The sequence below is a fragment of the Streptomyces sp. NPDC052236 genome, assembly GCF_044548015.1.
Classification (GTDB): Bacteria; Actinomycetota; Actinomycetes; order Streptomycetales; family Streptomycetaceae; genus Streptomyces.
The window spans coordinates 283,379-393,486 of the sequence record NZ_JBIUBL010000001.1; the positions used below are offsets into that span (position 1 = coordinate 283,379).

At 69.4% G+C, this 110,108-nt stretch carries 109 protein-coding genes and 6 pseudogenes (2 of these 115 running past the window's edge); 62 read left to right on the top strand and 53 right to left on the bottom strand.

Annotated elements, in window-relative coordinates; all coding sequences use genetic code 11:
- Both ACIHCQ_RS01350 and ACIHCQ_RS01355 read left to right on the top strand, forming a co-directional pair.
- A protein-coding gene (locus ACIHCQ_RS01350) for a sensor histidine kinase (RefSeq protein WP_399656604.1) crosses the window boundary here: on the top strand, window positions 1-482 show its end. It extends 733 nt beyond the left edge of the window; 482 of the gene's 1,215 nt are visible here — the last part of the coding sequence; its start codon lies off the left edge, out of view; the stop codon is at window positions 480-482.
- The gene (locus ACIHCQ_RS01355; protein ID WP_399656605.1) at window positions 479-1,165 is read left to right on the top strand and encodes a response regulator; all 687 of its coding nucleotides are present in this window, start codon (window positions 479-481) and stop codon (window positions 1,163-1,165) included. Before ACIHCQ_RS01350 ends, ACIHCQ_RS01355 begins: the two co-directional genes overlap by 4 nt.
- Window positions 1,166-1,498: 333 nt before the next feature.
- Here ACIHCQ_RS01355 and ACIHCQ_RS01360 read toward each other — a convergent pair whose 3' ends face one another.
- A complete protein-coding gene (locus ACIHCQ_RS01360) occupies window positions 1,499-1,654 on the bottom strand; it encodes a hypothetical protein (RefSeq protein ID WP_399656607.1) in 156 nt (51 codons plus the stop codon).
- Window positions 1,655-1,801: 147 nt separating this feature from the next.
- On the opposite strand from ACIHCQ_RS01360, the gene ACIHCQ_RS01365 reads away from it, so the two are divergent.
- Window positions 1,802-2,020 (top strand): hypothetical protein, encoded by a 219-nt coding sequence (locus ACIHCQ_RS01365; protein ID WP_399656609.1) that lies wholly within the window; start codon window positions 1,802-1,804, stop codon window positions 2,018-2,020.
- A gap of 49 nt (window positions 2,021-2,069) precedes the next feature.
- On the opposite strand, the gene ACIHCQ_RS01370 is transcribed toward ACIHCQ_RS01365, so the two are convergent.
- Together ACIHCQ_RS01370 and ACIHCQ_RS01375 are read right to left on the bottom strand one after the other, a co-directional pair.
- Entirely contained in the window at window positions 2,070-3,572 is a 1,503-nt protein-coding gene (locus ACIHCQ_RS01370) for an ATP-binding protein (RefSeq protein ID WP_399657546.1), read from the bottom strand.
- 676 nt (window positions 3,573-4,248) lie between these two features.
- Window positions 4,249-4,914 carry a DNA-binding response regulator gene (locus tag ACIHCQ_RS01375; protein ID WP_399656611.1) on the bottom strand — a complete coding sequence of 222 codons (666 nt, stop codon included), beginning with the start codon at window positions 4,912-4,914 and terminating at the stop codon, window positions 4,249-4,251.
- Window positions 4,915-4,986: 72 nt separating this feature from the next.
- Here ACIHCQ_RS01375 and ACIHCQ_RS01380 point away from each other — a divergent pair, with 72 nt between their 5' ends.
- The 3 genes from ACIHCQ_RS01380 to ACIHCQ_RS01390 all read left to right on the top strand — a co-directional run bounded on the left by ACIHCQ_RS01380 (window position 4,987) and on the right by ACIHCQ_RS01390 (window position 7,088).
- Window positions 4,987-5,835: an oxidoreductase gene (locus ACIHCQ_RS01380; protein ID WP_399656613.1), complete on the top strand. Its 849-nt coding sequence runs from the start codon at window positions 4,987-4,989 to the stop codon at window positions 5,833-5,835.
- A 26-nt stretch (window positions 5,836-5,861) separates the two neighbouring features.
- On the top strand, window positions 5,862-6,488 hold the full coding sequence (locus ACIHCQ_RS01385) for an NAD(P)-dependent oxidoreductase (protein WP_399656615.1): 627 nt from the start codon (window positions 5,862-5,864) through the stop codon (window positions 6,486-6,488).
- A gap of 123 nt (window positions 6,489-6,611) precedes the next feature.
- The gene (locus tag ACIHCQ_RS01390; RefSeq protein ID WP_399656617.1) at window positions 6,612-7,088 is read left to right on the top strand and encodes a 4-oxalocrotonate tautomerase family protein; all 477 of its coding nucleotides are present in this window, start codon (window positions 6,612-6,614) and stop codon (window positions 7,086-7,088) included.
- Between the two features lie 178 nt (window positions 7,089-7,266).
- On the opposite strand, the gene ACIHCQ_RS01395 is transcribed toward ACIHCQ_RS01390, so the two are convergent.
- Window positions 7,267-7,851 carry a TetR/AcrR family transcriptional regulator gene (locus ACIHCQ_RS01395; protein ID WP_399656619.1) on the bottom strand — a complete coding sequence of 195 codons (585 nt, stop codon included), beginning with the start codon at window positions 7,849-7,851 and terminating at the stop codon, window positions 7,267-7,269.
- Window positions 7,852-7,993: 142 nt separating this feature from the next.
- On the opposite strand from ACIHCQ_RS01395, the gene ACIHCQ_RS01400 reads away from it, so the two are divergent.
- The 4 genes from ACIHCQ_RS01400 to ACIHCQ_RS01415 all read left to right on the top strand — a co-directional run bounded on the left by ACIHCQ_RS01400 (window position 7,994) and on the right by ACIHCQ_RS01415 (window position 13,357).
- Window positions 7,994-8,425, top strand: coding sequence for a 4-oxalocrotonate tautomerase family protein (locus tag ACIHCQ_RS01400; RefSeq protein ID WP_399656621.1), 432 nt, complete (start codon window positions 7,994-7,996; stop codon window positions 8,423-8,425).
- On the top strand, window positions 8,418-9,446 hold the full coding sequence (locus ACIHCQ_RS01405) for a zinc-binding dehydrogenase (protein ID WP_399656623.1): 1,029 nt from the start codon (window positions 8,418-8,420) through the stop codon (window positions 9,444-9,446). Before ACIHCQ_RS01400 ends, ACIHCQ_RS01405 begins: the two co-directional genes overlap by 8 nt.
- Before the next feature lie 642 nt (window positions 9,447-10,088).
- On the top strand, window positions 10,089-10,835 hold the full coding sequence (locus tag ACIHCQ_RS01410; protein WP_399656625.1) for a DUF1838 family protein: 747 nt from the start codon (window positions 10,089-10,091) through the stop codon (window positions 10,833-10,835).
- Between the two features lie 317 nt (window positions 10,836-11,152).
- Complete coding sequence (locus ACIHCQ_RS01415; RefSeq protein WP_399656627.1) at window positions 11,153-13,357, top strand: FG-GAP repeat domain-containing protein; 2,205 nt, start codon at window positions 11,153-11,155, stop codon at window positions 13,355-13,357.
- 1,329 nt (window positions 13,358-14,686) lie between these two features.
- Here ACIHCQ_RS01415 and ACIHCQ_RS01420 read toward each other — a convergent pair.
- On the bottom strand, window positions 14,687-15,703 hold the full coding sequence (locus ACIHCQ_RS01420) for an SRPBCC family protein (RefSeq protein ID WP_399656629.1): 1,017 nt from the start codon (window positions 15,701-15,703) through the stop codon (window positions 14,687-14,689).
- A 6-nt stretch (window positions 15,704-15,709) separates the two neighbouring features.
- A complete protein-coding gene (locus ACIHCQ_RS01425; protein WP_399656631.1) occupies window positions 15,710-16,297 on the bottom strand; it encodes a hypothetical protein in 588 nt (195 codons plus the stop codon).
- 508 nt (window positions 16,298-16,805) lie between these two features.
- Between ACIHCQ_RS01425 and ACIHCQ_RS01430 the strand changes: the two genes are divergently transcribed.
- Window positions 16,806-16,982, top strand: coding sequence for a hypothetical protein (locus ACIHCQ_RS01430; protein ID WP_399656633.1), 177 nt, complete (start codon window positions 16,806-16,808; stop codon window positions 16,980-16,982).
- Between the two features lie 638 nt (window positions 16,983-17,620).
- Here ACIHCQ_RS01430 and ACIHCQ_RS01435 read toward each other — a convergent pair.
- From ACIHCQ_RS01435 to ACIHCQ_RS01460, 6 genes are all read right to left on the bottom strand, one after another.
- Window positions 17,621-17,791 (bottom strand): hypothetical protein, encoded by a 171-nt coding sequence (locus ACIHCQ_RS01435; RefSeq protein ID WP_399656635.1) that lies wholly within the window; start codon window positions 17,789-17,791, stop codon window positions 17,621-17,623.
- A gap of 328 nt (window positions 17,792-18,119) precedes the next feature.
- Entirely contained in the window at window positions 18,120-18,713 is a 594-nt protein-coding gene (gene amaP / locus ACIHCQ_RS01440; protein WP_399656637.1) for an alkaline shock response membrane anchor protein AmaP, read from the bottom strand.
- Between the two features lie 10 nt (window positions 18,714-18,723).
- A complete protein-coding gene (locus ACIHCQ_RS01445) occupies window positions 18,724-19,410 on the bottom strand; it encodes a DUF6286 domain-containing protein (protein ID WP_399656639.1) in 687 nt (228 codons plus the stop codon).
- Window positions 19,407-19,853 (bottom strand): Asp23/Gls24 family envelope stress response protein, encoded by a 447-nt coding sequence (locus ACIHCQ_RS01450; protein WP_399656641.1) that lies wholly within the window; start codon window positions 19,851-19,853, stop codon window positions 19,407-19,409. Before ACIHCQ_RS01450 ends, ACIHCQ_RS01445 begins: the two co-directional genes overlap by 4 nt.
- Before the next feature lie 11 nt (window positions 19,854-19,864).
- Window positions 19,865-20,077 carry a hypothetical protein gene (locus tag ACIHCQ_RS01455; RefSeq protein WP_399656643.1) on the bottom strand — a complete coding sequence of 71 codons (213 nt, stop codon included), beginning with the start codon at window positions 20,075-20,077 and terminating at the stop codon, window positions 19,865-19,867.
- A gap of 36 nt (window positions 20,078-20,113) precedes the next feature.
- On the bottom strand, window positions 20,114-20,545 hold the full coding sequence (locus ACIHCQ_RS01460; protein ID WP_399656645.1) for an Asp23/Gls24 family envelope stress response protein: 432 nt from the start codon (window positions 20,543-20,545) through the stop codon (window positions 20,114-20,116).
- Between the two features lie 207 nt (window positions 20,546-20,752).
- On the opposite strand from ACIHCQ_RS01460, the gene ACIHCQ_RS01465 reads away from it, so the two are divergent.
- Complete coding sequence (locus ACIHCQ_RS01465) at window positions 20,753-21,517, top strand: hypothetical protein (protein WP_399656647.1); 765 nt, start codon at window positions 20,753-20,755, stop codon at window positions 21,515-21,517.
- Window positions 21,518-21,650: 133 nt separating this feature from the next.
- Here the strand turns inward: ACIHCQ_RS01465 and ACIHCQ_RS01470 are convergent, their stop codons facing one another.
- From ACIHCQ_RS01470 to ACIHCQ_RS01480, 3 genes are all read right to left on the bottom strand, one after another.
- Window positions 21,651-21,812 (bottom strand): hypothetical protein, encoded by a 162-nt coding sequence (locus ACIHCQ_RS01470; protein WP_399656649.1) that lies wholly within the window; start codon window positions 21,810-21,812, stop codon window positions 21,651-21,653.
- A 1,810-nt stretch (window positions 21,813-23,622) separates the two neighbouring features.
- A complete protein-coding gene (locus ACIHCQ_RS01475) occupies window positions 23,623-24,222 on the bottom strand; it encodes a hypothetical protein (RefSeq protein ID WP_399656651.1) in 600 nt (199 codons plus the stop codon).
- Window positions 24,223-24,885: 663 nt separating this feature from the next.
- A complete protein-coding gene (locus tag ACIHCQ_RS01480) occupies window positions 24,886-25,596 on the bottom strand; it encodes a hypothetical protein (protein ID WP_399656653.1) in 711 nt (236 codons plus the stop codon).
- Between the two features lie 943 nt (window positions 25,597-26,539).
- On the opposite strand from ACIHCQ_RS01480, the gene ACIHCQ_RS01485 reads away from it, so the two are divergent.
- The 5 genes from ACIHCQ_RS01485 to ACIHCQ_RS01505 are packed head-to-tail and all read left to right on the top strand — an operon-like array spanning window position 26,540 to window position 31,125.
- Entirely contained in the window at window positions 26,540-26,650 is a 111-nt protein-coding gene (locus tag ACIHCQ_RS01485; protein ID WP_107473153.1) for a keywimysin-related RiPP, read from the top strand.
- A gap of 23 nt (window positions 26,651-26,673) precedes the next feature.
- A complete protein-coding gene (locus ACIHCQ_RS01490) occupies window positions 26,674-28,530 on the top strand; it encodes a lasso peptide isopeptide bond-forming cyclase (protein ID WP_399656655.1) in 1,857 nt (618 codons plus the stop codon).
- 29 nt (window positions 28,531-28,559) lie between these two features.
- Window positions 28,560-28,814, top strand: a complete 255-nt coding sequence (locus tag ACIHCQ_RS01495; RefSeq protein WP_399656657.1) for a lasso peptide biosynthesis PqqD family chaperone — start codon at window positions 28,560-28,562, stop codon at window positions 28,812-28,814.
- A complete protein-coding gene (locus ACIHCQ_RS01500; RefSeq protein ID WP_399656659.1) occupies window positions 28,811-29,257 on the top strand; it encodes a lasso peptide biosynthesis B2 protein in 447 nt (148 codons plus the stop codon). The genes ACIHCQ_RS01495 and ACIHCQ_RS01500 overlap by 4 nt, the downstream gene beginning before the upstream one ends.
- The gene (locus tag ACIHCQ_RS01505; RefSeq protein ID WP_399656661.1) at window positions 29,254-31,125 is read left to right on the top strand and encodes an ABC transporter ATP-binding protein; all 1,872 of its coding nucleotides are present in this window, start codon (window positions 29,254-29,256) and stop codon (window positions 31,123-31,125) included. The genes ACIHCQ_RS01500 and ACIHCQ_RS01505 overlap by 4 nt, the downstream gene beginning before the upstream one ends.
- A gap of 259 nt (window positions 31,126-31,384) precedes the next feature.
- Here the strand turns inward: ACIHCQ_RS01505 and ACIHCQ_RS01510 are convergent, their stop codons facing one another.
- Window positions 31,385-31,963: a VanZ family protein gene (locus tag ACIHCQ_RS01510; protein WP_399656663.1), complete on the bottom strand. Its 579-nt coding sequence runs from the start codon at window positions 31,961-31,963 to the stop codon at window positions 31,385-31,387.
- Window positions 31,960-32,271 (bottom strand): GlsB/YeaQ/YmgE family stress response membrane protein, encoded by a 312-nt coding sequence (locus ACIHCQ_RS01515; protein ID WP_399656665.1) that lies wholly within the window; start codon window positions 32,269-32,271, stop codon window positions 31,960-31,962. The genes ACIHCQ_RS01510 and ACIHCQ_RS01515 overlap by 4 nt, the downstream gene beginning before the upstream one ends.
- Before the next feature lie 412 nt (window positions 32,272-32,683).
- On the opposite strand from ACIHCQ_RS01515, the gene ACIHCQ_RS01520 reads away from it, so the two are divergent.
- On the top strand, window positions 32,684-33,598 hold the full coding sequence (locus ACIHCQ_RS01520; RefSeq protein ID WP_399656667.1) for a LysR family transcriptional regulator: 915 nt from the start codon (window positions 32,684-32,686) through the stop codon (window positions 33,596-33,598).
- A 295-nt stretch (window positions 33,599-33,893) separates the two neighbouring features.
- On the opposite strand, the gene ACIHCQ_RS01525 is transcribed toward ACIHCQ_RS01520, so the two are convergent.
- From ACIHCQ_RS01525 to ACIHCQ_RS01550, 6 genes and pseudogenes are all read right to left on the bottom strand, one after another.
- Window positions 33,894-34,625 carry a ferritin-like domain-containing protein gene (locus tag ACIHCQ_RS01525; RefSeq protein ID WP_399656669.1) on the bottom strand — a complete coding sequence of 244 codons (732 nt, stop codon included), beginning with the start codon at window positions 34,623-34,625 and terminating at the stop codon, window positions 33,894-33,896.
- 95 nt (window positions 34,626-34,720) lie between these two features.
- Complete coding sequence (locus ACIHCQ_RS01530; RefSeq protein ID WP_399656671.1) at window positions 34,721-35,386, bottom strand: response regulator; 666 nt, start codon at window positions 35,384-35,386, stop codon at window positions 34,721-34,723.
- Complete coding sequence (locus tag ACIHCQ_RS01535) at window positions 35,379-36,683, bottom strand: sensor histidine kinase (protein WP_399656674.1); 1,305 nt, start codon at window positions 36,681-36,683, stop codon at window positions 35,379-35,381. The genes ACIHCQ_RS01530 and ACIHCQ_RS01535 overlap by 8 nt, the downstream gene beginning before the upstream one ends.
- 9 nt (window positions 36,684-36,692) lie before the next feature.
- Window positions 36,693-37,496: an ABC transporter permease gene (locus ACIHCQ_RS01540; RefSeq protein ID WP_399656676.1), complete on the bottom strand. Its 804-nt coding sequence runs from the start codon at window positions 37,494-37,496 to the stop codon at window positions 36,693-36,695.
- Window positions 37,459-38,321 (bottom strand): annotated as a pseudogene (locus ACIHCQ_RS01545) (ABC transporter ATP-binding protein). Before ACIHCQ_RS01545 ends, ACIHCQ_RS01540 begins: the two are co-directional and overlap by 38 nt.
- A gap of 226 nt (window positions 38,322-38,547) precedes the next feature.
- A complete protein-coding gene (locus tag ACIHCQ_RS01550) occupies window positions 38,548-38,955 on the bottom strand; it encodes a MerR family transcriptional regulator (RefSeq protein ID WP_399656678.1) in 408 nt (135 codons plus the stop codon).
- Window positions 38,956-39,004: 49 nt separating this feature from the next.
- Between ACIHCQ_RS01550 and ACIHCQ_RS01555 the strand changes: the two genes are divergently transcribed.
- From ACIHCQ_RS01555 to ACIHCQ_RS01565, 3 genes are all read left to right on the top strand, one after another.
- Window positions 39,005-39,889, top strand: coding sequence for an NAD(P)-dependent oxidoreductase (locus ACIHCQ_RS01555; protein WP_399656680.1), 885 nt, complete (start codon window positions 39,005-39,007; stop codon window positions 39,887-39,889).
- Window positions 39,890-39,928: 39 nt separating this feature from the next.
- Window positions 39,929-40,102, top strand: a complete 174-nt coding sequence (locus ACIHCQ_RS01560; RefSeq protein ID WP_399656682.1) for a hypothetical protein — start codon at window positions 39,929-39,931, stop codon at window positions 40,100-40,102.
- 237 nt (window positions 40,103-40,339) lie between these two features.
- Entirely contained in the window at window positions 40,340-41,560 is a 1,221-nt protein-coding gene (locus tag ACIHCQ_RS01565; protein WP_399656684.1) for an FG-GAP-like repeat-containing protein, read from the top strand.
- Between the two features lie 287 nt (window positions 41,561-41,847).
- Here ACIHCQ_RS01565 and ACIHCQ_RS01570 read toward each other — a convergent pair whose 3' ends face one another.
- The 5 genes from ACIHCQ_RS01570 to ACIHCQ_RS01590 form a co-directional block, all read right to left on the bottom strand.
- The gene (locus ACIHCQ_RS01570) at window positions 41,848-42,195 is read right to left on the bottom strand and encodes a DUF1330 domain-containing protein (protein WP_399656687.1); all 348 of its coding nucleotides are present in this window, start codon (window positions 42,193-42,195) and stop codon (window positions 41,848-41,850) included.
- Between the two features lie 263 nt (window positions 42,196-42,458).
- The gene (locus ACIHCQ_RS01575) at window positions 42,459-42,626 is read right to left on the bottom strand and encodes a hypothetical protein (RefSeq protein WP_399656689.1); all 168 of its coding nucleotides are present in this window, start codon (window positions 42,624-42,626) and stop codon (window positions 42,459-42,461) included.
- 392 nt (window positions 42,627-43,018) lie between these two features.
- The gene (locus tag ACIHCQ_RS01580; protein ID WP_399656691.1) at window positions 43,019-46,231 is read right to left on the bottom strand and encodes a family 78 glycoside hydrolase catalytic domain; all 3,213 of its coding nucleotides are present in this window, start codon (window positions 46,229-46,231) and stop codon (window positions 43,019-43,021) included.
- Between the two features lie 250 nt (window positions 46,232-46,481).
- Window positions 46,482-46,556 (bottom strand): 50S ribosomal protein bL37, encoded by a 75-nt coding sequence (locus ACIHCQ_RS01585; RefSeq protein WP_015034725.1) that lies wholly within the window; start codon window positions 46,554-46,556, stop codon window positions 46,482-46,484.
- Between the two features lie 562 nt (window positions 46,557-47,118).
- Window positions 47,119-47,481, bottom strand: coding sequence for a DUF952 domain-containing protein (locus tag ACIHCQ_RS01590; protein ID WP_399657549.1), 363 nt, complete (start codon window positions 47,479-47,481; stop codon window positions 47,119-47,121).
- 228 nt (window positions 47,482-47,709) lie between these two features.
- Here ACIHCQ_RS01590 and ACIHCQ_RS01595 point away from each other — a divergent pair, with 228 nt between their 5' ends.
- The 3 genes from ACIHCQ_RS01595 to ACIHCQ_RS01605 all read left to right on the top strand — a co-directional run bounded on the left by ACIHCQ_RS01595 (window position 47,710) and on the right by ACIHCQ_RS01605 (window position 48,914).
- The gene (locus ACIHCQ_RS01595) at window positions 47,710-48,066 is read left to right on the top strand and encodes a PRC-barrel domain-containing protein (RefSeq protein ID WP_399656693.1); all 357 of its coding nucleotides are present in this window, start codon (window positions 47,710-47,712) and stop codon (window positions 48,064-48,066) included.
- Between the two features lie 35 nt (window positions 48,067-48,101).
- Window positions 48,102-48,278: a hypothetical protein gene (locus ACIHCQ_RS01600; RefSeq protein WP_399656695.1), complete on the top strand. Its 177-nt coding sequence runs from the start codon at window positions 48,102-48,104 to the stop codon at window positions 48,276-48,278.
- 231 nt (window positions 48,279-48,509) lie between these two features.
- Window positions 48,510-48,914: a hypothetical protein gene (locus ACIHCQ_RS01605; protein ID WP_399656697.1), complete on the top strand. Its 405-nt coding sequence runs from the start codon at window positions 48,510-48,512 to the stop codon at window positions 48,912-48,914.
- Window positions 48,915-49,054: 140 nt separating this feature from the next.
- Here the strand turns inward: ACIHCQ_RS01605 and ACIHCQ_RS01610 are convergent, their stop codons facing one another.
- Window positions 49,055-50,119 (bottom strand): type III polyketide synthase, encoded by a 1,065-nt coding sequence (locus ACIHCQ_RS01610; RefSeq protein ID WP_399656699.1) that lies wholly within the window; start codon window positions 50,117-50,119, stop codon window positions 49,055-49,057.
- Between the two features lie 438 nt (window positions 50,120-50,557).
- A complete protein-coding gene (locus ACIHCQ_RS01615; RefSeq protein ID WP_399656701.1) occupies window positions 50,558-51,763 on the bottom strand; it encodes a cytochrome P450 in 1,206 nt (401 codons plus the stop codon).
- Between the two features lie 256 nt (window positions 51,764-52,019).
- Between ACIHCQ_RS01615 and ACIHCQ_RS01620 the strand changes: the two genes are divergently transcribed.
- Together ACIHCQ_RS01620 and ACIHCQ_RS01625 are read left to right on the top strand one after the other, a co-directional pair.
- Window positions 52,020-53,549, top strand: coding sequence for an ABC transporter substrate-binding protein (locus ACIHCQ_RS01620; RefSeq protein ID WP_399656703.1), 1,530 nt, complete (start codon window positions 52,020-52,022; stop codon window positions 53,547-53,549).
- On the top strand, window positions 53,550-55,328 hold the full coding sequence (locus tag ACIHCQ_RS01625; protein ID WP_399656705.1) for an ABC transporter permease subunit: 1,779 nt from the start codon (window positions 53,550-53,552) through the stop codon (window positions 55,326-55,328).
- A gap of 12 nt (window positions 55,329-55,340) precedes the next feature.
- Here the strand turns inward: ACIHCQ_RS01625 and ACIHCQ_RS01630 are convergent.
- Both ACIHCQ_RS01630 and ACIHCQ_RS01635 read right to left on the bottom strand, forming a co-directional pair.
- Window positions 55,341-55,688, bottom strand: a pseudogene (locus ACIHCQ_RS01630) (IS200/IS605 family accessory protein TnpB-related protein); the annotation flags it as partial.
- A 111-nt stretch (window positions 55,689-55,799) separates the two neighbouring features.
- Window positions 55,800-57,152, bottom strand: a complete 1,353-nt coding sequence (locus ACIHCQ_RS01635) for an MFS transporter (protein ID WP_399656707.1) — start codon at window positions 57,150-57,152, stop codon at window positions 55,800-55,802.
- Window positions 57,153-57,691: 539 nt separating this feature from the next.
- Here ACIHCQ_RS01635 and ACIHCQ_RS01640 point away from each other — a divergent pair.
- The 15 genes from ACIHCQ_RS01640 to ACIHCQ_RS01710 all read left to right on the top strand — a co-directional run bounded on the left by ACIHCQ_RS01640 (window position 57,692) and on the right by ACIHCQ_RS01710 (window position 71,994).
- On the top strand, window positions 57,692-58,561 hold the full coding sequence (locus ACIHCQ_RS01640; protein WP_399656709.1) for a 2-amino-3,7-dideoxy-D-threo-hept-6-ulosonate synthase: 870 nt from the start codon (window positions 57,692-57,694) through the stop codon (window positions 58,559-58,561).
- Window positions 58,558-59,754, top strand: a complete 1,197-nt coding sequence (locus tag ACIHCQ_RS01645; RefSeq protein WP_399656711.1) for a 3-dehydroquinate synthase II family protein — start codon at window positions 58,558-58,560, stop codon at window positions 59,752-59,754. The genes ACIHCQ_RS01640 and ACIHCQ_RS01645 overlap by 4 nt, the downstream gene beginning before the upstream one ends.
- A gap of 83 nt (window positions 59,755-59,837) precedes the next feature.
- Window positions 59,838-61,214 carry a class I adenylate-forming enzyme family protein gene (locus tag ACIHCQ_RS01650; protein ID WP_399657552.1) on the top strand — a complete coding sequence of 459 codons (1,377 nt, stop codon included), beginning with the start codon at window positions 59,838-59,840 and terminating at the stop codon, window positions 61,212-61,214.
- Window positions 61,215-61,276: 62 nt separating this feature from the next.
- Window positions 61,277-61,555 carry an acyl carrier protein gene (locus ACIHCQ_RS01655; RefSeq protein ID WP_399656713.1) on the top strand — a complete coding sequence of 93 codons (279 nt, stop codon included), beginning with the start codon at window positions 61,277-61,279 and terminating at the stop codon, window positions 61,553-61,555.
- Entirely contained in the window at window positions 61,552-61,884 is a 333-nt protein-coding gene (locus tag ACIHCQ_RS01660; RefSeq protein ID WP_399656715.1) for an acyl carrier protein, read from the top strand. The genes ACIHCQ_RS01655 and ACIHCQ_RS01660 overlap by 4 nt, the downstream gene beginning before the upstream one ends.
- Window positions 61,874-63,112, top strand: a complete 1,239-nt coding sequence (locus tag ACIHCQ_RS01665; RefSeq protein ID WP_399656717.1) for a beta-ketoacyl-[acyl-carrier-protein] synthase family protein — start codon at window positions 61,874-61,876, stop codon at window positions 63,110-63,112. Before ACIHCQ_RS01660 ends, ACIHCQ_RS01665 begins: the two co-directional genes overlap by 11 nt.
- A complete protein-coding gene (locus tag ACIHCQ_RS01670) occupies window positions 63,109-64,008 on the top strand; it encodes a hypothetical protein (RefSeq protein ID WP_399656719.1) in 900 nt (299 codons plus the stop codon). Before ACIHCQ_RS01665 ends, ACIHCQ_RS01670 begins: the two co-directional genes overlap by 4 nt.
- On the top strand, window positions 63,995-65,674 hold the full coding sequence (locus tag ACIHCQ_RS01675) for a class I adenylate-forming enzyme family protein (protein WP_399656721.1): 1,680 nt from the start codon (window positions 63,995-63,997) through the stop codon (window positions 65,672-65,674). Before ACIHCQ_RS01670 ends, ACIHCQ_RS01675 begins: the two co-directional genes overlap by 14 nt.
- Window positions 65,671-66,282 (top strand): hypothetical protein, encoded by a 612-nt coding sequence (locus ACIHCQ_RS01680; protein WP_399656723.1) that lies wholly within the window; start codon window positions 65,671-65,673, stop codon window positions 66,280-66,282. The genes ACIHCQ_RS01675 and ACIHCQ_RS01680 overlap by 4 nt, the downstream gene beginning before the upstream one ends.
- Window positions 66,283-66,285: 3 nt before the next feature.
- Window positions 66,286-67,209: an NAD-dependent epimerase/dehydratase family protein gene (locus ACIHCQ_RS01685; protein WP_399656725.1), complete on the top strand. Its 924-nt coding sequence runs from the start codon at window positions 66,286-66,288 to the stop codon at window positions 67,207-67,209.
- 29 nt (window positions 67,210-67,238) lie between these two features.
- The gene (locus tag ACIHCQ_RS01690; RefSeq protein WP_399656727.1) at window positions 67,239-68,909 is read left to right on the top strand and encodes an MFS transporter; all 1,671 of its coding nucleotides are present in this window, start codon (window positions 67,239-67,241) and stop codon (window positions 68,907-68,909) included.
- Window positions 68,906-69,634 carry a 3-oxoacyl-ACP reductase FabG gene (gene fabG, locus ACIHCQ_RS01695; protein WP_399656729.1) on the top strand — a complete coding sequence of 243 codons (729 nt, stop codon included), beginning with the start codon at window positions 68,906-68,908 and terminating at the stop codon, window positions 69,632-69,634. Before ACIHCQ_RS01690 ends, fabG begins: the two co-directional genes overlap by 4 nt.
- A gap of 151 nt (window positions 69,635-69,785) precedes the next feature.
- The gene (locus ACIHCQ_RS01700; protein ID WP_399656731.1) at window positions 69,786-70,046 is read left to right on the top strand and encodes a hypothetical protein; all 261 of its coding nucleotides are present in this window, start codon (window positions 69,786-69,788) and stop codon (window positions 70,044-70,046) included.
- Window positions 70,047-70,753: 707 nt separating this feature from the next.
- Window positions 70,754-71,245, top strand: coding sequence for a sortase (locus tag ACIHCQ_RS01705; RefSeq protein WP_399656732.1), 492 nt, complete (start codon window positions 70,754-70,756; stop codon window positions 71,243-71,245).
- 98 nt (window positions 71,246-71,343) lie between these two features.
- Window positions 71,344-71,994 (top strand): class F sortase, encoded by a 651-nt coding sequence (locus tag ACIHCQ_RS01710; protein ID WP_399656734.1) that lies wholly within the window; start codon window positions 71,344-71,346, stop codon window positions 71,992-71,994.
- On the opposite strand, the gene ACIHCQ_RS01715 is transcribed toward ACIHCQ_RS01710, so the two are convergent.
- From ACIHCQ_RS01715 to ACIHCQ_RS01725, 3 genes and pseudogenes are all read right to left on the bottom strand, one after another.
- Entirely contained in the window at window positions 71,912-72,199 is a 288-nt protein-coding gene (locus tag ACIHCQ_RS01715; RefSeq protein WP_399657554.1) for a response regulator transcription factor, read from the bottom strand. The two genes, ACIHCQ_RS01710 and ACIHCQ_RS01715, sit on opposite strands and share 83 nt — an antisense overlap.
- Window positions 72,196-73,050, bottom strand: coding sequence for a sensor histidine kinase (locus ACIHCQ_RS01720; protein ID WP_399656736.1), 855 nt, complete (start codon window positions 73,048-73,050; stop codon window positions 72,196-72,198). Before ACIHCQ_RS01720 ends, ACIHCQ_RS01715 begins: the two co-directional genes overlap by 4 nt.
- 160 nt (window positions 73,051-73,210) lie before the next feature.
- Window positions 73,211-74,083, bottom strand: a pseudogene (locus ACIHCQ_RS01725) (ABC transporter substrate-binding protein); the annotation flags it as partial.
- Window positions 74,084-74,594: 511 nt separating this feature from the next.
- Between ACIHCQ_RS01725 and ACIHCQ_RS01730 the strand changes: the two are divergent.
- From ACIHCQ_RS01730 to ACIHCQ_RS01755, 6 genes are all read left to right on the top strand, one after another.
- Window positions 74,595-75,173 carry a hypothetical protein gene (locus ACIHCQ_RS01730; protein WP_399656738.1) on the top strand — a complete coding sequence of 193 codons (579 nt, stop codon included), beginning with the start codon at window positions 74,595-74,597 and terminating at the stop codon, window positions 75,171-75,173.
- A 177-nt stretch (window positions 75,174-75,350) separates the two neighbouring features.
- Window positions 75,351-75,494, top strand: a complete 144-nt coding sequence (locus tag ACIHCQ_RS01735; RefSeq protein ID WP_399656740.1) for a lasso RiPP family leader peptide-containing protein — start codon at window positions 75,351-75,353, stop codon at window positions 75,492-75,494.
- Between the two features lie 102 nt (window positions 75,495-75,596).
- On the top strand, window positions 75,597-77,501 hold the full coding sequence (locus tag ACIHCQ_RS01740; RefSeq protein WP_399656742.1) for an asparagine synthase-related protein: 1,905 nt from the start codon (window positions 75,597-75,599) through the stop codon (window positions 77,499-77,501).
- On the top strand, window positions 77,498-77,755 hold the full coding sequence (locus ACIHCQ_RS01745) for a lasso peptide biosynthesis PqqD family chaperone (protein WP_399656744.1): 258 nt from the start codon (window positions 77,498-77,500) through the stop codon (window positions 77,753-77,755). The genes ACIHCQ_RS01740 and ACIHCQ_RS01745 overlap by 4 nt, the downstream gene beginning before the upstream one ends.
- On the top strand, window positions 77,752-78,207 hold the full coding sequence (locus ACIHCQ_RS01750; protein WP_399656746.1) for a lasso peptide biosynthesis B2 protein: 456 nt from the start codon (window positions 77,752-77,754) through the stop codon (window positions 78,205-78,207). The genes ACIHCQ_RS01745 and ACIHCQ_RS01750 overlap by 4 nt, the downstream gene beginning before the upstream one ends.
- Before the next feature lie 453 nt (window positions 78,208-78,660).
- Window positions 78,661-79,404 (top strand): aminoglycoside 3'-phosphotransferase, encoded by a 744-nt coding sequence (locus ACIHCQ_RS01755; protein ID WP_399656747.1) that lies wholly within the window; start codon window positions 78,661-78,663, stop codon window positions 79,402-79,404.
- A 248-nt stretch (window positions 79,405-79,652) separates the two neighbouring features.
- On the opposite strand, the gene ACIHCQ_RS01760 is transcribed toward ACIHCQ_RS01755, so the two are convergent.
- Window positions 79,653-80,711: a GDSL-type esterase/lipase family protein gene (locus ACIHCQ_RS01760; RefSeq protein ID WP_399656749.1), complete on the bottom strand. Its 1,059-nt coding sequence runs from the start codon at window positions 80,709-80,711 to the stop codon at window positions 79,653-79,655.
- Between the two features lie 549 nt (window positions 80,712-81,260).
- Here ACIHCQ_RS01760 and ACIHCQ_RS01765 point away from each other — a divergent pair.
- Window positions 81,261-81,803, top strand: a complete 543-nt coding sequence (locus ACIHCQ_RS01765) for a hypothetical protein (RefSeq protein WP_399656751.1) — start codon at window positions 81,261-81,263, stop codon at window positions 81,801-81,803.
- A 47-nt stretch (window positions 81,804-81,850) separates the two neighbouring features.
- Here the strand turns inward: ACIHCQ_RS01765 and ACIHCQ_RS01770 are convergent, their stop codons facing one another.
- Together ACIHCQ_RS01770 and rraA are read right to left on the bottom strand one after the other, a co-directional pair.
- On the bottom strand, window positions 81,851-81,973 hold the full coding sequence (locus ACIHCQ_RS01770; RefSeq protein ID WP_399656753.1) for a hypothetical protein: 123 nt from the start codon (window positions 81,971-81,973) through the stop codon (window positions 81,851-81,853).
- A 244-nt stretch (window positions 81,974-82,217) separates the two neighbouring features.
- Window positions 82,218-82,685 carry a ribonuclease E activity regulator RraA gene (rraA, locus tag ACIHCQ_RS01775; protein ID WP_399656755.1) on the bottom strand — a complete coding sequence of 156 codons (468 nt, stop codon included), beginning with the start codon at window positions 82,683-82,685 and terminating at the stop codon, window positions 82,218-82,220.
- 133 nt (window positions 82,686-82,818) lie between these two features.
- On the opposite strand from rraA, the gene ACIHCQ_RS01780 reads away from it, so the two are divergent.
- Complete coding sequence (locus tag ACIHCQ_RS01780; RefSeq protein ID WP_399656757.1) at window positions 82,819-83,064, top strand: hypothetical protein; 246 nt, start codon at window positions 82,819-82,821, stop codon at window positions 83,062-83,064.
- Between the two features lie 422 nt (window positions 83,065-83,486).
- Here the strand turns inward: ACIHCQ_RS01780 and ACIHCQ_RS01785 are convergent, their stop codons facing one another.
- Window positions 83,487-84,512 carry an LD-carboxypeptidase gene (locus tag ACIHCQ_RS01785; protein ID WP_399656759.1) on the bottom strand — a complete coding sequence of 342 codons (1,026 nt, stop codon included), beginning with the start codon at window positions 84,510-84,512 and terminating at the stop codon, window positions 83,487-83,489.
- A 170-nt stretch (window positions 84,513-84,682) separates the two neighbouring features.
- Here ACIHCQ_RS01785 and ACIHCQ_RS01790 point away from each other — a divergent pair, with 170 nt between their 5' ends.
- On the top strand, window positions 84,683-84,871 hold the full coding sequence (locus tag ACIHCQ_RS01790; protein ID WP_399656761.1) for a hypothetical protein: 189 nt from the start codon (window positions 84,683-84,685) through the stop codon (window positions 84,869-84,871).
- 134 nt (window positions 84,872-85,005) lie between these two features.
- Here ACIHCQ_RS01790 and ACIHCQ_RS01795 read toward each other — a convergent pair whose 3' ends face one another.
- Entirely contained in the window at window positions 85,006-85,425 is a 420-nt protein-coding gene (locus ACIHCQ_RS01795) for a TIGR03668 family PPOX class F420-dependent oxidoreductase (protein ID WP_399656763.1), read from the bottom strand.
- Window positions 85,426-85,793: 368 nt separating this feature from the next.
- Here ACIHCQ_RS01795 and ACIHCQ_RS01800 point away from each other — a divergent pair, with 368 nt between their 5' ends.
- Both ACIHCQ_RS01800 and ACIHCQ_RS01805 read left to right on the top strand, forming a co-directional pair.
- Window positions 85,794-86,015: a transcriptional regulator gene (locus ACIHCQ_RS01800; RefSeq protein ID WP_399656765.1), complete on the top strand. Its 222-nt coding sequence runs from the start codon at window positions 85,794-85,796 to the stop codon at window positions 86,013-86,015.
- Window positions 86,016-86,381: 366 nt separating this feature from the next.
- Complete coding sequence (locus ACIHCQ_RS01805; RefSeq protein WP_399656767.1) at window positions 86,382-87,338, top strand: alpha/beta hydrolase; 957 nt, start codon at window positions 86,382-86,384, stop codon at window positions 87,336-87,338.
- Window positions 87,339-87,350: 12 nt separating this feature from the next.
- On the opposite strand, the gene ACIHCQ_RS01810 is transcribed toward ACIHCQ_RS01805, so the two are convergent.
- Entirely contained in the window at window positions 87,351-88,502 is a 1,152-nt protein-coding gene (locus tag ACIHCQ_RS01810; RefSeq protein WP_399656769.1) for a PucR family transcriptional regulator, read from the bottom strand.
- 26 nt (window positions 88,503-88,528) lie between these two features.
- On the opposite strand from ACIHCQ_RS01810, the gene ACIHCQ_RS01815 reads away from it, so the two are divergent.
- Window positions 88,529-89,836, top strand: a complete 1,308-nt coding sequence (locus tag ACIHCQ_RS01815; protein WP_399656771.1) for a PHB depolymerase family esterase — start codon at window positions 88,529-88,531, stop codon at window positions 89,834-89,836.
- A gap of 56 nt (window positions 89,837-89,892) precedes the next feature.
- Here ACIHCQ_RS01815 and ACIHCQ_RS01820 read toward each other — a convergent pair whose 3' ends face one another.
- The 3 genes from ACIHCQ_RS01820 to ACIHCQ_RS01830 are packed head-to-tail and all read right to left on the bottom strand — an operon-like array spanning window position 89,893 to window position 93,239.
- Window positions 89,893-90,555, bottom strand: a complete 663-nt coding sequence (locus tag ACIHCQ_RS01820; protein WP_399656773.1) for a DUF1326 domain-containing protein — start codon at window positions 90,553-90,555, stop codon at window positions 89,893-89,895.
- A gap of 40 nt (window positions 90,556-90,595) precedes the next feature.
- Window positions 90,596-91,801, bottom strand: coding sequence for an MFS transporter (locus tag ACIHCQ_RS01825; RefSeq protein WP_399657557.1), 1,206 nt, complete (start codon window positions 91,799-91,801; stop codon window positions 90,596-90,598).
- 55 nt (window positions 91,802-91,856) lie between these two features.
- Complete coding sequence (locus ACIHCQ_RS01830; RefSeq protein WP_399656775.1) at window positions 91,857-93,239, bottom strand: FAD-dependent oxidoreductase; 1,383 nt, start codon at window positions 93,237-93,239, stop codon at window positions 91,857-91,859.
- A gap of 125 nt (window positions 93,240-93,364) precedes the next feature.
- Between ACIHCQ_RS01830 and ACIHCQ_RS01835 the strand changes: the two genes are divergently transcribed.
- Window positions 93,365-93,730, top strand: coding sequence for an ArsR/SmtB family transcription factor (locus tag ACIHCQ_RS01835; protein WP_399656777.1), 366 nt, complete (start codon window positions 93,365-93,367; stop codon window positions 93,728-93,730).
- 10 nt (window positions 93,731-93,740) lie between these two features.
- Here ACIHCQ_RS01835 and ACIHCQ_RS01840 read toward each other — a convergent pair whose 3' ends face one another.
- Window positions 93,741-94,010 (bottom strand): barstar family protein, encoded by a 270-nt coding sequence (locus ACIHCQ_RS01840; RefSeq protein ID WP_399656779.1) that lies wholly within the window; start codon window positions 94,008-94,010, stop codon window positions 93,741-93,743.
- Between the two features lie 117 nt (window positions 94,011-94,127).
- Between ACIHCQ_RS01840 and ACIHCQ_RS01845 the strand changes: the two are divergent.
- Window positions 94,128-94,250 (top strand): annotated as a pseudogene (locus ACIHCQ_RS01845) (pectate lyase); the annotation flags it as partial.
- Window positions 94,251-94,378: 128 nt separating this feature from the next.
- Here the strand turns inward: ACIHCQ_RS01845 and ACIHCQ_RS01850 are convergent.
- Together ACIHCQ_RS01850 and ACIHCQ_RS01855 are read right to left on the bottom strand one after the other, a co-directional pair.
- On the bottom strand, window positions 94,379-95,206 hold the full coding sequence (locus ACIHCQ_RS01850; protein WP_399656781.1) for an SDR family oxidoreductase: 828 nt from the start codon (window positions 95,204-95,206) through the stop codon (window positions 94,379-94,381).
- 21 nt (window positions 95,207-95,227) lie between these two features.
- On the bottom strand, window positions 95,228-96,532 hold the full coding sequence (locus ACIHCQ_RS01855) for a phytase (protein ID WP_399656783.1): 1,305 nt from the start codon (window positions 96,530-96,532) through the stop codon (window positions 95,228-95,230).
- Between the two features lie 274 nt (window positions 96,533-96,806).
- Between ACIHCQ_RS01855 and ACIHCQ_RS01860 the strand changes: the two are divergent.
- Window positions 96,807-97,470: pseudogene (locus tag ACIHCQ_RS01860) on the top strand (trimeric intracellular cation channel family protein); the annotation flags it as partial.
- Window positions 97,471-97,537: 67 nt separating this feature from the next.
- Here ACIHCQ_RS01860 and ACIHCQ_RS01865 read toward each other — a convergent pair.
- Window positions 97,538-98,410 carry a DUF2182 domain-containing protein gene (locus ACIHCQ_RS01865; protein WP_399656785.1) on the bottom strand — a complete coding sequence of 291 codons (873 nt, stop codon included), beginning with the start codon at window positions 98,408-98,410 and terminating at the stop codon, window positions 97,538-97,540.
- Between the two features lie 170 nt (window positions 98,411-98,580).
- Here ACIHCQ_RS01865 and ACIHCQ_RS01870 point away from each other — a divergent pair, with 170 nt between their 5' ends.
- Both ACIHCQ_RS01870 and ACIHCQ_RS01875 read left to right on the top strand, forming a co-directional pair.
- Window positions 98,581-100,611: an ATP-binding protein gene (locus tag ACIHCQ_RS01870; protein ID WP_399656788.1), complete on the top strand. Its 2,031-nt coding sequence runs from the start codon at window positions 98,581-98,583 to the stop codon at window positions 100,609-100,611.
- A 7-nt stretch (window positions 100,612-100,618) separates the two neighbouring features.
- Window positions 100,619-102,148: an ABC transporter substrate-binding protein gene (locus ACIHCQ_RS01875; RefSeq protein ID WP_399656790.1), complete on the top strand. Its 1,530-nt coding sequence runs from the start codon at window positions 100,619-100,621 to the stop codon at window positions 102,146-102,148.
- A gap of 10 nt (window positions 102,149-102,158) precedes the next feature.
- Here the strand turns inward: ACIHCQ_RS01875 and ACIHCQ_RS01880 are convergent, their stop codons facing one another.
- A complete protein-coding gene (locus ACIHCQ_RS01880) occupies window positions 102,159-104,570 on the bottom strand; it encodes a penicillin acylase family protein (RefSeq protein ID WP_399656792.1) in 2,412 nt (803 codons plus the stop codon).
- A 147-nt stretch (window positions 104,571-104,717) separates the two neighbouring features.
- On the opposite strand from ACIHCQ_RS01880, the pseudogene ACIHCQ_RS01885 reads away from it, so the two are divergent.
- A pseudogene (locus ACIHCQ_RS01885) lies at window positions 104,718-104,975 on the top strand (hypothetical protein); the annotation flags it as partial.
- A 192-nt stretch (window positions 104,976-105,167) separates the two neighbouring features.
- Window positions 105,168-105,272: a helix-turn-helix domain-containing protein gene (locus ACIHCQ_RS01890; RefSeq protein ID WP_399657560.1), complete on the top strand. Its 105-nt coding sequence runs from the start codon at window positions 105,168-105,170 to the stop codon at window positions 105,270-105,272.
- A 33-nt stretch (window positions 105,273-105,305) separates the two neighbouring features.
- On the opposite strand, the gene ACIHCQ_RS01895 is transcribed toward ACIHCQ_RS01890, so the two are convergent.
- The 4 genes from ACIHCQ_RS01895 to ACIHCQ_RS01910 form a co-directional block, all read right to left on the bottom strand.
- A complete protein-coding gene (locus ACIHCQ_RS01895; RefSeq protein WP_399656794.1) occupies window positions 105,306-105,458 on the bottom strand; it encodes a hypothetical protein in 153 nt (50 codons plus the stop codon).
- Between the two features lie 96 nt (window positions 105,459-105,554).
- Window positions 105,555-107,069: a glycerol kinase GlpK gene (gene glpK, locus ACIHCQ_RS01900; protein WP_399656796.1), complete on the bottom strand. Its 1,515-nt coding sequence runs from the start codon at window positions 107,067-107,069 to the stop codon at window positions 105,555-105,557.
- Between the two features lie 41 nt (window positions 107,070-107,110).
- The gene (locus tag ACIHCQ_RS01905) at window positions 107,111-107,947 is read right to left on the bottom strand and encodes an MIP/aquaporin family protein (protein ID WP_399656798.1); all 837 of its coding nucleotides are present in this window, start codon (window positions 107,945-107,947) and stop codon (window positions 107,111-107,113) included.
- A gap of 163 nt (window positions 107,948-108,110) precedes the next feature.
- Window positions 108,111-108,293 carry a hypothetical protein gene (locus tag ACIHCQ_RS01910; RefSeq protein ID WP_399656800.1) on the bottom strand — a complete coding sequence of 61 codons (183 nt, stop codon included), beginning with the start codon at window positions 108,291-108,293 and terminating at the stop codon, window positions 108,111-108,113.
- Window positions 108,294-108,446: 153 nt separating this feature from the next.
- On the opposite strand from ACIHCQ_RS01910, the gene ACIHCQ_RS01915 reads away from it, so the two are divergent.
- Window positions 108,447-109,586 carry a glutathione-independent formaldehyde dehydrogenase gene (locus tag ACIHCQ_RS01915; protein WP_399656802.1) on the top strand — a complete coding sequence of 380 codons (1,140 nt, stop codon included), beginning with the start codon at window positions 108,447-108,449 and terminating at the stop codon, window positions 109,584-109,586.
- Window positions 109,587-109,792: 206 nt separating this feature from the next.
- Window positions 109,793-110,108 carry the start of an ATP-binding cassette domain-containing protein gene (locus ACIHCQ_RS01920; protein WP_399656804.1) on the top strand. It continues 662 nt past the right edge of the window, so 316 of the gene's 978 nt are visible here — the first part of the coding sequence; it begins with the start codon at window positions 109,793-109,795; its stop codon lies beyond the right edge, outside the window.

Genomic DNA, 110,108 nt, shown 5'->3' on the forward strand with positions numbered 1-110,108 from the left:
GGGAGACGCTGGCGGGGCTGCGCCGCATGCTCGGCGCCATGCGCCAGGCCGATCAGGACGCGGGCGCGGAGGTGACGCCGCCGCACCGTCTGCCGGGCCTGGCCGACCTCGACCGGCTGACCGCCGCGACGGCGTCCGCGGGCTTGCGCGTCGACGTCCGGTGGCACGGCGAGCGGCGCCCGCTGCTGCCGGAGATCGACCTGGCGGCCTTCCGCATCATCCAGGAGTCGGTCACCAACGTGGTGCGCCATGCCGACACCCGCTCCTGCCAGGTGTCCATCGACTGCCGGAAAGAGGACGAGGTGGCCATAGAGATCACCGACCGGGGCCGCGGCCACAGCAGCACCCCGGGCAGCGGCTACGGCCTCGCGGGACTGCGCGAGCGGGTCGCCCTGCTGCACGGCGAGTTCCACGCCGCACCCCGGCCCCACGGCGGCTTCCACGTCTCGGCCCGGCTGCCCGTGGCAGGAGGAACGCGATGACCGTCCGCGTCGTGCTGGCCGACGACCAACCGCTGGTGCGGGCCGCCCTGGAGATGATCATCTCCGAAACGCCCGACATCGAGGTTGTCGCAGAGGCGGGAACCGGCGCCGAGGCGGTCCGGCTGACCGAGGAACTGCACCCCGACGTGGTGGTGATGGACATCCGCATGCCCGGCATGGACGGCATCGAGGCCACCTGCCTGATCACCGCGGGCCCTGGACAGACGCGGGTCGTGGTGCTCACTACCTTCGACGACGACGATTACGTCTACGCCTCGCTGCGGGCGGGTGCGTCCGGCTTCCTCGTCAAAGACATGGCGCTGGACGACATCCTCGCCGCGATCCGGGTGGTCGCCGCCGGGGACGCCTTGATCGCGCCGAGCGTCACCCGCCGACTGATCGCCGAGTTCGCCGGACGGCGCGAGCCCGCCCCCGCTCCCGCCCCCGCCCCCGCTCCCGCTCCCGCGCCGCAGCGACTCGGCGGCATCACCGACCGGGAACGCGAGATCCTCACCCTCATCGGACGCGGCCTGTCCAACACCGAGATCGCGGCCGAGCTGGTCATCAGCATGGCCACCGTCAAGACGTACGTGACGCGACTGCTCTCCAAACTCGACGCCCGCGACCGCGTACAACTGGTCATCCTCACCTACGAGACGGGCCTGGTGACACTGCCCCGCTGAGCACCGGTCGTCGTGGTCACCCAGGCCCGCCGCATCCTCTTGCTGCGCCCAGTCCTGCCACGCCGGCGCACAGTTCTCCTCCGGGGAGGCGCGCAGCAGTCCGATGGCGGCGCGTATCACGGCCGAGCGCGAGTCGACGGAGGTCTTGGTGGCGTACTTGTCGAGGAAGTGACGTCCACTCGGGCGGGCTCACGCTGATAGGTGGGGCAGCGGCCCGAAGCCTCACCGCCCCACGGGTTCATTGGCGGGGAGATGCCGTCGGCTGGTTCAGTGCCGAGTGAGCTCGCGATGCGCGGCTCGGGCAGCCTCCAGCTCGTCGGTACATTCTTCGAGCTACTGACGGGCGTCGGCGATGGTCTGTTCCAGCTCCACGATCCTGCGTTGCAGGTTGTCGATATCCGCTGGCGCTTCCAGCCGGACTGGCTCCATGCCCGGTGGGCCCATGAGGTTCGAGAGCTTCGTCTCCAGCCGGCGGATGCGCGCTGACATGCGTGTGTTGCGACTGAGAGCGTTGGCGAGGTCGGGCTGCCGTGAACGGAGTGACGTCACGGTCTGGGCCGGTGGACGCCTGCCGAGGATGCCGACGGGTACCTTCTCGCCCAAGCCGTGCGAAGCGACGCGAGCATTGTCGATGCCATGAGGGCCCTCTACAACGGCGGCGGCCTGAGCCGCTTCAACGACTACTTCACGCGGCGGTGGGGCAACGCCACAGACTGCAAGACCTCCGCCAACGCCCTGACCGCACTGGACGGAACGCTCTCAGCCGCTCAGATCTACCTCATCACCGGTTCCGGAGCAGTGCAGCCGGCTACCAGAACCTGCCCGGCGGTGGTGACGTCTCTCCCCGCGGAGTGATCGAGACATGGCAGCGCGGCACCCCCGGGGCCGTTGGAACACTGGTCTATCAGCGGGGCGGGGGAGGGACCGCCCAGCCGTAGAGTTCGTCGAAGCCGACGAGCAGGACACCGTCGTCCCCACGTGCTGCTTCGGCACGCAACGCATCGCTGAAGCCTGCGGCGCTGAAGCAAGCGAGCGCGCACTGGGTGGTGTCCATGCCGCGTCCGGCGAGGAGTTCCCGCGCCCGGGTGAGCCGCTCCAGGTGGCTCATTCCCATGGCCGTGCCCCACTTCGCCTCGCCGAGCATGTGCACTGCCTGCTTCTTACCGCCCGATCCGGGTTCGACCACGGCGACATCGACTTGGATCTGCCGCCGTGCGGCCTGGTCGGTCACCACGCCGCCGCCGACCTGACCCAACGCGGAGCTGAGCAGGGACCGCCCCGGCCCGAGGACGTACTCCCGGCACATCGCCTCGAAGTGCGGCCCGGCGACCTGGGCTGCGAAGCGCTCCGCCGACTGTGCCCATACGTCCGACGCCTGGCCGGCCTCCAGGCGGGCCCAGGAGGGCCTCATCACGGCCGCGTAGAAATTGATCAGTGGCTCAGTGATGCGGTACTGCGATTTCCCGGCCCTGAAGATGTCCGCTTCCCGCACCAGCAGGTGACTGTCCTCCAGCACGTTGAGGGGGTGCGAGATGTCCACCGACTTACGGCCGATGTACCCCGCGATCCCACCCCGCGTGGTGTTGCCCTGAGCCACTGCGGCAAGGACCGAGTGATACAGCGCGGTATCCCGGATGTCCGCCTCCTCGGCAAGGAGATACCTCGCCTCCCGGAAGAGAGGGCTGAAAGGAGACAGGACCGTACGGCAGAGCCAGTCGTCGAACTCCTCCAGGCTGCCAGGAACGTCGTCGGCCAGGAACTGCCGCCGGTACGCCGGCGTGCCACCAACCACGGCATGGAGCCGAGCCGCAAGAGCCGGACTGTCGGTGACCCCCCAGAACTCGGCGGCCGCCCGGTATCCGAAGGGGCGCACGACAAGCTCCAGCTGTGCTCGCCCCCGCAAGGGCGCAGTGCTCGCGAGTAGACCACCCATGACGGACATCGCCGATCCACACAGGAGCAGCCGCATCCGGCTCTCCTCGACCTGGAAACGGTCGATCTCCCGCTGAATCAGGGACGGCAGCTCAGGGGCGGTCTTCGCCAGGTACGGAAACTCGTCGATGACCACGAGCAGCGGCGCTTCCCCATGTCGGGGCGCGGCGAGCCCGAACAGGTAGGAGATCGCGTCGTCCCATGTGGCGAACGAGAACGGAACCGGGGACCCCACGTGATCGGCGAGGGCCGCAGCGAACTGACGCAACGACTCCGCCTCCGTCCCCGCCGTGGCCCCGAAGTAAAAGCCCCCATGCCGCTCGACCAGAGCGCGCAGCAGATACGTCTTCCCCATGCGCCGCCTGCCACTGACGATGCCGAGCTTGGCATACGGCAAAGGCCGGTCCACGAAGGCCGAGAGACCCTCCCACTCGGCACCACGGTCGAAGACATGAGACGGCTTGCCCGGACGCATATGACGTTGCACTTGCGAGCTCCTTAGGAGTACACCCCAAAGGAGTGTACTCCTAACAGAACACACACAAAGGTCACCCAGGAGGGGCTGGCCATGCCAGTCGGCCCGGCATGACAGCCGTGCCCTATCCATGACCTTCAGAGCGGTCAATCAGGGTGCCAAGACGCACGGCCGGCCATGCCTCTTCCAGCACATATCCGCAGCTCACACGGCCTGCGGAGCTTGGAAGCGCCGGTGCTTCCCAAGCTCAGAGCGCGAGTTCGATTCTCGTCACCCGCTCCATATGAAAGCCCCAGGTCAATGACCCGGGGCTTCCTTGCTGTCCAGACCTCCGTGAGGCGGTTGGCCTGGGCGGGTTCCGGGGGCGGGGCGTAGGCGGGAAGGTTGGCGACCGCCAGGCCATGGCACCGCACCTCGCAGCGCCTTCGGCAGCACGCGCACCGGGCCGCTGATCCCGGCGAAGGTCCGTAAGCGACCACGCCGCTGACGACACCGGCTGCGCGTTGCACGACGGGCCCGACCCGGTCTTCCCGGTCAGGCCCGTCGTGCACCTGTCCCGACAGCCAGCGCAGCGCAGCATGTAGCCTCCGTCACGCCAGGGGACTATCCGGTGGCCATCGAACTTCGGTTATGCGCTGTTGAACTGTGCACGGGATCTGGCCCAGCGTCACGTCGGTCACCCGCGGGCCAGGCCCAATTCGCCCGCGCGTACTCCCGCCTGAAAACGCGAGCCCGCGTTGAGAGCGACGAGCAGTTCCGCGACCCGGCGGCGGTAGGTGCGCAGTGACATGCCGAGTTCCCGTGCGGCTGCCTCGTCGGTGATGCCGGAGCCCAGGGTGCGCAGGACCCTGCTGGTCTGGGCGTCGATGCGGGGCCGTTCCGAGCCCAAGAAGGCCGCGAGGTCGACGGCGCTCTCCCAAGCGGCTTCGAACAGCGCGTAGACCCCGCCGACCAGGGCCGGCGCGGCGCTCATGGTGTACGTGCGGTGGCTGTGAGCGGCCGGTGCGGGGGGCACCGGGTCGGTGAGGATCATGGTTCGCCGGTCGATGATGAAGGTCCCCTGGGGGATCGGGGTGGCTGCGATCCGAATCTGCATGCCATGGGCAGCCATCTCGCTCAGGGCTTCCCGGTCGCGCTCGTCGGCGAGCACCGCTGGGCTGTACAGCTTGCGGGCCTGGCGCGCTCCGTCCTGGCGCATCGTCAGGCGTGCGGCCTCACGAGCGCGAGGCCAGGTGTCCAGGTCGCGGGCGACATTGATCCATTCCGCGCCCCCGGACTCCGTCAGGGGCTTGAGCCGTGCCCAGAGCTCAAGATCACTGCGGAGCACCATGATCTGCGACATACATCCATTGTGCCTTTGGCAGCAAAATGCCACGGGCTCGTCGGCGGAGTCCGGGCCTTGCAGGCTGAGCCCATGAGCAACAGATTCCGCATAGGCGGCGACCTGGACGTCAACCGGCTCGGTTTCGGCGCCATGCGCCTGCCGTCCAAGGACGGCATGGGCGGTCCCGCCCGCGATCCCGAGGCCGGCCGTACCGTGCTACGCCGCGCCGTGGAACTCGACGTCGACCACATCGACACCGCCGACTTCTACTTCAGCCACGACGGCGCGGTGCGTGCGAACACCCTGATCCGCGAGGCCCTGCACCCCTACCCGTCCAACCTGGTGATCGCCACCAAGGTGGGCCCCATCGTCCGGCAGGACAGCTTCTCCCACGGCACTGCCGCCGACATGCGCGGCCTGGTCGAGGACAACCTGGAAAGCCTGGGCCTTGACCGCCTCGACCTGGTCTACCTGCGCATCGGGTCCATGACACCCCCGCACGGCGAGTCGCTCGCCGAACGTTTCGAGGCACTGGCGGCGCTGCGTGAAGAGGGACTGATCCGTCACCTCGGGATCAGCAACGTCGACAGCGAGCATCTCGCTGAGGCCCGCGCCATCGCACCCGTCACAGCCGTGCAGAACCAGTTCCACGCCGCCCAGCGTGACGACGCGAACCTTCTGGCCGCCTGCGAGGAGTCCGGCATCGCCTTCGTGCCCTTCTTCCCGCTTGGTGGCGGTCGAGATCTCGATGACGAGCGTCTGACCACGGTGGCGGCCCGGCACGGCGCCACCGTCCCCCAGATCGGCCTGGCCTGGCTGCTGGCCTCCTCCCCGGTGACCCTGGCCATCCCGGGCACGGGGGCGCTCTCCCACCTGGCGGACAACATGGCCGCCGCCGCGATCACCCTCACCGAGGAAGACCTCGCCGACCTCGCCTGACCCCGTACACGAAAGGCACCGCTGTCATGAAGCTGTTGATTCTCGGTGCGACCGGCCCCACCGGCCGTCATGTCATCGACTTGGCCCTGCGATCAGGTGACCAGGTCACCGTCTTCGTCCGTAACCCTGCGGCTCTCGGTGACTTGGCGGATCAGGTCACTGTGGTCACCGGGGACGCGACCTCCCAGCGCGACGTCTCCGCCGCCATAGCCTGGCAGGACGCTGTCGTCGCCGCCCTCGGCAGAGGCAAGTCGGTGGTTGCCGACGACCTCTTCACCCACTCCTCGGCGGCCGTGATCGCCGCGGCCAAGGAAGTGGGCGTCTCCCGCCTGGTGTGGCTGTCGTCGTTCGGTGTCGGCCACACCATCGAGTGGTCGAGCGGCCCGCAGAAGCTGATATACCGCACGCTCCTGCGGTCGGTCTACGCGAACAAAGAGATCTCCGACGAGAGCATCCGCTCCAGCGGGCTCGACTGGACGCTGGTCTACCCGACCCGGCTGACCCACGGCCCCGCCAAGGGCACATACCGCGCCGGTGACCGGCTGCCGATGAAGGGCAACCCCACGATCAGCCGGGCAGACGTCGCCGCCTTCATCCACCAGGCGGCACACGGGAGTGAGTGGATCCACCGCACCGCTGTCATCTCCGACTGAGCGCTCTCCAGCCCCACCGCCCGCCCATCTTTGAGGTGGCGTCTTCACGCCTCTCGGTTATGACAGTCGTTATATGCAGGTGTAGCCTGAAGCTCACCATAACGACCGTCATAGGAGGATGCCGTGACGATCATTACCGCGAACACGGCCAAGGGACGCCTGAGCCTGGAGCAACGCCGCAAGCTGGCCGAGACGCTGACGGACGCGGTGCTCGTGCCCGAGGTCGGGCAGTTCGCCCCGGCTGCGCGGGTCGGGTTCCAGGTGCACTTCGTCGAGCGCGAGAGCGACACGATGGCCATCGGCGGACGGCTCCTCTCGGACGCCGTCCCGGACGCCGACGTCATGATGATCGACGTGACGGTCATGGACGGGGACTGGCGGCAGAACGTCCGGGCCGAGGTCATCGAGCGCGTCCTGGCCGCGATGGCCGACGCCTGCGGGCTCGCCGAACCGTCGCCGGCCTGGTGGGTCAACTTCCGCGTGATCGACGAAGGAAGCTGGGGCTCGCGCGGCGGCGTGCTGTCCGTCCTCTCCCTCCTCGACACCGGCGTGTTCACCGAGGAGAAGGCCAAGGCCGTCCGCACCGCGCTGGGTGCGTGACCCGGGCCCGGCGTACGTCCGACCTTGCCGAGCCGGGCGGACGCGCGGGCTGACGCGCTCTGCGCGAGCGACTCGGGGGTACGGGCGCGGCATTCCGTTGACCAGTTGACCAATGGCACGAAGTCCGTTACCCCGAAGGAATCCGCCTGTCGCCTGCCCCGTGCTTCACCCCAGCTCGTCAGTCCTTGATCGCTGCGGTGATGAGCGCCTGGAGCTGCTCGGCGGTGCGGTCGAGTGGCTGCGTGCTGCGCTTGGCGCGGCACATGGCCACCGTGCCCTCGACGGCCGCGACGATGAGCGTCGCAAGCTGCGCGGCCTGTTCGGCTCCGGCGCCGCGCTCTCGCAACGAGGCGGCCAGCAGATCCTCCCACTGCTCGAAGACCTCGGCCGCGGCCGCCAGGGCGGGTGGGATCCCGTCGGCCGGAGGCTCCTCGATGGCCACCGCCAGGACGGGGCAGCCGGCGTGGAAGTCGCTCTCCACGACGATCGTCCGCCACAGCGCGAGGAACGCCCGCAGCCCTGCGGCCGGGCCCGCCTCCAGCTCCTTGCGCAGGCTCCGCGCCACCCACTCGCCCGTAAACCGGACGGCCTCCGTGGCCAGCTGCTGCTTGCCCTCGGGGAAGTAGTGGTACGTCGAGCCGAGCGGCGCCTTGGCGTGCTTGGCCATCTCCCGAATGCTCGTGGCGTTCAGCCCGCGCCGACTGATCATGTCGGCGGCACCGGCCACGATCCGCTCGCGCGACGGCGTGCTGCTCTTGGGCACCTGCACACTTCCCCTCTGGCTATAACGGCCGTCATAGTCTACCGTGATCCACACCTATAACGATCGTCATAATGAGACGTCGTCGACAAGACGTCGTCGACAAGACGTCGTCGACGAGACGTCGACGCGACAAGGAGTCGCCGTGCCCATGATCCGGCTGACCGCCCCCACCGGTTCCCTGACCGAGCCGGTCCGCACCACCATCCAGCGCGACCTCGCCACCGTGCTGCTGCGCTGGGAGGGCGCACCCGACACCGCCTTCTTCCGTGCCCAGGCGTGGAGCTACCTGGTCGAGCTGCCCGAGAGTGCCCAGACCACCGCGGAGGACCACGAGCCGCGCTTCCTCGTGGACGTCACCGTGCCCGAGGGCGCCCTGTCCCAGCGCCGCAAAGCCGGGCTGTTCGAGGACGCGACGAAGACCGTCCTGCAGGCCGCCGGTCTCTCCCAGCACGACGCGTTGCGTGTCTGGGTGCTGATCCATGAACAGCCGGACGGCACCTGGGGCGCGGGCGGCTCCGTCGTCCGCTACGCCGACCTCGTGGCCATGGCGAAGGGGCAGCAGGCCGATGCGTGAGCTCACCTACATCGCTCGTCGGACCGTCGAGTGGCGCGCGGCCCCCGATCCCAAGGTGCGGTCCGCCGGGGAAGCGATCGTCGCGCCGGTGGCCGCCACCCCCTGCGACGTGGACTCCGCGATCCTGGCCGGGCACGGCTTCCTCGACCCGCCGTTCGCCCTCGGTCACGAATGCGTGGCCCGCGTCACCGACGTCGGCGACGCCGTGACGACCGTGACCCCCGGCGACCTGGTCGTGGTGCCCTGGTCCATCAACTGCGGCACCTGCGACGACTGTCGCGCCGGACTGACCGCCCACTGCACCACGGTCCCGCACATGGCCATGTACGGAGCGCCGATCGGCGGCAGCTGGGGCGGGCTCTTCTCCGACCTCGTCCACGTCCCGTACGCGGACGCCATGCTGGTCCCACTGCCAGCCGGCCTCGACCCGGTCGCCATGGCCTCGGCCAGCGACAACTGGTCCCTGTCCTGGCGCCTGGTCGCTCCGCACCTCAAGGCCCGCCCCGGAGCCCGGGTGCTGATCGTCGCCCGCGGCAGCATCGGCCTGTATGTGTGCGACATCGCCCGCGCGCTCGGCGCCTCCGACGTCCTCTACGTCGACCCCGACCCCGAACACCGCCGGCTCGCCGAGAGCTACGGCGCCCGCACCGCGGAGGCGATCGAGCCGGTCCGGCACGGCTTCGACCTGGCCGTCGAGGCCACCGGCCGCGTCGACCAGCTGGCCCTCGCCGTCAAGTCCCTTGCACCGGAAGGCATCTGCGAGTCGGCCGGCAACCACTTCCGTCCCGGCGAACTGCCCCTGCTCGACATGTACCTCACCGGCGTCACCCTGCGCATCGCCCGCGACAACGTCCGCCACAACATCCCGGACGCCCTCGACCTCGCCTCCTCCGGGAAGGTCGCCCCCGCACGAGTCGTCTCCCACGTCCTCGACTGGGAGCAACTGCCCGACGCGCTGCCCGAGAAGCACCTCAAGCCCGTCTTCGTCCGCGACCTCACCCTGTCCCGGCCCGTTCGCTGACGACGGGACCACGTACACAGAGAAACCTGATGCACTGGGCTCTCGCGAACCGCGAACCGCGAACCGCGAACCGCGACCCAAGGGCCGCTCCTGTGCACACGCCCACGACGTTGGACCGCACCTCAAAGGCCTCACGAGCAGGCGCAGGGACCGCCCGTGCCACTACGTGCCAGTCACGGGGGTAACCAGCGGTCAACAGGAGAGTCCCCAGACCGCCGGTAAGCAGCATGCGGCAGCACCTTTTCACTGGTCAGAGGCCACATCAGCCCTGAAGTGCTGGGTGCTTCCCAAGCTCGGAGCGCGAGTTCGAATCCAGTCACCCGCTTCACGACGAAGGCCCAAGTCAGCGACCCGGGCCTTGCTTATTGTCTAGCCCATATTTACGGCGCTTGCCATTCGCGTGCCATAGGAGCACCTCCGATCTGCATCGATGGCGAGTGCGATGGCCCGGGGACGGGGTCTCACTCCCTCTCCCGCATCGCGAGATCGAATTCAAGTAGCCCTGCGTCGCACACGCGGTTAGGCCGTCTTTTTCGGATCTTGCCGGGCCTGTCGGCCCGGGAGCGGCTTTTCCCGCCGCTTCCGCCCCCAGCCGGGGTGTTTCCCGCCGGGCCGGGGCAGCGGCCGCGCAGAGTACTCCGTATGACGACACCCGCAGAGCTGCTTCGCTCCTTCGCCCGCACCCGCGCCTCGCTCGACGGCGAGGAGGTCACGTACTGGTGGTCCGGAGACGTGTACTCCTGGGCCCCTGACGAGCCCTACCAGCGCCTCTTCGGCTTCGAAGGACTCAACGTCGCCCGCTTGGTCCAGGACGCCGAAGCCGGCCCGGACGCCTACCAGCTACTCACCCGCGAGGCCGCCTTCTACCTGGACCCCGCCACCCGCGAGATCCTTGAGACCTGGCAGGGCCTGCCGGTGGTGCACGTCTGGAACGACCCGGCGAACCAGAAGTGGCGCCCTTTCCCGATCCCGACGACTGAGCTCGGCGGACAGGTCTGCTTCAGCCTGGAGATCCCGCTCGCCTACCCCTCGCCGCTGCCGGTCGCCCAGTACCCCGTCCACTCGGCCGGCGACACGTACAAGGCCCTGGAGCTTTTCCAGTTCTTCGCCGACCGCGCCGGCCTGGCAGGCTCGGCTCCCAGCGTGCCAGCCACCATGTCGTGGGCCCGGATGTCCCCGTGGCTCCCGTGGATGGCCCGTGGCCAGCGGCCCGGCGGCCTCGCCTTCCATTGCCGGGGCCGCAAGCTCGGCTCGTACGCCGAGGTCCCCGAGCGGACCCGTGCCTACATCGCCGACCGCCACCCGGAGTTCGCCCAGGCCCCGGAGGAGTGGAGCGAGCCGAACGAGACCAGCTGGACGTACTTCCGCAAGTTCAACCCGCCGAAGTAGCCGCCGAGCTTCCCTCGCCGCCAGGCCACCCCTGGCCCCGGACTGCCCTCCCTTAGGGGCAGTAGCCGGGCTTCCTCTCGCAGGTCTCGCCGCAGCCGTGCTCGTACCTCGGGCTTAACCGTCTGCCGGGCTCACCAGCACGCGGGGCAGGCGAGGTACGTGCTGGGGTGGTGGAGCGGGCGGACGGGGTGACGGGCGCTGCCACCCGCCCCGACGAAGTCGAACGGTTCACCGAAGTTCCGTACAACCACGCAACCCGATCATGAGTCTGATCGGGTACGGCACTTCCGTCTCCGATCTTCTCGTGGGGGTTCACCTTGCAGTTCCGCTCCACCGGTACCCGTCTCGCCACGGCCGTCCTCGCCGCCACGGCACTCGGCGCCGGCACGCTGGCCACCGCCCCGGCCGCCTTCGCCGCCGTCTCGGGCTCCGTCTCGGCCGATCATCCCGCCGCCCTTCCCGTCTTCCCGGCGGACGCCCAGGTCACGGGCGCGGGCGCCACCGGCTTCCTCACCCACTCCTATGCCGACGACGGGACCCTGGACCTGCGCTGGACGCCGTACGGGGGCGGGACCCCGACTCAGCTCCAGCGCCCCGACGGCGGCGGGTGGGCGATGTTGGGAAGCGACGTGGTCGTCCTCGGCGACGCCAACTGGGTCTCCGAGATGCGTTCGCTCACCCTGCGGAACATGGCTGACCCGTCCGCCCCGGGCGTGGACATCGACCTCGGCGCGCTCGGCGCGAACTACGTGGCCGTGTTGAGCCCGACGAGCGTGCTTGCGCAGGTGACGAATGACGACGGTACGGCGGAGCTGCACGTCGTGAGCAAGGACGGCGCCACGACGACCAGCCGCAAGGTGTCGGGGCTACCCGCGGACGCCACCGACTTCTTCAGCTCGGCGGTTCAGGGCGGCGTCGCCTTCGTCGGGTACGAGACGGGCCCGGCGGACGCGCGGACCGGCGGCCGGGCCGTGATCGACGTGGTGGACGGGACAGTGTCCGAGACGTACTCCTCTGCCGAGTCCGGGTACGGCTTCAGCAACCTGATGTTCTCCGGTTCGCACGTGGCCTGGCTCGAGTGGGAGACCGGCACCGGACTGTTCGTCACGTCCGTCGACCGCAAGACGCGCGAGGAGAAGCGGACCGTCCTGGGCCCCCGCGACGACGAGTGGTACACCGCGCTCGTGGGCAGCTGGCTGGTGCACGGCAACCCCTCGACGCCCGTCCGGGCCGTCTCCCTGACCAGCGGCGAGACCCGTGACCTCGCCGACCACGCGTCCGGCTCGGCGGCCGCGGGCGACGGCAGCGCGGTGGTGAAGGGCAGCCGGGCCGCCGACGGCGACGGGCTGTTCCGGATCGAGGCCGCGGAGGGTGGCACCCCGACGGTCACCAAGGTGGCGGAAGCGGGCCAGCCGGTCGGGCTGGAGATCGAGCAGGTCCACGTCCCCGACGTGGCGAACCTCGACAAGACCGGCGGCCAGGTGACGCTGGGGTGGACGCTGTCGCGCCCCGAGGCTTACCTGGACCTCACGCTCACGCACGTCGACACGGGCAAGGAGTTCCGGAAGCGCGTGAACGCCCCGGTCAGCGGCACCCTCTTCAGCTACACCTGGGACGGCATCATCGGCGGGGTGGACGCGCCGAACGGCACGTACGCGGTGGAGGCCGAGGCGACCCCGCTCAATGGCATCGGCGAGCCCGCCTACCAGGGCTGGCTCATGACGGTCGTCCGCACGATCAACCCGCACGACTACACCAACAACGGCTCCACCGACGTCCTCGCCCGGGACGCCTCCGGCGTGCTGTGGCGCGACGATCTGCTGGACCGGCCGGTGAACGGCCAGGTCAAGCCCGCCCAGCGCACCCGGGTCGGCGCGGGCTGGCAGACGTACAAGCAGATCGAGGCCGTCGGCAACATCGCGGGCAACCATGTCGGCGACCTGCTCGCCCTCGACGGCTCCGGCGTGCTCTGGCACTACCTCGGCAAGGGCGACGGCACCTTCTCGAGCCGCGCCCGCGTCGGCGGCGGCTGGGGAGCCTACAACAAGCTCACGGGCGGCTCGGACCTCGACGGCGACGGCCGCACCGACCTCCTCGCCACGGACACCGCCGGCGTGCTGTGGTTCTACAAGGGCACGGGCTCCGCCACCGCCCCCTTCGCCACCCGCGTGCGAGTCGGCGGCGGCTGGGGCGTCTACAACCAGCTCACCGCCGTCGGGAACATCGCCGGTACGGCCGCCGGAGACCTGGTCGCCCGCGACAAGGACGGCGTCCTCTGGCTGTACCAGGGCAACGGCCGCGGCAACTTCTCCACCCGCGTGCGGATCGGCGGCGGCTGGGGTGCCTTCACCCAGCTCGTCGGCGCCGGTGACGTCGACAACGACGGGCGCCCGGACCTGATCGCGTACGGGGCGGGCGGCACGTATGTCTACCGCTCGACGGGCTCCACCACCGCCCCCTTCAGCCGTCAGTCGACGTCGCTGTACGCGGGCGAGGGCTCCAGGTTCAACCACATCGCATGAGAACCCGCACCACCGTGCACCGCACCATCCGGCACCACCGCCGGCTCGCCACCGCCGTCGCGGTCACCCTGCTGCTGGGTCAACGTCGCGTCCAGATGACGAGGTGTCACCACTGGCGCAGTGCCGTTCGGCCGTCTCAGTTTCTGTCTCATTCACCGACGTTCGGCAGCGTTCAGTTATGGCCGGACACGTAGTTCCGACGGCCCTCTGGTTCCGCATCAACACAGCTGATCGGCCCCGGACAGTACTCTGACCAGCGCCAACAGACTTGGAAGGCGTGTTGGGCCGCAAAGGTGGTGGCGGAACTCTGGATGCGTGAGCGATGCGTAAGCGGGCGTGCTGGATGACACGCTCAGATCTGGATTGAATACCGAGCCGCACGCCTCTGACCAGGCCGTTCTGGACGAGAGGGGTATACGGCGGAAGTCCCGGCAGGAACCTGCCGGGACTTTTAATCCGTTGGTTGTGGGTTCGAGTCCCACACGCTAGCCGCAGGTCAGGACACCTCCTTCTGCACCCAGATAGCCAGACGAACATTTGGAAAGCGTGCTGATGCCCGGAACAAGAGCCGACTGGCCCCGGGTGCAGCAGGACATCCTGACCGGGGGCGCGTGACGTGCTCACCCTGATCGCGTGGTTTCGCCCCTCGTCGCCGGCGGACTCCTAGGCGTAGCGGACGCGGGGAGACCAGTCGCCATGAGAAGGATCAAGCATCAGGCTGGGCTGGGCTGAAACGGCAACACTGCCCGGCCGGAACAAACGCTCTCAGTCAAGGATTCGGCGAGGTTCTACCCTCCGTAGATCGGAGGGGGATCCGATAGTCCTCTTCCTTCGCGTGAGCACACCGCCCTGTGGCCCTTGGACCCGACGCCCCTCGTCGCAGCGGGCCTGGCCCATCTGAGTCTCTTCATTGCCGCCCAGTCACAGGCCAGCCCCTTCCCAGCCCTCCAGGGCGGTACACCAAGGTCAGAAGCGGTCAATCCAACCGACTCCGATGCAACTCGTAAGCTGGAAAACCCCTGATCAGAGCAGTGAGCTGCTCGGAATCGCCGTTGATTCCCAGGCTCAGAGCGCGAGTTCGATTCTCGTCACCCGCTCCATACGAAAGCCCCAGGTCAGCGGCCCGGGGCTTCTTTGTCGTCTAGACCATTTTTAGGCCGCGTGCCATTCGCGTGCCATAAGGGACTCAGTACCGCGCCGAATTCGGAGGCGCAAGTCAAGCCCCCTTGTCGAAAATCAGGTCGATTACCTCGACCAGACCGCCCGCGGAGGGCCGGTCCAGGTAGCGGTTGCATTGGCCGGCTGGCTGGCTGGCTACGGTCATCACGCTCACCTGGCCTTCGCTGAGGACTGCCGGCGCCGATGGCTAGCCCGTTCCTCTTCCTCCACCTCGGGCTCTTCTTCCTCCTCGTCACGCGGCTCCTCTTCCTCTTCCTCTTCCTCTTCCTCCGCCTCTTCGAATTCGTCCTCGGGCTGCTCTTCGCCCTGCTCCTCCTCGTCCGCGGCCTCCTCGTCGCGCACTTCCTCATCGCTGCGCACCACCTCGCCGTCGCGCACCTCGCCCCGCCACCCCCCAACCTCCTCGGGGTGCAGAAGTACCTGGCTCATGGCGTGCCGGCGGAAGTGCTTCAGTTCGAGCCGTGCCCTGCGGCCCTGGGCACGCCAGAGGTTCCCGGTCCGCTCGAACATGCCCTGCGGGTGGTACTGCAGAACCAGCAGGATCCTGGTGAGGTGCGGCCCGACCTCATGGAAGGTCACCGCCCCGTCGACATGGCCCTTGTCACCCTTCGACTCCCAGACGATCAGCTCGTCCGGCACCTGCTTGATGACGGTCGCCTTCCACTTCCGGTGAGAGAGGAAGATCTGCGCCTTCCAGTTCGTTTCCGTCTCGGATTCCCGCCCGACGTCCTCCACCTTCTTCATGAAGTTGGGGAAGTCCTCGAACTGCGTCCACTGGTTGTAGGCGTCGGAGACGGGAAGGCCCACATCGATCTGTTCAACGATGTTGACGACCTTGAGCTTCTTGTGCTTCTTGTCACCGCCGCCCAGCGCCTCCTTGACCTTCTCCTTCGCCTGGGAAATGCCGCTGCCGACGACGGACTTCAACCGCGAGGCGCCCTGGGACAGGAGGTGCTTGCCTCCCGCGAGCGCCAATTTGGCTTTGAGACCGCCACCCAGTCCCCCGCCGTGAGCCAGATCCTGGACCTTGTCCGTCATATTGGCGACTGCTCGCTCTCCGAGGGCGGCGAGGAGGTTCTGCGCTTCTGCCAGCAAGCGGTCGGTAGGCAGTTCTTTGGTCAACGTGCCCAGGCCGCCCGAAGTCTGATCGCCCAATCGTTCAGTCATACGTCATCACCCTCGGCCTCGCCGTGCGGACCAGCCACTACCGGACGACCCGGAACTCGCGGTCCTGCGACTACTGGCGGTCTTGCGGCTCGGGCTCTTGCTGGCGCTCCCGCTGGTCTTCTCCTTGTCCGCAGCGGGAAGAGTGTCCGGCGTCCGGGGCCGCGCAGAGCGCCCCCTCTCCCGCTGCTTGGCCTCCTCGGCCGGCTCTTCCTTCTCTTCTTCCTTCTCTTCTTCCTCTTCTTCCTCTTCTTCCTCGCCGCGCGGCTCTTCTTCCTCGTCGCGGGGCTCCTCCGCCTCCGGTCCGGCGCGAAGCGCCGAGGCTCGTCGTTGCATCCGGTCGCTCAATGAGTCGATACGACTGCCGGCCGCAGCCACGGCGGCAGTCTTGCCCGCCGACAGCAACTCGTCGCGCAAGGTCTGCGTGAGCTTGTCGACCTCGGGGGACTTCAGGAGTTTTGTCCCCACCCCACCGCCGCCAGGACGGAGGCGACTGCCCGCCGCCACGCCGGCAAGCGTCAACGCCCACCGCATCTTGTGCGAGCGTCCGAGGAAGTAGGCGCTGGCGACGGCTAGCCCTACCTGGCCGTTCTTCATGATGTCTGTCTCCTCCTGCATCGAATCGATGCACTGCCGGAGACCCCGCACTCGCGTCGGATCGTTTCAGACTCTGGCCACGTGATGTGTGCGAGGTCTTCCCGAGGCGTTCCGAATCTCGCCCTGCCACCTCCCGACCCCTGCCCACAGGAGCCGCACTTATATCCGATTATTCAGCATTAGACACATTTGTCACATGCAGATCCACAGGAGGCCTCACGTCGCGTGGATCACCGGGCTGGCGGACGGGCCCCACCACGGCAGGTCGGGCCTGCCACCACACCTGGCGCGATTCCACCTGGTCGGCGAGCCCCAGGACGGCGCCGCCGATTCCCGTCACCCCTTCCATGATCGAGCACCGCTCCGAGGATGTCCTCCAGCAACCAGCGCTTGCGATCAGCCCAAGTGCACACTGCCGACCGGACCTGCTGTAGCCGAGCTCGATCACGAGCTTCCCGGAGCGCTCCGGATCAGGGAATTGCGGAAACTCCTGCTGGACCGTGACGGCGTGGGTGATGCCGCCGACGAGCACGTCCAGCTCGCCTTCACGCCGCGAGTGGCGCGAGGGGAAATGCTGCCCGTTGTAGGTGTACGGAAGGCTGCGATGGTGATCGGCGACCGGGTGATCCTCGATCCCGTGTCCCCGCCGTACGGCTTCCGCGACAAGACCCTGGAACAGCAGTAGCGCCCACCGCCGGAGCGCGGACAGCATCGCCAGCCGCCCCTCATCATCCCGCAGAGCCGCCACAACCGGGTGTGGGGAACGAAGCTGCGCGGGCAACTCGGACCGGCGGCAGCGCGTCCTCGGGCGCCTCTCTCCGCGAATTGGCGTGCGGTCCCGTAACCAGGGAAATCTGCAGGTCACGGTTCCACATGTGTATTTTCTCGATGTACTTGCCCTGCGGGGGCCAGGCCGTGCCGCTTCGCGTAGTCGATGACGCGTCGCCACTCCGTCAGCTCGTCCTCGTCGGGCTCGGAAATCGTGACGCGCTCTTCGGCGACAAGCCGCTCAACGAGGCCCTCGCCTTGGTCCGCCAAGCCCGGGCAACGGGCCCTCTCGCTGTACGGGCTCCGCCTGTTGCCGCGGAGCGGGGCTGTCGCCAGCTACTGAACTGGTCCGGGTCATTCGGGAGCCATTTAGGAGCCGAGCTCGAAAAGCCGCTCCCGACTGGCTCCGCGCTCCCTATGAGAGTGACGTCCTGTTGTCCCGCGCGCGACCATGAAGCTTTCGACGAACTGGTCGGACTCATGTCCAGCACTGTGGCACCCCCGAACGGCCGCACGCTCCGGCGGCACCTGGGTCCGCCGCCGTGGCCAGGCTTTTCAGCGGGCCGGGCGCCGAGGGGAGCGCCACATGGAGCGGGCCGCCAGGTAGAGCAGATCGGCGATAAGGAGTAGTACGCCGACGGACAACATATAGAGCATGCCGTCGACGGCCGCGCCGATGGCGACCAGAGCGATTCCGGCGATGAACAGGGTCAGGAAGAGGACCATGACGGGATGCCTCCCGGGAAGGAACCGCGCGGGTTCTGCGTGGCCTCTCGAGTACGGCGGGACACGCTGTGACTGTGCTCGGTGTCGCGTCGGCCTTGGAGTGGTACATGACGGCCCGCGGCCGTCCCTCGGCCGCAGGGCCGTGCTCGGCGCTGCTCGCCGCACTCGTCATCGGCGTGGCCGGTGTCTTCGAGCTCGCCGATAGCGAAGGGAGTGCGCCAGGCAACGTGCAGCTCGTCCGATCCTCTGCATGCCAAAACGCTCGGGTTCCAGGAATCCGGGACGCCTCGCAGCCGGTAACCCCCATGGGACTTCGGCCCAGGGGATCTTAGGCGGCGCGTTGGGCGCGGTGGCTGACTTCTCGGAGTCGGACCTTCGACGGGAGGCGGTCCAGGCCGGCCGAGTCTCGTGCGTGTGCGAGCGTTTCTCTGCTCAGTTGACCGAGAGTCCGCTCTGGGTCCGCGTGAGGCTCCAGCAACAGCCGCACGTGTGCGGTGGGAGCAGTACTTCGGCCCGTCAGCCGTACATGTGCCCGCGAGACCCCGTCCAGGGCCTGCGCCTCTTCTTCGATCACGTCCTCCAGCGTGCGGCCGTTGAGTCGGTCCGCCGCGCCGTCTTCGCTGTCGACGAGGACCCGGCCCAGGCGGTGTCTGCGCTGTGCAAGGAGCCACCACAGCAGCAGGGCCAGCAGCACGGCGAGCACCGCGATGACGGTCGGCCACCACCAGCCTTCTTCCCGCCACCGGGTACGTCCCTCGGTGCCCAGCACCACATCGTCCGGCCCACGGAAGGGCCACCAGCCCGGCATGCCGAAACCCCAGCGGCGCTGCAGATCCAGCCCGCTCAGCAGCACGCCGCCACCCAGGGCAAACAGTCCAAGGCCGACCAATCCCAGCAGCATCCGATTCACTGTCTTGAGCATCGGGATCACCTCAGCCTTTCTTCGGGCGCTGGACGTGCACGGTCAGCGTGGGTTGCCGGGCGAGACCCAAGAACGTCACGACTTCCCCCAGCGCCGCGTTCAGGTCCGCGCGGACCTCGTCGAGATCGCGGAAATGTGCCCGTGCCCGGGCTTTGACCTTCCGGCGGCCGACATCGACCCGCGCCGACTGAACACCGGACACCCGCATGGCCCGGTCGCGCAGAACCAGGGCGGCCGCACGGCGGTCGAGCCCGGCACGGACCTCCCCTGTCCCGGAGACGCCAGTGGGCTGCCGCATGGGCAGCAGCCCACGCAGTCCCGGCGTCACCGCCAGCAGGAAAAGCCACACGCCGAGGGCCATCGCCAGTGCGGCCCCGACGATCATCCAGATGTCATCCAGCGGCCGTGTTGCCAGTTCCTCAGCGAGCCGCCGTCGCCAGAGCATCGCAGGCCGGCCTGCCCGCACCGAGATCACGTCGTACAGGAGCAATCCAATGGCCGCGGCGGACAGCAGGGCCACCAAGGCCGCAGGGATCCGCCGCGCTGACCAGAAACGGCGCGTCGGCCGGCCCGATTCCTGGACCGTTGTCGCCGTCGAGCCCTTGCCCAGGGAGTCGCCGACGGACGCAGCCGCCTGTCCGGTACGGGAGGAAGGATTGCTGTCGCTGGTCGGCTGCCGCCGGGTGTTCGCGCTCATCTCACCCTCTCCTGATCTGTGTGCCGCGAGTGCACCGAGTGCAGTCTCTCGACCGACACTGCGAGGTCGGACACGTCCATGCCGGCCCAGGTCCTGAGCCGTTCGGTGACCTCTCGGCGCACCGCGGCGCACTGCGCCCCGATGTCGGACGGATAGCCGAGCTCGACGGTGATGCGCATCCGTGCTTCGCCGAGCACGGCCGACCGGCTTTCGGCAGGATCGCCGTCTCGTCCTTCGTCGTTCCGCTCGGGTGCCCGCCGCACGGACATCGTCACGCGTGGCGTCCGGCGGCCGGGCGGTACGTGGCCCGCCGACTCGGTGAACCGGCTCAGCACCTCCCGAGCCACCTGGGAAGCAATCTTCGCAACGACCCGGTCGGCGACGGTGATCGCACCGCGCTCCCCGCGGGGGATGCCCGGACGCCGATCGGCTTCACCGGTCACTGCCGCCAGTCTCACCGTGCCCGTCGCCCGTCATCGCGGATCCGCTCCTGCCGGTCTCGGCGGCGGACGAAGTCGCCCGGTTCGAGATCACCTTCCATAAGCCGCCCGACCACGAGTCCGACGACGCCCAGCCCCAGCACCAGCAGAAAGGCCCCGAAGTCACCGAAATGCGCGGCAAAACCCAGCGCCATTCCGGCAATCAAGCCCACCACGGCCCTGCTCATCACGCGCTCCTTCCCTCAGCCGCCGGCTCGCCCCGGCTACTGGATCCGCGGCCGCTCTTCCCCTTCGCCCTCCTCGTCGGGCAGCTTCACATCACTGACCATGATGTTGACTTCCACGACTTCCCGCCCCGCCATCCGCTCCACTGCGGAGATCACGTTCTCCCGCACCGCACTGGCCACGTCCGTGATGGAGATGCCGTAGTCAACAACGATCTCCAGATCGATGGCCGCCTGCACCTCTCCGACCTCGACACTGACCCCGCGCGTGACGGATTTGTCACTACCGGCGCCGGGCATCCGCTCCCGCATGGACCCCATCGAGCGCGCGAACCCACTGCCCAGGGCATAGACGCCGACCACGTCCCGCGCCGCCATCCCGGCGATCTTCTCCACCACCACATCGGCAACGGTCGTCCGGCCGCGAGAGCCGGGCGCACCGCCGTGCTTTACGCCGGTGTTCTCAGTCATCGGGCTGTTCCTCCCTTAGGGAGCTCACCTGGCACTCTTTATGCGCATTATATTCGTTTAAGGGCGTTTTGTTCGATGGGTGGGACCATGGGACGGGGTGGTCAAACGAGTGGCACGAGGGCCCCTGCCCGGAGCCTCTCGGACACTCCGGACGCAGTGCGGCAGGAAGAGAACCGCGGCCATGGAGGAAAAGAGGGTGAGAGGCCGGTGACTGAGGTGCGAACACAGGCAATACGGCGCCGGCTCTACCTGGGCCGACTACTCCCGCTCGGCGGGCCCGACGACGGGACGTGGATCACCGAGCAAGCGGCCGCCTGGGCTCTCAGGCGCACGGCCGCTGAGATTCCCGGCCTTTGGCTCGAGACCCTTCGCATCGGAACGGCACCACTTGAGCCCGTGTCCGAGCCGACCGTCCGTCCACCGGCCAGCGCGCTACCGCCTGGCCCACTCAGGATCGAGGCCGCCTTCTCCGCGTCCATGGGGCAACCGCTGCCTCAGACCGCCGAACAGTTGAGGACCACACTGCTCAACGCGGCCACTGAACAGCTCGGCCTGGCCATCGTGACAGTTGATCTGCGCGTCACAGACCTTCTCGAAGGCCCGGAGGCAGCCGTCAGATCACAGACCTCGGACAGCGCCGTGAGACCCCCGCCGGAAACCGCAGCCATGCAAAGCTCGCCCCCAGCGCCCAGAACAGGACCCATGCGGGGGTCCAACGGGGAGCTGGCCGACGTCGCGGCGGCCGTTCCGGGCGTCGCCCGCCTCACCACCGTGCTGGGAAGCCGCCCGGTCAAGGTGGAGCAACATGACGATCCACCCGGCCTCCACATCGAGGTCCAGCTCGCGGTCGCCTCCGGACACCATCCACTGGAAGTCGCCCGCGCCGTCCGGGCAGCGGTAGCCGGCGCACCCACCAGTGACACCCCGGGCCCGGTCACCACCGCCGTCCTCGTCACAGAAACCGCAGCCTAACCAGACGTCAACGGCAGCTCGACGTGCTGGGCCTGATCCGGTCCCACTTCTCCGGCCTCGCCCTCGGCGCAGGCCACACCGCGGCCACCGCCTGGCCCGAACGCACAGACACCCCGCCTCGGCCTTGCCATTTCTACTGTCGACGCCTCAGCGCTCTCCGGATCAGGAGGAAGGCCGCAATGGCAATCAGAGCAACCCCCATGAGGATCACGATTGCCCCGACGACGACCAGGAGCGTCCCAAGCAGAATCAAGATTGTCCCGATGATGAGAAGAAACATCGCAAGGACGGTCATGGTCGCCTCCTGTCCCCCTCCCGACTCCGGCTCCTCCTCGGCTCTCTAACGCAAATATTTCTAGATAAACCCTTCAGGATATTGACCCGCGATACCCGCCTGCTGAGGTTCGGCCTATTCGTGATCAAATCGTAGCACCGGCCTCTAGCCCATGGCTGTGACCTGGGCAGACAGCGAACGAGCCAAGGTCTCCGGATCCGTCGCCGTACAGCACAGAAGCACAGCGACCACAGACGACCGTCACAAGCGCTGGCTAGCAGCCTCGTAACCAGACCAGGAGACCTCAGCGAACTTCGTACCCGTAGTACGGGACAAAGAGGTAGCCGGATCAAGTGCGAGCCCACCACACCTGGCTACTGCCCCACCCGGCCGCAGGTAAGAACGCCCCGCACGCGTGAGCGGATGGCGGAGCACCACCCGGCATGAACCGGACCCCGATCAAGGATTCGATCCCACTCCTGAAGCGGTGCTCCGCATCCGTGTCACCACCGAGCAATGCTGGCTGAAGAGGACGCTCAGTCGGCCTTCGGCCGACCGCTCAAGGCCCCCGTCTCGGGGCAACGGACCCTTCCTCGTGGACCGCGAGAACGAGCGGCTGATCCGGACGACCATCAGCCTGCCCGTGCGCCAACAGATCGCCGACTACGAGCGCCCTCTATGACGAGAGGTCCACGCCCGTAACGCGGCGGTGAAGCGGGCCACTCGTGGTGAAAGAGGCTGAACCGCTGACACACGCTTGTGCCAGATCCGTGCCAGACAGAGCGGACAACCGCAGTCTATGAAGGGCCTGTTGTCTGGCAGATGCCTGCTTGCATTCCACCTTCGTCCGCTCAGTTCGCATGCGAGCGCCGACGCCATCGGCGGCTTCCTTCTGACGCTCCCAGTTCGAGTAATTGATAGATCAGCACCGCCTCCTCGGAGGACTGACCGTTCGCACCCGCGCGGCGAGCGCGCAATGATCTTTGATGCGGAACACGCTATGGCGGCCGCAGTCCAAAACGCGGGAGTCGGAGAGGTGGACGGGAACGAGTTCGGTGGGGGTAAGGCCGTGGTGTACGCGTACGGGCCGGACTCCGAAGCCCTTTTCAAGGTCATGGAGCCGGCACTGCGTGGACTTCCGTTTCGGCCGACGTATGTGGTCCTGCGGCACGGGGCGACGACAGAGTCTCATTTGGATCTGTGAAGGCGGCACGGCAGCGCTGTACCGCAACCACAACAACCTTGCCGCAAGGAGGATCGCTCTTGTGCACACACTCATGAGACTGGACCGCACTTCAAAGTCATCGCGAGCAGTCGCATGCACAGGCCGTGCCACTACGTGCCACTACGTGCCAGTCACGGGGGTAACCAGCGGTTAACAGGAGAGTCCCCGGACCGCCGGGAAGCAGCGTGCGGCAGCACCTTTTCACTGGTCAGGTGTCACATCAGCCGCGAAGTGCTGGGTGCTTCCCAAGCTCAGAGCGCGAGTTCGATTCTCGTCACCCGCTCCGCACGAAAGCCTCGGGCCAACGGCCCGAGGCTTCGTTGTTGTCTGAACCTCCCAGAGTTCGCCGCGACGGTCAGAGGTGTCCACGATTCAAAGCCACCGGCAGTTGGGGGCTTCACGAACCGCATGCCTCAGCAGCCCCAAGGCCTATCCCCTTCCGCAGCCACGACCGCCTGGACGCCGTCGCCGCGGAACTCAACGCCCGCCCACGCAGAACGCTCGGCTGGGAGACTCCAGCCGAGCGTCTGATCAAGCTGCTGACAACATCCGCTTGACCCCGAGGGGGGCTTGTGCCGCCGGCGTAGCCTCTAGGCTGCCATCAGGTCAGATCGTCGGTGTGTCATCGACCATCTCCTTGTGCGGTTCGATAAGGAACCTCCAGCCCTCGCTGGGCTCCAAGAACCGCACTCGGGTCGGATAGATGTCCAGGGCGCGGCGGTCGCGGTTCTGGCTGTTCGTGTTCTTCCGCCCCCGGGCCGGCTCCTCGTACAGGTCGACCTTGACGTCCGGCACCGCGACGACTTCCTCGCTCCAGCGCTGAACGACCCCCGCACCGAACGCGTCCCGCGCGGCAGAGTAGAGCGACTCCAGGGATTTCTTGTTCCCGTTGGGCACGAAGAGAGCAAGGTTCAGGAGGACGCCGGCACTCTGGAGAACCTCGATTTCTTCCCCCGCCTTGTCGGCAATCCAGATCCCGCCCTCTTCAGCATTGTCCGGAAGGACTTGAATTTCCTCACCGAAGATCGTCCTCGCAGTGAAGGACCCTCCCTCAAACTTCTTACCCGGCTCCGTAAGGAAAGCCGGGGCGTAGCAGTCGAGAGGAAGTCCATCCATCCCTGCCGAGACGAAGATGCCGTCCTGGAGGCCCAACTCTGAAATCTCCTCGGCCGTAAGACGTCGAGCCGTAACCTTCTCGATATTCACGCCATTCCCCTTTTAATCGTGGCGCCCTGTGAATTCATTAAGACTCTACCACGAAACGATCAGCCACTTCCTGTTACGCATGTTTTCGTGCCCGCGAAGTACTGGTCAACCCTCCGAGTAATTCCCTCCGGGGAGCAGCGGACGAATCCTCCTCCGTCACCGGCGAAACGCAGCACCCATAGAGGAATGCGGCGATATCCAAGAGGTGCCCATATCGCTTCGGCGCTATTTTCGGCAACGAAGCCAGTCGGACTTCCGATGTGAGGACCGTACGAGGTATGGACACCGCAAGCAAAGTGCGCATTCACAGCTCCATGTTCACACCAAGAGAAAGCAGCGGACTGCGCGCTGAGCGATGACTCCCATCCAAATCAAAACGGGTGGGTTGCCGTTTTCAGCGACATGCTGGCAACTACCTCAACCACGACCTGCTCCTCGGCCTGTGGCCCACACTGCCCACACTGGTCAGCCGTGATGTCCGTGTGGTTCTGGGAGAGCTCCTTCGACGAGTCGGCTCACAGCGCTCAGGCCGCTGCCCTGAACCTCACGGACCTGCACCGCCGTCTGCTGGCAGACGTACTCGCCGTGGGTGGGCCCACGCGGTCACCTTTCCCCATCGGGATGGTGGTCGCGGACGGCGGCTCGGGCGGCGCTGGAGACGGTCTAGCCATGCAACCAGATCCGCAGCGGACCGACCGGCTCGAAGCCATGGCGGACGGCGGCCGCCAGGTCATCGCCGTGCTCGTAGCCGACCACCGGCAGGGTGGGGAACAGCCAGTGAACCGCGTTCAGTACGACCGGCCAGGCCGTGTCAGGGCCGCCGTCCAGTGCGAAGACATTGGAGATTCCGACCACATGGTCGCTGCGGCTCGCCACCGCTCCGGCAATGACCCGGCCGCCAGGGGACTGTCCGGCGAGCACGAAGGTGGCCGGGTCGTCGAGCAGTTCGGGCCGGAAGAGGCCCGCGTTGCCGTTCCCGTCGTCCCAAGCGAGCGCCCAGGCGCGCAGCGTGTCCGGGTCGCCCGCTACGTCCCAGGCAAGATCCGAGGCGATGGCGGGCGCACTCGCCGGTCGGTGGATCCACTGGGCCTCGAACAGCACCTGGAAACCGGCCTCCGTCAGGTCGAGGTCGGCGAAGCTGTCCTTGACGGAGGCGCCGGGCGCGGTGATGTCGATCCGGGCTGCCAGAGCGGCCGGGTCGGCACCCGGCACCAGCGTCACCGCGTCGGGGTAACACAGCGGCGTGCGGGCCGAGGCGGCCCAGGCCTGTGCCCTGAACTCGCTGGTCAAGTCGTGCGAACGGCTCATCGCCGCGCACCACTCGGCGTTGTTGCGGGCGGCAGTCTGGACCAGATGCTGCTTCGGCGTCGTCACGAGTGTGGATCCCGCAACCACAACAACCTCTCCGCGAGGAGGATCGCTCCCGCGAACCCCGACTCAGGGGCTGCTTTTGTACACACGCCCACGAGGCTGGACCCGCGCTTCAAGGTCCTCACGAGCAGTCGCATGCACAGGCCGTGCCACTACGTGCCAGTCACGGGGGTAACCAGCGGTCAACAGGAGAGTCCCGGACCGCCGGAAAGCAGCGTGCGGCAGCACCTTTTCACTGGTCAGGGGCCACATCACCCCTGAAGTGCCGGATGCTTCCCCAGCTCAGAGAGCGAGTTCGATTCCCGTCACTCGCTCCGTGACGAAGTCCCTGGTCAGAGACCAGGGACTTGCTTATTGACCGTTCGCCGAGGTGGAGCTCACGGATACCATCGCTTCCCGTCTTGGCGCTCATGAGGGCCTGCCCGGCAAGGGCTCCCCCGCATTCCGTCCACGGCTTTGCGCTCCACAGGGGCATGGGTCCTCCGCTGTAGTAGGCACCGGGGTCCAGCGGGCGGTGCCGGCTGTGTGCGCTTCCCGCCACGGATTTCGGTGGAGGCATCCAGCCGAAGGAAGCGCGACGGGGCGCGTTTGCGCCCCGGCGGCGCTGTCCGCGCACGTCCGGCGCGCGCTGTCCGCCACGCCGGCCCGGTGATTTTCGCTGCGCAGGTAGAAACGCTTTTTCGAACTCGCATTCATGCAGGTTCCTGATGTTTTACTTTTACCGAACCCACCAAATAGCAGCGTAGCCACCTGACCTTTTTTGAACTCACCTATAATCCGACTTTCTCTCGCGGCCTTGTCATGCCGTCCGCTTATGCAGATAGCTATTCGGTGCGCCCGCTTCCTCGTTCCGGGTTCCCGATGGGCTTGGCAGGACGGCTGCGGACCGGTACCCGATTCGCAGCCGGACACGGAGGCGGCGTGACACCTGCACTGAGGAGTAGCCATGAAGAAGGCTTACGAAGCGCCGACGCTGGTCCGGCTCGGGACGTTCCGGAAGAAGACCGGGCTCCTGCAAAGGTCCGGTAACGACCGGCTCATCCTGAGCAAGAACTGACCACCAGTACTTGACCTGACGTCATGACTGAACTGCACGAGAGTGCGGGAGCGGGCCCCGGCGACGCGCACTTCGCGGTCTTCACCGACCGGGAGGATGCGGCCGCCGTGGCCCGCTCCTTCTCTCGCAACGGCACACGAATCCTGAAGCACGCCTCGGGCCGGCCCTGGCTGGTGGGGCAGTGGCACGACCGGGACATCGTCACGGCCCGCGCCGGCCGCGCGGCCGTCGCCGTCGTCGGCTGCTGCCCGATCGACGCCGCGGAGCTGGAGCGCCGTGCCGGGCGGCTACGCGATCTCGCCGAACTCGACACACTGGCCCGCTCCCTTCCCGGCAGCTTCCATCTCGTCGCCGCACTCGACGGACGGCTCCGGGTGCAGGGCACCGCGTCCGGGCTCCGGCTCGTCTTCCACGCCGGCATCGAGGGCGTGACGGTCGCCGCCACCCGCGCCGACGTACTCGCCGCCGCGCTCGGCAACGACCCGGACGAGGAGCAACTGGCCGTCCGGCTGCTGTGGCCGGTCCCCCATCCGCTCGCCGAGGCGCCGATGTGGCGCGGCGTCATGCCCGTGTCTCCGCACGACGCGCTGATCGTCGCGCCGGACGGACGCACCGTACGCCACTCGCGCTGGTGGACACCGCCCGAACCGGTACGCACGCTCGCCGACTCCGCGCCGCTCGTCCGCGAAGCCCTGGCCACGGCGGTCGATGCCCGTACCCGCCAGGGTGGTGTGGTCAGCTGCGATCTGTCCGGCGGCCTGGATTCCACGTCCATCTGCTTTCTGGCCGCGCGCTCCCCGGCCCGGGTGGTGGCCAGTACCTGGCCGGGCCGCGATCCCGCGGACACCGATCTGTACTGGGCCGAACAGGCCGCCCGCTCCCTGCCGGAGATCGAGCACGTCGTCTGGGACGCCGACGCCTCCCCGCTCGTCTACACCGATCTACTCTCCATCGACGACCTGCTGGACGAGCCGACCATCGGCGTCATGGACCGTTCACGGGTTCTGCACCACCTGCCCGGCATGGCCGAGCGCGGCAGCCGACTGCACCTGACGGGTATCGGCGGCGACCATGTCGCCTGGTGCTCCGAGGCGTACTACCACCGGCTGCTGCGCACCCGGCCGCCGTTCGCCCTTCAACAGCTGCGCGGTTTCCGGGCCCTGTGGCAGTGGCCACTGGGCGGCACGGTCCGCGCGCTGGCCGACTCCCGGCCGTACGGGAAATGGCTGGCCGACTCCAGCCGTCGCCTGCGCGACCCACTGTCCGCCACCGTCAGCACCAGCCTCGGCTGGGGCATGCCCCCTCGCCTCTTCGACTGGGTCACCCCCGACGCCGAGCGGGCGGCGCGGCGGGCGCTGCGCGAGGCTGCCGCGAGCGCCGTCCCGCACCACCCGGACCGCGGTCTGCACGCCGACCTGGAGCAAATCCGAGCCTGTACGCGCATCATCCGCCAGTGGGACCGGATGGCGGCGAGGGCAGGCGTGCCGATGGCCTCGCCGTTCCTCGACGACCGCGTCATCGAGGCATGCCTCGCGGTCCGCCCGAGCGAGCGCGTCACGCCCTGGCAGTACAAACCCGTCCTGAGCGCCGCCATGAGCGGAATCGTGCCCGACGCGTGCCTGCGGCGCACCAACAAGGCCGCGGCCTCCATGGACGCCGCCAACGGACTGCGCGAGCACCGCGCGGACCTGCTGGCGCTGTGGGACGACTCACGGCTGGAACAGCTGGGCCTGGTCGACGGCGCCGCCCTGCGCCGACTCGCCGAGCGCCCGGCCACACCCGAACTGCGCGACGCGGTCCTCTACTCGACCATCGCCGCCGAAGTCTGGCTGCGCGGCCTCGGCCGGGCCGCCGAGCCAAGGACGCCCGCCTCCGCATGACAACCGCGCCCAACAGAAAGGTCACAGGCATGGCATTGAAGTTCGGCGCCGATGTCTCCACCGCCGAGACCGACTACGGCACGGTTCTCCTGGACGAACGCGCCGGGGCGTACTGGGAGCTGAATCCCACCGGCACCCTGGTGGTCAAGACGCTGATGGCGGGCGGTGACGAAGCGGACGCGGTCGCCGCGGTCGCCGACGAGTTCGACATCGACCCCGACCGGGCGAGGCGGGACGTCGACGCCCTCGTACAGGAGCTGCGCACGTCGGGGCTGGCCGAATGACGACGCCCAGCGCACTGGAACGGCCCACCGGAGTGCCCTTCGGGCGGCGGCTGGCCGCCCGCCTTGTCCTGCTCCCCGCGCTCGTGCTCTCCCTCCTGCCGCCCCGCCGGATCCGTGCCGTACTCGGCCTCGCACGGCGCGGAGCCGCAGCAGCCACCGCCGCGCAGGCCCAGAACGCCCGGGACGCCATGTGCGCGGTGAGCCTGCGGTGCGCAGGGCCGAGGGGCTGTCTGCCGCGTTCCCTGGGGGCTGCGCTGCTGTGCCGTCTCGCGGGGACCTGGCCGACCTGGTGCACCGGAGTACGTGTGGTGCCGCCGTTCACGGCGCACGCCTGGATCGAGGCTGACGGCCGCCCCATGGGCGAGGGTGTGCCCGACGACTACTTCACCCGGCTGATGACGGTTGCCCCTGTGAGCCGACCGGACCGACGACCGGACCTATGACCGGACCTAAGACCGGCACCGATCGGGCACAGCCGGCAGCCGAGGGTGACCGTTCCACCCGGACCGCGGTCGCCACCATGTACCGGCTGACCACCGGCCACCGGGCCTCCGTCGCCGTCGCCTCCGTCCTCACGCTGGCCGGCTCCGCGCTCGGCCTGGCGCAGCCGCTCGTCGCCAAACACACCGTGGACGCGAGCGGGCGCGGACAGACTTTGTGGCCCCTGCTGCTTGTTCTGGCCGTCCTGTTCGTCACCGAAGCGGCGACGGGCGCGGTGGGCCGGTTCGTTCTGGAGCGCATGGGTGAAGGCGTCGTACGGGGGCTGCGTCACAGCCTGGTGGCACGGCTGCTCCGGCTGGAGATGAGGGAGTACGACCGCCACCGCAGCGGTGATCTGATCTCCCGGGTCACCGCGGACACCACCCTGCTGAGGGAAGTCGTCTCCCAGGCACTGGTCGACCTCGTGACCGGGGCGCTCGTCGCAGTCGGCGCGATCGTCCTCATGGTGTGGATCGACCCGCTGCTGCTGCTCCTGGTAGCCCTGACCGTGGTCGGCGCCGCCGTTGTCGTCGCCTCACTGCTCAAGGGCATCCGGGCCGCCTCCGAACGCATGCAAACGTCCGTCGGCGCGATCGCCGCCGACCTGGAACGCGCACTCGGCGCCCTGCCGATGGTCCGTGTACACCGCGCGGAGGAACGGGAAGCGGCGCGTATCGGCGAGCGCGTCGAAGCGGCGTACGGCGCGGGCGTACGGACCGCGAAACTCGCGTCCGTGATGAGCCCGGCGGTCGAACTCGCGGTCCAGGGCTCCTTCCTGATCGTCCTGGTCATCGGCGGCCTTCGGGTGAACGGGCAGGCCAACACCCTCGGGGACCTGGTCGCCTTCCTGCTGTACGCCTCCTACCTGGTCCTGCCTCTGTCGTCGGTCTTCCGCGCGGTCGGCCTCATCCAGCGCGGCATGGGGGCCTACCAGCGCATCGAGCAGGCGCTCTGCCTGCCCGCCGAGCCGTCACCACCAGCCCCGAGGCCCACTGTCCGGGCACGTACGTGCCAACAGGCCCGGCAGACCGTCTCGTACGAGGAGCCCGCGCTTGCCCTGCGGGACCTCAGCTTCGGCTACGACCCGGACCGGCCGGTGCTGCGCGGCGTCACCTTCACCGTCCCCCGCCGACGCCAGACGGCCTTGGTCGGCCGGTCGGGTGCCGGCAAGAGCACGGTCTTCGCCTTGATCGCCAGATTCTACGAACCGGACTCCGGAAGCCTGCTGTTCGACGGCTCGCCCGCCACCGCACTGAGCCGCGTCGCATGCCGTGAACGCATCGCCGTCGTCGACCAGAACACCCACGTCGTCCACGGCACGCTGTGGGACAACATCACCTACGCCGCGCCCGGCGCGACCGAGTCCGACGTGCGACGCGTCGTCGAGCTGGCGCAGTTGGAAGGGGTCGTGCGGTCGCTGCCGGGCGGTTTGCGGGGAATGCTCGGCGAGCGCGGCGGCACTCTCTCGGCGGGAGAGCGCCAGCGTGTGGCCTTGGCGCGCGCCCTGCTCGCCCGCCCCGGACTCCTCCTGCTCGACGAGCCCACCTCCCACCTCGACACCATCAACGAAACCGCCCTCACCACCGTCATGACGGACATCGCCCAGGAATGCGCTGTGCTGGTGATCGCCCACCGGCTCTCCACCGTCCAGCACGCCGACCAGATTGTCGTGCTGGACAACGGCCGCGTTGCCGCCTGCGGACGTCACGAGGAACTGCTCACCAGCAGCCCCACCTACCGCGAACTGGCCGCCGGACAGATGCTCCGTCCGGCCGCCGCACCGCCTTCCCCCGTGACGACCGTCCGCCCTCACCCGCACAGCCCGCTGTGAATCAGGCACGGACACGACACCGCCCGCGGCCATTCCCCGGAGGTCGCCTCGCGAAAGCGCTCGGCCGCGTCCCCCGCGGACCCCGCGGGGGACGCGGAACATGGGAACGGGGGAAACCGCTCTAATCTGGCGCTTCAGGCGCGAGTCGAGGACGACACGCAGGCTGGTCTTCATGGCGGGGGACCGTCCGCGTACGAGGCCGTCCGCTCAGCCTGACCGACGCACTACCAATGTGTCCGTCAAACCGAAGCAGGAGCCGTCACCCGGCTTTAGTGAAACGGTGCCACCAGTGGCGGCGCCGCGGATGCACCGCGCGGCCCAGCCAGAGGCCGACCAGCAGATAACCCAGGAGAGCACCCGTGGTGTTGAGCAGGACATCATCGATGTCGAAGGCGCGCCCGGTAATGAACATGCCTTGGACGAGTTCGACAAGCATCATGACGAAAGCGGTGACCACCGCTACGCGGACCAGCCCTCGTGTTTGGGGCACCAACACCGGCAGCAGCACACCGAACGGCATGCCCAGCACGATATTGCCGCCGAGCTGCTTGACTGTGTCACGGAAATCGGGCTGCGCGAGATAAGCACGGATGGAGTCACCAGGGCGCAAATTACTGTGTGTCAACGCCACAGATGCTGCCGAGGGCTCCAGAGTCAGCCGGGCCAGCACCACCCCAAATGCCACCATCCCCGCGAAGGCCAGCAGCATGGCCAGCACCCGGACGGGTGCGGACAGCCGAGGTTTTCCGGGAACCCGGTTCCCGGATTTCTTCGCGGTCCTGACGCGCACGCCCGTCTGCCGCCGCTTCGGGGACGCCGGTCGCGCTCGAGTTGTCATCGGCGGCTGTAGCCGTGGCGGCGACCAGAACGGCGGGACTTCCGGCCCTTGCTCCGGCCTTCGAACTGATGGAAGGCAAACAGCACGATTGCCGCACCGGCAATGGCGGTGACCCACGTGGAAAGGTTGAAGAACCCCTGGGTGCTATCGATGTGGAACAACTGTGTGGCCAGGAACCCGCCGAGCAGTGCTCCCCCGATGCCGATCAGGGTGGTGATGATCAGTCCATGAGAGTCCCTGCCGGGGACCAGCATTTTGGCGACCATTCCGGACGCAAGTCCGAGAACTATCCAGGCGATGACACCCATGACCTACTCCAAACAAGCGGTGAACCCAGGTCTGCGAGGGACCGGACCGGTTTCCGGGCTGGACAACGCAGATGTCCAGCCACGCACGAGTACCCCGACACGACGGCATACTCGTTCACTCCACAGCCAAGCCCACCCGCACCGGGCGGGAAAGAAGCGATCCCGGAACAGCCCATCTCAACAACCGATCACCACCAGGAACAGAAGCCTGGAAAGCGGGTCATCCACTCCCACATGGAGCGACCGGCACCGCCCCGGCCGGTGACCGTCAGTCAATCCCGGTGCGGCCGCGACGGAAACGAGCAACCCCTGCAAGGTCCATCACCGAATCCGATTGCCCGTCTTCCAGGGCCATGGCATGGCAGTAGTCTTACCGGCACAGTCGGTGCCGCCGGCAAGGGGGTGGCAGGGAGTGGAGCTGCGCCAGCTCAGCTACTTCGTCACCTTGTCCGAGGAACTGCACTTCGGCCGGGCGGCGGCCCGGCAGCACATAGTGCAATCGGCGCTCAGCCAGCAACTGCAACGGCTGGAGCGTGAACTCGGGGTCCGCCTGGTGGAGCGGAGCACGCACCATGTCGCACTGACTGCTGCGGGGGCGGTGTTCCTGGTCGAGGCGCGGCAGATCCTCGCCCACGTGGGACGCGCCGCGGAGATCGCCCGTAGAGCGGTTGGCGCGGCGCCCGCCCTGCGGGTCGGCATCATCGATGCCGGCTACGACTCGATGCCGCAGATCCTGCACGAGGTGCATGCCAGATACCCCGACCTGGTGATCCACCAAGTCGAGGCCGGTGTGCCCGAGCAGTATCAGCAACTCATCGACGGCCGACTGGACGTGGGCATCGGCAGGGCGGTACTCGCTCCGCCACAGGTCGCCTCGCAGGTGTTCCGCCACGACCCGCTGGGCGTCATGGTCCCCAGCGGCCACCGGTTCGCGGCGATGGACGGCATTCCGGTCGCCGTCCTGGCCGAGGAACCACTGCTGCTCGCCGAGGAAGTGCAGGCACCGGAGTTCAACCAGTTCACCGTCGAGATGTGCCGGGCCGCCGGCTTCACGCCCACCGTCTACGAAGGCACCGTGGAGAGCATCCGCGCCGCCGTCGACCTCGTGGCCCAAGGACGGTGCCTGTACTGCGTGCCCGCGTCCTGTATCTCCGCGCTCCCCGGGGCCATCTGGCGACCGCTCATTGAACCGGCGTCCTACTACCCGTGGTCCGTCCTGTGGCGCGCGAGCGACGACTCCGACCACGTACGCGCCATCGTCAACTGCGCACGCACCATGTCCGAGAAGCTCCGCTGGCTCGTCACCACGGACCAGACCACGGGCTGAATTCCCGACCGGCCGCCGGCCCGGGTTGTCATCGGCGGACGCGGTCGAGGCCGGAGCATTGATAACGCCGCCAACCGCCCGGACCTGGGCACGGCGCTTGGCGCAAGCTTCGCTTGGGCCGACTGTCGCGATCCGCATCGCCCGCAGGCTGGACACAGAAAGCAAGGAAACAGGCGCCCGTACAAAAGTACGTGCACCCGATCACGGCACCCAGGCTCAGAAACTGGGACATAACCCCCGATCCCATTCCCGCATTCTCCCAAAGAGGTTGCAGGAAGCGGTGGGCTGTCTGTTGTCAGCCCGCGCTCATCCATGCATCTGGACGGGGCGCCAGCACTGCGGAGACCACCGTGTGGGACGAGGTCATGACATCGACCACGAATCGCAGGCGCCCGATGTCGAGTCGGCGCAGGGCCGGACCGTGGTCGGCGACGACGACGAGAGAGACCGCGAGCAGAAGAAGTCGCCACAGGGCCATCACCGGCCGGCGCATTGCGCGGGGCAACTGCGCCAGGGAGGCGTGCAGCCGCTCGCAGTGGAACGGGACGTGGCGCTGCTCGTCGGACAGGATCCGCCCCGCCACATCCGCGGTGAGCGAGTCGTCGGTGCCATCGCGCAGGGCCCGGTAATAACGCAGCGCCACCACTTCCGCGATCATCAGCACCAGCAGTTCCATGCGTAGGCCCATGAGACGCCGCAGCCGTACGAAGACCACGTCGCTCCAGTGCCCGGTCAGCGTCGGCATGCCCCCCGCAGCCAGCAGCCGAGCAAGTAGACGGGCGTGGTTCTGTTCCTCGGCGACGAAGAGCCGGACCGCCTGCCCGTAGTCGGTGTCACCGGCCTGGTCCGCTTTGCCGACGAGGTTGGCGCCGTCACCGTCCTCGCCGACCTGGAAGCGCTGGATGCTGGCCCACACCGCCGGATGCAGCGTCGCGCTTTGCCCCCAGTCCGGATCACCCTGGGCGCGCCTGCGCTCGCACTCGTCCTCGAACCGCCTTGTCCACTTGGCGAAGCCGCCCGTATGCACCCGGTCTCCCCTCTCGGGGACACAGCCACCGTGCCCCGGAGAAGGAAGACGCAGGCGGATACCAAACCGTTCCACTGCTGCCAGGTGCCCACAGTTCACGGCAGCCCGAGGATCCCCCGGTCGTAGGCGATGGCGACGGCGGCAGCGCGGTCCTTGGCGCGGAGCTTGCCGTAGACGTGCGTGAGGTGCGTCTTGACGGTCGCCTCGCTGATGAACAGAATCGCGGCGATCTCGCGGTTGGAGGTTCCCTTGGCGACGAGACGCAGCACGTCTTGCTCGCGGCTGCTCAGCTTGTCGTTGCCAGGGGTCCTCACCCGGGTGACCAGCCGGGTCGCGATCGCCGGGGACAGCACGGTCCGGCCCTCGGCGGCGGCCCGCACGGCGCCGAACAGCTCATCGCGCGGCGAGTCCTTGAGCAGGTAACCGGTCGCGCCCGCCTCGATTGCCGGGATGGTGTCGGAGTCGGAGTCGTACGTGGTGAGCACGAGCACCTTGGTCCGCGCGCCGCGGCGGGACAGCCGGCTGATCGCCTCGACGCCGCCGACGCCCGGCATGCGCAGATCCATCAGGACCACGTCGGGGTCGAGGCGGGTGACCTGCTCGACCGCCTCGCGCCCGTCGGCGGCCTCGCCCAGCACGGTGAAGCCGGACGACGCCTCGAAGATGGCGCGCAGGCCGTGCCGCACGACGGGGTGGTCGTCGGCGATGACGAGGGTGATGGCGAGCACAGAAGACGCAGCTGACGCTGAGGGCTCAGTCATGACGCACCAACGGCACTCGGACGGAGACCGCGGTGCCGAGGCCCGGCTCCGACTCGATGACGACGGTCCCGGCGACCCGCTCGGCGCGGGCCCGCATGCCGCCGAGCCCGAAGCCGCCGGTGTCGCCGCGCGGGGGAAGACGGCGCGGGTCGAAGCCACGGCCGTCGTCCCGGACGTCCAGGCTCACCTCGTCGTCCATGTACGAGAAGGTAGCCCCGGCCCGCCCGGCGACGGCGTGCCGCCCGACGTTGGCGAGCGCCTCCTGGGCGATGCGGAGCAGGGCGGCCTCGACCTCGTCGTGCAGCAGCTCGGCGACACCGGTGACGGTGAACTCGGCCCTGACGCCCGACTCGGCCGACCAGCCCACGACGAGCTTCTCCAGCGCGGTGGGGAGGGGGTCGTGCTCCAGTTGCCCGGGGCTGAGGTCCTGAACCGAACGGCGGGCCTCCCCGAGGCTCTGCCGGGCGAGGGCCGAGGCGCGCTCGATGTGGTCGCGGATGGCCGCGGGGTCGGCACCATCGGCTGCCGCCTGGAGCTGGGTGACCACCCCGGTCAGTCCCTGTGCGATGGTGTCGTGGATCTCGGCGGCCAGCCTTCCGCGCTCGTCGGCGACGCCCGCCTCCCTGGCCTGCACGAGCAGCTGGGCGTGCAGGCCGGCGTTTTCCCGGAGTGCCTGCTCCAGGCGGGCGTTGGTGTGCCGCAGCTCCGCCATGGCCGCCGCCTTGGCCGCGGCCTGCTCGGCTTGCTTGACGGTGATGCGGTCCAAGCCGAGGGCGATGCCGGAATGGAGCGCCAGCAGCGCGACGAACGCCAGCCAGTACATGCGCTCGGCGGGCGGTAGGCCGCCGGCGTTGGAGCCGGCCATGGTGACCGCGGTGGCGAACAGCGCGGGGCGCACCAAATGGCGGGGCAGCAGCACATCGGCGTCGAAGTAGCCGAGCAGCGCGTACGTGGCGAAGACCGGGTTGCACCAGATGAGCGCGAAGCCGAGCAGCCACCGAACGGCGTAGTAGGCCTGGTTCGCCGTGCCGCGCGGGGGCCGGTGTCTGCCGGCCGAGCTCCACCACACCTGGAGCGCGAGCGCCGCCGCCGCCAGGGCGATCGCCGCGTACCTTTCCCCCGGGGTCATCAGCGCCTGCGCGCTGATGACCGAGAGCGCCGCTCCCAGCCCCAGCAGCGCGTACGGCCAGCCGTGTGAGACCACGAGCCGCCACGGCTCGCCGTCCGGCGCGGTCGTCCCGCGTTGCGGCGAGTTCGTCCGGTCGGCCGTCGCGTCAGTCGGCATGTCGTCGGCCATCCGTCCCGGTCATTCCCAGCGGAACCAGCGGGCGGACGCGCCCGCCAGTATCACGGTCCACGCCAGCACCACCGTCAGGTGCGGCAGGCTCGGCCACGCGCCGGAAGAAGCCTGGTCGAGCGCCTGAGAAGCGGCGCCGAACGGGGTGAACTCCACGATGCGCCGCATGGTCTCGGGCATGGCCTGGACCGGTACATACACCCCCGCGGTGAATATCAGCGGGAAGAAGATGATCGTAGCAGCGGCGGTACACGCCTTGGCTGTGCGCGACAGGGCTGCGATGAGGGCCCCCATGACGAGCGCGCCAAGCGCCACCAGGACCAGCGTCACCGTGTAGCCGGGGATGTTGGCGGGCAGGGCGACCCCGTACAGGAGCCGGCCCAGGGCGATGGCGAGCATTCCCGCGGCCAGGGACGCAACGCCGTGCACGATCACCTGGGACGCCAGCAGCGACACCGGCCGGACCGGTGTGGTGGACATGCGGCGCAGGATGCCCTGTTCGCGGTAGCTGGTAAGGACCGGTGGCATGGACTGGATGCCCGCCATGATCAGGCCGAGGAGCACGATCACCGGGACGTAGAGGTCGATGATCCGTGCGCCCTCAGGGGCGGAGCCCTCTGCTCGGTTGGACGGGACGAGTCCCACCAGTACCAGCAGCAGGAGCGGAAACGCGACAACCCAGAACAGGCTGGCCGGCTCGCGGCGGAACAGCCGCGCCTCGGCCCTCAGCACAGCGACGGACGCCGCGACGGATGCAGAGATGGACGCAGACATGTCAGGACTCCTTGTCGGTGAGGCCGAGGTAGGCGTCATCGAGGGTGGTGCTCTCCACGCGCAGGTTTCGACTGTCTCGTCGGTTCCGTGGACGACCAGCCTGCCGTTGTCCGAACGCCGTACCTCGCCGACCGCGGGGAGCGCGGCCAGCGCCTCGTCGTTCGCCGGCCGCGAGGGGGTGAAGGAGATGACCGTGGAACTCTCGGCGTTCCCGATGAGGCCCTCGGGAGTGTCCAGCGCGGCCAGCCTGCCCGAGCGGAGCACGGCCACGCGGTCGCACAGGTGCTGCGCCTCCTCCATGAAGTGGGTCACGAGGAGCACGGTCACGCCATCGTCCCGCACGCTCCTGATCAGTTCCCAGGTGTCACGCCGGGCACGCGGGTCGAGCCCGGCGGTCAGCTCGTCGAGTACGACCACCTTCGGGTCTCCGATGAGGGCGAGCGCGATGAAAAGGCGCTGCTTCTGCCCTCCGGAGAGGTTCCCGAAGCGGGCGTCGAGCCGATCCGCCAAGTCGAGCCGCCCGGCCAACCCGCGCCAATCCGCCGGGCGCGGGTAGAAGGCGCTGTAGAGCTCCAGCAGCTCGCGAACGGTCAACTTGCCCTGGAGCGCGCTGTCCTGAAGTTGTACGCCCAGCAGCCCGGTGACCCGCTCCTGGTCGGCGGCCGGATCCAGGCCGACCACCCGCACGCGGCCCGCGTCGGGCTTGCGCAGCCCTTCGACGCACTCCACGATCGTGGTCTTACCCGCGCCGTTCGGGCCGAGGATCCCGAAGATCTCGCCTTCCTCGACGGTGAAGGACACCCCGTCAACAACGGTCCGCCCCCCGTAGGACTTCCGCAGCCCGTCGACTTCGATGATCGCCATATCCTGAGGATCCCCGCCGTGCCCGCGGCGGGCATCGCCCATCTCGCGGGAACCGGCATCCGCCGATCAGTTGATACCGGCGTCAGACCAACGACCGGTCTCCTGTTGAAGCCCGGGAGGTACGGTGAACCGCCCGCCCCTTGATCCCCACCGAGGTTCAGCTTCCAGCCAGGCGGCCCGCCCGGCCACGGCACAGGTGGGCAGTGCCTGACGCCGCCTTGGCCGCTCAGGCGGGGACGGGCTCCTGGGCAGCATCGTCAAAGGGGGGATAGCTCTCGCTGCCCATTCGCTCGGCCGCATCAACGTAGCCGGCAAGAGCGTCGCGGGATTGAGCGAGCCTTTCCATCTGGTCGTCCAGTCGCCGCAGCCGTGACCGCATCGCGGCCAGCAACTCGGGACACCCGAGCAGCTCAGGGGCCTCTCCGACCGCACAGGGCAGCAGGTACGCGATGTCTTCGGAGGACAAACCGGCACCAAGCAGATGCCGGATCTGCTTCACCCGCAGCACGGCGTTCTCGTCGTAGTCGCGGTAACCGTTCGCGCCGCGGTCTGCCTCCAGCAGGCCCTGGGCCTCGTAGTAGCGCAACTGATGGGCGTTGACGCCCGTCCGACGACTCAGTTCCCCGATCAGCATCGAAACCCCACTTGACCTTCACACCGGTATCAACGTTGACGATGCTGCCATGAAAAACAAAACCGCTACACCCGTGACAGTCATCGGACTCGGACTGATGGGCCAGGCACTCGCCGGCGCGTTCCTGAAAGCCGGGCATCCCACAACCGTGTGGAACCGTACGACCTCCAAGGCCGACCAACTGGTGGCCGAGGGTGCACGGCTGGCCCCAACGGTTGCCGGCGCACTCAAGGCAAGTTCCCTGACGATCATCTGCGTCACCGACTACCAGGCCGTGCACGAGCTGCTCGGCGCGAGCGATATCGAGCTGGACGGCACGATGTTGATCAATCTGACCTCGGGCGACTCGACCCAGGCCCGGGAAGCCGCCCAATGGGCCGAGCAGCACGGCGCCCACTACCTGGACGGCGCCATCATGGCCATCCCGCCGGCGATCGGGACCGCCGAGGCGATGATTCTGCACAGCGGGCCGCAGTCGTACTTCGAGGCACACAAGTCAGCACTCGACGCGCTCGGCACCGTCACCCACCTTGGTGCGGACCATGGGCTGGCGTCCCTGTACGACGTGGCCGGCCTGGCCATGATGTGGAGCGTCCTGAACGCCTGGCTCCAGGGCACTGCCCTCCTCAGGACGGCCGGTGTCGACGCCGCGACGTATGCGCCGTTTGCGCGGCAGATGGCTGCCGGTGTGGCCGAATGGCTGCCCGGGTATGCCGAGCAGATCGACAGCGGCTCCTTCCCGGCCGAGGTGTCGGCCCTGGAGACCGACGCGCGGGCGATGGCGCACCTGATCGAGGAGAGCGAGGCGGTGGGTGTCAACGCCGAACTGCCGAAGTTGTTCAAGGCGATGGCCGACCGCTCGATCGCCGCCGGACACGGTGGGGAGCAGTATCCCGTGCTGATCGAAGAGTTCGGCAAACCCCAGGACGACTGAGCGATCCCTACACCGGGATCGTTTGGCGGGGTGGTGGTGATGCCGAAGATCCGTGATCTGTCGCGTAACGAACGGCTGCGGTTGGAGTGCGTCCGGTTGCCGGGTCGGGGCCTGACCGTGGTGCAGGTCGCCGAGGTGTCGTTCACCAGCAACGACCGGGTCCGCGATGTGATCCACAACGCGATCGTCTTCGACGGCTTTCCCTGCGCCTGACCACGAAGACGTGCCGAGCGTTTCCGGGTCTCTCAGTCCACGGACCAACGGTGGGCGAACAGCTACCGCGACCTCAGCGAGGGGGATGGCCGACCGCTCCAGTCGGCCGATCCGGCGGGGGCGGCTCAGGGCCCAGGACGAAAGGGTGACCCGTGCGATGGAGTGACCGCGTCACAAGATACGGTCCCTCTCTCGGCGCGTCGATCACGTATCCGCGCCGTATCAGGGAGGGAAAAAATGCGCACATCATTGCTGCGGCGCCTGGCCACGGCGGCCACAGCACTGGGGCTCACCTCGCTCGGGCTCCTCGGCGCGGGCGCGGCGCCGGCGCAGGCCGCGATCAGCGACTGCCCGGCTGGCTACTTCTGTGCCTGGAAGACCGCCGACGGCACGGGCACGATGTTCAAGACGAACACGAACCAGGCGACGCTGGGGACCTGGGACAACACGTTCCGGTCGGCCGTCAACCACACGTCCCTGTACGCCTGCCTGCACGAAGACCCGAACTACGGCGTCGTGGGCAACGTCTCTACGCGGGACCCCGACCCCGCAGGTACCGAGTGGGGCAATCCGGGTCCCTCCGTCAGCTCGGTGAAGCTCGTCCCCACGGCGCGGGAATGCGTCTTGCCCGCCTACCCGGACTGGTACGCGGCGACCGCACCCCAGGCCGCGGGCTTCGGCGACATGAACGCCGACCGGCGGGCGGACGTTCTCGTCCGGGACACGGCGGGTCGCCTCTGGTTCCTGCCCGGTGACCAGACCGGACGGCTGGTCGGCAGCGGCGGCTGGAACGCCTTCAACGCCCTCAGCCGTCACGGTGACTTCAGCAGTGACGGCCGAGAGGACGTGATCGCCCGGGAGGCCTCCACCGGCAAGCTCTGGCTCTACCGCGGCACCGGGACCGGCAGCCTCGGCGCGCGCCAGCTGATCGGCAGCGGCGGCTGGAACGCCATGAGCCGGATCGTCGCGTTCGGAGACCTGTCCGGCGACGGCCGCGCGGACCTGCTCACCGTCGAGAAGTCCACCGGCAAGCTGTGGCTGTACCCAGGCACCACGACGGGCGGCCTCGGCGCGCGCAAGCTCCTCGGCAGCGGCGGCTGGAACGGGATGAACGCCCTGGTCGGGGCGGGCGACATGAACGGCGACGGCCGCGCCGACCTGATCGCCCGTGAGGCCTCCACCGGCAAGCTCTGGCTCTACCCGGGCATGGCCGGCTACCTCGGATCCCGGGTGCTGATCGGCAGCGGTGGCTGGAACGTCATGGATTCCGTCCTCGGCGTCGGCGACTTCACTGGCGACGGCCGTTTCGACCTCGCCACCGTCACCAATTACCGTTACCTCAGCGACGAATGCCGGGGAGTCGGTTGCCTGCTCCTGTACCCCGGTCGCGGTACCGGCGCGCTGGACCCGGCCACAGCGGACAGTGGGGACTGGTGGGGCCTGAACGGCACCTTCTGACCCACGGTGAGGGCCTTCGCTTCCGGGCGAAGGCCCTTTCGCGAAACCGGACTTGTCGTAAGAGAGGGTCGGCTGATGCTGAACGGCGACCGGACCGGGTCAGCGGGCCGGTCCGCCGCGGCGGGTTCGTCTGGTCTGTCGCAGCGAAGGTTGGGCACTGCCACAGAAGGTTTGCGGTTGCGCAGCCAGGTCCACGCGGCGGCCGGTGAGGATCTTGAGGTCGGTGACGGTCTCGTCGCCGGTCCGTAAAGGACTTGGCGCTCCTGGGGCAGGCCCGAGCGTGAGGGCTACTCGGCGGGCAGGGCCTCCCGCATCGCCTTCGCGGTGGAAGTCGGGTCGTAGCCCTCGGGGACGCCTTCGAGCAGGATGATGTCGCCCTCGATGTGCCGCGAGCGTAGCGGTGCGATCTCCTGGTATGCGGGAGAGTCCCACCAGCTCTGCGCCTCGGCGATCCCGGGGAAACCGATCATCACGACGTTCCCGGGCCAGGTGCCCTCCTTCACCTCGTGCTGCGTGGCGTGCACGAGGAAGCGGCCGCCGTATGGCTCGAAGGTGGCGGTGATGCGCTCGATGTACTCAGCGATCTCCGGATGCGGGGCGGCCTCTTGCAGGTTTGCTATGACGTAGGCGGGCATGGTGTCCTTTCGGTCGGTCGGGCTCCGTACACCGGCGATCATGGCAGGGCGGATGCGCCGGGGTCGATGACCTGACAGGTAAGCGTCCCCGGTTCGGGGCGCGGACCTGCCTCCTCGGCCGGCGCAGTGACCGCGTCCACTCATCGGCCTGTGACGATCAACCGATCCACCCGCTCGAGAACAGGCTCCAGCCCGACCCGGCGGGCGCGCTGGAGACCGTTGCGCGTCGGACCGGTGCGGTTGACGCAGGTCCGTCAGGTCCGTCAGGTCCGCCGGCCCTGTCGCTGCCCGCTGCCCTTGCGAAGACCGAGGCCGGCGCCGAGGGCGACGACGCCCATGCCGATGGAGGTCGTGATGCCCTGCGCACCGTCGGCTGTGAACCTGTGGGAGCCAGCCCTGGTGGGGCTCACCACATCTGGTCTCGTGGACATCCCCAGGCTCCCCCGGCAGGGGCTCCGCGGTCGTGCGCCTGCCGACAATCCCCGCTACTGAGAACGCAGTACGCCGGAGGGCGCGTAGTGCGGACTGCGCTCGATCCGCTTTGCCGGACATGTGAGATCAGGGCTTCTGACCGTTCGGCCGTGGTGGAGTTGGCCACGTCGCGGCGGGAGAGTCGCCGGTTGCGCGAGAACGTCGACGTCCGTGCCGGGTAGCCGCGGCCGGAACGGTCATGCCGACGTCATCCCCGAGCGCGCCCGCGAGGTGGGCCTACGGCCGACGGTGGCCGACCTGTCCGGGGTGGCCCGCCGGGGCAGCTCGCGCACACGCTGTCTGGTTTCTCGTCGATCATCGACAGCGCCCGAGCCGAGGGCCCGCGGGCGGGCTACCCCCGCAACGTGACCGTCGTGGTGCCCGAACCGACCGGGCCGACTCGCAGGACCGTTCCGGTCAGGTCGGTGAACGACGACACCTTGGCGCTTCCGTCGCTCCCCGAGGTGGCCGCCGCCACCCGGTACGCCGTCGGGTCGGCGTCACCGATCTCCAGCTCCAGCACAGCTCGGGTGTTGGTCGGCAGGGTGACCTTGAGCGAGTGCGTTTCGGCGGTACGGCGTACCGAGACCGAGACCGGGCCGCGCAGCGACGGGACCGTACCGTCGGCCTCGTTCAGACCGCCGGTCCTGGGCCGGATCAGGAAGCCGGCCGCGCCCGCCTCTGTGACCTGTACGCCCAGTACATGCCGGGCGACGGCATTGGCGGGGGCGGAGGCCCACGCGTGAGAGAGCGTCATGTTGGGCTTCAGCGACGGATCCCAGGCCTCGGTGACGATGGTGGCCTTCAGGCCGTCCAGCATGTGCAGCCAGGAGTTGGTGGCCTTCGAGGTGAGCAGCGCGAGAGCCGCGTCGGCGCGGCCGAGCCGGAACAGGGCGTCGAGCAGGAACTGCGCCCCGTACACGCTCACCTTCATGCCGCCCGCGGCCAGGGTGGCGCCGAGCCTGACCAGCACGTCCTCGTCCAGGGCGTCGGCGACTCCGAGAGCCACCGGGAAGGCGGTGGCGTGCTGGGCGCTGTGGGTGGTGCCGGCGCCGTCGACGAACCTGCCCGCCGAACTGTCGAGCAGGGTGTCGCGCATGCCGGCGGCCAGGGTGTCGGCCCGGTCGCGCAGAGCCGTGGAGTCGTCGGCCTTGCCGAGGACGGCGGCGCACTTGGCAAGCGCGTCGAAGGCCGCGTACTGGAAGGCGTTGATGACGGTGTTGACGTTGGTGAAGACGTAGCCGTCGCGGCTGGCGGCGGGCCAGTCGACGAGGTCGCCGAGGTTCTGGCTGGTGGAGCCCGGCGACTTGTGGACCAGGCCGTCGGAGCCCAGATAGGAGGTGAGGTTCTTGGCGGCGAGCAGGTCGTAGTCCTTGGAGAGCTGCCTGTCGTCGCCGGTGGCGAGGTAGTCCTCCCAGGCGGATATCGCGCACATCAGCCGGTACTCGGTGGGCCAGGTGCCCTGGCGTACCAGGTAGTCGTTCGACCACCGGGCGAGCGCGTAGGAGCGCTGTACGCCGTACTCGGACAGTTGGTTGATCAGAGCGTCGCCCTCGTAGGGGCCGCGTTCGCGGGTCGGAGTGTCCGTGTAGAGGTCGCCGCGGGTGGCCTCGATGGAGTAGCGGCAGAGTTCCCAGACCCGGTCGAGGCCGGGGTCGGAGCTGCTGAAGGAGGTCTGGGAGTCGTCCCAGTCCAGCTTCCAGGCGCGGCCGGTGACGGTTGCCGCGGAGAGATCCAGGGAGGCGGAGGTCCGCAGCTCGGCCCAGCGGAAACCGCGGTAGCCCCAGTGCTCGAAGCGCTGGGCCCCGTCGCGCAGGGTCCACACCTCGCGGTAGGTGTTGGTGGCGCGCAGCACATGCTTGACGGTGCCGTCGGTGTTCAGCTCCTCGCCGAGGCGCACCTCGACGGTGTCGCCCGCGCTTCCGGTGATCGCCAGCGCCAGTCCGCCGACGATCTCCCGGCCCAGGTCCACCAGCCAGCGGCCGTCGGCCACCTTGGTCACCGAGGCCGGGGTGACGTCGTGCAGCCGTACGGGTTCGATCCGCGCGGGGACGAGGCCGTCGATGGCATCGCGGGAGGCGGGCGTGTGCCAGTCGCTGTCGTCGAAGCCCGGTTCGGTCCAGCCGACGGGCTCGTGGCGCAGGTCCCAGTACTCCTGCGGGACCGTGAAGTAGCTGCTGCCGGCGCTGCCCTTGGCGGGCAGCAGACCGGCCTGGCGGCGGGCCTTCCAGTCACTGCCGGAGCCGACGGTGGCCCGGCTGCCGTCGGCGTAGGTGATCTCCAGCTGCGCCAGGAACTTCTGCTGCGAGGTGGTGTGGCACAGCGCGGCCAGGGCGTTGGCCCGGCCGGAGCGCAGGGTGCCGGCGATGTCGAAGGCCTGGTACGCCACTCCGGTGCCGGAGCGCACCGAGGCGTAGCCGACCAGGTTGCCGTTGCTCCACAGCTTGGCAACGTACTGGCGGGCGGGGGTGGCGGAGGTGGCGGCGACATAGAGCACGGCGGCGGCGATGTCCTTGCCGCCGGCCAGGTCGTACTCGTGACGCAGCAGCGCCCAGGTGTTGTCGGCGCCGTAGGAGGAGAGCGAGGAGGCCCCGGTGGGGAAGGTGAGCACCCCGCCCGAGACGGTGCCGGCGGAGAAGGTGCTCTTGTCGGAGGCGAAGTCGTCCGCCAGCAGCACGGTGCCGTCGGCGGCGGTGAAGCGGACGCTGTCGTACACCTGCGATTCGGCGGAACCGTTGCGCAGACCGACGTTGCCCGAGGTGTACCGGGTGTGGGTGGTGGTGTCGACGACGGTGCCGTTCACGGTGGTGGTGAAGGTGGAGCCGGTCATGGTCACCGAGAGGTCCACCCACTGTCCGGTGCTGACCGGGAAGGGCAGCGTGACCTCGCCGAGGACGCTGTAGGTACCGCCCACGCACACATGCTTGCGCAGCACGCCGGCGGTGCCACCGGCGCGCAGCTGCCACATGTAGTTGTTGGCCGTGTTGGTGGCGCGGAACCACACCCCGGCGGCCACCGTGTTGATCTTCAGCCGGGTGGCGAAGGTGCCGTCGGTCATGGTCGGCCCGGCCGGGGCCCAGATGGGCTCCGCCTCCCACTCGTTCTCCACCGAGGTGGCCAGCAGCACCGGCTCCGACCAGGACGACCGCTTGTTCTTGTCCGCCCAGCAGGCGACCCGCCACCAGTAGGCGGTACGGGGCTGGAGCGCCGGTCCGTCGGGGGCCACCGCGGTGGAGGCGACGGAGGCCACCTTGCCGCTGTCCCAGAGCAGCTGGTCGTCCTCGAAGCCGGTCGGGGTGGCGGCGAGCTGCAGCTGGTAGGCGCGCTGGACGGTGCCGGCGCCGAAGTCGGGGACCTGCCAGCTGAACCGCGGCTGCCGCCCGGCGGTGGCCCCAAGGCCCTGCGGCAGCAGGTCGGTCAGCATCCCGGTGGGTGCGGGGGGCCTCCCGGCGGGCGCGCCGACGGCTCGGGCGGCGGCTGCTGCCCGAGGCCCGGTGAGGACGACGGAGGCGGCCACGGCGCCCCCCAGCTGGAGGACACTTCGGCGCGACAGTCGTCTGGGCATGCTGCACCTCGGGGTGAAAGGTTTCAGTCGGATGCCCAGGAGGTTAGAGGCCTGCACAGAAGGGGGTCAACAGTTGGACGCAATTAGCCGGAGCGGACTTGAAACGATTTAACCGCAGCGTTCACACCGTGGCCAACGCATTCCCCGAAGTGCCTTCGGAACATCGCACGGGGCTGCGAGCAACCACCCCCGCCCGCTACCTCAATCCGGCGGCGAAGACACGGATCCCCCGGCCGCGTGCTCGGTCGGCTCAGGCGTTGGGACGCTTGCCGTGATTGGCATTCTTCTTCTTACGGGCGCGTCGCTTGTTCCCTCGCTTAGCCATGGTGCACACATCCCTAAGTCAGGACTTTTCCGTGCCTTCACTCTAGATTCGGCCCGTGTTGTCCGCACCAGCGGTGCCACGACCTTCGATGCCGAGCCGGACGACGGCTGCGTCGAGACTGTGGCGCTCACCGTGGTACTGCGTCTGCGGTAGCGGTGATTGTCCGCAGGCGCACGACGACTGCGGAGCCCTTGCCGGGGGAGTCTGGGGATGTTCCCGAGACCAGATGTGGGGACCCCTGCGCCGCGATGCTCATACTGCACACGGTGCAGCCGTCGGCCGGGATGCTCACCGAGCAGGCCGTCTACCTCAGCGCCGCCGGGGTCGCCGGTGCGCTCACCGAGTTGCTTGAGCACCAACACCCGCCACAGGCTCTCCAGCGGAAAACGCGTCCTGGGATCCGACGCCTGCTGGGCCGCCGCCAAGCGCGGGCAACGACTGTGCCACTACGTGCCAGTCACGGGGGTGACCATCGGTCAACAGTGGAGCCCCCGGACCGCCGGGAAGCAGCGTGCGGCAGCCTGATTCACAGGTCAGGGGCCGCGTGCGGGCTGTCTGTGCGTCAGCCGACGTACTCAAGCCCCGTGGCCCGGCCCTCCTCGTCCCACCGAACCTCCAGGACGCGCGCGACGGCGTCGCGGTTGAGGGACCCGAAGACATGCGGGAACAGGACGTCCTCGGCGACCCCGGGCGGCGGGGCGGGCACCGCCGCCTCCCATTCGCACTTCGCGGTGAGCCGGTCCTCGTCGATGAGCAACGCCAGCAGCGGCCGGGGAGAGTCGCGGTAGAACGTGTTGACGACGGTGAGCGTGGTCGCTTCGTCGGGGGAACAGTGGACGAAGCCGTCCTCCGCGAGGGAAGCGGGGGCGTACGGCTGGTCGGGGCGGGCGCTCCACTCGTCGAGCGGCAGGACGTGATAAATCATGGCCCGGTTATACAGCAGCGTACGGCCACCCCGGACGCCAATGCCACGCTCGAAGAAGAACGCGAGCGGTACCTCTTCCACACCGGTGCTCCGAGGCGCCGACTCCCGCCGTGTGGCACGCGGCGGCCCACCGAGGCAGGCTGGACAGCAGAGTGGTCGTGCGAGTCATGCGCTCCGCCGGTCGGAGGGCGACTCGCCCCGTGCCATGACCCGCAGGGAGCAGAGACCATGATTCAGTCGGCCGACATCCGTGAGTGGCGCGACCACGACGTCGTCGACCCGAAGGGCCACAAGGTCGGCACGCTCGAAACGATCTACGTGAACACCAGCACCGACGAACCGGCCATGGCCACCGTCCGGACGGGACTGCCCACCCGCCAGCGCCTGGTGTTCGTCCCGCTCGACCAGGCGATCGTCGGACCCGGATACCTCAAAGTCGCCTACGCCAAGAAGCAGGTCCGGGCATCCCCGTCCATCGGCACGGACGGCGTCCTTCCCGCCGAAGGCGAGGAAGCGATCTTCCAGCACTACGGCTTGGCCTACCATCCCGGCACCGGCGGCGAACGAAAGCTCGCGCGCCGCTGACCGGCCGCACGCCCGCCCGAGTAGGTGTTCCTGACATGGCGATCTTCCTATTCCTGATCCTGGTCGCAGTCGTTCTGGGGCTGATCGGCGTGGCAGCCGAGGGACTGTTCTATCTGCTGATCATCGGCATCATCGTCCTGGTGGCCGACGTGATCTTCTTCGCTGCCCGCTGGTCCCGGCGTCCCCGCCGCCCCCGCCGCCCCCTCCGTTAGAAGAACAGTCCGGTGGGAGAACCGGGGCGCTCGGTCAGGTGCGCCATCTTTGACCCCATGGCATCGACTCCCTACCTGAGCCATTCCTGAGCCATTTCCGCAGGCCAGGGCAGATTGCGCAGGTGCTGCCAACCACGCCGTCGGCGTCGGGTTGACGACTTCCGCCATCCGGCGTAGTCCGGGGAGGGACTGGTCAGACATTTCGGGGAGGGCCGCGAAAGGAGTCCGATCATGCTCGGCGAACTGCTCAACGAGGAACGGGGAGAGACCACCGGAATGCGGGTCCTGCCCGCCGAGGACGGCCACCCCGCGATGGAGGTCTCCTTCCAGGCAGCGGGCACGCTTCTGGACACAGCCGCCAAGGACATGGGGACCTACGAGTCCTTCGTACGCCCGGACGGCACGCTCTTCGGCGATGGCCAAGGGATCCTCATGACCCAGGACGGGGAGACGGTCACCTGGCACGGTCAGGGCATCGGGCACTTCACCGACACCGGAGGCGTGAACTGGCGCGGCGCCATCTATTACCAGACCGCCTCCGCCAAGTTCGCCCGGCTCGCCGGAATCGCGGGAGTGTTCGAGTTCAATACTGACGAGCAGGGAAAGGTCGAGGCCAAGGTCTACGAGTGGAAGTAACACCTCCGCGGCACCCGCCCGCTGCCGCTGCCCCGGCCCATCTCCCGGCCGTCAATCGTGGCTCCCGTCACCCGCTCCACGAACAAGGCCCTGGTCACAGACCAGGGCCTTGTTTGTACCGCCTCCGGGCGGTGTATTGGTCACGCGCGCCCGCCCTCATCCGAAGTCCAGGTGCCCAGGGCGATCTCGGCAGTGATGCCGGGCCCGAAGCCGGCCATCAGGCCGCGGTGGCCGTCGAGGGCCGATGCCTCGTCGAACATGCGGGCCATGGCATCGAGCACTACCGCGCTGGCGATGTTGCCGTACTCGGTGAGTGTGGCGCGGCTGAAGCGGAACGCTTCGGGTGGCACGTCGAGGAAGTGGCTCAGGTCGTCCAGGATGCGCGGACCGCCCGCGTGGATGATGTAGAAGTCCAGCTTGCCGGCGTTCCACCCGTGCTGTTCCGCGACAGCGCTCAGAGCCGGTGTGAGCGGTTCCATGGTTCCAGGCACGCGCTTGTCGAGCTGGAAGTGGAAGCCCGTGGAGCGGATCGCGTAGGAGATCCAGTCCTCGGTGTTCGGGATGACGTAGGAGCCGTTGCGTTCCAGGCGGATCCCGGTGCCTCCGCTGCCCCGCACCACCGCGGCGGCGATCCCGTCGCCGAACAGGCCGTTGGACAGGAGCGATCCCACACCCACATCGGTGGGCTGGTAACACAGCGAGCAGAATTCGCAGGCAACGACAAGCACGTTGGCGTCGGGGTACGCCTGGCAGAAGTCGTGGGCCCGGTTGATGGCCGCACCGCCTGCGGCACAGCCGAGTTGGGCGATCGGCAACTGCCGTGTCTCGGGGCGGAAGCCCATGGTGTCCATGAGCCATGCCGTCGGCGGCGGCATCATGAAGCCGGTGCAGGAGACGTAGATGATCAAGTCGATCTGCTGCGGCTCCAGTTCCGCCTGATTGAGTGCCCGGCGCACCACGGCCGGAACGCGGGCCTTGGTTTCCGCCTCGTAAATGACACTGCGTTCATCGAAGCCCGGGTGCTTCAGCACCTTTTCTATCGGCTGTATGAGGTGTCGTTTCAGTACCCCGGTGTGCTCGATCAGATTGAGGACGAGATCGAGCTGCGGATGGTCGCTGTGCAACCTCTGAGCCAGTTCGAGAGTTTCGTCGTTGGTGATGATGTATTCGGGAACCGCGACTTCCGGTTTACAGAGAACCGCCATGGATCTCCTCCTAGCGGACTGTGATCCACACGGTACGACCCTGGGCCGATCGGGGGCGCGTTCGTCCGCACCTCCGCGTTCGTCCGCACCTCTGGGAGCGTGCGGACGGGCCGACCGTCGAACATTTGAGTTCTCGCCGTACGAGCAGAGGGCGTCTGCCACGCGGTTGACAACCGGATCTGAATTTACGGCAGGCGGATGAGAGCCGCATGTCGAGCGGAATGCCACCGTGATGACCCACGAATGATTCCGATTTGCCGCTCTCCATGGGCTGGCGCATCATCCATGGCAGCGATATCTGCGATATCTGCGGTACCTCAGGCCGGGTGCCGCGGACCCGGTGCCGCGGACCCGGTGCCGCGGACCGGGTGCCGCGTTCTGCGTAGCCGACGGCCGCGCGGAACGCGGCCGCCGGCCTGCCTTGCCGGGGTACCACCGTCACCAAGTGACGGGCAGTGCGAGCGGATAGCGCCAGATCGACGTTGTGTTCCAGCGCACTTCTTCGGTCTCCTTCGCCAGCCTCAGTTCAGGGAAGCGCTCCAGGAGAGTTTGGAATGCGACGTGAATTTCCATGGCGGCAAGCGGGGCGCCGAGACAGTGGTGCCCACCCCACCCGAAAGTCATGTGAGGCGGACCAGTGCGTTCCAGATCCAGTTCATCGGGCCGGTCGAACTTCCGGCCGTCCCGGTTGGCCGTCAGGTAGGAGACATGCACGATGTCCCCTGCCCGGATGGTCACCCCGCTCAGTTCTACGTCTTCGGTTGCGACGCGGGGGATGCCGACACCCTTGCGGAAGGGGATGAACCGCAACAGTTCCTCAATGGCCTGCGGGAGCATCTCGGGGCGGGCACGCAGCATGGCGAGCTCGTTGGGCCGAGTGAGAAGCGTGTAGGCGATGTTTCCGATCTCGTAGGTGGTTGTGTCCTGGCCGGTGATGAGCAAGACCATGGCCATGACGGTCAGTTCCTCGTCGTCGAGGACCTCATCTCCGTCGCGGGCGGTGGCCAGCGTGCTGATCAGGTCGTCGCCGGGGTTCTTGCGCCGGTGCGCCGTGAGCGTGCCGAAGTAGGCGCGGAGATCGGCTTTGGCCCGTACGGCGTCTTCCCGGTTGTCGATGCCGATGTCCATCATGGTCCGCGCGTGAGCACGCAGCTGCGAGCGATCGGCCTCGGGGATGTCGAGGACCTCGCAGATCGTGGTCAGGGGCAGCGGGTTCGCCAGGTGCTCGACGAGGTCGCCGGGGGAGCCGTACTCCGTCATCCGGTCCAGCAGTTGGTCCACGACATGCTGAGTACGGACTCGCATGTGTTCCAGGTGGCGCGGTGCGAAACCTTTGGAGATCAGGCTGCGCAGCCGGCTGCTGGCCGGTGGATCCATCACGTTGATCGCTTCATCCTGAACGATCGGCTCAGGTGTCATCCGCGGGAAGTTCCGGCCGATGACAGCTCTCCGGCTGAAACGCCGATCGGTGGTCACCGTACGCACGTCCTCGTAGCGGGTGACGAGCCAGGCTTCCCCCTCGCCATGGGGCAGCCGGATGCGGGCGACGGGTTCGTCGGTCAGTAGCTGCTTGAGTAGCGGGTCGAATTCGAGGGCCTCGGCATAGTCGAAAGGACAGTTCCGTGCGGTAGAGCCGGGTTCCATGCGGAGCTCCAGATAGGGGGACCCAAACGGGTGAATCGGTACTTACCGGTCTGAACGTGGCATGAATTCCCATTCACCTACAGATGTACGCACGGCTCCGTCTTCATTAGTCCACATGAAGGGCCAGTTACCGCTCCGAGCCCATTGGTTGAGACTTCACACGCCCCGGTACGGGTTTGGTAAGGCTTGCCTTATATGCTGACGCGGAAGCACAGCGGAAGCATTTTTATACCCGTACGACAGGACACCTCTCACTATGCGCACCACCACCCGCGGCCTGATCGCGGCACTCGCGCTCCCGCCCCTCCTTGCCGGCTGTTTCGCGGCGAGCGACGGCGGCGGCGACCGCGGCTCCGGTTCGGCCTCGGGCGGCGCGAAGCGCCTGCGGGTCGCCCTCGCCGTCCCGCCCGTCCAGGCCCTCTCCCCGTACAGCAATGACGCCACCGTGCTCAGCAAGCTGTCCGTCGCGGAGGGGCTGACCACGCTCGGCGCGGACGGCACCGCGCAGGCAGCGCTCGCGAAGACCTGGAAGCAGGTCGACGACACCACATGGACCTTCGAGCTGCGCAAGGCGTCCTTCCAGGACGGCACCGAGGTCACCGCCACGTCCGTGGTCAACGCTCTCGACCACGCGAACAAGGCCGGGACCAAGCCGCGGGTGCTCAGCGATGTCACGCTGACCGCCAAGGCCGATGACGCCGACACGGTCCGGATCACCACCAGCACGGCGGACCCCGTGCTCCCCCTGCGGCTGGCCAGCCCGGCGCTCGGCATCCTCTCCGCCAAGGCGTACGCGAAGGACGGCACCGTCAGCCCTGTCGGCACCGGCACCGGAGCCTTCGCGATCACCAAGCTGACCGGCAAGTCCAAGGCCGCCCTCAACCGCTTCGACGGCTACTGGGGCGGAAAGGCGAAGGCCGCCGGTATCGATGTGACGTGGATCGCCGACGGAACCGCCCGTGCCAACGCGCTGCGCGGCGGCGATGTCGACATCGCCGAGTGGATCCCCACCTCGCAGGCGAAGCTGCTCGACAAGAACACCCGCCACGAGGTGCCGTCCGTGCGCACCGACAGCCTGATCCTGAACACCGGCGGCGGCATCTTCACCGATGCCGCCCTGCGCGCCGCCGCCCGTGAGTCCGTTGACGGCTCGGTGCTCGTCGACTCCGTGTTCGGCGGGTACGCCGACGCGCCCAAGGGCCTGTTCGGCCCGGGTGTCTCCTGGGCAGCGGACGCCCGGGCCGAGGTGGCCGGTCGCGCGAAGGCCGCGAGCACTTCGCAGGTGAAGTCCAAGACCAAGGGCAAGTCTCTCCGGCTGGCCACCTACACCAACCGCAGCGAGCTGCCCGAGGCCGCGACCGTACTCCAGCAGCAGCTGGAGAAGGCCGGGTTCACGGTGAAGCAGGACATCCGCGAGTACACGCAGATGGAGGCGGACCTGCTCGCCGGGAAGTACGACGCGCTGGTCTTCTCGCGGGTGACGCTCCTGGACACCGGGGACGCGGTGTCGTACCTCGCCAGCGACTACACGAGCAAGGGCGTCTACAACATCGCCGGGCTCAAGGACTCCGCGGTGGACAGGGCGATCGCGGCGGCTGCCGAAGAGGGCGACACCGAGAAGCGGCGGCAGAAAATCATGGCGGCCGAGGCGGAGATCCTGCGCACCGACGCCGTGCTGCCACTGGTGCACGAGAGGGTCGTACAGGGCATCACCGCCGATGTCGAGGGTGTGCTGCTCGACCCGCGCGAGCGCTCCCTGATCAACGCCGACACGCACCTGAGTTAGATGAGCGACACGACTGTCCCGGCCCCGGTCCGCCGCTTCGCGTTCGCGTGGCGGGCCGGGGCCGGGCGTGTCCTCGCGGGTGCCGCGCTGCTGGTCACGGTCGCGCTGCTGCCCTGGCTCTCGCGCACCGACCCCGCGCTGACCGTGCTGCGCACCCGCTCGGCCGAGCAGGACCCGACGCCGGAGGCGCTCGCCGCCGTACGGGATCAACTCGGCCTGACTGATGGCCCGTTCGCGCTCCTCGGGCAATGGCTGGGCGGGCTGGCGCACGGGGACGCCGGAACCTCCTGGGTGTCCGGCGAGCCGGTGCTGCCGGAGCTGATGGCCGCGCTCGGGGTCTCACTCACGCTGGTGCTCGGTGCGCTGCTGGTCACCGTCGTGGTCGCCGCTCCGGTCGCCGCCCGCACGGTCTTCCTGGGTTCCCGGCGGCGGCTGCGGCACGGCCGGGCGGGCACCGGGGCCGCCGTGCTCGCGGCGCTGCCGAAGTTCCTGCTGGCCTCCGTGCTGGCCACGGTGTTCGGGGTCTGGCTGGGCTGGTTCCCGTCGAGCGGCTGGGAGGGGCCCGCGTCGATGGTGCTGCCCGCGCTGGCGCTCGGGGTGCCGTCGGGCGCGATGATCGGCGGGCTGCTCGACCAGTCGCTGCCCGCCGCGTTCAACGAGCCCTGGGCGCGCACCTGGTACGCCGTCGGCTTCCCGCCGGGCCATGCGGCCCGGCACGCTCTGCGCCGTACCCTGCCCGGGGTGCTGCCGCAGCTTCTGCCCACGGTCGTCGCGCTCGTCGGCGGGGCCGTCGCGGTGGAGAAGATCTTCAACATCCCCGGAGTCGGCCGGCTGGTCCTGGACGCCGCCATCGCCCAGGATCTGCCGCTGCTGCAGGCCGGGACGCTGACGCTGATCCTGCTGGGAACGGCCGCCGGGCTCGGGCTACGGGCCGCGCGGCACCGGCTGCTCGGCCCCGCCCTGCGCGAGGGCGCGCTGCCCACGCTGCACCGCCCGCCGCTGCCCGTACCGGGGTCGACGCGGTACGTCGCCGGGGCCTGCGCCCTCGTACTGCTGGCGCTGGTCACGGCGGGGCTGCTGCGTGATCCCCTGCACGTGGACACGGCGGCGCGGCTGCTTCCGCCGTCCCTGGAGCACCCACTGGGGACGGACTCGCTGGGCCGCGATCTGCTGGCCCGGCTGGGCCACGGCGCCCTGCGCACGGCGGCCGTCGCGTTGGCCGTGACCGCGGTCAGTGTGGTCCTCGGCGTGCTGCTCGGCATGGTGCCGCAGGCGAGCGCGGGGCTGACGGACGTGGTGGCGACGCTGCCCGCCGTGCTGGCCGGGCTGCTGGTCACCGGCCTCATCGGGCCCTCCGTCCTCGGCGCCGCGCTCGCGGTGTGCGTGGTCGGCTGGAGCCCGTACGCCGCCCAGACCTCGGCGCTCCTCCAACAGGAGCGGGCGAGCGGCCATATCGCGGCGGCGGTCGCGCTGGGCGCCGGGCGGTGGCATCTGCTGCGCCGCCATCTGCTGCCCGCGCTGGTGCCGCCGCTGCTGCGCAACGCCCTGCTGCGGCTGCCCACCGCCGTCCTGGTACTGGCCTCGCTCGGCTTCCTGGGCCTGGGGGAGCGACCGCCCTCGCCGGAGTGGGGGCGGCTGCTGTCGGAGAACCAGCCCTACGCCGAGCTGGCGCCCTGGACCGTGCTGGGGCCCGCCGCCGCGCTCGTGGTGCTGGCCGTGCTCGCGGTCACGGCCGCCACGATCGTACGAAGTGAAGGAAGAACCGTTCCTGGAGACTGAGCGGGAGTGGGTCCTGTTGCCAGGACTGCCGGGCGGCACGCTTCTGGTGCGTGGTCCGGGAATGTGGGGGCGGGTTTCCTCACGCCCCGGGGCGCCCGGTCGGGCCGGGACGGTCCGATGCCCGTAACGATCGCTCTGGTCGTTACGGGGCGGTGTCGTCCGTCGCCTGATCGGGTGCCCAAAGGCGCGCCGTGCGATCGCCACGGCTGCCGCGTCGTGTCGAGTGGTCTTCCTGGTGGGGGTGGTGAGGGGTTTTTGCCAGTGCTGGGCGCCCCAGCGGCTGGTGCAGGCGGGGTCGACCGCGACGACTGCGATGTCTTGTTCGGCGGCCATCGAGACCAGCCGGGCCCTGAGGCCGCCTGGCCGCGCCGGGCCGGCGCCCACTGCCCATGCGTCGCCTTGGTGGCGCTCCCCGCCCACCGCGCCGAACAGAACCCGGTCGGGAGGAGATAGGGGCACCCCGATGAACCGTCAGGTGTCGAACTCGCAGTCGCGGGTCTCCGGCAGGGCCAGCAGGCACAGAAGACTCAGCAGGCAGAGTCCGCCGGTGTAGAAGCCGAGCACGAGCGGTGATTCCCACTGGCTGTTCAGCCAGGTCGCGATGAGCGGGGCGAAGCCGCCGCCGAGGGTGTTGGCCAGGATGAAGGCCGCGGAGGCACCGGTGTAGCGCAGGTGGGCGGGGAACAGCTCGGGCAGGAAGGCCGCCACGGGGGAGAACATCAGCGCGAGCAGCAGGAGTCCGACCGTGTAGGCACCCGTGATCACCAGGCCGTTGCGCGAGCTCAGGGAGGCGTACATGGGCACGGCCCACAGGACACAGCCGACGGCTCCGGTCAGCATCACCGGGCGGCGACCGATCCGGTCGGCCAGCCTGGCGACCGGGATGGTGATGGCGATTCCTGCCGCCGCGCCAATGCTCGCGGCGGTCAGCATGGTGTTCTGGGGAATGTCGAGCGACTTCGGCCCGTACGACAGGCTGTAGACGATCGTCAGGTAGTAGACGGCCGAGCCGCCGATGGCCGCGCCCGTACCCAGGAGCAGTCGGCGGGGGTGCGTTTTCAGGAGCGTACCGAGCGGAAACCGGGACGCCTGCGCCTGTGTCGTACGGCGGTTTTCGGAGCTGAACACGGGTGACTCGGAGATTGTCGTACGCACCCACAGGCCGACCACGACGAGCACGGTGCTCAGCACGAACGGAATCCGCCAGGCGCCGTTCGTGAAGCCGTCCCGGCCCGCGATGGCGAGGGTGGGCAGGATGACGGCGCTGGAGAGCAGGAAGCCGAGCGAGGGGCCGGCCTGCGGGATGGACGCGTACAGCGCGCGGCGTCCGGGCGGCGCGTGCTCAACGGCGAGCAGCACCGCCCCGCCCCACTCACCCCCCAGGCTCAGGCCCTGCAGCAGACGGAGCGTCACCAGCAGGATGGGAGCGAGGACTCCGGCGGTCTCGTATGTCGGCAGCAGTCCGACGCCGACCGTTGCCACGCCCATCAGTAAGAGCGAGGAGACCAGGGCCGGTCGGCGGCCCAGCCGATCACCGATCGTCCCGAACAGTACGACGCCGAGGGGGCGGGCCAGGAAGGCCGCGGCGAAGGTGAGGAACGCGGCCAGGGAGGAGGCGGTGGCATTGCCGGAGGGGAAGAAGGCGGGACCGAGGACGAGCGCGGCGGCGGTGCCGTACACGGCGAAGTCGTAGTACTCGATCGTGGTGCCGATCAGACTCGCGACGGCGACCCGCGACACCTTGCTCTTCGCTTCCAGCGGTGGTGACGCGACAGGTCTGGCACCCACGGCCTCGGGAGCGATCTCGGACGGTGAATCGGGCATGGGGGCTCATTTCCGGTGTGCCTGGATCCGGATGTCGGGGTCCAGGTGGTTACCTCGCATGAAATAGGAGCCGGAGCGCGCCCGTCACCTTAATCCCGGAAATTCAACGCCGACAAGGAAGGGGACTCATCCATTTCACACCAAAGGAGACCACTGGGGCCAGAGATCGTAAGCGCCCGCCCCATATCTCACAAAAGCTATAAAGCGTGCAATGCGGCTACGAGCATGACCGAATCCGAAGGAATGGCCATAGATCACACTAAACGCTACTACTCAGCTACGGGCCGTATGAACCCCCGCGATTCTCGTCACCCAAAGCCGCAAATCTGCCCACTCCAACCAATAAATATGCAGAGTAACGTATAGAAATTTACCACCGTCACCACTTGCCAACGGACGATCACAGAGGGAATGCTGATGCTGGCATAGGTTGAATCTTTTAGCACTCTCCTTTTCCCGAATATCGGGCCGCAAATGGATGCCACGGTACGGCTATTCCGGAAACCGTGCGGCCACTGGGCTTGGAAGGCACATCACCCGTGTTGAGAAGTGGCAAGGAATTCCGATTACGAAGACTGTCGTTGACGGGTGACAAAAAGTACCTGTTCGTCCCTCTCGACCACAGCGTGTCGGACGGCCCAGTCGTCCCCGCCGCCCAGTGGGACGACCTGCTGCGGGCGCTGGTGGCCGGCGGGGCCGACGGGATCATCGTCCACAAGGGGCGGGCCCGCTCCATCGCGCCGGACATTTTGGGGAACTGCGCGCTGGTGGTGCATCTGAGCGCCAGTACCGCGTGCGCCGCCGACGTCAACGCCAAGGTACTGGTGGGCGACGTCGAGGAGGCGCTGCGGCTCGGTGCGGACGCGGTCAGCGTCCATGTGAACATCGGCTCGGACACCGAGGGGCAGCAGCTCGCCGACCTGGGGACGGTGGCCCGCTCCTGCGACATGTGGGGCGTGCCGCTGATCGCGATGATCTACCCGCGGGGCCCCCGAATCGAGAACCCGCACGATCCGGCCCTCCTCGCGCATCTGGTCAATGTCGCGGCAGACCTGGGCGCCGACCTGGTGAAGACCTCCGTCGCCCTGCCCCTCGCCCGGATGGCCGAGGTGGTGGCCAACAGCCCCATCCCCGTACTGGCGGCCGGAGGCCCGCCGGACGGCTCCGACCTCATCGAGTACGGCAGGTCCGTGATGGCCTCCGGCTGCCAGGGGCTGGCCGTAGGCCGCCGGATCTTCTCGGCACGCTCACCCGCCTCGCTGGTGTCCCGGCTCTCCGCTGTCGTACACGGCAGCGGCGGCGACGGCGACGGCAATGGCGGAGACAGCGGCACGGAGCCGGTGACACATCCCGGCGGAACAACCGATGACATGGCTCAATACCCGACGATCGTGGCAGGTGTCGCATGAGATTCGCATGGATCGATCTCCGTGAAGTCCCCCGACCGCAGCTCCAGGCAGTGGTGGACGCGGCCATCCACTCCCGGATGGCCGGGGTGGTGGCCACCGACGCCGAGCTGCTCGGGACGCTACCGCCGACCATCACCCGGATGCTGATCCCCGGCGATCCGGCACCGGCCACCGCGAAGAAGTCCGGCGACAAGGGCGACAAGGAGGGGAAGGAGGCGAAGGAGGCCAGGTTCGCGGCCGGAGCCAAGGCCCCCGCCGAAACCGGAATCGACGTCCTGCTGCGGAAGTTCACTACCCAGGACGAGCTGGACGCCCTCGCCGCGGAGAACCGTGCCGCCGGTTCCACGCCCACCGCCGGCTTCATCGACGTACGCGACGACCGCACCCTGCGGCTGTCGTGCACGGGCGCCATGGTGCTGCCGTACACCGTCATCCACTTCGCCGACCCGACCAAGATCCCACTGGAGATCGTGCTCGCCGCGGCCGAGTCCGCCGCCGGCAAGCTGGTGACCGTCGTCGCCGACCTGGAAGAGGCGGCCATCGTCTTCGACGTGCTGGAGCGCGGATCGGACGGCATCCTGTACGCGCCCCGCAGCGCCGACGACGTATTCGCGCTGGCGCGGCTGCTGCAGGCCACCACACCCCAGCTGACACTGTCCACGCTGACCGTGGAGAGCATCGCGCACGTCGGGCTCGGCGACCGCGTCTGTGTGGACACCTGCACCCACTTCGAGGAGGACGAGGGCATCCTCGTCGGCTCGTACTCCTCCGGTTTCGTGCTCTGCTGCAGCGAGACCCACCCGCTGCCGTACATGCCGACCCGGCCGTTCCGGGTCAATGCCGGTGCCCTGCACTCGTACACGCTCGGACCCGACAACCGCACCAGCTACCTCAGCGAGGTGGGCTCCGGCAGCGCCCTGCTGGCGGTCGGCGCGGACGGCCGCACCCGGCGGGTCGTGGTCGGCCGCGCGAAACTGGAGTCCCGGCCGCTGCTGGAGATCCGCGCCCACGCCGAGGACGGGCGGCTTGTCAGCCTGACCGTGCAGGACGACTGGCATGTACGGGTGCTCGGCCCGGGCGGGAAGGTCCTCAACGTCACCGAACTGCGGACGGGAGACGAGCTGCTCGGCTATCTGGCCCAGGACAAGCGCCATGTCGGCCTGCCGATCGGCGAGTTCTGCAAGGAGACGTGATGGGCGGCCTGATGGACGGCCAGGGAGACGGCCTGGGAGACGGCTTGGCCGACGGCCCGGCAGGCGGTCCCGAGGACGGCGGGATGGGCGCTCTGCTCCAGCGGCTGTTCGACAGGCAGGACGACGGTCTGCCGTACCTGACCTACCGCCAGGAGACGGTCACCAGAGGCGACTTACGCGACCGGGAGGCCAGGCAGGCCAAGGCGTTCGCCGGATACGGCATCGGCCCGGGCAGCACCGTGGGCCTGCGGACACCGCCCAGCTTCACCCAGGTCGAGGTGCTGCTCGCGCTGTGGCGGCTCGGCGCCCAGGTGATGCTCTTCGACTTCCGGCTCAAGCCGGCCGAGGTGGACACGCTGTGCGCCTCCTGCCGGCCGCAGTTCATGGTCCGGGCCGGTTCCAACGTCCGGGCGGCGTTCGGCTTCCGCCCCGAGTACGAGGTCGTCACCGAGCGCCGCGGAGACGGGCGGCCCGCCACCACCGGACACCGGATGGTCCAGTTCAGCTCGGGCTCCACCGGGCGGCCGAAGGTGATCGGCAGGACCGCCCGGTCGCTCGCCGTCGAGGTGGAGAGGTTCACCCGGATCCCCGGCATGCCGGGCGAGGGCGACCGGCTGCTGCTGCTCAGTTCGACAGCGCACAGCTTCGGTCTGATCGGCGGGCTGCTGCACTCGCTGGCGGCCGGCGTCTCCGTGGTCTTCACGCCCCGGGTATCGGCCCGCGACATCCTGCGGACCGCGGTGGACCACCGGATCACCGCCCTGTTCGCGGTGCCGATGCACTACGAACTGCTCGCCGCCGCCATAAGTCCCCCCGAACTGCCCGAGCTGCGGGTCGCGGTGTCGGGCGGCGAGCTGATGCCCCCGAAGGTCGCGACGCGGTTCGCCGAACGGTACGGCGTACCGGTCGGCGAGTCGTACGGGACCACCGAGACCGGCGTGACCGCCATGGACGTCAGCGGCGCGCTGCGGCCCTCGGTCGGCCGGACCGCACCGGGTGTGGTGGTACGGGAGCACAAGGGCGAACTGGATGTCGCGCTGGACGAGTCGCCGTATCTCTTCGACTCGGGCGGCACGCAGTACGCGGACGGCTGGCTGCACACCCGGGACCGGGCCACGGTGGACGGTACCGGGGTGGTCCACGTGCACGGCCGCGCCGACTCGCTCGTCGTGATCGGCGGCCTCAAGGTGGATCTCACCGAGGTCGAGAACGTGCTGCGCGAGCACCCGGCCGTCGAGCAGGCGGTCCTGGTCCACGACGGCACGACCGAGGCGTATGTCGCGGTGGCCGCCGGGGACGAGCAGCCGACCGCGGAGGAACTGCTGCGCTGGTGCCGGGAGCGGCTGGCCGACTACAAGCTGCCGCGGGTGATCCGGTTGCTGGAGTCCCTGCCCCGTACGGCCAACGGGAAGCTGGTGCGTCAGGCGTCGACGCTGCACGCCGCCTCGGAGATTCGTTAGACACACGCTGTTCGCCACTGTTCGCCACTGTTCACCCGACTCTTTCACCGGAGGCACCAATCATGAGCACGTCAATATCCCTGGAAGACGAGATTCGCGAGTTCGTACTGAACACGGTCATCGACGAGATGAACATCCTGATGAGCCGCGACGGTATTACGGACGAGAGCCTGGTGACCGTCAGCGGGCTGGAGCTGGACTCACTGAGCCTGATCGAACTCACCCTGCGGCTGGAGACACAGTTCGGCGTGGAGATCCCGGACACCGACATCGAGCCCCTGGCCTCCCTGACCCTCGGCGGACTCGTCGCCGAGATCGTCCGGCGCGGTGCGAAGGTATGAGCGAGGCAGCCACAGCGGGAGCCACAACAAGCCACGGGGATCCCGCGCTGTCGCCCATCACCACCGACACCGTCCGGGATCTGCTGTCGGACCGCAAGATCTTCCCGGGGGTGCCCGCCGACCTCGGCGAGGACTCCGAACTGATACTGGACTCCCTCGGGTTGGTGTGGCTGCTGCACGTGGTGGAGGAGCGCCACGGCCTGATCGTCGAGCCCACCGACGCCGACATCGCCGAGCTGACCTCCCTCCGGCGGCTCACCACGTATCTGCGCGCCGCCCAGACGGAGGGGGCCGAAGGCGCGGAAGGTGGCTGCGGCGATGAGCGGTGAGGTGACAGTGACCGGATTCGGTGTACGCACCGCGTTCGGCCAGGGCGCCGAGTGCCTGCGGCGCGGGGTCTTCGCGGGGATTCCCGCGTTCACGGCGACCACGAGGTTCGACACCGGTCCGTACCGTACGACGATGGCAGCCGCCGCCCCGGACGGGCCCGCCGCGGTCGAGGACTGGGCGCTGCGCCACGCACTCGCCCAGTGCGGGGCGGAAGCCGTCGACATGGCCGGCCTCCGCCCGGGCACGGAAGCGGCGGTACTGCTCGGCATCGCCGGTGACAACACCAGCATTACCCGCTACTGGCGAACCGCCGTCGGCTCCCCGCTCAGCCCGGGTGAACCCGGCGAGAACAGCGAGAACGGGGAGGGCGGCGAGGACGGCGAGGACGGCGCCACGGTGGGGCGGGCCGCCGACGCCGTGCCCGCGCGGCTTACCGAGCTGCTGGCCGGGCGGCTCAAGCTGACCGGGCCGCAGCTCACCTTCACCAACGCGTGTGTCGCCTCCGCCGCCGCGATCATCCATGCCTGCCGGCTGATCTCCTCCGGCCGGATCGATGTGGCGGTCTGCGCGGGCGGATATCTGGTGGAGGAGGAGACCTTCGGCAAGTTCGATTCCGGCCGGGCGCTGTCCCGCGACGGCATGGTGCGCCCGTTCAGCGCGGACCGCAGTGGACTGCTGCTGGGCGACGGGGTGGCGGCCGTCGTGCTGGAGTCCGCCGAGCACGCCCGGCGCCGCGGTGCCCGGCCACTGGCGACCGTGGTGGGCTGGGGCGCGGCTACGGACGCCTACCAGATCGCCCAGCCGCACCCGGAGGGTGCCGGGCTGGCGAGCGCGGCGCGGCAGGCGCTGCGGCTCGCCGGAGATCCGGACGGGGCCGCCCTCGGCTATGTCAACGCCCACGGCACCGGCACCAAGTACAACGACGGGGCCGAGACGCGCGGACTGCGGGCCGCCTTCCCGGAGCGGGCCGAGTCGATACCGGTCAGCTCCACCAAGAGCACCACCGGCCATCTCCTGGAGGCGGCGGGCGTGGTGGAGTTCGTGATCACGATGCTGGCCCTGACGGACGGTGTTCTGCCGCCGACCGCCGGGTTCACCAGGCCGGACCCGGAGTGCGACCTCGACTACGTACCGAACCGGCCGCGTTCGGCCGACCTGCGCCGGGCCCTCACCGTCAACGCCGCCTTCGGGGGCGCCAACACCGCACTCGTGCTGGAGCGGCCGTGAAAACCGAGAAGGCCGTGAAAACCGAGAAGACGGTACTCCGCTCGTCCCTCGACATCCTCGCGACCGCCACCGCTACCCACGGCACCGGGCGGAGCGGCGACATACCGTTGCCGAGACTGTCCGGGTTCGTGGAGTCCTCCTTCAGCCCTTTGGCGTACGAGGTCAGCAGGCAGTGCCTGACCGAGCGGCCCGGGGACGACCCGGACGGCTCGGACGGCTCACGTACCGCCGTGGCGCTGGCCAGCCTGATGGGTGACACCACCACCGCGGACCTTGCCAGCAGGCGCATGGTCTCCGGGCGGGTCCACAACCCGCTGCTGTTCATGCAGGCCACCGCCAATTCCGTACTGGGCTATGTGAGCCGGGAGTTCGGGATCACCGGGCAGATGTTCAGCCTCTCCACGCTCGACGATCCGGTGACCGAACTGCTGGCCATGGCGGAACTGCTGCTGGAGGACCCGGGGCTGGACCGGGTCCTGGTGCTGGGCGTGGAGTTGACCGGGATGGGGGCGCCCCCGGCCGAAGGGCAGGGGAGGGTGGCCGCCGCGTACCGGGAACTGGCCGCCGAAACCGGCCGCCCGGTCCCGACCCCGTCCCTGCCCTCGCCCCTGCCCCCGTCCGCCGGTCTGGCAGTCGCGGTGCTGCTCGGCCGGACAGGCGCCGGGGCACCGGTGTCGATCCGGTCAACCCAAGAGAACAACGCCGACAGCACCGGGACGCCGGGGCATCCCGGAAGCATCCAGAGCATGTTCGACCTGGCCGCCGCCCACCAGCGGCTGCTGCGGGACGGCGGCAGCCACCTCCTGGTGACGGACCCGGCGGCGCGGCGCGGCTCCACCGCGTTCACCCTCACCACGAACACGAGGAACGAGACGGAGAACCATGCTCATCAGTAGGCAGGAGCGGGGGCAGATCTGTGCCGACACCGAGCTCGGCGCCGGCAATGTCCTGCACCGTCTGAAGGAGTACGACCGCCCTCTCGATGAGCCCGTGCTGTGGACGGACGGCACCTGGCAGGCGCCGGACGGCAGCCGCCCCGACATGCTGACACTCGGTCAGTTGGTCGAGGCGGTCGAGACCTACGCCGGCTGGTACGCCAACCAGGGCGTCAAGCCCCGCGACCCGGTCGCCGTACACACCTATTCCGGCGCCGAGTTCGCGGTCAACTTTCTGGCGCTGACGGCCCTCGGCGCCATCCCGTCGTTCGTCAACGGCAATCTGCGCCCGGAGATCGTCCGCGAGTACGTACGCGGACAGGGCGCGGTGGGCGCCTTCACGGACCGGGAGCACCATTCCGTACTGTCGGAGTCGGAATCGGAGTCCGGACTCGGCTTCTGCGTGACCGCCGCCGACATCCGGCCGCACCACCGCGAACTGCTGCCGCCTTCGTACCCGTACCGGCATCACCCCACCGATCCGGTGCTCATCTCGCACTCCTCCGGCACCACCGGCATGCCCAAGGGCGTGCCGCACACCCACCAGACGCTGATGTACGCGCAGCTGCACCGGCTCCGCTACTCCACCGGGGCCGACATGGAGCGCACGCTGGTGGGGCTGCCGGGCGCGCACAACGCCGCCGTGGCGACGCTGCTGTACTGCCTGCTGCTGCGCGCGAACATCAAGCTGCTCTCCAGCCAACGCGGCACCGATGTCCTGGACGCCATCGAGGCGTTCCGGCCGGGCACGGTGCTGGCCTTCGCCGCAACCTTCGGCGAGATGGCCGCGGAGAATCTGTCGGCTCGCGATCTGTCCAGCGTGCAGGTGTGGTTCAACACCGGGGACTCGGCGCACGAGGCACACATCCGGGCCCTGGTACCGCACGGCAGCCACGAGCGGATCGGCAGGGATCTGCGCCGCGCCAGGGTCGAGGGTTCGGTCTTCGTGGACGGGTTCGGCTCGTCGGAGGCCGGCTACTCGGTCTTCCACAACCGGCACACCAAGGACACCTCGGCGTACTCGCGCTGCATCGGCAAGCCGATCAGCTTCGCCGAGGCCGCCGTGCTCGCCGAGGACGGCACGCCGCTGCCGCCCGGGGAGATCGGCCGCCTCGGGCTGAAGTCGCCGACACTCACCCCCGGGTACTGGAACGACTCGCTGACCTTCCACCGGCTGCGGCTGGGTGGCTACTGGCTCACCGGGGACCTCGCCCGCCAGGACGAGGAGGGGAACTTCTACCACCTCGACCGGGTGCCGGACGCCATCCGGACCCGGAACGGGATCCTGTTCAGCACCCGTACCGAGGAGCTGCTGCTGCGGGAGCTGCCCGAGTTGGCGGACTGCACGGTCGTCGGAGTCGCCCCGGAGGGGGTACGGGCGGACTGGGACGGCGACGGAGAAGCCCAGGCGTACGCGCTGCTCCAGCTCGCGCACGACGACAGCGGCAACAGCGGTGACAGCGACGAGGCGTGGACCGACCGGGTCAACGCGGCCCTGACGGGTGCCGGACTTCCACCGGTGACCCGGGCCCTGCGGATGAAGCCCGACGAGGTGGCCAAGGGCGCCACGGGCAAGGTCCTCAAACGAGTGATGCGCGACCGGTTGGCCGCAAAGGAGCAAGCATGAGCACGGGCACGGGCACTGGCACTGGCACGAGCGGCGACAGCGTCAACCACCGCGCCCAGACGGTGGAGGCGTACCGGCTGTGGTGGCAGCACGACGCCCACTGGTACCAAGGGGTGGCCAAACGGTTCGGACAGCAGGCCGCGAACGAGCTCAACGCCGAGGCGCTGCGCCAGGTCGCCCTCCAGGTCGGGCAGCGTGTCGCCCGCCGGAGCGGCGGGCTCCCCGAGAGCGGTGACAACGGCAAGGACCTGGAGGAGCTGCGACTCCGGTACGACGAGTGCGGTGACCGGATGTTCCCGCGTGAACTGCGCAACGCCTCGACCGAAGTGATCGGCGACGACCTGATCGTGCTCACGCTGCGGCGGAACTTCGCCATCACCATGCTGCGGATGGCCGGCTCGCTGGAGGGCTACGTCTGCCCGTGCACCGACATCCACGCGGGCTGGTCCGAGGGACTCGGCGTCAGCCTGTCGGAGAACCGCGCCACGAGCTGTCTGGCGCACGGCGACAAGGCGTGCCGCCTGCTGATGCGGGTCAGCACGCCGGACGCGCATGCCGACGCCGAGTCCGCCGTTCCCCTCTCCTCCTCTCCCGAGACGGAGAGCTGAGCCGTGCGGGTGCTTGTCGCAGGGGCCACCGGAGTGGTCGGACACCCGCTGGTGGGCGCGCTTCGGGCGCGGGGGCACCAGGTGAGCGCGCTGGTCCGTGCCGCGTCCCGGGCCGAGGCCCCGGACGCTGACGCGGTCGTGACCGCCGATGCCCTCGACCGGGAGGCGCTGCTGTCGGCGGTGTCGGCCGCCCGGCCGGAGGTGATCGTCCACCAGATGACGGCGTTCCGGCTGCTGGGCGACGACCCCGCCGGGGCCTTCGCGCTGACCGCACGGCTGCGTACCGAGGGCACCGCCAACCTGATCGCGGCGGCCCGTGCGGCGGGTGCGCGGCGGCTGGTCGCGCAGAGCATCGCCTTCGCCGCCGCCCCGGCCGGGGAGCCGGTCCTCGACGAGGACGCGCCGCTGTACCTTCAGGCCCCGGATCCCGGCTGGGCCGCCACTGTAGGGGCCGTCGCCGAGCTGGAGCGGCTGGTCCTGGGCAGCCCGGACCTCGCGGGTGTGGTGCTGCGGTACGGCGCGCTGTACGGCGCAGGGACCGCGTACGCCCGTACCGGCGGGACCGGGCAGTCGGTGCTGGCCGGTCGGCTTCCGCTGCCCGGGGGCGCGTCCGGGATCACCTCGTTCCTGCATGTGGAGGATGCCGTGGGGGCCGCGGTGTCGGCCGTCGAGTCGGACGCCGTCGGCCTCTTCCACGTGACGGACGACGACCCGGCTCCGGCGGCGCAGTGGCTTCCGCACTACGCCCGTACGTTGGGGGGACCGCCTCCGCGCACGATCCCGGCCGCGCTCGCGCCCCGCCTGCTCGGCTGGTTCACCGCCCATCAGCTCACCGCGGCGCGCGGGGCGGCCAACGCCCGGGCCCGTACGGCGCTGGGCTGGAAGCCGCTGCGGCCGAGCTGGCGCGACGTGCTGGGACAGGAATGACCGGGCCGACGCGGCCGGGAGGCCGTCCGGTGAGCGCGGCCGGCGCAGCGAGCGAGACAGGCAAGGCGGGCGAGGCAGGCAAGGCGGGCGAGGCAGGCAAGGCGGGCGAGAGGGCGGCCCCGCCCCGGCCGTGGGCCGTCGTCACAGTCATGGTCTGCGCCCAGATGCTGATCTGGCTGGACACCTCGATCCTCAATGTCGCCGTAACCACGCTGGCCGACCCGGTCCAGGGACTGGGTGCTACCCCCGCCGAACTGGAGTGGGTAGCGAGCGCGTACACCCTGGTCTTCGCCGGCACCCTCTTCGCGGGCGGTGCGCTGGCCGACCGTTTCGGCCCCCGTGCCACCCTCCTCACCGGTCTGACACTGTTCGCCGCCGCCTCCGGCGCCGGGGCCTTCGCCGGAAACGCGACCTGGCTCATCGTGGCGCGCGGCTTCATGGGCGCGGGCAGCGCGCTCCTGATGCCCGCGACGCTGTCGGTCATCGTGCAGAGCACCCCGGAGGAGAAACGCACCCGGGCGATCGCGATCTGGAGCTCCTCCAGCGGCCTCGGCGTGGCCGTCGGCCCGGTCGTGGGCGGGGCGCTGCTCAGCAACTTCTGGTGGGGCTCGGTGTTCCTGGTCAATGTGCCGATCGTCGTCCTGTGTCTGGCCGGTGTGGTGGCCGTCGTACCGAAGCTGAGCGGTTCGCGGCGCCGGGTGCTCGACCTGCCGGGACTGGCCATGTCGGTGCTCGGGCTGGGGGGTCTGGTCTACGGGATCATCGAACTCGGCAATCAGGAGACCTGGTACGGGCCGCACGTCCTGCTCCCTCTCCTGCTGGGCGGCGCGCTGCTCGCCGCTTTCGTGGCCGGTCAGCGCAGATCCCCCGCCCCCAGCCTGGACCTCCGGCTGTTCCGGCAGCCCGGGTTCACGGCCGGGAGTGTGGTGCTGCTGGTGGCGTTCATGGCACTGGCCGGGCACCTGTTCTACGCGGCCTTCTACCTCCAGGGCCCCCGCGGGCTCTCCCCCGCGTACGCCGGAACCGTGATGATCGCCGCCGCGGTCGGCATCGTCCTGGGCAGTCAGGCTTCGCCGGGGGCAAGCAGGCTGTTGTCGGCCCGGTGGACGGTCGCAGCCGGAATACTCGCCACCGGCGCCACATACATCGCCTATCTGTGGTGCGACGAGCGGACTTCGGTCCTGGTCATCGCCGCGCTGCTGTGGGTGCAGGGGTTCGGTATGGGCCTGGTCGGTACGCCGGTCACGGCCATGATGATGAGCGGGGTGCCGCAGCATCTCGCCGGCGCCGGATCGGCGGTCAACAGTGTCACGCGGCAGGTTGGCGGGACACTCGGGGTGGCGATCACCGGCTCGATCCTCTCCGGGGTGTACCGGGAGCGGATGGCCGGTGCCGTGCTGCCCGGGGGACCGTCCGGGTTGCCGCCGGGGGCCGAGGAGGAGGCCCGGACCTCCGCCGAGGCGGCACGGTCGCTGGCCGGTTCGCTGCGACTGCCGGAACTGGCGGAGGCGGCGGACAGCGCCTTCCTCGACGCGATGTACGCGGCCACGGTCTGGACCGCCGTACTGGCCTTCGCCGGGCTCGCCTTCTGTGTCGTAGGGATGCGCATACGGGGACGGCCGCAGAACCTCCAGGAAGAGCCGGAAGAACCGGAAGAACCGCGAGACGCGGGACACCTGCGGAGTGGGAAGGCACGATGAGGCGGACAACGGCGCGGACAACGGCCCGTTCGGTCCTGGTGACCGGGGGAAACAGGGGGATCGGGCTGGCCATAGCCCGCCGCTTCGCCGCGGCCGGGGACCTCGTCGCGGTGACCTACCGCGGTGATGAACCGCCCGGGGAGGAGGGCCTACTCGCCGTACAGTGTGATGTGACGGACAGTCACCAGGTGGAGCGGGCCTTCAAGGAGGCCGAGTCGGTCCACGGTCCGGTCACCGTTCTGGTCGCCAACGCCGGTGTCACCCAGGACCGGCTGCTCGTGCGGATGAGCGAGGCGGACTTCACCTCGGTCATCGACACCAACCTCACCGGGGCCTTCCGGGTCGCCCAGCGCGCGATACGCGGAATGCTCCGGGAAGGCCATGGCCGTATCGTGCTGATCTCTTCGACGGCGGCGCTGCACGGCGCCCCTGGACAGACCAACTATGCGGCGGCGAAGGCTGGTCTGGTCGGTTTCGCGCGGTCGCTGACCCACGAGCTCGGCCCCCGGGACATCACCTGCAATGTGGTGGCGCCCGGCCTGACCGAGACGGACATGAGCCGTGCGCTCACCGCGGAACAACGCCGGGAGCTGCTGCGCCGGACCCCGGCCGGACGGCCGGCCCAGCCAGAGGAGGTCGCCGACGCGGTGGCGTTCCTGGCCGGTGCCGGCTCTGTGCGCGGCGCCGTGATCCCGGTCGACGGAGGCGCCGGGCTGGGACACTGAGGCGAGACCGAAGCCACGGCATCGAGTCCGCATACGCGCCCACCCGGCGTCCGCCGCTTCGCGCCGGACATTGCTCCTGCGGGACCCACAGAAGGTGTCGCATGGACGTTGACCCACCGCAGCCGCCAGGTGACAAGGGCGTCCCCTCCCGTTGCCGTACCGGGCGCAGGCCATCGTCCTCGCCCAGGCCAACGGCCTCACGGCGGCGGACATCCTCCCGCAAGCCGCCGAGAACATGACCGGCGAGAACGTGACCGGGATGTCGGGCTTCCACTCCTTCTACGCCGCGCGCGCCGACGCCGGCGTCGACACCGCGCCGGCCGGCCGCCCCGGCCGCCGTGGTGGCCCTGTTCGGGCGCGGCATGGACGCCGGACACACGGCGGACAGCGCCTCCCAGTCTGGTGGAACTGATGAAGACGGCTCAGGCCTTGCCTGCCCAGCCGCATCCGCTTGCGAACAAACCCCAAAGAAAGTGAGATTTCTCTCCATTAGGACTAGCTTCGCAATACGGACAGAGTTAGGCTAATAACAAGCCTGCGGGGCGAGCGAGGGAGCTCGACCAAAGGGACGTGTTCGAGAGGACTGCGGTTCTCGAGAATGCGCCCTGGAGGAAGGGCTGAGAGGCTGGACGGCCGAGAGGCCCGAAGGCGACCTCCACCACCTGATCCGGACAATGCCGGCGAAGGAAGCCCACCTCGCAGGCGTTGTGCTGTGCACATACGCCGATACGCCCGCCGGCCATGCCGGCATCTCTCCGCGGCCCGCGGCTTCGCGTGGCCGCGTCTGTATGTGCAGATCGCTCTCTCACCGTCGCCGCGTCCGGCTGCCTGGCCGGCAAAGCGTCAAGCGGCGTCAAGCAGTGCGTCAAGCAGTGGTCAACCGACTCGGGCATACCCCTAGCCCGTTCGCCGTCTCTCTGGTGCTTCCTCCACCGTGACGGTCTTTGCTCCGGTGACCTGCGTAAACGATCAAGCGACAGCCGCTACTACGCCTGCCCGGGTGACACATGTGGCAACGCGTCGTGTTGCGGCGCTTACGGACTGTCGGTTGCCTCGTGAGCGAAGCACAGCAGAGGCGCCGCGCAAACAGGCCGGACGCTGCTCCCTTGGAGGATCCTCATGCGCAACACACATGTTGGTGTAGGTATCGGCCTGACTGTCGGTGCCCTTGTTCTGTCGGTCCCGGCCGCTCACGCCGCCGACGACTCAGAGATCCGCATCCGCCCGGGGAACGCCTCCCCGGGCTCCACGGTCACCGTCAGTACCACCGCCTGCGGCCCGGAAGTTACCTACGGCAAGGGCACGTCGGAGGCGGGAGGGGCGTTCCACCTGTTCGAGGGCGACGGTGAAGGTGTGCTCACCGGCCGGTTCAAGGTCCCGGAAGAGACCGGGCCCGGCACCCACGCCGTCACCGTGAAGTGCCCACCGCGGATCAAGCTCACCGATACGCACGAGATCACCGGCCACAGCCCACACGGCGCGATCGACGCCGGTATCGGGGCCGACGGCAAAGGCACGCAGTTCGCCCTGGGCGGTGTGCTGCTCGCTGGAGCCGCCGCCGGGGGTGTGGTCAGGATGCGCCGCCGCCCGAGCGTCGCTGACCGAACCTGACCGCCCAACTCCCGCCACACCGGCCCCCGGACACCGCATCGGCCCGGGGGTCGCGACGGCCCCACCCCACCCCGGTGCGAACCAGAGGCTCAACCGCGATGGAACCCGAGCACCAGACCAGCACTTCCCCCCGCTCCTTCACCCCTTCAGCCACATTTCTGGCCTGCGCACTGATGGCGGGCGCCGTGCTGGTGACCGACGTGGCACGCGACGAGCCACCCCCGCAGCCATCGGCCGCCCAGGCCTTCCCCCGCTCTGTACGGCCCGTTCTCAGCGGCACCGTCCGGCCGCTGCCCCCGTCGGATCCGGTCCGGCTGCGGATCCCCGCCATCGATGTCGACACTTCCATGACAAAACTGGGCCTCGACGCGGCGGGGGCGCTGCGGCCCCCGCCCGCCGACAGCCCCGGCCTTGCCGGCTGGTACGGCAAGGGAACGGCTCCCGGCTCGACAGGGACAGCCGTCACCACCGGGCACGTGAACACGCGCAGCGGCCCCGGCGTCTTCCACGATCTCGGTGCCCTGGCCAAGGGCAACACCATCGAGATCAGCCGGGCAGACCGGCGCACGGCCGTGTTCACGGTCGACGCCGTGGAGGCCTACGACAAGAAGGATTTCCCGAACAAGAAGGTCTACGGCAGCTCCGGTCTGCCCGAACTGCGGGTGATCACCTGCGGCGGCAGTCACACCAAGCACACCGGCTACCTGGGCAACGTCGTGGTCTACGCGACGCTGACCGCGGTGACATAGCTCGCAGGTCCATCAGCACGACGTCCGGACGGAGACGGCCCGCGATACGTACGGCCTCCTCGCCGTCACCGCTCTCACCGATGACTTCAAGACCGGGCTCGCCTTCGACGAGGGCCCGCAGCCCGGCGCGTACGACGGCATGGTCGTCCACGATCAGGATCCGCAAGGGCAAGGCAGCGCCGGTCACTGTGCCTGTGCCGGTCACGGGGCCGCGCCCACCGGGACGGAGGAGACCGAGGAACCGACGGGCACCGTCGCCAGCGCCCTGGTGCCGCGCCCCGGGGCGCTGCGTACGGCGAGCGTGCCGCCGTACACGCCCAGCCGGTCCCGCCCGGCCGCAAGACCGAACCCGCGCCCGGGCGCCGACGGTGCACCCGAGGCACCCGGGGCGAAGCCCACGCCGTCGTCCCGCACCTCCAGAGCGATCGTCCCGTCCGCCCGCCGGGCCAGCGTGACCAGCACTTTCCCGGCCCGTGCGTGGTCGCGCACATTCGCCAGCAGCCCCTGCGCCACGCGCAGCAGCGCCGCCGCCCGGTCCGTGGACACGGGCACAGGACCGCCCCGCGTACGGAAGGTCACGCAAGGGGCCCCGACAGCCGCCTGCGTCCGCGCGCAGAGCACGCGCAGCGCCGTCTCCAGATCGTCCTGCCGCAACGCGGGCGGGGTCAGGTCCCCAATGATGCTGCGGGTCTCGGCCAGGTTCGTGCCGAGCGCCTCGACGACCGCTCTGACCTGGGCCCTGGCCGCCTCCGGCCGCCGGTCCCAGTCCCGCTCGGCGGACTGGAGCAGCATCCGGCTGCCCGCCAGTTCCTGGGCGAGCGTGTCGTGCAGATCCCGGGCGATCCTGGCTCGCTCCGCGAGCCGTCCCGCCTCCCGCTGGAGCTGCTGCTGGGAGCGGTGCAGGGCGACGGTGGCCCAGACCGCGGCGGCCGGGGGTGTCACCTGTTCCAGGTCGAGCCGACCGGTCTGCCGTACCAGGGCGACCGCCAGCAGTACGGTGATCACCGCGACCGCGCCGACGGCGGCCCGCTGCCCGAGGACGCGCAGCGCGAGCACGGCCAGCGGTACGGCAAGCCACGCGTACCCGGCGGCGAGTGGGCCCAGGGCGATCCAGGAGAGGCAGAACCAGACAGGAGCAGCCCGCCGAGCCAGAGCGGCCTGGCGAACGCGCGGGCGCCCAGCCGGTCCCAGGGGGCCAGCCCGCCCCCGTACCCGTCAGATACAGCTTCGCCGCGGCCGGGCGAGCGGCCCGCTTCAGGATCGCGGCCCGCTGCCCCCACGCCATGAACGGGTGCCCGTCCGGCGCCACCCAGCGCGTCGGCGCCGTCGGCGGCGCGGTCAGCGAGCCGGAGGTCCCGAGACCGATGATCTTCTGCTTGCCGTTGACGGCCACACCCGGGGTGTGGGAGCCACGGGCGAACCGCGGCTGCTGCGCGGCGAACCGGGCCACCCATTCCCAGCCGTACTTCTCCACGTACAGCGCGAAGAGGTAGAGCACGGCATCGTCGTCATGCGGGTACGAGGAGGCGATGGCACCCTTCCAGCGCGGGTCGAGCAGGTCCAGGGGCGTCCTCGGGGCATCCGGCCCGGCCGCCGCGACGTCGTACATGAAGCTGAACCCGATGACCTGGATGGCCGTCCACGCGCCGTCGGGGTCCTTCAAGCCCTTGTGGACCTTGGAGAATCCGGCGGGCTTGTAGGGCAGGAGTTCGCCCCGCCGCTTCCAGCGGGTGAAGTCCTGGAGGGTCTGGAGCTGTACGACGTCGGGGACGAGGGTGCCGGTCGCCAACTGGTTGTCCACGCGGACGTCGTGGTACTTGCTGAAGTCGACGACGAGCGTCAGATCGATGCCGGGGAACCGGCTGCGGAAGGCCGCCTTGGTGGCGTCCTGCTGGGTGGCCGTGTCGCCGCCCGCGTAGATGACGAGCTTGCCGCCCTCGGCGAGCGCGTCCCCATACAGCTCGTCGAGCGACCGGGTCTCCTCGCGCCTGGCGGGGGCGCTCCCGGCGAAGGCCGGCGAGGCGGTGGTGGCGAGCGCCGCGCCCGCACCGACGGCGAGGATCCTGCGTCTGCTGAAGCTGCTGCTGATGGTCATGCGGCGAGTCTGCCGCTGCCCGGGGGCGCCCCGCGTCGCCCGTAAGCCGCCTTCCGATTCAACCCTTCGGTTGACGGTCGGTGCATGGCCCACAGAGTTGGCGCCCGACGTGGGCAGGGCGAATACTCACGGGCTCGCCGGGCTCGCCGGGCTCGCCGGGCTCCGCCCGCTGCCGAAGCATGGTGTTGAGCTACTGCTCCTTTTCGTACAGGAACGTGAGGTCGCCGGGCGCGAGAGTCATGTCGTCGTCGCAGCCGCCCCCCGCATCTGCCGTCGGGTCGGCAGGCGGTGAGCGCCCAATGCGGCCCTCCGGGGACAGGCCGGTTACGCCCGCTTCAGGCTGAAAGTGAACCTGGCGACTTCTGGACAAGTTCGCCAATTAGTTCCCGATTAGAGGCAGTTGCGACAGCATTATCCGTGCCTCGCCGGGCGTTGACCCGGGTTCCCTGCCCGGCTGAGAGCTGTACGCAGCGCCGACAACCGACGTCAACCGAGAGGAAGACGGATGGCGAACGAGCTCAAGTACGGCGATCAGATCCACCTGCAGAACGGCTACAACAGCTGGCAGGGCGGCTACCTCGACACCAACGGCCACAGCGCCGCCTCGGGTGGCAAGTACAACGTATCGACGGCCAACACGCCCACCCGCGGCAAGGGCACCGGCACCTGGGAGGTCATCTCCGTCTCCGGCAAGGCCGTCGGCCAGCCCGTCGTCAGCGGCGACGTGATCTACCTGCGCAACCTCTACGGCGGTGACGGCGGCTACCTCGACACCAACGGCCACGCCACCGCCGACCAGAAGAACGCCGGCGCCAAGTACGACGTGTCCACCTCCCAGACCAGGGACCGCGCCACGGGCACCGGCCGGTGGAGGATCTTCGCGCAGGCCTCCTCACCGGCCGACCAGAACGTCCGCTTCGGTGACCTCGTCCACCTCTGGAACCTCTACGGCGACAACGGCGGCTTCCTGGAGACCAACGGCCAGAGCACCGCCACGGGCGCACAGTACGACCTCTGCACCAACGCCTACTTCAACCGCAGCTCCAACGTCGCCGACTGGAAGATGCACAAGCCCACAGCCTGACCAGCAGTGCCCGGGTCCCGGCGGCAGGCAACCGCCGGGGCTCGGCCTGTTTCGCAAGTCATATAACCCCTCTTTAGCCCACTTGGGCTTAAAAGACCGCAACTGCGGAATGTAATCAGCTGAATCCATACAGCAATGTGGGCGGTTCAGTCCGCCCCGACCGGAAGGAAGTTGGACATGGACCAGCGAGACACCGCGCCGGAGGCCGGTAAGGAGAGCATCTATCAGGCGCCGGAACTGGTAGAGATCGGCGGCTACGCCGAGCTCACCCAGGGATTTGAACAACACGTCCCGGAGGGTGACGAAGAGTACCTCTTCTGAGCAGCTTGACGGGGGTCGGCTCGCGGCCGGGATGGAACCCGCGCGAGCCGACCCCCGGGTCCCTCTATGGCCCTTGCACACCACACCTGTTGGAGAGGCCCTATGGGCTCTGCCCCCGCCTGCTGGTTCGTTGTTCTTCCGGACCGCGACCTCGCCCCCGACATCCTGCGGCGGCTGCGGCAGCACACCCGCCACGGTGTGCCGCACCCCTCGGGACGGCCATGGCTGGCCGGCTCCTGGGAACCGGGCGAGATGACGGTGGCCTGCGCCGGGCAGGTACGTCTGGCGGTCGCCGGAACATGCTCGCTGAGCGCCGAGGAACTGGCCGTACGCGTCACGCGCGTTCACACTCTCGCGGATGTCGAGACCGCGCTGCGCGGTGCTCACGGAAGCTTTCATGTGATCGCCTCCGTCGGCGGGCGCACGTTCGTGCGCGGAAGCATGTCCGGGCAGCGGCGCGTGTACCGCACGGCGGCCGGGGGCGGGACCGTGTGCGCCGACCGCGCCCGTACGCTGGCCTGGCTCACCGACGCCGAACTGGACACCGCGCAACTGGCCGCACGCCTGGCCGGATCCACCGTCCCCCACCCGCTCGCCGGCGGCGCGCTGTGGCGCGGCGTCCACAGCGTCCTTCCCGGCCAAGGCCTGTATCTGGAGCCCGGCGGCCAGTGGCGTACGGCCGCCTGGTGGCAGGAGCCCGCGGCCGAACTGCCGCTGGCCGAGGCAGCGCCCGCCCTGCGCCAGGCACTGTGCGACGCCGTGGCGCTGCGAGTGCGGCCGGGAGAGGTGCTGGGCGCCGACCTGTCGGGAGGCATGGACTCCACCTCCCTGTGCTTCCTGGCCGCCGAGGCCGGAGCCCGCCTCGTCACCGCCACCTTGCACTGGAGCACACCCGGCAACGAGGACCACGCCTACGCCGCGCACGCCGCCGCGCACCTGCCCGGAATCGAGCACTTGACCTTTCCCCCCGACGAGCTGCCCGCCTACTTCGCCGGGCTCAATGAGCGCGGCGATCCGGCGGACGAGCCCTCGGCCGCGCTGCGCGACCGGGCCCAGCAGCGCCGGCTCGCCGAGGCGATGCGCTCGCACGGCGCGCTGCGCCGCCTGAAGGGACACGGCGGCGACCACGTGGTCCAGCCCTGCGACACGTATGTGCACGGCCTGCTGCGCCGCTCCCCCCTGCTGGGCCTGCGGCACATCAAGGGCCATCGGGCCCGGCGGCGGTGGCCACTGGGTGCCACCGCGCGCATGCTGCTCGACGGGCGTACGTACGGATCCTGGCTGGCCGATACCGCGGGGCGGCTGCGGGAAACGCGCCCACCCGGCACCGCCCTTGGGCTGCCGCAGGGCTGGAGGCCACGGCCGCAGCTGCCACCGTGGTCCAGCGAGCGGGCCGCCGAGCTGCTCGGCGATCTGCTGCGCGCGGCCGCCGCCGACACCGCGCCGCTGGCCCGCGACCGCGGTCGTCACGCCTGGATCCAGCAGGCACAGCAGGCCGGGCGGATCGCCGGGCGGATCGCGCACGAAACGGCGGCCGCCGGTCTGCCCGCGCACAGCCCGTTCTGCGACGACGCCGTGATCAGCGCCTGCCTGGCGGCCCGGCCGCACGAGGCGGCGGCCCCGTGGGCGTACAAACCATTGCTCGCCGCCGCCATGGACGGCCTGGTGCCCGCCCGCATCCTGGCCCGTACCACCAAGGACCACTGCGGCCCGCAGTGGCAGGCCGGACTGAAACTGCACCGGCCGGAGCTGGCCGCGTGGGCGGCGGACTCCCACCTGGTGGCCGCGGGCGTCGCCGACGAAGAGCCGCTGCGGCGCGCCCTGCTCTCCCCGGGCATGCTCCGCGGTGGCGCGGCAGAGCTGGAGGCCACCCTCGGCGCCGAGGCATGGCTGCGTGACCTGGCAGCCCAGCCAACCCCCGTGTACCTGAGCCCACCCGATCCGGCGCGGGCCGAGCACGGGCAAGAGCACGAGCACGAGCACGAGCACGAAGGAGTATCCCGTTGAGCCGACTGCGCGCCGATGTCACCGCCTGCCCCACCGAGGACGGCATGGTCCTGCTGGACGAACGCAACGGGCGCTACTGGCAGCTCAACGCCACCGGTGCCCTCGCCGTCCAGGCCCTGCTCGACGGCGCCACACCCGAGCATGTGGCCGACCAGCTCACCCGGACCCGCCCGGTGAGCCGGGAACGCGCCGCAGCGGATGTCGCGGCACTGGTCGACCAGCTCACCCGGGCGAACCTGGTCTCGGCCTCATGAGCCAGGTCCTGGACACGAACGGAATCCGGCCCCCGCTGCCCCGCCGTATCGCCGCCCGCACCGCCGTCACCGCCGCGCGGCTCATCGCCCACCTGCCACCGCGCCGCATCCGCGCCCTCCTGAACGCCGCACGTCGAGGAGCCACACCGGCCACCTACGCCCAGGCGCTACAGGCCCGGCAGGAGGTCACGGCCGTCAGCACACTGTGCGCCGGCCGCTACTGCCTCCAGCGTTCACTGGCCACGGCCCTGCTGTGCCGGATGGGCGGCAACTGGCCCACCTGGTGCTCAGGAGTGCGCACCCCACCATTCGCCGCGCACGCCTGGGTGGAAGCCTATGGCCGGCGGGTCGGCGAACCCGAGGACGCCAGCACATACCGGACCGTGATCAGCGTGCCGCCGGAAGGGCATCGGGAGACCGGGCGTACGGCAGCCGAGCCGGGAACCGCGTAGCCCGTCGTTCATGTCCCGGTGACGACCGCTCTTTGGCACATCGGGCATCGGTCCTTGCGACCTTGCGACCCGGTAGGCCCACACCATGCCGATGTACGGGTGGTAGGCATCATGGAAGACGGGTGATGCCGGCCCGGCACTGGCGACGGTGGTGCTCGCGTCGATGAACGGTCGTTCGACCCCACCGCGCCGCCGGACGGCCCAGGGTGCGAGGGCGGCGACCAGCGTGGCGGGTTCGCACTGCCCTCACCGCTCTTCTCAAGCGATACAGGGCCCTCAGGCGGTAGGCACGGCAGGGCAGAGTCAGGCGCGGGTGGGCTGGTCGTCTCTGTCGTCCGGATGATCATCCTTTGCGTAGTTCAGCGCGCCATTCGGGGGCATCGCTGTGCCTCCGCAGTGACCCACCAGGAAAACCACTCGCTTGCGGCGCGATGCGAAGAGGAGCATGCCCCCATGCTCTACTCCGGACCGCCGCTTTCCCCAGTGCACGTACCCGCGCCGATCAACGCACTCGCCGGGGACCGGCCACTGCTGCCCGTATGGCAGAACCAGTTGGGCGGCCTGACCTTCCAGATCGGCAGCGGGGACCGCCGGCTGTTCGCCAAGTGGGCTCCGGCAGGCTCCGGGCTGGACCTGGCCGCCGAGGCAGTACGCCTGCGCTGGGCCGGCCGCTTCACGCCCGTGCCCCGCGTACGGGACCACGGAAGCGGCGAGGACGGAGCCTGGCTCGTCACCCATGGGGTTCCCGGCGAGAGTGCCGTCAGCCGCCGATGGCGGGCGGACCCCGGTACGGCCGTCCGCGCGCTGGGAGCAGGGCTGCGAGTTCTGCACGACCGGCTGCCAGTTGCCGACTGTCCCTTCACCTGGTCTGTCGAACACCGCCTGGAACACGCCCGGCGCGCAGGCATGAAGGTGTCCGCGGACCTGCCCGAGCCCCCGCCGGTCGACCGCTTGGTCGTGTGCCACGGCGATCCCTGCGCGCCGAACACGCTGCTGCACGATGACGGCTCCTGGTCCGGTCACGTCGACATGGGCACCCTCGGGATCGCCGACCGATGGGCCGATCTGGCCGTTGCCACCTGGAGCACCGAGTGGAACTACGGACCGGGCTGGGAGGACGCCCTCCTCGATGCCTACGGCATCGCCCCCGACCCCTACCGGACCGACTTCTATCGACGTCTCTGGAGTGCGACCTGACTCATCCGCACCTGGAGGAGGACAACGGACTCGAAGAAGGGTCCGCGAGCCTGGTTCTGGAACGGTGCGACAGCGAATGATCTGTGCCAGATCCGTGCTGTGGGGGCGGGTGAAGGTCCAGATCGGCCAACGCGGCGGCTGGGTCGCACGGTTCGCAGAGCAGGGCCCGTACGACGCTCCGAAGCACGTCGTACGGGCCCTGAACTGGTGTGTCCCGGCGCACGCCGTCACTGGTCCCTGGTCCCTGGTCAGGAGGAAGCGACCGTCGCCGAACAACTGACGGTGGCCGAAGGTGTCCCGGCGCCGGCCGGGGCGGTGGCGATGAAACCGAAGGTGGTGCTCGCACCGGCGGTCAAGGTGCCGTTCCAGGAGGCGTTGGCGACGGTGGCGGTGCCGTTGGCGGCCGTGCCGAGTGTGCCGTTCCAGACCTGGCTGAGCGTTGCGCCCCCTGCCGGGACGACACTCACCTTCCAGCCCGAGACGGGCGCGGCGGACGTGTTGGTCACCGTCACCTCGCCCTGGTAGCCGCCCTGCCAGGACGACGCGTCGCGGAACGACGCCGTACAGGTGCCGTTGCCCGGCCCCGGGCCGCCGGGGCCACCGGGGGTGAGGAGAGCGGCGAGCGCCGGATACCAGCGCGCGGCGATCTTGTTGTCGCCGGGGGTGGTCGGGTGGACCCCGTCGTAGGTGTCGGCGGCGGTGTCGAAGCCGGTCCACTGGTCGACGACGGTCACCGGCGACCGCGCGGTGGTGATGGTCCGGGCCCAGGCCGGGATCCGCTGGTTGAGGTCGACGACGCGCTGGGCGCAGGCGGTGCAGGTACTGGGGTTCATCGGGATGAGCTGGGCGACGAGGATCTTCATGTCGGGGTTGCTCGCCCGCATCTGCCCCACCAGCGTGGTGTAGGCGGCGAGGACGCGGTCGGGCGCGATGTTGCTCCAGACGTCGTTCGTCCCGAAGTGCATCGCAACGATGTCCGGCGAGGTGGCGGCCAGCCATCCGGTAAGCAGGTCCTGGTTGGCCACGTTGGTGGCCAGGTAGCCGCCATGGCCTTCATTGTCGCCGTCGTGCGCCTGCCCGCAGCCCTGGGTGCCGAGCGTGCCGACGAAGTCGATGTTCTTGTACCCGGCGCTCTGGAGCTGGTTCCACAGCACGGCACGCCAGCAACCCGGCGAGCCGGTGATGGAGTCCCCGAGCGGCATGATGCGCACCGGGTCCGCGGCTTCGGCGGGGGCCGTGGCGACTGGTGCGGCAGCGAGCGGGGCGGCGGCGACCGGCGGTGCGAGGCTCAGATGAAGCGGCAGCAACAGGCCGATCAGGGCGGCGAACAGGCCGACTACGCGGGCGGACGCGACCGGGCGCGGCCGTACGAAACGTAAAGGACGTAAGCGAGGTAAGCGGGGTAAGCGACGTAACGGAGGTGTACTGCGCATGGGCTATGCCCTTCCTCTGCGTGGGAGCGCTCCCATACACCCATGAAGCCATTTTTGTCGCTGACACGTCAATAGATGGCACAGGATCGGTGGCGGCGCGCCCGCGTCGTCCGGGACCCAGGGGAACGGGACCTCGGGCCAGCGGGCGGCGACCCACGCCTCAACGTCGACGGCGAGAACGGCGTCCATAAAGGCCTGAGGCGGCTGATAGCCGTGTGCGGTGATGTAGTGGCTGATCAGGAGGGTCTTCCGGCGGGCACAGGTCACACTCGTGCAGCCCCAGACATTCGTTCATGCGTTGAACGGCCTGAACGGCCTTCACCTTCTTCGATTGCCGTCACCCGCTCCACGACAACCGCCGAACTGGCCCATCTCGCGGTCGCTCGGTGCTCGCGCTGTCCCGGCCTGGCTACACTCCCGCCCATGTTGCCTCTGGATGACCCGCGTTGGGCCGCACTCGACCACCGGAACTGGTCCCAGGGGCAGGGCGGGCCGGACGCCCCCTTCGTCCCCGACGAGCTGCGGCACCTGCTGGCCCACCCCACGAACGGCGAGCGCTTCGACGACCTGTGGCCCTATCTGTGCTCCGAGGGCACCGCCTGGCCGGCCGCCTACGCCGCCGTGCCCCACCTCGTCACCATCGCGCGCGGCCTTCCTCCGGCCAGGCGTGACGATTACCTCTATGTCGTCGGCCTCGTGGCCATGTGCTCCGGCGAATATGGGGAGACCCCGGCCGACCTGGCCAACGACATCGCGGATGCCTATCGGCGGGCCCTCCCCGAGGCCCTGACCCTCCTGGCGGAAGCCCTGGCCACGGCAGAGCACGACCAGATCAGCACCCGCTACCTGCTCGCCGCCACGGCGGCCCTCAAGGGCCACACCGAGTACGCCGAGATACTCAACGAACTCGACGTCTACGCCGAGTGCCAGTCCTGCGGTGAACCGATGCTCGAACTCCCCGAGTAGCGGCATACCCGAACTGCCACCGCTCAGGTAGCCACGCTGTCACGCTGTCACACGATGAGTGCCGCGACCGTCCAGCACACGAGCAGCAGCACCATAACCGGCCCCAGCGGCACACCGTGGTCACGCACCGGGCTCTCCTCCAGAGGACGCAGTTCCGGGTGGGCATGCATAGCGGTGATCTCCTCCACCGCCCGTACGTGCGAGGGACGGATCCGCAGCCGGCGCTCCAGCCTGGACCGTACAGGCCTCCTCCGGCTCCAGCGCCACCGCTGCGATCACCGAAAGGGCCAGCAGGAGCAGGCGGGGCGGCACACGGGGTGCGTGTCGCCCCGCTCTCAGCCCTTCTCCCGGCAGCCCGCGAACAGGGTGCGGGCACCGTGATCGACCTCGGTATGTGAGCGGAACGGCCGTCCGTCACCCACGTGTGACCAGGATGCCGTCAGCGTCGCTGTAGAGGTGGCAGCCGGGCGTAAAGGTCACCTCGCCGAACGAGACTTCCACATCCTTCTCGCCGATGCCGTCCTTGCGGCTCTTACGAGGGTTCGAGCCGAGGGCCTTGATGCCCAGGTTGACCTTGGACAGCGCCTCGACGTCGCGTACGGCGCCGTGGATGATGACGCCCTCCCAGCCGTTGGACGCGGCCAGGTCGGCTATGACATCGCCCATCAGGGCGGCGGCCAGCGAGCCACCACCGTCGACGACGAGGACCCGCCCGGCCCCGGGCTCACCGACGGTGGTCTTGAGGATCACGTTGTCCTCGTGGCATTTCACGGTGGTGACCGCGCCCTCGAACGAGGTCCGGGCGCCGAAGGGGCGGAACTGGGTGGTGCACGACTGAAGGTCGTCTCCGTGGTCGTCGTAGAGGTCGGCCGTGGGCTTCATTCGGTTTCCTTATCGGAGTGAGTCGTAGCGGCGTAGTGCCGACGGGCCTGGAAAGGGCGTTCAGGGGGACAGCTCGGCAGTCCAGCTATTCGTTGCGAACGCGGGGTGTCCAGGTTAGGAGGACACTGGGGCTATGGCCCTACCCAGAACACATCAGTGCTTGGTCTGCTCGGACGGTACCGACCCGGACGCGGTGCTTCACGAAGACCTCGTCGTCGGAGCACCGCTGTCCATGGAGGATCTCACCGACGCACAGCGCCTCGACCGGTTCGCCCTCAAGTACGCCCACGACGGTTGCCAGGTCAGAGAAGTCCGGCGGGTCCCGCACGACAACTTGGGCGGCTACGCCTGGTCCGTCCGCTTCACCGAGACTCCGTGACAAGTGGATCACCGGGTGGCTCCCGAAGGTTGCCCGCGAGGAGGCCGGGTCCGATGAACAGTCACGGACTTCCCGCAGGGACGGGGGTGCGGCCTGCCTGAGTGTGGCGGGGCTTCCCCGTGTCACGCTCTCTTCGCCGACTGGCCTCCAGCGTTGCCATCAACCACAGCGGAGAGCGGACGTACGAGGAAGCCACTCCCGTGCCAGTCAGAGGCACCGCAGGCCACGACAAGCGGTGCTCCGGCGATGCTCCGGCCGCCCAACGTCCTGTGCGCAACAGGGCGGATGGGCGGCACTGGTGAGGTCGGCTGCCGCCCGCCGCACGGTCACTCGGCCACGCCTGCGCCGGTCGCCTGTACGACTACGGGCCGAGCCGGGGACACGGACGCGGCCTCCCTGGCCCTCGGCGGCGGAACCGTGTGTCAGTGCTTGTCCGTACCCGTCGTCGCGTGCGGCCGTACCGCCGGTTCGAGCAGCGACAATGTCCGCTGCCGCGCATCCAGGCCGACACGGATGCCGACCGGCATCGGCAGATTCGGGCCGGCATGTCCGAACTCAACGTTGCCCAGCACCGGGATGTCACGGTCGCCGAGGACGTCGAGGACTATCTCGGCGAGGGTCGGGGACGCGTCAGGCGTCCCGAGCCCGTCGATCGCGTACGGGACACCCACGACCATGCCGGAGATCCGATCGAGGATGCCGCAGTGCCGCAGCACCTGTAGATAGCTCCACACATACGATGCTTGGCCGCCCATCTCCTCCCAGAACAGCACCGCGCCGTCGAACCATTCGAGCGGCAGCGCGAAACGCGTCGCCTGCGCCAGCACGATGCGATTAATCACCCCGCCGATCAGCCGGCCTTCGGTGCGACCGGCACGCCAGCACTCCCACGACGGGGTGGTTGGCAGCGCACCGATCGGCTCCGTACCGGTCAGCAGCCTCGAGTAGAGCTTCTCAAGCACCGCTTGGCGCGCTGCGGGCGCGGCCTGCCAGTGCCCGCCGAGTCCAGGGGTGGCCAAGTCGGCATGGAAGCCGACCAGACCCGTGCGCGCATAGAGCACCAGATGCAGCAGCGAGATGTCGCTGTAGCCGAGGATCGGCTTGGGGTCGGCAGTGATCGCCTCGACGTCGATCAGGTCGAGGTAACCGAGCGCCGTCTGGCCGCCGTCATGCGCGATGATCGCGCGCACCTCAGGATCACGCAGTAGTCCATTGAACTCCTCGGCGATCTCCGCCGGCCGAGCCGCGCTCCACCAATGGTGCCGCCCTGCTTCGAGGAGCGGTGCCCGACGCACGCGGAATCCCATCCGCTCGAGCACGACCACCGCCTGTTCGAGGTCGGGCTCGTAAGCGGCATGGAGCGGCCCGGACAGCGATGCGATAACGACGAGATCTCCGGGCCTCAGGGCACGAGGTCGAAGCAGTTGAGGCAGTGCAGAACCGGTCATCGACGCAGTATTCCGACACGCGCAACAACACGCTACACATATACTGATCGACCGCCCAGCAGGCCTGGCCCGCACAGCCCCCGACTGGTCCCAATACATGAGCCGCCCCCGGGGAAATTACGTGAGCGCCCAGACCGTGAGACGACGACAGTGACTCATCGGGGTGCGCTGTGAGCAGGAGGCGGTACGTGGCCAGGGGTGTGCCTGGCGGCTATCGAATCTGGGACAACCGGGGGCGCCGGTGGTGGGGTGACCTCTTCGAACTCTGTCCTGATGATCTCCTCGTTGAACTGAACCGCGGTGCGGACCACGAGAAGATCACCGCCCTCCTCAAGCGATACAGGGCCCAGAAGCGATAGGCGTCCGGCGACTCAGCCTCGGTGTCATCGGCTTCGAGGTCTCCGGCCGCACCGACGCATCGACGTTGGCAGGCAGGCTGCCAACGGAGCGGGACATCGGATACCTGATTCCCCAAAGGTGAGGTCCTGCACGGTCACGTAAAGGACGACCAGCCGGACCACCGACTCACCTTGATCACCACAACCGGCCCTTCTGGGGAATGCTCGCGATACTGGGCGTACTTCGTTTGCAACAGCTCAACGAGTCGAGAGCGCCGCTTGCCGCGCTCGACCACTTCGGCATGTCCGTCAGCCCGTGCCCACCACAGCTGCGACCAGTCGTCGTCGTAGTGATCAACGATCGCTGACACTCGGTCGTTCTCGTGGATGTTGCGAAGCCGCCGAAGATCCCAGGTGCTCTTCGGCTTGTGGTCGATCGCGAAGCAGACAAGATCGTCATCCACGGCGAAGGTGATCGGCACCAGATGCGGTACGCCGGAACCGCTGACCGTGGCCAGACGAGCAACCGCCGCCGCCTCGAACCGTTGCCGCGCATCCTCGGGACCAAGCCGCATGCGTCGACCGTAACCAGCGTCAGGGAAGCCAGGCAGTGGAGACACAGGGAACAGCCGTCCGATTGCCTCACTACGCACGTCTCGACCACTGCGTACCTGCAACAGTTGCGCCATGCCAGGCCGGGCGATTTTCATCGATCGTGCCGCTGACGCGCCGGGTGCCTGGCAAATCCGTAGCACACGCGCCGGAACTGCGTCTGTGTCCGCTACTGGGGGAGCAAGGTCAACGTTCGTCGTTCAACATGGTCGCTGCGTCGGTGGGATCCATGAGGTTCGACCATGCCTGTTCAGCCGGCAAGAGTTCTCGTTCTGGCAGGGCGTATTCGGGGTACCAGCCGTCGCGGTCGCAGCCGGGCACATTGCCGTGGATGACAACCGCCAGGTTGGACGGCACGGAACCGGTGATGCGGATGAGCTGCTACCGGGTCGTCCTGGCCGAGGGCACACACAACGACCTGGTTCAGTACCTCAATCGTGACCTGCTCGTCAGCATGTGGCCCGTCCTGCGCACACTGATCAGCCGGGACATCCGGGACGTCTGGGAGAGTGCCTTCACCGAGCTGGCCCCGAAGACCCGGGCTGCTACGTAAACCTCACCGTCGCAGATGTGCAACGGTCGAGCCACACGTATCGAGGCGATGGAGCGGCTCTCGGAGGTCTCCCAGTACAGGTAGGGCCTGCTCACATCGCGGCAAGCGGCGTCGCAGGGGCTGCAGCCGCGGGACCTGCCCCGGGGCCGCCGCGCTGCGATGCGACAGCAGGCCCCCCTGGTACTGGGAGATCTCGGAGAGTCGTCCCAACGCCTCACTGCGCATGGCGCGACTGTTGCATATATGCAACAGTCGCGCCTCGGATGCCAAGGTGTCGGGCCCAGGCCGTCGTTCTCCCGACGCGCGTCTGATGACGCGGAAGCACCTCCCGTGACACCGTCTCAGCACGACGACCGGAGGAGGGACATGCTCTCGCACCACCGGTTCGATCCCGAGCTGGCCGCGGCACTCTCCATGATGCCCGAGGTCGACATCACCGACGTGGAAGCGGCCCGGGCCGCGCAGGCGGAGCAGCTCGTCGCAGTCGTCGCGGCGGCCGACACCGCAGGGGTGGACGTCAAAGAGGTCTTCGTCCCCGGACCGGACAGTGCGCCCGCCGTGCGGCTGCGGATCTATCGGCCGGACCGGGGGCGGGGGCCGCTCCCCGCTGTGTACGGCATGCACGGCGGCGGGTTCGTCCTGGGGTCGCCCGACGTTGATCACGACTGGAACCTGTTGCTCTGCCGCGAGCTGGAGGCCCTGGTGGTCTCCGTCGACTATCGCCTGGCCCCCGAGCATCCCTTCCCCGCGCCCCTGGAGGACTGCTACGCCGGGCTGCGCTGGCTCGCCGAGAACGCCGACGACCTGGGCGTACGGCCTGACCGGATCGCCCTGTGGGGTGACAGCGCCGGAGCCGGGCTGGCCGCAGCGCTGAGTCTGCTCGCTCGTGACCGGGGTGGGCCCGCCATCTGTTTCCAGCATTTGTGCAGCCCCGCGCTCGATGACCGGCTGGAGACCCCGAGCGCCCGGCTGTTCACCGATACCCCCGTGTGGAACCGGCGCGGTGCCCGCATCAGCTGGGATGCCTACCTGGGGGACGGGGTGCCTGGCACAGCCGGTGTCTCCCCGTACGCCGCGCCCGCCCGCGCCGGAGTGGTGGACCTGGCCGGGCTGCCGCCCGCGTACGTCTCGGTGATGGAGTTCGACCCGCTGCGGGACGAGGGCATCGACTACGCCCGCGCCCTGCTGGCCGCCGCGGTACCCACAGAGCTGCATCTCATCCCCGGCACCTTCCACGGCGCGTGGGCCGTCGAGCACGCCGCCGTCATCCGGCGCGCCACCGCCGAGGCGATCGCGGTGCTGCGCGGGGCACTGGGGCGGTGAGTTGGTGAGCCCTTATTCATCGTCGCCGTCGGAAGCCAGGCGCAGTGCGTACAGCGCGAGTTGGGCGCGGAATCTGTCCTGCGGGTCGCGCAGCCGCCAGCCCAACTCCTTCTCGACGCGCGCCAGCCGCGCCGCCACCGAGCTGTGGTGCAGGTGGAGTTCCCCGGCCGCCTGCCGCAGTGAGCCCGTACGGCAGAAAGCGGATAGGGCCACCAGAAGTTCCTCGGACGCCAGATTTCCCAGCCGCCGTACGTCCGCCTGCGCCCGCAGCCGTTCCACCGGGATGTCCGTCAGCAGCGTCACAGGGCCGAGTTCGTCGTGGTCCGCCACCGCCTCCTCCGGGGTGCCGCCCGCCACCGCGAACCGCAGCGCCGAGCGCGCCTGTGACCAGGAGGCCCGCGCGTCCAGTGGGTCGGTGGCGCCGCCGACTCCCGTACGTATTCCGTGCGCGGGCTTACGGACAGGACCCCGGTCGCCGAGGCGTTCGCGCAGGGCCGCCCGCAGCTCCGCGGCCGGTGAGGCGGTACTGCGGCCGTCCGGGCCGCCGCCGCCCTGCACCAGAACCGCCCCCAGCGAGCCGACCCGCGCCACCCGGACCGTGTCCCGCAGCGCGCCGCGCCCCAGCAGTGTCACCGCCTCCATCCCTACGTTCGTCTCCGGGCCACCGGCCACCGCGACCACCCGCAGCGGGCCCTCGGGGGTCAGGCCCAGCAGCCGCAGCGCGCGGGTACGGTCCGCGGCGTCCTCCCGGCCCGACAGCACCAGTTCGACCAGCGCCGGGTCGGCCGCCCGGGGGACCCGGTTCTGCCGTGGCCGGCCGGCCAGTACCCGTGCGGTGATGGCCATCCACTCCAGGACCAGTTCGTCGAACGGTCCCGGCGCGCCGGGGCGCTCCAGCCAGACCCGTCCGGATGGTTCCAGGTCCACCCGGCCGGAGACCTGCTCGGGCCCGCCCAGCAGGGCGGCGCCGTCCGGGCCGAACCGCGCCGCGCGCCCGTCGGGCAGTTCCAGGCCCGCCGCGCACCCGGCCAGACCGGCGGTGGACCGCGTCAGGGACACCGGGTCGAGGCCGCCGCCGAGCAGCGCCTCGAAGTGGGCGATCACGCGTACGGCGGTGGCGGCGTCCGCGTCCAGCGCCGACAGCCGCAGCAGCAGTCCCTTCACAGCCGCAGTCTAGGAAGGACGGGAACATGACCGACAGATCCATGCACCGAGGATCCATACGCCGAGCTGAAGCACGGCTGGTAGCGCTACTCGCCGGGGTCTTACCCCTGCTGTCAGGCCTTCTCCTCGCCCTCGCCGCGCCCCCAGCGTCGGCGGCCACACTGACCGAGGTGACCGGTTTCGGCAGCAACCCGAGCAATCTGAGGATGCACCTGTACGTGCCGGACAACGTGCGAGCGCGCCCGGCCGTGCTGATGGCCGTGCACTACTGCACGGGCTCGGGGCCCGCGTTCTACTCGGGTACGGAGTTCGCCTCACTCGCCAACCGGTACGGGTTCATCGTCGTCTACCCGTCGGCGACCCGCAGCGGCAACTGCTTCGACGTCTCCTCGCCGCAGGCCCTGCGGCGCGACGGCGGCAGCGACCCGGTGGGCATCAGGTCGATGATCAGTTACGTTCAACAGCGACACAACGCCGACCCCGGCCAGACCTACGTCACCGGCGCCTCCTCCGGCGCCATGATGACCAACGTCCTGCTGGGCAACTACCCCGACGTGTTCAAGGCGGGCGCTGCCTTCAGTGGCGTACCGCACTCCTGCTTCGCCACCACCGACGGATCCGGCTGGAACAGCGCCTGCGCGAACGGCACCGTCGACAGGACGCCGCAGGACTGGGGCAGCCTGGCCCGTGCCGCGTACCCCGGCTACAGCGGCGCCCGGCCCAGGATGCAGACCTGGCACGGCACCCAGGACAGCACCCTGCGCTACCCGAACTTCACTGAGCAGATCGACCAGTGGACCAACGTCCATGGTGTGAGCCGGACGCCCGCGTACACCGACTCGCCGCAGTCCAACTGGACGCGTACGCGCTACGGCGGCACCGGCAACCAGGCACCCGTGGAGGCCATCAGCCTCCAGGGCGTCGGCCACTCCCTGCCGACCGCGGGCATGGCGGCCCGGGCCATCACGTTCTTCGGCCTGGACGGAACCACGCCGCAGGACCCCGACCCGGGCACAGGGGCCTGCCGGGTGGGCTACACGACCAGCGCCTGGAACACCGGCCTGACCGCGTCCATCACGCTCACCAACACCGGCAACTCGCCCATCAGCAACTGGTCCCTCGCCTTCTCCCTGCCCGCGGGCCAGACCATCACCTCCGGCTGGAACGCGAACTACAGCCCGGCCGGCGGCGCTGTGACGGCCACCAACGTCTCGCACAACGCCACGCTCGCCCCGGGAGCCGGTACTCAGATCGGTTTCCAGGCCGGCCACAACGGCAACACCGGAAAACCGGCCTCCTTCACACTGAATGGAGCCGTCTGCACCATCGCCTGACCGCACCCGCCCCCGGTCTCGGCGGGACGCTGCCGGGACCGGGCTCCGCTGGTGGGTCAGTCGGGGCCGCTCCAGTCGAACGGGAAGTGCTTGCTCGACTTGCCGCTGCGGTTCCAGCTGAAGCCGAAGGCATCGGCCTGGTCGGCGGTGGCGCGGCCCCAGGTGGCGATCTGCCCCGGGCCGACCTCGGCGCCGGGCGCGTTGTGCACCTGTACTCGCGCGCCCTTTGGAGTGGTGGGACCGGTGAGGGCCTCGGCGCGGGCGGTGACCCGGCCGGGGATCTCGGCGCTCCACGACCCGAGGTCGTCGTCGATCTTTATGTTGATGGGAGCGATGTCCATACCGCGCATCTCGGGGGCGAAGACCTCGCCGAACTCCTTCGGCCAGCCGCCCGCCTCACCGCCGAAGATCGCGCCGAGAGCATCGCGCTGCTGCTCGTCGGCCCGCTCGTCGAGGAAGACGGCGGCATGCGCGTCCGTGTATGTGCCGGCCCATGGGTTGCCGGTGAAGGACCCGAGCATCAGGACGTTCAACCCGTCGAGCTGGACATCCCCGTATCGGCCCTCGCGTATGTGCCAGGCGAGCACGCCCTCGCAGTCGCCCTCGGTCGGGGGCTGCGCGAACGTACAGGGGCAGGGTATGGCGCACTTGCAGGTATCGAACCAGTCGCCGGTGACATGCCAGGCCGGGCTGGTGGTTGTTGTTGCTTCATCGGTCATTTCGCTGACCTCCTCAGCCTCCTCGACCTTCTCGACCTCCTCATTTCCAGCATGCGCCTCGCCCGCTTGCGAGAGCGAGGACCGCTGCCGCGACGGACAGGGCCGCGAGGGCCGCGAAGAGGTGCGGATAGCCGCCCAGCGGTCCGGCCAGTGCGGCTACCGCCCAGGGTGCGAGCGCGGCCACCACCTTCGCGGGTGCGCTGAGGAGCCCGGACAGGCGGCCGTAGTCGGCCGTGCCCCAGCGGTCGGTGACCGCGGTGGCTTGGAGCAGGGTGAGGTTGCCCCGTACGACTCCGGCGAGGACGGCGAAGACGATCAGCAGCGGGATCGGGCCGGGGACGAGGGCGAACGCGGCTGTGGTGGCTCCGCCCGCCGCGATGAGGATCGTGGTGCGGGCGGTGACGCCGGTCCTGCGGGAGAGGGTGGCGTAGAGCGTACGGCCCAGAGTCTGGCCGAGTCCGCCAAGTCCCAGCGCCCACGCGGCGGTTGTCGGGTCGGCGCCGCGTTCGGTGAGCAGCGGGACCAGGCCGAAGACAACCGCGTACATGGCGAAGCCGGAGAAGGTGAAGGCGAGGGTGAGGAGAAGGAAGGGGCGGCTGCGGGCGGTCGGTGTGCGGCTGGTGGCGGGGGGAGCCGGTGGTGCCTGGGGCCAGGCGCCGCGCAGGGCCAGGGCGTGGGCCGGGATGGTGACGGCGGCGAGGATGACGGCGAGTACGGCGTACGTGGTGCGCCAGCCGAGGTGGGCGGCCAGGGTGGCCGTCAGGGGTGCGAAGACGGTGCTGGCCAGGCCGCCGGCAAGGGTGACGATGGTGAGGGCGCGGATACGGTCGGGGCCCCACCAGCGGGTGAGGGCCACGAAGGCGGGCTGGTAGAAGGTGGCGGCCATGGAGACGCCGGCCATGAGCCAGGCGGCGGTGAACACGTACAGGTTCGGGGCCAGGGCGACGGTCAGTATGGCGGCCACCGCGAGGATCGAGCCCGCGGTCATCACGGCGCGGGGGCCCCGGCGGTCGAGGATGCGGCCGATGGGGATTCCGGCGACGGCCGAGACCAGCAGGGCGGCGGAGAACGCGGCGGTCGCGGCGCTCGTGGACCAGCCGGTGTCCGCGGTCAGGCGGGGAAGCAGGACGGGGAAGGCGTAGTAGACGATGCCCCAGCCGGTGATCTGGGTGGCGCACAGCGCGGGCAGGGCGGCGGCGGGCCGCGACGGGTGCCCTGTTCCCGTCGCGACCGTCGCGACCGTCATGTCAGTCGTGTCCGTCGCCGCCTCGCTGGTGGTGTGGGCCTCGGTCACCTCACGGTCAGCAGCCACCGGAGGTGGTGGCCGGGGCTCCGACGCCGAGCTGTACGAGGGCGGGTGCCGGGGCGCAGCAGCCACCGCCGCCCTCTTCGGACTTGGTGGCGTCGGGGTCGTCGAACAGCCCGGCTCCGCCGCACACTCCGGTGTCCGGGAGCGTGAGTTCGACGCGGTCGGCGGACTCGGTGTCGCCTGCGAGGGCCGCGGCGACGGAGCGGACCTGCTCGTAGCCGGTCATGGCCAGGAAGGTGGGGGCGCGGCCGTAGGACTTCATGCCAACCAGGTAGACACCCGGTTCGGGGTGGGACAGTTCGCGGTGTCCGTGCGGGTAGACGGTGCCGCAGGAGTGCTGGTTGGGGTCGATCAGCGGCGCGAGCTGTGTCGGCGCCTGGAGGCGCTCGTCCAGGCCGAGGCGGATCTCGGACAGGAACGACAGGTCGGGGCGGAGCCCGGTCAGGACGACGACCTCATCGACCGGGTCCAGGCGCCGGCCGTCCTCGCCGACCAGCAGCAGGCGGCCGTCCGCGGCGCGCTCGACGGTCTCGGTGCGGAAGCCGGTGACCGCGTCGGCGTAGCCGTTGTCGACGGCCGCCTTGGCGGCCAGGCCCAGGGCGCCGCGCGCGGGCAGCTCGTCGGCTTCGCCGCCGCCGAACGTGGAGCCGCTGATGCCCCGGCGCAGGATCCACACCGCGTGCGTGCCGGGCTCGTCCTTGGCTACGTCGGCGAGGGTGGCCAGCGCGGTGAACGCGGAGGCGCCGGAGCCGATGACGGCGGTGCGCTTTCCGGCGTAGCGGGCGCGTACGGCCGGGTCCTTCAGGTCGGGGACGCGGTAGGTGATCCGGTCGGCCGCCGCCCGCTCGCCGAGGGCGGGCAGGCCGCTGGCACCGGCCGGTCCTGGCGTCGTCCAGGTGCCGGAGGCGTCGATGACGGCGCGGGCGAAGACGCGCTCCTCAGCCACGCGATCACCGTCGGCGGTGGTGTAGTGCAGGACGAAGGGCTGGGTTTCGCGGTCGGCGTCGACGATGCGGTCGCGGCCGGTGCGGGAGACGCCGGTGACGGTGGCGTGGTAGCGGACGTTCTCGCCCAGGACGTCGGCGAGCGGCTGGAGGTACTGCTCGGCCCAGTCCGCCCCCGTGGGGTAGGTGGTGGCGTTCGGCTTGACCCAGCCGGTCGGCGCGAGGAGCTTCTCGGCGGCGGGGTCGGTGAGCTCGCCCCAGGTGGAGAACAGGCGCACATGGCCCCACTCGCGCACCGCGGCCGCGGCGGCCGGGCCGGCTTCCAGGACCAGCGGCGTGATACCGCGCTCGGTCAGGTGGGCGGCGGCGGCGAGCCCGGCGGGGCCTGCGCCGATGACGACGACCGGAAGATCTGAAGTGGTGGTGGTCATGGCGGTGATGTCCTCCCAAGTACGCGGCCGGACCGGCCGCTGTTCCGATGCCTGCTTCGATACCTGTCGATGTCCTTCGCTGTCTGGAGCTTGCCACTCGCATCGACGAGTGTCAACATAGACACATGTCGAAGTCAGAGTTGGTGGAACTGCCGGTCCTGGACACGGGGGCCGTGGTGCCGTGCTGCCCGCCGATCACCTCCAGCGAGCTGTCACAGGCCGACGCGGAGAAGATGGCCGCGATGTTCAAGGCGCTGTCCGACCCGGTGCGGCTGCGCCTGTTCTCCAAGGTCGCGTCGCACGCGGGCGGCGAGGCATGTGTGTGCGACATCTCCGACGTCGGCGTCTCCCAGCCGACGGTCTCGCACCACCTGAAGAAGCTGCGCGAGGCCGGGCTGCTGACCTCGGAGCGGCGCGGCACCTGGGTCTACTACCAGGTCGCGCCGTCCGTGGTGGCGGCCATGTCCGCCATGCTCGACCTGCGCACGTGAACCATGCGCGTCACACGCGCTCGACCAGGTGCTCCGGTCGGTACTCCGCGCGGTAGTCATCCAGTGCCCGCCCGAGCATCTCCGCGCCGTGGGGGACCCGCTCGGCCAGCTGCCCCCAGCCGACGAAGCGCACATGTTCGGGGATCCGCACCAGGCCGGTGATGGCGTCCCAGAACGCGGCCCAGTTCATGCCGTAGAAGTCCGGGAAGCCCAGCTCCCGCTTCAGCAGTGCGTGCAGTTCGTCCTCATCGGCGACCGAGCCGACATCGATGGTGATCATCCCGGCATCTTCTCGTAGGTGGAGCCGTGAGTCCCGCCGGTTTCCTGACCGGTGTCCTGACCGATGGTTTCGGTCAGGACACCGGCATCGCTCGGTCTAAGGCCATCGCCGCCGTACCGGGTCTTCCAGCACAACGGCGCGGGCACGCTGACCATCCGCAACTTCCAGGTCGCCGACTTCGGCAAGCTCTACCGCTCCTGCGGCAACTGCAAGACCCAGTACAAGCGCCACGTCGTGGTCAGCCCAAGCTCGGCAGCGGCCCGGACGGTACGCACTGCCGCTACAGCACGTCGGACGTCACATACAAGTAAGCCTGTGTTGGCTAGTCCATGGTGGCGGCCGCGATTTCCTCATCGCGGCCCGCCACCTCAGGCCCTCCCGGCCGCCTTGCGGATCGCCGACACCCTGCGGTCGAACTCACGGTTGAGCAGCGGCACCAGCACACTGCCGAACCGCGCCAGCGTCCGCGTGCCCGTGTCCGGGCAGATCACGAAGCGCCGCCGGTCGATGCCCGCCACGATCGCCGCCGCGACCTGCTCCGGCGTGAGCGGTTTGATCGTCCCGCCGACCGCCCGCGTCTCCGCCGGCTTCCACCGGTTCTCCTCGGCGAGCTGCGGGGTGTCCACGTCCGGCGGGAAGACGACGCCGACGTACACCCCGTGCGGTGTGAGCTCCGCCCGTACCGACTCCATCAGCCCGCGTACGGCGAACTTGGCCGGCCCGTACGCGCTGTAGCCGAAGATCCCGATCAGCCCGGCGGCCGACGACACCGCCACCACGCTTCCCCGCCCGCGCTCCACCATGCCGGGCACGACGGCCCTCAGGGCATACAGCGTCCCGAAGTAGTCGACCTCGATCATCTCCCGGAAGACCTCGTCCGGGAGTTCCAGGAAGTGCCCGGGCCGGGCGAGCCCGGCCGAGGTGATCAGGATGTCGCAGGGCCGCCCCTGCTCCTCCTCCAGCTCGGCGATGGCGCGCGTGAGGCCCGCCTGGTCGGACACGTCGGCCGCCCTCGCGGCGGCGGACAGCTCCTTCGCCGCCGCCTCCAGACGCTCCCGCCCCCGGGCGATCAGCGACAGCTTCGCGCCGCGCCCGGCGAGCAGCCGGGCCGTGGCCAGCCCGATGCCGCTCGACCCGCCGGTCACGATCACATGTGCCGAACCCATGTCCACGGGACGCGCGTTCCTCATCGCCATGCCGGGGAGCGTATCGACCACTCACATGTCGGCAGCGTCCACCACCGCGCCGAGATCAACGAACTTGAAGCCGGTCGCCTCCCGCTCGCCGCCCTCTCCGTCCGGGGCCGCAGGCGTCTCGTGCCCGTCCTGGACGACGAGGAGGCCACGCGGATAGCGCGCACCCAGCGGCTGGTTGAGGATGGCCGCGCCGTCGCACTCCTCGCTGCCGTCGAGCGTGGCCGAGGCCGCGCCGATCCGGAAACCGCCCTCGTACTCATTGCGCTCGGACAGCTCCCGGTCGTACAGCGCGAAGGTGTTGTCGCCCTGGCTCGACGCGAGCAGATAACCGTCGCCGTCGCGCTCCTGAAAGAGGGTCAGGCCCTCGACGTCGGCCGCGATCCGCTTGCCGCCGTAGCCGGGGTCGGCGCCCGGCGCGCACTCCTCGGTCTCCTCGTCGTAGACGCCGGGGACGCCGTACTCCTTGACCTTGTCGACCAGGACCGGCGCGGCGGTGAGATCGGCACGCATCCGCCAGATGCCGATGTCCTCCTGGCCCGCGTAGAGCATGCCGTTGGCCGGGTCCACGACCATGCCCTCGACCTGGGGCAGCTCGTCGGGCTCGGCGCACGGGCTCCAGCTGGTGCCGTTGGGCAGCCGGAAGGAGGAGGGGAGTTCGAGCGTACGTATCTTCCGGTAGCCGACCGTGCCCGCGGCCGTCCGCTTCAGCTCCAGCAGCGCGATCCCGGTCCGGTTGCGCCGGCTGACGAGCGCGTACGAACGCCCGGTGCTTTTGTCCTGCCAGGTCGCCAGGCCGTACGCGGTCCGCTGCTCGTTGATGTCGGACTGGTCCGTGGAGAACACCGGGGAGGCCGCCGGATCCGTGACGTCGGTCAGCGGCTGTCCCGGGCGTGACGGGTCGATGCGGTAGAAGCGCAGCCGGTCGTTGCCCCGGTCGCTCACTACGGCGAGGTCGGAGATGGTGTCGACATTGTTGAACCGGCCCGGCGCGTCCTCCTCGCCCGGGGGCGCGGGCGCGGGAATCGACTGCACCAGTCTGGCGTCGAGGTCGTAGACGCGCAGTCCGCCCTCCTTCGCCGTGGCGACGACGAGGCTGCGTGCCGGGTCGGCGGCGTTGCGCCAGATCGCGGGGTCGTCGGCGTCCGAGTTGGAGCCCGCCTCGTCGTCGTACAGGGCGGCGGTCTCCGCGGTGGGGGTCACGGTCGGCAGCGTGGTGGACGGATGTGCCTGCGCGGAGGACGGCGCGAGAAGCGCGACCAGCGTGGCGCCGAGAGCGGCGGCGGCTGCTGCCGTACGGGGAGAGCGATGCGGTCTCACTGGGCTCATGGGGCTCACTGGCGCTTCCTCAACTGTCGAGTACGAATCTGCCGATGGGTCGTCAGGGAGCTTCCGGCCAAGGGGCGACGCTGGGCTGTCATCCAGATGATGCGGTCGTGTTCGGCGCGTGAACTCGCCGAAAGACCATGTACCCGCAGCGTGCCCCCATCCCAGCCGCGCGTTCCAAGGGAGGGTCATTTCCGCAGGCCAGGGCCGACAGGACGGTTCACCGCACAGGCTGTGAACATCAAGCCCCCGACCAGCTGGGAAAGAGAAACAAGCAATGCCGGTGAGCGAACTCAACTACTGGGTCCAGTATGCGATGGACCTTCTGGGAATCTTCGCCTTCGCACTCGCCGGAGCCTTCCTCGCGGTCCGCAAGGACTTCGACATCTTCGGAACGATCATCCTCGCTGAAGCGGCCGGCCTGGGCGGAGGACTCTTCAGAGACCTCGTCATCGGCGTCACGCCCGTCGCCTTTGTCGACTTAGGCTACTGGCTGGCACCGATCAGTGCGGCCCTGATCGTCTTCTTCAGCGCGAGCATCCACCATGACGGCTCCCTGTTCGACGGGTTCGACGCGGCGGCACTGGGACTGTTCAGCGCCACCGGAACGATCAAGGCGCTCACTCATGGCTTCGAACTCCCCGCCGCCACGACACTGGGTGGCGGCGACCGCCGTCGGCGGTGGCGTCCTCAGTAGCCTGCTGGCGCTCGAAACGCCCTCTCCGCTCCGCTGGAACCGTGACCTGTACGCACTTCCGGCCCTCGTCGGCACCGGCTCCGTGGCGCTGCTGCACGCCGTCGAGGCACTGAACATCTTCACCGCGGTCGGCGCCGCTCTGCTCTCCTTCCTCCTGTGGCTGCTCGCCCTCCGCCGCGGCTGGCGCACGCCCCGGTCGAGGATGTGGCGCACCCCCTTCGCCGGTCTGCGCCAGCAGGCGGCCACGGCCGAGCACACCGCCGTCCGGACACCCCCTGATCTGTCGACCCGCCTTCCGGCCGGTCGACGGATCACATCTCATGCGACATCTCATGCGACATCTCGTCCGGCATCTCCAGGCCGGGCAACAGCCAGTCCTGGAACGGAGCCAGTCCGGCCAGCACGAGAAATGCGAGGCCGACCCCCCAGGTGAGCCACGGGCCGCCCCGCCACAGCTTCTCCAAGAAGATCACTGCCGCCAGTGCCGCCATCGCCGCCACGTTCATGAAACCGAGCGGGATGAGGACGATCATCAGGCCCCAGCAGCATCCGACGCAGTAGAGCCCGTGGTGCGCGCCCACCCGTAGATCCTTCGCCCACGGCCGGAAGTGCGAATACCGGAGCAGCTGAGCCATCGGGGCGCGGCAGTGTCGCAGGCAGACCCGCTTCAGCGGCCCGAACTGATGCAGCCCCGCAAGCAGGAACGCCGCCGCGCCGATCCAGCGCCCGGCCCCGGGACCGGCGTCCACCAGCCGCCCGGTCGCCGCCAGAGCGCCGTACGCCAGCAGCCCGAAACCGGTCCACGCGAGCAGATAGCCACCGACGAATCCGGTGATCCGCAGCGCGCGGACCGCACCCGACGAACGACGGCTGATCGCCCGTACCCAGGTGATCGCCACAGGCGCCACCGACGGCAGCATCATCGCCACCATCATGACCACCCACAGCAGCAGGAAGAGCGGAAGTGCCAGCCCCATGGTCCCGGGCCGCATCCCCATATCGCGGGACTGGCCGATCGTGAGCAGCCAGGCCAGGGCCGCCAGCAGCACCATGAGGATCCAGGCGACCGCCAGATCACGCTTCGGCAGGAGGGCTTCCGGCCCGTCGGGCACCGGCGAGGCGAGGCGGGGACCGCGCGGGATGTGCGGGAGGTGCGGGACGCGGGCGAGACGGAGGCGCGGCATGGCAAACCTCCCAGCAACCAGGAACCAGGAGTTCCATCCCAGCAGATCACAGAATCACAAGGCCCGACACCGGGGATTGTGCGCGCCGCCCCGGGGGACCACCATGGCCCCAGCCGCCTCAGGGCGCGGCCGACCCGCAGGGTCACGGACGGGGGACAGGGGGCACGCTGATGCCACGGGACTGGGCCGGGGAGTCCGAACGTGACCGGTCGGTGCAGTCGTACATCGAGTCGCTGCTCGTGCCGCGCGACAGCGGGCGGGGCGTACGGCAGCAGCCCGTCACCCTCGTGCTCGGCCCGCGCGGCAGCGGTAAGACAACGCTGTTACGGGCCTTCGCCGACTGGGCGAGAAAGGCGCCGGTGGTGCGGCTCGATGTCGCCGAGCTGGCCCGGCAGGAGCAGCAGCCCGTCGACGTACTGAAGGCGGTGGCCTTCGGGCTTGAGCCGCGCAAGAAGCATGTGCCACGCATCGCGTTACCCGCCTTCCGGCTGGTGTGCACCGCGCTCGGCGCGGAAGTCGACCCCCTCGACCGGGCCGCGACCCGGCGCCGCCTCAGCCAGGAACTGTCCGGGCCCGGCTCCCCGTGGTCCGGCTCCCAGTGGCTCGCGGACGTCAACCAGGTGGCGCAGGTGGCCGCTTCGATCGTCGGTCTGCCCGGCGCGCTGACCGGCGCGCTCCAGCTGCTTCCCATCGGGGAGCGGCGCTGGCTGCAGGGGCGCGTGTACTGGCGGCTGTCGCCCATCCGGCGGGCCTCCGCCGTACGTTCGGCGCTGGACTTCCTCATCGAGCTCAACCTCGCGTACAACGGCGGCGCCGACGAGGACCGCAGACGCACCGAACGCGTCCTGTGCGAGGTGTTCCTCCAGGAGCTGCGGCGCTGCTACGCCAAGAAGGACTGGGCCGTACGGTGCCTGCTGCTCCTGGACAACGTGGACAACCAGCTGGGCGGGTCGGTACTGCGGCTGCTGCTGGAGGAACGCGGCCCGGCCACCACCTCCGACCCCGGCCCCGACCCGCTGGTGATCGTCGCCATGGCGGGCAGCTACCCGGAGGCCCTGCAGCACGTCGAGTTCGGCTGGGAGCACGCCGGACACACGAGCCACGCGTACCCCGGACGCTGGGCCGAGGGCGAGGCGTTCACGCCGCAGAACGTGGCCGAAGGGCTGTGCGTGGGCCAGCTGCGCGGCCTGACCCGCAACGAGGTGGAGCAGCAGGCCAAGGAGGTACTCCAGTCGTCCTCGGCGCCCGCTCCCCGCGGTCAGGCGGGCGTGCGCTGGCTCGGCTGGGCGGTGTACGAGATCACCCGCGGCCAGCCGGAGGGCACCGCGCGCCTGCTGGCCGCGCTCCAGGGCTTCGCCGCCACCGTGGAGTGGGACCAGCGGCTGCGCCGGGCCCTTGAGCCCTCCTCCGCCCTCGTCACCGGGCTGCTGGACAGGCTGCTCCCGATAGACCCGCCGGAGGGGCTGCGGGCGGCGCTGGCCAGGGCAGCCGCCGCGCCCGACCTCGCGGCAGCGCTGGTCACCCGCTGGCTGCAGGACGAGACCACGGACCATTTGCGTACGGAGTTCCAGGCCTTCCGCAGGGACCAGCTGCGGACCATGCACCTCGACACCGGCGACCCGGCCGCCGACGGCCGGACCGGCACCCCGCACCCGCTGCTGCGCCGCCTGCTGCTGAGCGCGCTGAACGACCCGCACGCCGTCCACGCCGAGCTGCGTACGGAGGCCGAGGCCCGCGGCGACGGCGCGTCGGCCGCGTACCACGCACTCGCGTGCGGCGATCTGCCCGCCGCTGCCGCCTATCTGGACTCCGTCTTCGAGCAGATGGCGCCCGAGGACTGGTGCGCCGAACTGTGCAGGCTGCGGCGCGCGCCGCTGCCCGCGTCCGTCGGCGGCGACTCTCCGTGGGAACGGCACGAGTATCTCGTACGGCATCTGAGCGACGACGCCGTGGGCGCGCGGCTGCGCACCGTCACCCGGCTGCTCGCGGCGAGCTGGATCAGTCCGGAACCCGTCGCCGACCGTGCCACCGACCGGGTCGGCGACCCCTACCGCGAACCGCTCGGTGATCCGTACGCCTCGCTGTACGCGGAGATCAACGCACGCTTCCACACGCTCGCCACCACGCACACGCGAAGCGTCGCCTGGACGACCGTCCTGCACGACAAGGCCGCGCAGTACAACCCGGAGCCCTGGCGGTGACGACACGATGACGACGACACAGACACCCCTCGTTGCGCCCAGGCCGCCGTCCCGCAAGGTGGCCTGGACGGTCATGGCCGTGGTCCTGGCGCTGGTCGCCACCTACTTCATCGTGGAGGCGGCCCGGCCCGACACCGAATGCGCGCCGGGCATCGCCAAGAAGGCGGGCGGCGAGTGCGTCGGGGTGAGCGACGGCAGTTTCACCTTCACCGGCTTGACGGACATCAGCGACAAGATCCGTACGGAGAACCGCCGGGTCGCCGAGTCCGGCGAGAAGTGGGTCAGCGTCGTCTACCTGGAGTCGATGTCCGGCGGCGGCGAGGACCGCGGCCCGGAGGGCATCCGGCAGGCAGTCACCGGCGCGCACGTCGCCCAGCTCGAACTGAACGCCGAACGCGGCACCCTGCCCCGCATCCGGCTGCTCGTGGCCAACACCGGCCGCGGGGACGCGTACGCCGACGACGTGGTCGACCAGCTCCTGAAGCGGAAGGACGAGGAGCAGCTCGTCGCGGTCGCGGGCATCGGCCAGAGCAACATCCACACGCAGGCGGCGGTGGAGAGGCTGCGCCAGGCCGGTGTGCCGACGGTCGGCGCGACGGTCGCCGCCGACGGGATGCGCTCCCGGGTGCCCGGCTTCTTCCGGGTCTCCTTCCCCGCCTCCGCCCAGGCCGCGGCGGCCGCCGGGTACTTCAAGGAGCAGCAGGCCAGGCGCCCCGGATACCGGTTGCACGTCGTACGGGACAGCAAGGTGGACGATGTGTACGTCGACTCGCTGCACTCCGGGTTCATCACGGCCGCCGCGCGACGGGGCGTGAAGATCGAGGAGATCGTGCCGTTCACGTCCGGGCAGGCGGAGGGTGAGGGCAACGCGCTGCGGGTGGTCGCGGAGAAGATCTGCGGGACCGGCCCGCCGCCGGACGCGGTGTACTTCGCCGCCCGGGGACGGGAGCTGCGCAGCTTCATCGAGGCAGCGGGCGAAGGCCGTCGCCGCTGTCCCGTGACCGTGCTCTCGGGATCCAGCGCCGTGGGCGTGTACTTCGACACCAGCCGGCAGTCGGGCGCGCAGGAGCTGGCGGAGCTGGGCAGACGGTGGCGGGCCGGCGGGCTGAAGGCCTTCTACACCGCGTACGCCCACCCGGACGCCTCCGCCCGGATCTACGGCGGTCCGGAGCGGGGTCCGTACGCGGACTTCGAGCGGCGCTATCTGGAGGTGTACAGCGGTGGCGCGGGGGAGCTGGACAACGGGCAGGCCATGGTCGGGCACGACGCGGTGTACACGATCGGCATCGCCGCCCGCAGGGCGCGGGACAGCTACGGCCCGAGCCGTGTCACGGCGGGGACGGTCCTGGACCTGCTGGGACAGACGAACGGGACGTACGCGGTACGGGGGGTGAGCGGCCCGATAGCCTTCGCGCCGGACAGCGGCGGGAGCGGCGAGCCGGTGGGGCGGCCGATGGCGCTGGTGGAACTGGGCCCGCCGGGGGAAAGCGGCCGGCGGGCCGGGAGATATGCGTTCGTCGGCCCACTGACTCCGTGACCTGACTCCGTCAGCGGCGCAGGGTCGTGATCCGCAGGGACGGGTCCGCCTTGATCTCGGCTTCGGTGAAGCGTTCGGTCACCCACTGTTTACGCGAGAACAGCGCGGTCTGGTCCGCGAAGTGCGGCGACGCGGGGTTGGCGGACTGGCCGTACGTGAGGACCGTGCGGGTTCTGGGGCCCTGCGGGGTGAGTTCGACGGCCATGACGAAGCTCGCGCCGAACGCGTAGTGGTCCGGTGAGGTCGGGTACACCGCGCCGCTGCTGCCCGAGTCGGGGCCCGCCTGGACGACGTTGAAGCACCCCTCTCTGCCGGCACAGCCCGGTAGCGGGATCCCGGCCCACCGCTGCACGTCGCCGAGCGCGGTGTCGACCGGCAGTCCGTCGGACGCGAACTGCGCCACCGTGTCGGCCATGGCCGTCCGTACCTTCACGTCGTCGCCGTTGATGCCGCGCGGCGTGGTGAGCGGCTGGGCCGGGTCGTACGCCACCCGCGACCAGGTGTCGGGACCGCTGCCGCGCAGATGCCTCAAGAAGGCCGACCAGAGCACGGCACCGCGGCTGTCGGCGTCGGCACGGTCGTCCCACCGCGCGAGGGTGTCGCAGGCCGCTCGTACGTCGACCGGCGTGCCGTCGCCCGCCGTGAGCTCCGGGTTGGCCCGGCACATCGCGACCACATCGGCGCGGCCCAGCTCGGCCGAGTAGTTGCGGTTGTTGAGCATCGTCGCCTGCAAGGTGGGCAGCGTGAAGCCGGGCGCCCCGAGGCCGTCCGTCCCGTCGCGGCGCTGCTCGATCATCCGGAGCCCGAGCTGGGGGCGCTGGGAGAGCCGGGTCGCGGTGTTGTACACGCCCGGCAGGCCGGTGATCGGCGCGGCGGTGTTGGTGAGGTACGGGCCGTTGTTGGAGTTGGCCACATAGTCGGTACGGGTCAGTTTGGGCTGGCCGGCGGGCCCGTAGAGGCCGGGCACGACCGCATCCGGATCGCTGCCCCAGGCACAGGCCGTGGTCGAGCCGTCGAGCGCGTCGGGCCGGCCGGGGCCGCCGGGCAGGGAGCAGTGCTCCAGCTGGTCGTCGGTGAGGTGCGGTACGGCGGAGGAGTCGGTGAAGTACGTCGTGCCGCTGGTGTCGGTGGCGAGGGTGTGGGTCCAGGGACTGCCCTGGTAGGTGGCCTGGGCGGCGCGGAGCTGGGTCAGGTTCTGCGACGTGCCCATCGCCAGCCACTCGTTCATCGAACGCAGGTTGTCGGCGTTGGCGTCGCGGAAGGAGTACGCGGCGGTGGCCGTCCAGCCGTCGGACAGCACCGGGCCGTAGCGCGAGGTGTAGAGCGTACGGGCGACGGTGGACAGCTTGCCGTCGGCTCCGCGGACGGTGACCGGCACCGTCCGGCGCTTCATCGGCTCGGTCTTGCCGTCGACCGTGTAGCTGGTCGGATCGCCGGGCGTCAGGTTCAGGCGGTAGAGGGTGCCGTGCTCGTCGTTGGTGGCGGTGTGGGTCCAGGCGAGGCCCTGGGTGTGGCCGATCTGGACCACGGGAGAGCCGTACAGGCTCGCGCCGGAGACGTCCATCGTGCCGGGGATCGTCAGGTGCACCTGGTAGAAGCGGTAGCCGCCGACCCAGCCGAGGTGCGGGTTGGCGAGCAGCATGCCGCTCCGGCCGCGAGTGGCGTCGCGGCCGAGGGCCCAGCCGTTGCTGCCGAGGTTGTCGGCGTTGTCGGCGTTGTCGGCGTTGTCGGCGTTGACCGGGCCGGGGGCGCGGGTGGCAGCAGGGGGTGTGGTGCCCGGCGTCGGGGGTGTCGCGGTGCCGATGGCGCCGAGGAACTCGGCGGTCCCGCTTGTCGCGTTGACGTCGTAGATGACGCTCCAGATGTCCAGAGCGGTGATCGGGCCGACCCAGGGCTTGCCCTTGCAGGTCGGGTCCGGCAGCGCGGCGGCGCCGGTGTCGCGGAGGTAGCGGTTGTAACCGGCGGCGTAGCCGTGGACCAGTTTGCGCAACTGGGCCGTCGGGCCGACCGGGGCGGGGCGGGCGGCCAGCCGCTGGACGGTGCCGGCTTGCCGCAGCCCCCGGTAGTACGTGTCGCTCACGAGGTTGCTGGTTTCGGGCGCGTCGCTGGAGGGCGTACCGCTGGGGCCGAAGTACCGGGAGCGCTCGCCCCGCAGCGTCACGACGCGGTCGGCCAGAGCGCAGGCGTTGTCCTGCGCGAAGGCGTAGCCGTATCCGTAGCCGAGGCCGCTGTGGTCGGGGGCGAGGATGTGGGGGATGCCGTATTCGGTCCGGCGGATCTGGGCGGTGAAGCCGTCTCCGGCGACGGTCTCGCCGTCGTCCGGAGCGGCAGCTGCCGACGCCGGTAACAGCGCCATGGTGGCGGCGGCCAGGCACACGGCGGCTCGATGACGTACCGTCAGTTTTTTGCTGATCTCGCTCATGGGGCAAACAGTGCCCGAGTGGTACGCACGTGCCATCGGGCCGTCGGACGACATGACGGGAGCGGGTCAGCCTCAAGGTGTAAGCCCCGAGGCGTAAGCCGGAGGATCACGGTGGGCTGTTGTCGTCCCCCGGATGTTCTCTTCGCGCAGTGGCTCGAACCGCGCGGACTGCCCTCCACGGTGTACGCGCTCTCCCGCACGGGGGTTCAGCCGCCGCGCGCCGCCTACCGGGCGCTGCTCGGCCACCTGGGCGGGGTCGACGCCGTCGTCCTGGTGGACGGCGGAACCGACATCCTCATGCGCGGCGACGAGAACGGGCTCGGCACCCCCGAGGAGGACATGGCCGGCCTCGGCGCGGTCAACGGCCTGACCGAGGTCCCGCACCGGCTGGTGGCGGCTCATGGATCAAGGCGTGAGCAGCCGGGAAGCGTGCCGGATCGTCGGCATCAACCGCCGGACTGGCAAGCGGTGGCGCAACGGCACCAATCCAACGCAGAACAGACCCGCTCGGCCCGCACACAAAGCGCGGGCCGAGCGGGTCATTTCTGCGTCTCGGCACCTGACGCTGGAGGAGCGCCGCTACATCGCCGACCAGGTGTGGGCGAAGGTCTCCGTGCGGAGATCGCCGCGAAACTGAAGCGGAGCCCGTCGACCATCAGTCGCGAGATACGCCGCAACCAGCACCCGGCCAATGGCCCGTGAACCATGCTTTCGCCCGGTACGCGGCGCCCTGGTTCAGTGCGGCGGTCGCTTGCGCAGCCTGTCGAACAGCTGCTTGACCTTGTTCCTCGTCCTCGGGTCGGACGCCATCCGCTTGCCCTGAGCCACCAGACGGCGCCCCTCCGGGCTGCGCCCGAACGCCATGATTCGATTCATCAAACTCGCCATGCGTGTTCTCCTCCCCAAAACTCAACAACGAACCGATATGTCCCGCGCTTCCACCCCTCAACGTAGCGGAACACGCAGGCGCCGCCGCCGTCCCGGCTATTCGACCTCGACCCAGTCGAGGCTGCGTTCCACGGCCTTCTTCCAGCCCGCGTAGCCCTTCTCCCGCTGCTCCTCGCTCCACTGCGGCTCCCACCGCTTCGATTCGTGCCAGTGCAGGCGGAGCTCATCGGTGTTCTGCCAGAAGCCGGTGGCGAGCCCCGCCGCGTAGGCGGCGCCGAGCGCGGTGGTCTCGGCGACGACCGGGCGGCTGACCGGTACGCCGAGGACGTCGGCCTGGATCTGCATGCACAGGTCGTTGGCGGTGACGCCGCCGTCGACCCGCAGTACGTCCAGCGCCACCCCGGAGTCCCGCTCCATCGCGTCGGCCACGTCGCGGCTCTGGTAGCAGATGGCCTCCAGGGTCGCCCTGGCGAGGTGTGCGCTGGTGTGGAATCGGGCGAGACCGACGATCGCGCCCCGGGCGTCGGAGCGCCAGTAGGGCGCGAACAGGCCGGAGAAGGCCGGTACGAAGTAGATGCCGCCGCTGTCCTCCACCTGCCGGGCCAGTGACTCGATCTCGGCGGAGGTGGAGATGATCCGCATCTGGTCGCGGAGCCACTGCACGGCGGACCCGGTGACCGCCATGGACCCCTCCAGCGCGTACACCGCCGGGGCGTCCCCGAACTGGTACGCCAGCGTGGTCAGCAGGCCACTGCCGGACCGGACGATCTCCGTGCCCGTGTTGAGGACCAGGAAGTTGCCGGTGCCGTAGGTGTTCTTGGCCTCGCCCGGGCGGAAGCAGACCTGGCCGACCGTGGCCGCCTGCTGGTCCCCGAGTACGCCGGTGATGGGTACCGCGGTACGCAGCGGACGGGTGGTGCGGGTGGTCCCGAACGCCTCCGGGTGCGAGGACGGGCTGATGGCCGGGAGCATGGCCCGCGGGATGGAGAAGACGTCCAGCAGTTCGTCGTCCCAGTCGAGGGTCTCCAGGTTCATCAGCATGGTGCGGCTGGCGTTGGTGACGTCCGTGGCGTGGACGCCGCCGCTCGGACCGCCGGTGAGGTTCCACAGAACCCAGGCGTCCGTGTTCCCGAAGATGGCCCGGCCGTTCTCGGCGGCCTCCCGGACGCCGTCGACGTTCTCCAGGATCCACTTGATCTTGCCGCCGGAGAAGTACGTCGCCGGCGGCAGCCCCGTCTTGTGCCGGATGAGGTCGCCGTGCTCCCGGTCCAGCGCCGCGGCTATGGAGTCGGTGCGGGTGTCCTGCCAGACGATCGCGTTGTAGTACGGCTGGCCGGTGCTGGGATCCCAGATGACCGTGGTCTCGCGCTGGTTGGTGATCCCTATGGCCGCCAGGTCGGCGGCGGACAGGTCACCCTGGCGGATGGCGTTCTGCATCGTGGAGTTCGTACGCTCCCAGATCTCCACGGGGTCGTGCTCGACCCAGCCGGAGCGCGGGAAGATCTGCTCGTGTTCGAGCTGGTGGCGTGCGACCTCGTTGCCGTCGTGGTCGAAGATCATGAAGCGGGTGCTGGTGGTGCCTTGGTCCACCGCACCGACGAACTCGGGCATGGCCGTCCCTCTCGCTTGTCCGGCTCACTTATCCGGCGCGCTCACTTGTCCGGCGCGGGCACCCGGCCGGGCTGCTGCTCGGCGACGGGCAGGTGGGGAGTGATCAGCAGGCGGTAGAGCAGCGCACCGACCAGTCCGCCGATCAGCGGACCGGCGATGGGCACCCAGAAGTAGAGGTCCCCGTACTGATCTCGCCAAGCGCCTCCGTAGCCCGTCAGGAACGCCGCCAGCCGGGGTCCGAAGTCACGGGCCGGGTTGATCGCGTAACCGGCGTCGGTTCCCCAGGCCATGCCGATGGCGACGACGACCAGGCCGATGATGAACGGGGCGAGATTCGCGCCCGGTGGCGTGTTCAGCAGGTCGGTGACCGCGAAGACCAGCAGCACCAGCAGGGCGGTGCCGATGATCTGGTCACGGAAGGCCCCCAGCTGGCTGATCGGGAGACCGCCGTTGCCCGGGAGGGTGGAGAAGACGATTTCCGTCTTGTCGGTGTGCCCGGGGTCGGCCTTCGCCAGTACCTCGGTGTAGTTCCAGCGCACCAGCAGGGCCGCCACGAAGGCACCCGCGGTCTGGGCCACCGCGTACGGCAGGACCTTGCTCCATGGGAAACCCTTGAAGGCCGCGAGCGCGAGGGTGACCGCGGGATTGATGTGGGCGCCGCTGACCCGCGCCGCCACGTAGATGGCCAGGACGACGCCGAGACCCCAGGCCCAGGCGATGCTGTCGTGGTCGCCCAGTCCCCCGTTGGTCAGCGCGCCACCGGCGACGACCTGCGCGACGACACCGCATCCGAAGAGAATGAGGATCATGGTGCCGGCGAATTCGGCCGAGAGCTCACCGATGAGACGTGCCTTGGATGTAGGTTCAGGTTCCGGCATGTTCCGTACCTCCCGCACCTCCGCCCAGTCGGTCGAGCCGACTGTGACCGCGTACCGGTAATGCTCTCCGGCACGGGCGCGGGCGGCATTCCGGGTACGGCCATTCGAGTGAACCCACACGCGGTGACCTGCGACGGAAGGACCGATCGGGCTCAGGCTCGGCTTATGCGGCGTCCTCGGTACGGCCCTCGGCGAACTCCCACCAGGCAAGGGGGAGCCAGTCTCCGTTGACGAAACCGTCGACCGCCGCCCCCCGCCCGCTGATCGACACGGTGGTTCCGGGCGGGTAGGTGGTGCCGGACAGTCCGGATACGGGGACGAGCAGGGTCCCGAGGCGTCGTATCACTGTTCGCCTTCTCTCTCTGAGGGCTTTCTCAGTGCCTCCATTTGCGGCGCGCGCAAACTGCACATATATGGCGACGGTAACCAACTTGTCTTATAGCACACAACGGACGGAGCATGAGATAGAGCACAAAATCGCGAGCGGAGGTGCGTAAGCATGAAGGCCGTCGTCTATAAGGGACCGTTCGAAGTAGCGGTCGAGGAAGTCGAGAAGCCTGGGCTCCAGCACCCGAACGACGTGATCGTCCGCGTGACGTCCACGGCGATATGCGGTTCCGACCTGCACATGTACGAGGGCCGCACCGCCGCCGAGCCGGGCATCGTCTTCGGCCACGAGAACCTCGGGATCATCGAGGAGACCGGCGACGGAGTGTCGTCGCTCAAGCGCGGCGACCGGGTGGTCATGCCCTTCAACGTCGCCTGCGGATTCTGTAAGAACTGCACAGCCGGCTTCACGGGCTTCTGCGTGACCGTGAATCCCGGATTCGCCGGCGGTGCGTACGGATACGTCGCGATGGGGCCGTTCAGCGGAGGCCAGGCCGAGTACGTACGGGTGCCGTACGCCGACTTCAACTGCCTGAAACTCCCCGAGGGAGACGCCAACGAGAGCGACTTTGTCCTGCTCGCCGACATCTTCCCGACGGGCTACCACGGCAACGAACTGGCCGACGTCCGTCCGGGCGAGAGCGTCGCGGTGTACGGCGGCGGGCCGGTCGGGCTGATGGCCGCCTACTCCGCCCTGCTGCGCGGTGCCCGGAAGGTGTTCGTCGTCGACCGGGTGGCCGAGCGGCTGCAGAAGGCCGAAGAGATCGGCGCGATCCCGGTCAACTTCAGCGAAGGCAATCCGGTGGAGCAGATCAAGGACCAGACGGAGGGAGAAGGAACCGACAAGGGCATCGACGCGGTGGGCTACCAGGCCCAGGCACGCGGCGAGGAGCGCGAGGAGCCGGCGACCGTCCTGAACTCGCTCGTCGAGACGGTGCGGCCGACCGGAGCGCTCGGCATTCCGGGCCTGTACGTTCCGTCCGACCCCGGCGGGCCGGACGAGCAGGCCAAGCACGGCATGCTGCTGGTGGCCGTCGGCAGGCTCTTCGAGAAGGGGCTGCGCCTGGGCACCGGCCAGTGCAATGTGAAGCGCTACAACCGGCAGCTGCGCGACATGATCAGCGAAGGGCGCGCGCGGCCCAGCTTCGTTGTCTCGCACGAGCTGTCGCTCGACGAGGCGCCGTCGGCGTACGAGAAGTTCGACAAGCGCGTCGAGGGTTACACGAAGGTCGTCCTGCACCCGAACCGCTGACCCACTGACCCACTACCCGGGACACCCGGCCCACAGGGCCGGGTGTTCCAGTTCGCCGCCTTCACGCTCTGAGCAGCGTCGCTGATACGGGCTGACAGCCGCCGCCGAGCCCTGTCAGCGCGCGGTCCGCCGACTGTCAGCGCCGTTCGGCATCGTCGTGTTCATCGAGAACGACGAGGGCCGACAAGGGCCGAAGAGGAGCAAAGATGTCGTACGCCATCCGGGCCGAGGGTCTGGTCAAGAAGTACGGAGACATGGTCGCGCTGGACGGGGTCGACCTGGAGGTGCCGGCCGGCAAGGTGATCGGTGTGCTCGGCCCGAACGGAGCGGGCAAGACCACCACCGTACGGATCCTGGCGACACTCCTGCGGCCTGATGCGGGCCACGCCACCGTCGGCGGCTACGACGTGGTCAAGGACCAGACCCGGGTCCGCGGCCTGATCGGTCTGACCGGGCAGTACGCCTCGGTGGACGAGGACCTGTCCGGCACCGAGAACCTGGTCCTCATCGGCCGTCTGCTGG

Coding starts and splice junctions, on each gene's coding strand:
- ACIHCQ_RS01355 (WP_399656605.1), top strand. CDS start 479: ATGACCGTCCGCGTCGTGCTGGCCGACGACCAACCGCTGGTGCGGGCC.
- ACIHCQ_RS01360 (WP_399656607.1), bottom strand. CDS start 1,654: ATGTCAGCGCGCATCCGCCGGCTGGAGACGAAGCTCTCGAACCTCATG.
- ACIHCQ_RS01365 (WP_399656609.1), top strand. CDS start 1,802: ATGAGGGCCCTCTACAACGGCGGCGGCCTGAGCCGCTTCAACGACTAC.
- ACIHCQ_RS01370 (WP_399657546.1), bottom strand. CDS start 3,572: ATGCGTCCGGGCAAGCCGTCTCATGTCTTCGACCGTGGTGCCGAGTGG.
- ACIHCQ_RS01375 (WP_399656611.1), bottom strand. CDS start 4,914: ATGTCGCAGATCATGGTGCTCCGCAGTGATCTTGAGCTCTGGGCACGG.
- ACIHCQ_RS01380 (WP_399656613.1), top strand. CDS start 4,987: ATGAGCAACAGATTCCGCATAGGCGGCGACCTGGACGTCAACCGGCTC.
- ACIHCQ_RS01385 (WP_399656615.1), top strand. CDS start 5,862: ATGAAGCTGTTGATTCTCGGTGCGACCGGCCCCACCGGCCGTCATGTC.
- ACIHCQ_RS01405 (WP_399656623.1), top strand. CDS start 8,418: ATGCGTGAGCTCACCTACATCGCTCGTCGGACCGTCGAGTGGCGCGCG.
- ACIHCQ_RS01410 (WP_399656625.1), top strand. CDS start 10,089: ATGACGACACCCGCAGAGCTGCTTCGCTCCTTCGCCCGCACCCGCGCC.
- ACIHCQ_RS01420 (WP_399656629.1), bottom strand. CDS start 15,703: ATGACTGAACGATTGGGCGATCAGACTTCGGGCGGCCTGGGCACGTTG.
- ACIHCQ_RS01425 (WP_399656631.1), bottom strand. CDS start 16,297: ATGAAGAACGGCCAGGTAGGGCTAGCCGTCGCCAGCGCCTACTTCCTC.
- ACIHCQ_RS01435 (WP_399656635.1), bottom strand. CDS start 17,791: ATGGTCCTCTTCCTGACCCTGTTCATCGCCGGAATCGCTCTGGTCGCC.
- amaP (WP_399656637.1), bottom strand. CDS start 18,713: ATGCTCAAGACAGTGAATCGGATGCTGCTGGGATTGGTCGGCCTTGGA.
- ACIHCQ_RS01445 (WP_399656639.1), bottom strand. CDS start 19,410: ATGAGCGCGAACACCCGGCGGCAGCCGACCAGCGACAGCAATCCTTCC.
- ACIHCQ_RS01455 (WP_399656643.1), bottom strand. CDS start 20,077: ATGAGCAGGGCCGTGGTGGGCTTGATTGCCGGAATGGCGCTGGGTTTT.
- ACIHCQ_RS01460 (WP_399656645.1), bottom strand. CDS start 20,545: ATGACTGAGAACACCGGCGTAAAGCACGGCGGTGCGCCCGGCTCTCGC.
- ACIHCQ_RS01470 (WP_399656649.1), bottom strand. CDS start 21,812: ATGACCGTCCTTGCGATGTTTCTTCTCATCATCGGGACAATCTTGATT.
- ACIHCQ_RS01485 (WP_107473153.1), top strand. CDS start 26,540: ATGAAGAAGGCTTACGAAGCGCCGACGCTGGTCCGGCTCGGGACGTTC.
- ACIHCQ_RS01490 (WP_399656655.1), top strand. CDS start 26,674: ATGACTGAACTGCACGAGAGTGCGGGAGCGGGCCCCGGCGACGCGCAC.
- ACIHCQ_RS01495 (WP_399656657.1), top strand. CDS start 28,560: ATGGCATTGAAGTTCGGCGCCGATGTCTCCACCGCCGAGACCGACTAC.
- ACIHCQ_RS01500 (WP_399656659.1), top strand. CDS start 28,811: ATGACGACGCCCAGCGCACTGGAACGGCCCACCGGAGTGCCCTTCGGG.
- ACIHCQ_RS01505 (WP_399656661.1), top strand. CDS start 29,254: ATGACCGGACCTAAGACCGGCACCGATCGGGCACAGCCGGCAGCCGAG.
- ACIHCQ_RS01510 (WP_399656663.1), bottom strand. CDS start 31,963: ATGACAACTCGAGCGCGACCGGCGTCCCCGAAGCGGCGGCAGACGGGC.
- ACIHCQ_RS01515 (WP_399656665.1), bottom strand. CDS start 32,271: ATGGGTGTCATCGCCTGGATAGTTCTCGGACTTGCGTCCGGAATGGTC.
- ACIHCQ_RS01530 (WP_399656671.1), bottom strand. CDS start 35,386: ATGACTGAGCCCTCAGCGTCAGCTGCGTCTTCTGTGCTCGCCATCACC.
- ACIHCQ_RS01535 (WP_399656674.1), bottom strand. CDS start 36,683: ATGGCCGACGACATGCCGACTGACGCGACGGCCGACCGGACGAACTCG.
- ACIHCQ_RS01540 (WP_399656676.1), bottom strand. CDS start 37,496: ATGACGCCTACCTCGGCCTCACCGACAAGGAGTCCTGACATGTCTGCG.
- ACIHCQ_RS01550 (WP_399656678.1), bottom strand. CDS start 38,955: ATGCTGATCGGGGAACTGAGTCGTCGGACGGGCGTCAACGCCCATCAG.
- ACIHCQ_RS01555 (WP_399656680.1), top strand. CDS start 39,005: ATGAAAAACAAAACCGCTACACCCGTGACAGTCATCGGACTCGGACTG.
- ACIHCQ_RS01560 (WP_399656682.1), top strand. CDS start 39,929: ATGCCGAAGATCCGTGATCTGTCGCGTAACGAACGGCTGCGGTTGGAG.
- ACIHCQ_RS01565 (WP_399656684.1), top strand. CDS start 40,340: ATGCGCACATCATTGCTGCGGCGCCTGGCCACGGCGGCCACAGCACTG.
- ACIHCQ_RS01570 (WP_399656687.1), bottom strand. CDS start 42,195: ATGCCCGCCTACGTCATAGCAAACCTGCAAGAGGCCGCCCCGCATCCG.
- ACIHCQ_RS01575 (WP_399656689.1), bottom strand. CDS start 42,626: ATGTCCACGAGACCAGATGTGGTGAGCCCCACCAGGGCTGGCTCCCAC.
- ACIHCQ_RS01580 (WP_399656691.1), bottom strand. CDS start 46,231: ATGCCCAGACGACTGTCGCGCCGAAGTGTCCTCCAGCTGGGGGGCGCC.
- ACIHCQ_RS01590 (WP_399657549.1), bottom strand. CDS start 47,481: ATGATTTATCACGTCCTGCCGCTCGACGAGTGGAGCGCCCGCCCCGAC.
- ACIHCQ_RS01595 (WP_399656693.1), top strand. CDS start 47,710: ATGATTCAGTCGGCCGACATCCGTGAGTGGCGCGACCACGACGTCGTC.
- ACIHCQ_RS01600 (WP_399656695.1), top strand. CDS start 48,102: ATGGCGATCTTCCTATTCCTGATCCTGGTCGCAGTCGTTCTGGGGCTG.
- ACIHCQ_RS01605 (WP_399656697.1), top strand. CDS start 48,510: ATGCTCGGCGAACTGCTCAACGAGGAACGGGGAGAGACCACCGGAATG.
- ACIHCQ_RS01610 (WP_399656699.1), bottom strand. CDS start 50,119: ATGGCGGTTCTCTGTAAACCGGAAGTCGCGGTTCCCGAATACATCATC.
- ACIHCQ_RS01615 (WP_399656701.1), bottom strand. CDS start 51,763: ATGGAACCCGGCTCTACCGCACGGAACTGTCCTTTCGACTATGCCGAG.
- ACIHCQ_RS01620 (WP_399656703.1), top strand. CDS start 52,020: ATGCGCACCACCACCCGCGGCCTGATCGCGGCACTCGCGCTCCCGCCC.
- ACIHCQ_RS01625 (WP_399656705.1), top strand. CDS start 53,550: ATGAGCGACACGACTGTCCCGGCCCCGGTCCGCCGCTTCGCGTTCGCG.
- ACIHCQ_RS01635 (WP_399656707.1), bottom strand. CDS start 57,152: ATGCCCGATTCACCGTCCGAGATCGCTCCCGAGGCCGTGGGTGCCAGA.
- ACIHCQ_RS01645 (WP_399656711.1), top strand. CDS start 58,558: ATGAGATTCGCATGGATCGATCTCCGTGAAGTCCCCCGACCGCAGCTC.
- ACIHCQ_RS01650 (WP_399657552.1), top strand. CDS start 59,838: ATGGGCGCTCTGCTCCAGCGGCTGTTCGACAGGCAGGACGACGGTCTG.
- ACIHCQ_RS01655 (WP_399656713.1), top strand. CDS start 61,277: ATGAGCACGTCAATATCCCTGGAAGACGAGATTCGCGAGTTCGTACTG.
- ACIHCQ_RS01660 (WP_399656715.1), top strand. CDS start 61,552: ATGAGCGAGGCAGCCACAGCGGGAGCCACAACAAGCCACGGGGATCCC.
- ACIHCQ_RS01665 (WP_399656717.1), top strand. CDS start 61,874: ATGAGCGGTGAGGTGACAGTGACCGGATTCGGTGTACGCACCGCGTTC.
- ACIHCQ_RS01675 (WP_399656721.1), top strand. CDS start 63,995: ATGCTCATCAGTAGGCAGGAGCGGGGGCAGATCTGTGCCGACACCGAG.
- ACIHCQ_RS01680 (WP_399656723.1), top strand. CDS start 65,671: ATGAGCACGGGCACGGGCACTGGCACTGGCACGAGCGGCGACAGCGTC.
- fabG (WP_399656729.1), top strand. CDS start 68,906: ATGAGGCGGACAACGGCGCGGACAACGGCCCGTTCGGTCCTGGTGACC.
- ACIHCQ_RS01705 (WP_399656732.1), top strand. CDS start 70,754: ATGCGCAACACACATGTTGGTGTAGGTATCGGCCTGACTGTCGGTGCC.
- ACIHCQ_RS01710 (WP_399656734.1), top strand. CDS start 71,344: ATGGAACCCGAGCACCAGACCAGCACTTCCCCCCGCTCCTTCACCCCT.
- ACIHCQ_RS01730 (WP_399656738.1), top strand. CDS start 74,595: ATGGCGAACGAGCTCAAGTACGGCGATCAGATCCACCTGCAGAACGGC.
- ACIHCQ_RS01735 (WP_399656740.1), top strand. CDS start 75,351: ATGGACCAGCGAGACACCGCGCCGGAGGCCGGTAAGGAGAGCATCTAT.
- ACIHCQ_RS01740 (WP_399656742.1), top strand. CDS start 75,597: ATGGGCTCTGCCCCCGCCTGCTGGTTCGTTGTTCTTCCGGACCGCGAC.
- ACIHCQ_RS01750 (WP_399656746.1), top strand. CDS start 77,752: ATGAGCCAGGTCCTGGACACGAACGGAATCCGGCCCCCGCTGCCCCGC.
- ACIHCQ_RS01755 (WP_399656747.1), top strand. CDS start 78,661: ATGCTCTACTCCGGACCGCCGCTTTCCCCAGTGCACGTACCCGCGCCG.
- ACIHCQ_RS01765 (WP_399656751.1), top strand. CDS start 81,261: ATGTTGCCTCTGGATGACCCGCGTTGGGCCGCACTCGACCACCGGAAC.
- ACIHCQ_RS01770 (WP_399656753.1), bottom strand. CDS start 81,973: ATGCATGCCCACCCGGAACTGCGTCCTCTGGAGGAGAGCCCGGTGCGT.
- rraA (WP_399656755.1), bottom strand. CDS start 82,685: ATGAAGCCCACGGCCGACCTCTACGACGACCACGGAGACGACCTTCAG.
- ACIHCQ_RS01780 (WP_399656757.1), top strand. CDS start 82,819: ATGGCCCTACCCAGAACACATCAGTGCTTGGTCTGCTCGGACGGTACC.
- ACIHCQ_RS01785 (WP_399656759.1), bottom strand. CDS start 84,512: ATGACCGGTTCTGCACTGCCTCAACTGCTTCGACCTCGTGCCCTGAGG.
- ACIHCQ_RS01795 (WP_399656763.1), bottom strand. CDS start 85,425: ATGCGGCTTGGTCCCGAGGATGCGCGGCAACGGTTCGAGGCGGCGGCG.
- ACIHCQ_RS01800 (WP_399656765.1), top strand. CDS start 85,794: ATGACAACCGCCAGGTTGGACGGCACGGAACCGGTGATGCGGATGAGC.
- ACIHCQ_RS01805 (WP_399656767.1), top strand. CDS start 86,382: ATGCTCTCGCACCACCGGTTCGATCCCGAGCTGGCCGCGGCACTCTCC.
- ACIHCQ_RS01815 (WP_399656771.1), top strand. CDS start 88,529: ATGACCGACAGATCCATGCACCGAGGATCCATACGCCGAGCTGAAGCA.
- ACIHCQ_RS01820 (WP_399656773.1), bottom strand. CDS start 90,555: ATGACCGATGAAGCAACAACAACCACCAGCCCGGCCTGGCATGTCACC.
- ACIHCQ_RS01825 (WP_399657557.1), bottom strand. CDS start 91,801: ATGACGGTCGCGACGGTCGCGACGGGAACAGGGCACCCGTCGCGGCCC.
- ACIHCQ_RS01830 (WP_399656775.1), bottom strand. CDS start 93,239: ATGACCACCACCACTTCAGATCTTCCGGTCGTCGTCATCGGCGCAGGC.
- ACIHCQ_RS01835 (WP_399656777.1), top strand. CDS start 93,365: ATGTCGAAGTCAGAGTTGGTGGAACTGCCGGTCCTGGACACGGGGGCC.
- ACIHCQ_RS01840 (WP_399656779.1), bottom strand. CDS start 94,010: ATGATCACCATCGATGTCGGCTCGGTCGCCGATGAGGACGAACTGCAC.
- ACIHCQ_RS01850 (WP_399656781.1), bottom strand. CDS start 95,206: ATGGCGATGAGGAACGCGCGTCCCGTGGACATGGGTTCGGCACATGTG.
- ACIHCQ_RS01855 (WP_399656783.1), bottom strand. CDS start 96,532: ATGAGCCCAGTGAGACCGCATCGCTCTCCCCGTACGGCAGCAGCCGCC.
- ACIHCQ_RS01865 (WP_399656785.1), bottom strand. CDS start 98,410: ATGCCGCGCCTCCGTCTCGCCCGCGTCCCGCACCTCCCGCACATCCCG.
- ACIHCQ_RS01870 (WP_399656788.1), top strand. CDS start 98,581: ATGCCACGGGACTGGGCCGGGGAGTCCGAACGTGACCGGTCGGTGCAG.
- ACIHCQ_RS01875 (WP_399656790.1), top strand. CDS start 100,619: ATGACGACGACACAGACACCCCTCGTTGCGCCCAGGCCGCCGTCCCGC.
- ACIHCQ_RS01880 (WP_399656792.1), bottom strand. CDS start 104,570: ATGAGCGAGATCAGCAAAAAACTGACGGTACGTCATCGAGCCGCCGTG.
- ACIHCQ_RS01895 (WP_399656794.1), bottom strand. CDS start 105,458: ATGGCGAGTTTGATGAATCGAATCATGGCGTTCGGGCGCAGCCCGGAG.
- glpK (WP_399656796.1), bottom strand. CDS start 107,069: ATGCCCGAGTTCGTCGGTGCGGTGGACCAAGGCACCACCAGCACCCGC.
- ACIHCQ_RS01905 (WP_399656798.1), bottom strand. CDS start 107,947: ATGCCGGAACCTGAACCTACATCCAAGGCACGTCTCATCGGTGAGCTC.
- ACIHCQ_RS01915 (WP_399656802.1), top strand. CDS start 108,447: ATGAAGGCCGTCGTCTATAAGGGACCGTTCGAAGTAGCGGTCGAGGAA.